The following is a 115,343-nucleotide window of genomic DNA, read 5'->3' as shown; positions in this document are numbered from 1 at the left end:
CCCATATAACTCGCTAACGCAATGATCGTAAGGCAATAAATCAAAAACATCATCACTGAAGGCCAATGGAGAAGTCCTCCAATCACTGATAGCGGTACCCCGACAAACACCATTAGCGCAAATATTTTATTCATCTTTTGCACCCAACCTTTCCACTATGGAATAAGCTCAAATGTTTCCGTAATACGGATGCAGCCTTCCACCGATTGAACCATTGGACAGTTTTTTCTGGCGATTTCCAAAGATTTCGCCACTTGCCTCTCATCTAAATCGCTGCCTTTAATCATAAAATGGAGATGGATGGCTTCCACACGGTTCCCTTCCTTTTCATTACGTGCCACATCAGCCCGAATTTTTATGTCCTCTATATGCAATCGTTTCTTTTCTAAAATTTTTCTCAATACTCCGCCGCTGCAAACAGCAATGGAAGAAACAAGCAGCTGATAAGGACGGAAACCGTAAGCTTCATCTCCAGCTACATGTAAATCTCCATATTCAAGATTCGTGTAAAACCCCACTTCCTTCATCACAAATTCCATAGATTGCTCACCTCTTTTTTCTTGTTTTCCATCCAAAAGCTATGTACCATGATAATCGACGTACTTTTTAGCAAACGAGGGGTTTCATTATGCGACTTTGGATTCTAGTCAGCATTGTTTCTATTTCCGGATTATCGCAAGGCATGCTGCTTCCTTTGTTATCTATTATTATGGAAAAGCACGGATTTTCTTCTTCCGTTAACGGCATGCACGCTACTGCCATGTATATAGGTGTGTTGCTGATTTCTCCGTTTCTCGAAAAGCCATTGCGAAAATATGGATATCGGCCCATGATTATGCTTGGTGGTTTTATTGTACTATTGTCTCTCCTTTTATTTCCACTATGGCATTCATTTTTATTTTGGTTTGTATTACGCTTGTTCATTGGGATCGGCGATCATATGCTTCACTTTGCGACTCAAACATGGATTACTGATTTTTCGCCGACACAACGCCGCGGGCGCAATTTATCGTTATATGGCTTATTTTTCGGAATTGGTTTTGCCGTTGGCCCGATGCTTGCATCGCTTGTTGAGATTCACGAGGCGCTGCCGTTTCTTTTATCTTCCTTATTGAGCTTTGCAGGATGGCTTACTGTTTTTTCGCTCAAAAATGCGCATCCTGAAGTCAACGATGCTTCGGAAAAATCCAGTGGACTGCGCCGTTTCACACAAACATGGAAATATGCTTGGACGGCATTATCGCTTCCGTTTGCCTATGGTTTCCTAGAGGCTGCCATTCATGGCATTTTCCCTGTTTATGCGCTACGAGAGCACATTTCGGTCGAACATATCTCCTTTATTTTGCCAGCTTTTTCAATTGGAAGCATCCTATTTCAATTACCGCTCGGCATTTTTAGCGATCGCTTGGGCCGCAAAACAGTCCTTATCACAGCTGTGCTTCTTGGGAGTTTGAGCTTTATCAGCGCTCAGTTTTTTACGAATTCACCTCTTGGTCTTTTTGCCTGCTTTTTTGTGGCTGGGATGTTCGTTGGTTCGCTCTTTTCGCTTGGCATTACCTATATGGCCGATTTGCTCCCAAAAACACTGCTTCCAGCCGGAAATTTATTATCTGGCATCCTTTACAGCGTGGGAAGCATGGTGGGGCCTTTTTCACTTGGAGTCATCATCCAATACAAACAAGGAGGCAGCTTTTTTGTCACTGTCAGCACCCTTTTGTTCCTCATTTTTCTTATCCTTGCATACAATAAACCAAAGGAGATCAGGGAGACCGCAGATCATTGATCTCCTTTTTTTATCACCAACCTGTTCTGTCTCCTTGACTGAAGAAGATTCATCATGAGAAGACATAAAAATATATTGACCTTCTCTCCATTCTGTTATATAATACAAACAACAAAAATAAACCCTGTTTTAAAACAGTATGAAAGGGAGAGGAAGAATGAGCAGAGCCGAACGGAAAAATATGATTGAGTTTATTGAAAAAGTTAAAGGATTCACAAAAGAACAGCTTTTATACATGACAGATGCGGAAATTGAACACATTTATAATCAAACCTATTATCACTACGAGGAACTCGCTGAATAAAGGGCTGCCTTGACGACAGCCCTTTTCTTTTTTTATTTAATGGTATCCATTTTGTCCGTTTGCACTGCTGCTTGTTTTATGCTTTGGCCGGTTTTTTCCTTTTTGTTTCGTGCCGCCATCTTTTTTAGTATGCTTTGTCATGATGATTCCTCCTTAACTAACCGGATACAATGGTTATCATCCCCGCTCCAATCGCAGTTTATAAAAGGGAATTGCGCTCTACCGTTCCCGTTTCCTTCCTTCTCGTTGGCATTCCAAAACCGCATTCAATTCTCCACCCAACACAATGATCATTCCGGATAAATAAAACCAAATCATTAAAATAATAATGCCCCCAAGGCTCCCATACATAGATGTATAACTAGAAAAACTCTCTACGTAATAAGAAAAAGCGAGAGATGTAACAATCCAGCCAATGGTAGCAAACATGGCACCTGCCATCACTTGCTTATAATGTAATTGCTTATTCGGAGCAAAATAATACAGCGAAGTAAACACACCGAACAAAATAAGGAAGCTGACAATCCAGCGAAACGCGCTCCAAATCATTAAAAAGATACCCGAAATGCCGAGCATGGAGGATAAAAAAAGCCCGATCGTTTTCCCAAAAACGGGCAATACTAGAGCCACTACAATCACAAGCATCATTCCAAATGTCAGCAAAATGGACACGCCTCTAGCCGCGATAAAGGAACGGCTTTCTTGCACATCATAAGCACGATTAAACGCACGAACAATAGCGTCAATACCATTCGAAGCAGACCAGACAGCTCCTATAATTCCGAATGACAACAGCTTACCATTTTGGTGATTCATAACATAATGAATATTTGCTTCGATAAGGTCCATCGCTTCCTTCGGGGCATATTGGCGAACAACCGATAAAACGTCCTCATGCTCGATTGGCAAATACGCCATCAATGTAAATAAAAAAATCAGAAAAGGAAAAAGAGAAAGAAGGAAAAAATAAGCTAACTCAGCTGAAAGACGAGAGACTTCATCTTCCCGAAACCGCTTGACCATTTCACGTATAAACGTGAGGTTCATCATCATGACCATATGCTCCCTTCACTTTTTCAGGCGAAGATCTTTATGCTTGATTGCATCGTATGATTCTTTTACCCACTCGATCATCTCTGGTGTTTTTTCAGCTACTTCTTTTATTTTTTCCGCTGTATAGACTACGTCTTCCGCAAGCTGTCCTATACTCTCGCGGCATTCATGGATTCGCTCTGGCAGCTGGCGAATCAGCTTGCCCCGTTGCACCCATACCTCTTTCAGCGAATGCCTCGTTTCTCGATCAAGCAGCGAAACAGCTGCACCAATAACCGCTCCGATCATGATGTTTCTTGCGATTTTCATCTTCTCCTCCCCCTTTGGTTGATTATATTCCTTGTTCTTTTTTAATCGCTTCAAGCAAATGCCGGCAGCCCTTTTGGATTAGCTCGTACACTTCGGTAAAATTACCTGTATAATAAGGATCCGGTACATCAGCTATATCGCTGTCTGGAACAAAATCAAGTAAACGGCCAACAAAGCCAGCTTTATTATATCCAGCCAAGCGCTTTAAATCCTCCATGTTTTCGACATCCATCGCAATAATATAGTCAAACATCCGCAAATCCTCTTCGCCAATTTGTCTTGCCCGAATTCCTGAAAAATCAATTCCCTTCTTTGTTAAAATGCTTTGCGTTCCTTCATGAGGCGGATTGCCGATATGCCAATTCCCCGTTCCCGCCGAATCGATCATAATTTGATCTTCAAGCCCTTCTTTTTTGACCAAGTCGCGAAAAATGGCTTCAGCCATTGGTGATCGGCAAATATTCCCAAGACAAACAAATAACACTTTAATCATCACAACACATCTCCCTTCGCTATCCATTATAAACAAAATAACAGTATACATGTATATTCTTTCATTCCTTCCATATGGTACAATGACTCTATCCATCAAATTCAGAAAGGATGAGACTTTTGGATTTATCGCAAAAATCTCTTGAAAATATGGAATACATGATTGAAAAAATAAAGGAAAAGCTGAAGGTTCTCAACTTTGATGTGATGAAGTCATCCCATTTTGACGAAACGCTATATGAGGAGTTAAGAGATCTTTATGAAATGGTCATGAGAAAAAGCTCCTTCAGCCCTAATGAAATGCAAGCCATTGTCGAAGAGCTTGGAAATTTACGCAAACGATAACGAAACAAGATAGAGGCTTTTCCATGCTGGAAGCGGTGTCCGCGCCTGCTCCGTTTTTTCTATAAAAAGGCGCCTCGTCAGCTTTTTAGGTGACAGACAATGTCCAAATGGTCGTTGTCTGTCATTCTTTTAGGCATATTCCCCCGCAGACCCCGCTTAGCAAACAAAGATCGCAGCTAATCGCGGGAAGTAAAATGGAACCATTTTGAAAAATGGCCTCCCCCTCTTCTCCCTTCCTATCTTTTCCCATTTTCATAACGATCTATATGATGTTATCCCTTTTCATTCTATATTCCCCATCACATGAATGAACCTCCCCGACCAGCACTTCATTAAGAGATAGGAGACTTCTCGACAAATAATGTTAAAATGAAAAAATAAATTCCTATCGAAAAACTCGGGTTGACATTTATTCGAATTATGTTAAAATTTTAGTCAATTACATACTTATCAAGAGTGGGGGAGGGAACTGGCCCAATGAACCCCGGCAACCTACTTCAAATTCATGAAGCAAGGTGCTACGTCCATCCAAATGGGAACCATTTTGGGAGATAAGGTGAAATAGGCAGCCTCCTTTGTCTTTCCGAAATGGAAAGCTTTTTTATTTATTGACACTAAGGAGGAATCGCAATGGGAAATGAACAGCAAATCGCTGCCATTTTTACTAGAATACAAGAAATGCTGCAGTCAATGAAATTTGGCACGATCACGCTTGTGATCCAAGACGGCAAAGTGATTCAACTTGAAAAAAACGAAAAGATAAGAATTAAATAATAAGGCGCGCTGACTAGACAAACTAGAGGCGGTTTTCCCTTCTATCGTACAGAGCAAGGTGAAAACTGTCTTTTTTTACCACCAAATAAAGGAGGAAACAACCTTGCTGACTTATGACACATGGAATGGAGAAATGCCATTCTTCTCAATTGACAATGAAACAAAAGGAGCCTTAGATGTTATTCGATGGGCTTATGAGCATTATGGAGATGAGGTTGTTTATGCCTGTAGCTTCGGTATTGAGGGCATCGTCTTAATCGATCTAATCTCTAAAGTTAAACCGGACGCAACCGTTGTTTTTCTCGATACGGGTCTCCATTTTCGCGAAACATACGAAACGATTGAAAAAGTTCAAAAAAAATATCCTTCGCTTCGCATTGTAATGAAAAAGCCGCGCCTATCGCTAGAAGAGCAGGCAGAACAAATGGGAGAGCAACTATGGGTGCAGGAGCCAAATCGCTGCTGTGAAATTCGCAAAATTATCCCGCTGCGCGAAGTCTTGACAGGTGTGCCAGCCTGGATTTCTGGATTGCGCCGTGAGCAGTCTTCCACACGGAGACATGTGGAATTTCTGAATAAAGACCCAAAATTTCAATCTATTAAAATATGTCCGCTGATTCACTGGACTTGGAAAGACGTATGGAACTATGTCTATAAACATCAGCTGCCATACAACGAGCTTCATGATAAAGGCTACCCAAGCATTGGCTGTGAGCCGTGCACATCTCCTGCGCTTGATGCAAATGATTTGCGTTCAGGCAGATGGGCTGGGCGCGGAAAAGTCGAATGCGGCCTCCATGAATCATAAGGAGGGGCATACATGCTTTTAGCCGTTGCTTTTGCCGTCTCCTTCTTTTTCGCCATGAATATCGGAGCTAGCGGAGCAGCCGCAGCGATGGGAGTAGCCTATGGCTCAGGAGCCATTCAGCGGAAATCCATCGCCCTCCTTCTTTGTGGTCTCGGTGTTTTTCTAGGGAGTCTTGGCGGAGGAGAAGTCGTGAAAACAATTGGTTCTGGCATCATCCCTTCGTCCATTTTAACGATTAAAATTGTCACGATTATTCTAGCAGCTTCGACTATTTCCTTATTTGCGGCCAACATGATAGGAATTCCACTATCAACAAGCGAAATTACGGTTGGTGCTGTCGTCGGTGCCGGCATGGCTTATCAAACGTTATATCTTTCTAAACTTCTATTTATTGTTTCCATTTGGATCATCATTCCAGTCATCGCCTTTACTTTTACCTTTATCGTTGGAAAATGGTTTTTGCGGCTTAAAGAAAAACATCCCTACATTGAACAGGGCATGTGGAAAAAAAGCCTGATGTCCTTGTTAATTGTGACTGGCTTTTTTGAAGCTTTTTCAGCTGGAATGAACAACGTGGCCAACGCTGTCGGCCCTCTCGTCGGCGCCAATTTGATCTCAGTGAATTCCGGCACTTTTTTTGGCGGCTTATTTGTAGCATTAGGAGCCGTTTTACTGGGCGGGCGCGTGCTTGAAACGAACGGGAAAAAAATTATTCATTTTTCTCCGTTTGAAGGATGCGCGATCTCAGGAACAGGAGCCATCCTTGTTATTCTTTCTTCCCTTTTCGGTCTGCCAGTTCCATTAACGCAGATTACCACATCCGCTATTATCGGAATCGGAACAGCCAAAACAGGAACGTACATTTGGCAAAAACGAATTGTTATTCAGCTGTTAAAGGTTTGGGTTGTTTCACCTATTTTTTCTCTTGTTATCGCTTATAGTCTTGTGAAATTACTGCTGGACAGCGATATTTACACGTTTATTGCTATTTTTAGCGTCTTTCTGTCCACCCTAGGAATCATCAGTCTCAAAAAAACAGTAACAGAAGAAAAGCGATCTTTGCACGAACATGGCGAAGGAATTTAACATTAAATCACAGTTATCCTATCGCTTTTATAAACACAAGCGATATCAATCGTTAACAACGCTCGCTAACCATAGCGGCCCTATTTACTATATTTTAGGAGGAATGAAAATGAGCTTAAGCATCCCACATGGCGGTACATTAATCAATCGTTGGAACCCGGAATATCCATTCCACTCTGTGACGAAAAAAATTGAGCTGTCCAATGCAGAATTAAGCGATCTTGAATTGATCGGTACTGGCGCATACAGCCCGCTAACAGGATTTTTAGGAAAGGAGGACTACGAATCTGTTGTGAAAACGATGCGCCTTGCCAATGGCATCGTTTGGAGCATTCCGATTACGCTTGCTGTGAGTGAACAAAAAGCAGCTGAGCTTTCCATCGGCGAAACGGTAAAGCTTGTCCACAACGGCCAAGTATACGGCGTGATGGAAGTTCAAGAGCTATACGTGCCTGATAAACAAAAGGAAGCCCTTCTTGTCTATCAAACAGAGGACTGGAATCATCCTGGAGTCAAAAAATTATTCGAAAGACCCAATGTCTACGTCGGGGGGCCGATCACCCTTGTTAATCGAACAAACAAAGGACGATTTGCTTCCTTTTATTTCGATCCAGCCGAGACACGCCAACGCTTTGCTGAATTGGGTTGGAACACCGTTGTGGGCTTTCAGACGCGAAATCCTGTGCATCGCGCTCACGAATATATTCAAAAATGCGCACTTGAAATCGTCGATGGACTATTTTTAAATCCGCTTGTCGGCGAAACCAAGGACGACGATATTCCAGCTGATATTCGCATGGAAAGCTATCAAGTACTTTTGGAAAACTACTATCCGAAGGATCGAGTGTTTCTTGGCGTCTTTCAAGCAGCCATGCGCTATGCAGGGCCAAGGGAAGCCATTTTCCATGCGATGGTGCGCAAAAACTTCGGCTGCACGCACTTTATTGTCGGACGCGATCACGCTGGCGTTGGAAATTATTATGGCACATATGATGCTCAAAAGATTTTCTTAAATTTTTCTCCAGAAGATCTCGGCATTACTCCATTATTTTTTGAACATAGCTTTTATTGTACAAAATGCGAGGGAATGGCCTCAACAAAAACATGTCCGCATAGCAGCGAACATCACGTAGTATTATCGGGAACAAAAGTACGAGAAATGTTGAGAAGCGGCCAAGTACCGCCTAGCACATTCAGCCGTCCAGAAGTGGTGCAAGTGCTTATTAAGGGGTTGGCAGTTCCTCATTCCGCTCGCTAACAAAGGAGGAAATCACATTGAACACGAACGTTGTTTGGCATCAGACGGCCGTGACAAAGGAGGAACGCCGCCAGCGCAACGGCCATCATAGCTGTGTTTTATGGTTCACTGGGCTGTCTGGCTCTGGAAAATCGACAGTAGCTAACGCCGTTTCTAAAAAGCTATTTGATCTCGGCATTCAAAATTATGTGCTTGATGGAGATAACGTTCGCCATGGATTAAACAAGGACTTGGGATTCTCTGCTGAAGACCGTACTGAAAACATCCGCCGCATTGGCGAAGTGGCCAAATTGTTTGTCGACAGCGGGCAATTTGTGTTAACAGCGTTTATCTCCCCTTTCGCTCAAGACCGTGCGCTAGTGCGTGGGCTGGTGGAAAGCGATGAATTTATCGAAATCTACGTAAAATGCCCTCTTGAGGAATGCGAAAAACGCGATCCAAAAGGGCTATATCAAAAAGCTAGAAACGGAGAAATTCGCAACTTTACCGGCATTGATTCGCCATACGAAGCTCCGGAAGCTCCGGAACTCATCATTGACACCCACCTTCATTCCATTCATCAATGTGCCGATCAAGTGATTGCATATTTACGCGATCGACACTTTATTAAGGAGGATTTATAAAGATGGCGTACGAAAAAACATGGGCTGCTAATCCAAAACTGAACAAAACCGAATTAAAAAAGCTAGAAAAAGACGGTTTAAAAATTTTTGATGAGATCCCGCGTTATGCAAAAGAAGGGTTTGCCGCGATTCCTCAAGAAGACTGGGATTATTTTAAATGGGCTGGACTGTATTTACAGCGTCCCAAAGAAGCCGGCTATTTTATGATGCGCGTCTGCGTCCCTTCAGGCATTTTAAATAATGAACAGCTTGAAACATTGGCAGGGATTGCCCGCGATTACGGGCGTGGCCTATTTGATATCACGACACGGCAGGCCGTTCAATTCCATTGGCTGCAAATCGAACAAATTCCCGATATTTTTCAACGATTAAAGCGTGTCGGACTATCGACAGCCGGCGCATGCGGTGACATCACTCGCAACATTGTCGGCAATCCTCTAGCTGGCATCGACCCAGATGAGTTATTTGACACAACGCATATTGTTCGCGAAGTCTATGAATTTTTCCAGCACAATGAAGATTTTTCTAATTTACCACGCAAATATAAAATGTCGATAAGTGCCAACGTATACAACGCAGCCAATGCTGAAATTCACTGTGTTTCCTTTATACCGGCCAAAAAAGTCATCGACGGTCAAGAAGTATTAGGTTTCCACGTAAAAGTCGGAGGCGGGTTGTCGTCGGCTCCGCATCTTGCCCAATTGCTTGATATATTTGTAGAACAAGGACGCGTAAAAGAGGTCGCCATTGCTATTACAACTATTTTCCGTGATTATGGCTATCGCGAAAAACGTCATCGTTCGCGTCTTAAATTCCTTGTCGCTGATTGGGGAGTGGAAAAATTTAAAGAAAAGCTTTTAGAATATACAGGTCCGCTGCCATCCAAAGGCGAAACGGTGCAAAAAGGCTGGAATGCCGGCTATTTTTACGGTGTACACCGCCAAAAGCAGGAAGGGCTGAACTATATCGGCTTTAACGTACCGGTTGGGCGTCTCAGCGCTGATGAAGTATTTGAGATTGCCAGAATAACCCGCCAATACGGAAATGGCGAGGTTCGTTTTTGCAACTCACAAAATCTTGTTATTCCCAACGTTCCAGATTCATATGTAGAGTCGGTGCTTCACGAAAAAATATTTGAGCGGATTACCGTGCGGCCAAAAACGTTCATTGGATACTCCGTTTCCTGCACAGGCATCGAGTTTTGCAATCTCGCATTGGTTGAAACAAAAGAGCGGATGCGTCATGTCGCAGAATACTTAGATAGCCGTTTACAGCTTGATGTTCCCGTACGCATCCATATGGTCGGCTGTCCAAACTCTTGCGGTCAAAGACAAATTGGCGATATCGGGCTTCAAGGGATCAAAATGAAAACAAAAGACAAAGGCATGGTTGAGGCGTTTGAAATTTATGTAGGCGGTACGCTGCAAAACGACGGAAAATTTAACGAAAAATTAAAAGGCAAGATCCCGGCAGAACAAATCGAAGAAGTGCTTGTATTGCTGTTCTCCTATTTTCAAGAAACAAAGCTGCCTGGCGAGACATTTCTTGATTACTTTAATCGCGTCGGCATTGAAGCGTTGCAGGCAGAATTGGATCGCATTTTAACGAATTTCAGCACAGTTGCATGAAGGTGGCGCCGATGTATTTATATCGCTTTGAAGTAACAACGCAAACAAACACCATCTATCTCGTCATTGCTGCCAGCAGTGACGAGCAAGCGTTTCGTCTTGTCGAAGTAGAGCTTGAAAAACATTTTCTGAAGGTTCCTGATTTTATCGATATTTCGCTGCATGAGAAAAAACTCATTCGCCGAGGCGGGGGGTTCGTTGTTTACAATGAACCTCGCCACCCAAGCTAGCCGTACGACGAGTGATACAAAATCACTCACTAACGCACCTGTGTTAGAAAGATCAGATGAAGCAAGTTTAACGCTCATCTTTATCATGCCAATACTTTAAAACTTGGCGCTAACTTGTCCATTCATTCAATAATAGACAAATGAAGCAGCCAATATGTTTGCAGGCGTTTTGGCCAATTGACAAAGACGAAATTCATGTGCAGCAATAGAAGAATGCTTAAACAGAAAGGGCTGAACGGAAGGATGGGAAAAGTGTATTTGGTCGGAGCAGGTCCCGGCGATCCAGAACTAATTACCATCAAAGGATTAATGTGCATCCAAAAAGCAGATGTGATTTTATATGATCGCCTTATTAATGAAGAACTGCTGACATATGCCAAAAAAGAAGCAGAATTGATTTTTTGTGGAAAACTCCCCGGCTATCATACTATGCAGCAGGAAACCATCAATCATTTCCTTGTGCGCCATGCGAAGAAAGGAAAAATCGTTGTACGATTAAAAGGTGGAGATCCATTCGTATTCGGCCGCGGCGGCGAAGAAGCCGAGATGCTGGCCAAGCATGGCATTGACTTTGAAATCGTTCCTGGTATTACGTCCGGTATCGCTGCAGCCGCTTATGCCGGCATTCCTGTGACCCATCGCGACTTCAGCTCAAGCGTCGCCTTTATTACAGGCCATCAGCGTGCCGATAGCCAAGAAGAAATCAAATGGGAAAGTCTTGCCAAAGGAATTGACACGATCGCTATTTATATGGGCATCAGCAATCTTCCATATATTCGCGATCGGTTAATCAAATACGGAAAAGCGCCATCCACTCCTGCAGCCGTGATCCAATGGGGCACGCTGTACGAACAAAAAACCGTGACAGCCACTCTTGAAACAATTGTCGAAGCTGTTCAACAAAAACAAATCGAAAATCCAAGCATGATTATCATAGGCGAGGTTGTCGCCCTGCGAGAAAAAATTCAATGGTTCGAGCAATTAAGATTCCAAGCATCATCGTTTGCTAACGAAGCATTTTAAGGAGGCGCTTATGCAGGCTGTTTTATATGTTTGTCATGGAAGCCGTCTAGCGAAAGCTTGCGAAGAAGCGATCGCTTTTGTTGAACAGTGCAAAATGTCGACCGATTTCCCGATTCAAGAAATTTGTTTTATTGAATTGGCAGACCCTGATATCGCAACAGGAATCGAAATTTGCGTAAAAAAAGGGGCAACAAGCATCATTGTCATTCCTATTTTGCTACTTGCCGCTGGACATGTGAAGCAAGATATTCCAGAGGCCATCCAAAAAGCAAGACAGCGCTACCCTTTTTTGCAAATTTTATTAGATGAACCGTTCGGCATCCATGAAAAAATGGTTTCCATCATCATCGAACGAATGATGGAGAGCGCTGTTTCGCTTCATGAGCGTGCCATGATTCTTCTTGTTGCCCGTGGAAGCAGCGATCCCGACACAAAAAGTGCGATGAAAACAATCGCCGGCATGTTGCAGCAAAAAACAAACGTCTCCCGTGTTGACGTATGCTTTCTTGCTGCAGCCGCACCATCGCTGGAGGATGCTTTACAAGCAGCTAAGCAATCCTCTTATCAAACGATTTTCGTCGTCCCTTATTTACTGTTTACCGGAGTGTTAATGAAAAAAATCGAACAGCGGCTGCGCTCTCTTACTTCTTCCGACCAGCAATGGGTCTTATGCGGCTATTTAGGGTATCATCCTTTTCTTAAGGAGCTTATTAAAGAAAAGCTACAAAAATATTCTCAGTTAACGATCGGAGTTTGAAAAGTTCCTTTCCAATCCGATTGATATATAAACGAAGGTCCTATCAAAAAAGGACGGTCGTAAACAAGTCGAACAGCAGCAAGTTTCATCGATGTGGAAAATGCTTCATTCCTCCATATCAATAAAGGCGTATTTTTCTTCTTTCAATTAAAGAAAAATTTTTTGGTCTGGACATTTATATGAGTATGGAAAATCCCTCTTCTCGTGTATGATGATAGATAGGGGACATACAAGGAGGGGGAGCAATAGGAATGAAGCGATTGCATGTGATCGTTCATGGCCGCGTCCAAGGCGTCGGCTTTCGCTATTATGCACAACATGAAGCATTAAAATGGGATTTAACCGGATGGGTAAAAAATAATGAGGATGGAACGGTAGAACTGGAAGCGCAAGGACATGAAGAGCGAATTCATCTATTTATTGATAAAATTCGCCAGGGCTCTCCGTTTTCGAAAGTGACCCATTTAGATATTCAATCCATCGATCCTATTCCAAACGAAAAAACATTTCGCATTATTTATTAAAAACAGCCCGGTTGTTTCCCAGCACCGGGCGCTATTGTATCACCATTTATTGGATAATAAAAGTTGTAGGCTGCGGATCGTACAAACAGTTATGAGCAATGCACATGTTCGCATGCTCATTTTTGCGAACCGCCTCCCGACTCACTGGATCGAATGGATAAATGGAAGCTTGCGGATACTCGCCGCATATATCGATCCCTACTACATTTTTATGAACAAACAACTCTTGCAGACAGCCAATCAAAGCGGAAAGCGGCATCGTTCCGTGATCCCAATTGGTCATGGCATCCTCCTCGCGAAGAACATCTTTATCAATGCTAATGTATACATTCTCTGTTTGAATATGGGATAAAAGAAGATTCGGAGAAACGATATTGTTTGACAAGACAATGGTCTCAGAAGAAAAAAGAGAAGACTGCCACCGTGTAGGTCCGACAATCACGGCTCTTTGCAGTAAAGGAAGCTCCAGAGCATAAGAAACCCACGAACCGCAGGAGATGATTTGTTCATGATCCGTCCCATTCCCTATATCGGTATGATTGTCAAACAAAATGAGCGTAAACGGTTCTTGGATTCTTTTCATCAACAAATATGAGATATAGTGGTAATTACCGCTGCCAATAAACACAAGGTTTCTGCATGTTTGGATGCGCCTTTCCAACTCGCATAAAGAGGCTTGCTCACAATATAGGTTGGTATGCGCTACATCCATTAAATCAATCCATTCGTGCGGCAGCCGACGAAGGCCTGGCTGCGAAACATATGCACCATCAATGTTTAAAAACGTTACACCATTTCCTTGAAAACTCATCCAAATCACCTCTCCTATCACTCAATTGGTGCAAGTTTCTAAACCTATGAAGCCATATTTTTCGCATTTTCTCTATTTTTAGATATTATACAACAAAAAACCCAAACAAGCACGTAAATGGAACGACACCTTCTCTCGCTGCAGCCTCAAAATTACAAATTGATCCCTAGTCTTTCCTCATAGGTTTGCTGGAATCAAAGCATCCATCAATCATCATCTATGAACCTCTCTCACCTACCCTTCGTTTAGAAATGGAAGACTTCTCGGGGGATGATATGAAATGGGCACGATCTTTATCGATATGGTCTATTTTTTCACCGCTTCCTTGCAAACGTCTTGCGGACGAAATATTTTCTTTTATGTCTAGCTTTCATGTACAATAATAAAAACGATGTTCGAGGAGGGGTTTTTTTGCAGCCGATTCGTATTGAAGAGGTACAAACCGTCTTGAATCAGTTCAAAGGTCAAGACGTGTACTTGCATTTAGAAACAACAAACGGGGCATACGCTGCCCATCATAACGAAGGATTTTTCTCAGCAGGTGCATACATCCGCAACGGACGAATCCGTTTCAGCCATGGAAAAATCGTTGGCAAAGGACCTTACCGTATCGGATTAAAGCTGGAGTTGGGCTGGATATATGCAGAAGGGTTAACAGATTGGGAGATGACTGACAAAGGGCAGCTTTTGCTTGCCGGCCATGATTATGAAGGGAAGCTCGCAGTTGCTCTACAATTGAGCCATGAACCTTTTTAGGGAGGGATGAAAATGGAAAGACATGTACTTGTTGTATTTCCCCATCCAGATGATGAAGCATTTGGTGTTTCCGGCACACTGGCCATGCATGCAGAAAAAGGCACTCCGATCACATATGCTTGCCTTACTCTTGGAGAAATGGGACGCAACATGGGAACTCCTCCCTTTGCTAACCGTGAGACGTTGCCGCTCATTCGCAAACAAGAGTTAAAAGCGGCATGCGAAGCGATTGGCATTGACGATTTGCGCTTGCTCGGCTTCCGTGACAAAACGATTGAATTTGAAGATGAAGAACTGATCGCTGATCGCATTAGCGCTATTATAGCAGAAACGAATCCATCTTTAATCATCACGTTTTACCCTGGCTATAGCGTTCATCCTGACCATGACGCATGCGGGGCAGCTGTCATTCACGCCGTCCAGCGAATTCCAAAAGAAGAGCGGCCAATTGTCCATTGTGTCGCATTTGCTAAAAATTGCGAACAAGACTTGGGAAAACCTGATATCGTCCGTGATGTCAGCGCAGTCATTGATAAAAAAATCGCCGCCATTCAAGCACACCGTTCCCAAACAGAAGGATTGATGAGCGCTGCTTCTAAACGCGGCGGTGACGCGTTAGAATGGCTGAAAACGGAGCGGTTTTGGACGTACAAATGGGAAAATTAGAAAAGAAAAGCAGGTCCGCCTTTCTGAAAGACGGCCTGCGTGAACTTACCCACCACCTACGCTTCGCTTAGAAGAGGGAGTTTCAAGCGACTTGCGCGTGTCCGCTGAACGGTAAGCCACACACAATCCCCCCCCTACGCTTTCCTTCGTTCCGAAGGGGTCCGTTTGAACGATAGAGGATCCTATCGATTGGCGATCACCGACATTCATCTCCCCTGCTCACTGGGCTGTCGCCCTTCCCGCTCCTTGAAGATAGGAGACTTGGGAAAGCTGGTGAACTACTCACCACTTAGCTAAAGCTTGAAGTGGGAGCTTCTCAGTTCCACGACGAAAGCCGCCTTTCGTCTCCCTGAGCGTGACTTCGGGTCGTTCCAACCCTAGATGTCCGACAATTCGGAGTTCTTTTGTACCTTGGATATTTTACGCATGGAAGGATCAGCTTGGTTTTCGCATTTTATTTTCTCCATGCAACCTCCTATATCCAGTTATGAAAGAACGACATAGGTTTATTTTACCACAGGGTCAGACAATTGAACAGGCAAAAGCCTGTCCTTGTCCGAAGTCGATTCATCTCCCACTTTCATCAAGCTTCGCAAGATTTAGAAGTGGGAGACTTCTCGACTGAAGAATGTTAAAAAACTTATCCCTCTTTCACTTTTTTCGAAGATTTATTCATTCAAACAGGTTTTCTTCTCATTTATAAGGTCATTTCTAAAAGTCGGTGGAACTCTTCTTCCCAATTTCCCTTCTTGCGGAACGATTCCTGGGCAATCGCCTTAAACAATTTTTTTCGTATTCGCTCATCGCTTACATTCCGCAAAATAAATTGGCGGCACTCGTAAAGAAACTCGATATACCGTCCACAATCTTCATCATATTGTTCCGCAAGCTGACGGCGGATTTGCTGGGCGACAGTCGGGCTCGCTCCTCCTGTTGAAACAGCGATCGTCAATCGGTCACGCCTTACCACCGCCGGAACATGAAAATTAGACCGCTCTGGATCATCGGCAATGTTAATCAGTTGATAAGGCTCCGCTGCGGCGGCCACCGCTTCATTTACTTCTCGATTATTCGTGGCCGCAATCACCATCCACGCTTCTTTAATATCGTCAGGAGAAAATGTTTTTCGGCGCCAAACGAGTGCTCCGGCTGCCGCTAACTGTTGAATCCCCCCTGTAGCAGAAGGAGCGACGACCGTAATTTTTGCTTCCGCCTCCAGCAAACCTTTTATTTTCCGTTCGGCCACCCTCCCCCCACCAATGACAACAACGTGTTGATTGGCGATATGCAGCATCACCGGATATCCCATACGAATTTCTCCTTTGCCAAAAACGGCCGTATAGAAACTCTTGGCCTTTTTTCTCCATTATAGTATCTATATCGGTGTCGAGACCAGCCCAACAATACCAAACAAATCGAGTAAACACGAATTTCTTTTTTATTAAGAAGCGAAAAGACCGTTTCAATTATTTCTTCATTTGAATCCTAGTTATTTTTTCCGTATTTTTGATATTTACAACCGCTGTTTTGCTTGTCTCCTTGCCAAATAAAAATGCTCTTGCGCAGGAATCCTCCTTATGAAAGGCGCAGGCGCGCTTTTATTGAGGAAGATTTTCCTTGCAAGAGCTAGCTTAGATGTCACTACAAATGGCCTATATTATTTTTGTGTCGCTTCTTGAATCCATTTGGCCAAACGCTCATTTTCTTTCTTCATATGCTCCAACCATTGTGGAAGCAAGGAAGAAAGGGCCTGTTGATCATTTTTCTTCATTGCCTCATGCGTTTGATGATGAAGCTTATACAATTTTTGTCTTTCTGCTTTTGTCATCCATCTCTTATGTTTATGTAACTTCTTCCATTCTTTTTTGAACTGCTGTTTGGTTATTTCTTTATTGGCAAGACGGTCAATTAATTGGTCAAAATCCGCTTCTCTTTTCTTTTTCATCTCTGCATGTTTTGCTTGCAGGGCCTTTTGCACTTCTTCGCTTTGCAGTTGCTTTCTTAGTTCTTTTCGTTCATTAAGAATCTTTTGCCATTCTGCAGCTTGATTCGGTGTATATTTTTTTACAATTTCCAGCCATTTTTGTTCATCCAGTTCTCCATGTTTGAACATATGCCCTGCAAATGCTTGAGCTCCTGCCTCCATGCTAGGCTCTCTTTGTTCCGCCAGCGCTCCTGTGGGAATCACAAGCATGAGCGCTAACACCCAAAAAATCCATCTCATTTTCATCATGTTTCACTCTCCTTTGAAATTCAAAATAATGGAGTCAAACAAAATAGCAAACCTAATGATATCTTCCCCACTTTGCAAGAAACTTTGCATGCAAAATAAAAAAGCTTGCCGATAAACCGCAGCAAGCTTTTCTATTGATTATCGAAACTTTTCATCAATCCGTTGCTGATAGTCGCGCAAGGCTTGAGAGTTCGTTTTATTGCGCTTTTTCATCAGCGAATTCCAACGGAGGAGTTTTTCATTCAGTTTTTTCCTGAGTTTCTCTTTTTCTGTTTCATCATCACAACAACGCAATAGGTCTTCGATGGTCATTACATCCTTTTTTAATTCGACTTCCTCAGAGACATATCCGGCATTTTTCAACAGCAGATAGCCGATTCGCAAGTCTTCAGGAATATGCGACAAATCTTCCAACTCCAGCGGTTTGCCCAATCCAGGAAGATGATCAAATTCCCCATTTTTCAAGGCTTCCCGAATTCTTTCCTCCGCAATTTTTGAAATAATATCCATTTGATCTCACATCCATCTTTAGCTTATGATGGCACTTGCTTGCTGTTTATGCTGATCAAGAAATTGTACCAATTCGCCGTACGGAAGCGGCCTTGTATAATAATAGCCTTGCACTTCGTCGCATTGTTTTTCTTTTAAATAGGCAGCCTCCAGCTCTGTCTCTACCCCTTCCGCAAGCACCTTTACACCTATATTATGCCCTAAAGTGATAATCGCTGGCAAAATAGCTTCTTCTTCTTTTTGGACATTTTGCACAAATGAACGGTCAATTTTCAAGCGATCAATCGGCAGTTTTTTCAAATAGCTTAACGAGCTGTACCCTGTCCCAAAGTCATCAATACTGACATTGACACCTACATTTTTCAGCTCTTTTAAAATCGGAATGGCTTTTTCCGTATCCATCGTCATGCGTTCAGTAATTTCGATATCTAGGCAATGGGGCGGAAAATCGGTTTTTTCAAGGATTTTCGCAAGCTTATAAATAAGCTTTCTGCTTTCAAACTCACAAGGCGACAAATTAATAGAAACGGATAAGGAAGGATATTGATGAAGCAACAGCTTTGTTTGCCGGCATGCTGTTTCCATAACCCATTCGTTAATCGAAATGATGAAACCCGTCTCTTCGGCAATCGGAATAAATGCGTTTGGCGAGATCATTCCTTTTTCCCTATGCTTCCATCTGATAAGTGCTTCGATTCCGATCACTTTTCCTGTTTGCAGTTGAATTTGCGGCTGATAGTGAAGCTCAAATTCCTCCGCTTCCAGCGCCTTGCGCAATTCTCTTTCCATATGAATTTTTTCATAAATGGTTCGATTCATTTGTTTCTCAAAAAAGCGAAATTGGCCAATGGCCTGTTTTGACAATTCATGTCTAGCTATATCAGCTCTGCGAATTAATGTGTGACCATTATCTCCATCTTTCGGATAACAACTAATGCCGATTTTTAGCGTCAAGCGAAATTCCTGTTTGTTCACGATCAACGGCTCTTCCATTGCTTCGATTAAACGCTGGCATAATTCGCTTACTTGTTCGTCTCTGTCCACTTGCGGCAAAATGACGATGAATTCGTTCCCGCCCCATCTGCCAAAAATATCGGTTTCGCCGACTAGATTTTTTATCTTCGCCACGGATGCTAGAAGCACTTGATCCCCAACCGTATAGCCATACAAATCATTTACCGCTTTTATTCCCTTCACTTCCATAAACATAACTGCTGTTTTTCTTTTGAGATTTTGTGCATCCGTTAGCTTTTCGCTTAACATCTGATATAGCATTTCTTTATTAGGCAAACCTGTTAAATCGTCATAAAACGCAATATAGTTCATTCGATCTTCATGTTTTTTTCGTTCTGTAATATCTCGGACGGCTACTACATCGACCATTCGGGATCGGGAATAATCATCATATTTGCGCTTCAAAACCTCTGCAGGGAAAGTCGTGCCGTCTTTTTTACGCAAATGCACTTCATATGTCGTATCTTCAACCAAAGATTGCGTCCAATCTGGCAATGGAGGGGAAGCGACAAGCGCTTCCATCGGTGTCCGCATCAGCTCGTTCTCTGTATAACCGAATAACCGGCATGCAGCATGATTCACTTCCAAAATCGTTTGCCCCGAATAAATAATAATTCCTTCCATAGATATTTCAGAAAGACGTTTAAGACGATGCTGAATCCTTTGCACTTCTTCGCTATATTTTTTAAAAGATAGTTTGTCTAAGCGGACATAGAGCAGCAATAAATAAAAAATATAAGAAATAAAAAATAGTAAAAAGATCCTTCCCATTCCTTTGTGTAGTTGATGGTGCATTTTCTTCATATAGTGTGCTCCATCATAGCGAATGATTAAAACGGCATCCACCTTGCCTTGCTGGGTCAGGATTGGACAAAATATAACAAAGTTTTTTGGCAAATCCCCCTCATTTTTAATGCTGATCTTTCCTTGAAATGCTTGCGCCAGCTCTGACATATGCGCCTGATAGGCCGCCCCGCTCGGCAAATCCTGAACCTGTTGTCCATCATGCTTTCCATCATCTGCTTTGACGGAAAGCATGACATAATTCTGACCATCTGCTCGTTGTTTTAATGTATAAATTTGGCGTATATTGGGATGATCATGCTGCCAGCGATTCAACGTACGCAAAAGACCGAGGTAGGTTTTATCATTTGCATTGGTTGTGTCTGTTACCTGCTGGTGATTCATTTGCGAGAGTTCAGCGGCGAAACTTGCCGCCAAACGTGACAAATTTCGTTCATATTTTTGGCGTTCCTGATGTTCAAGCCCGTTCACATACCAAATGCCAGTGGCTAGCAGTAAAAAAACAAAAACATAAAAAAGCATTGTCGATCGTTGCGCTATATAAAAAATAGACACCTTGAGCTTTCTATGAATCAATCGATTCATTTGTTGCTGTCCGAATAAAATCACGATTAAAATGCCAACAGTAAATAACATATATTCACTCATTTTCGATAGCATAAACGCTCACCATGCACTTTTATTTATTATTATAAATGGAAAATATAGAGGTTTCTCCCTTCATCCTTCCTATTTTTTCGACATTTTCTGACATTCTCTAGTTATATATGTATATCCTTTAAATACGCTCTATCGGTAAACAAAAGCAGCCGATTGATCGGCGAATGTGAAGACATGAAGCCGAACGCTTTCTGTTCCTCGCATAAACAAAGCGCAAACGCTGAAAGTGTAGTCACATAAAGCTTTATATATAGTACCAGGTCTTAAATCTTCGTCATCAAATTTTGTAATTTGTCTGTAATATTATTTAATTTAAATGTAACAACATTTCGACAATATTTTTGCTATACTGAAACCTGTGAGAAAGAAACGGAAACTCGTTGTCGGAGGTTTAAGGAAAATGAATAGAACGTTTACAGTCACTCTACTATCATTCATGATTGTATTTAGTTCTCTTTTTGGTAACGCTTTCAAAGCGGAAGCGGCTGTAAATACACAAAAAGTCGTCACAGAAGCAAAAAAAATGATCGGCACTCCTTACAAATTCGGCGGTACAACTCCAAAAGGCTTTGATTGTTCCGGCTTTGTCTACTATACATATAAAAAGGTCGGTAAAACATTACCGCGATCCGCAGCATCTATGTACCAAAAAGGAACAAGCGTACATACATCAAAATTAAAGCCTGGTGATCTCGTATTTTTCAGTACATATAAAAAAGGTGCTTCCCACGTTGCGATTTACATTGGCAACAACTCCATCATTCATGCTACATCAAGCGGTGTAAAAATCGATCGTTTAAATAACTCTTACTGGAAACCAAAATTTATCGGCGCTAAAAGAGTAGCATAACTCAAAAAAAGGTCCCTCCATAAAAATGAAGGGACTTTTATATATTCACAGGGGATCGGGGGAATACTTGGAAAACTCTACACCCCTATTATGTCCAGCTAGCAAGTCACTTATACGTAGATCCCCTAAAATTTTTATCCTGCTTACCCGTCTTTACTTTCTTCAAACAAGCCGCTTTCCTTAACCGCTTCAAATAATACTTCCACAATATGCACAGCACGAACTTTTTCTCCCAGCCCTTTCCTCTCAATTCCTAGTTTCATTTGCAGCAAACAGCCAGGATTAGCCGTCACAATGGTAGTCGCTCCCGTTTGTTTTGCATACACCATTTTATGATCTAAAATTTGCATGGCCATTTCCGGTTCAACAATATTGTAGATCCCTGCAGAACCGCAGCAGCGATCAGACTCTCTCATTTCGCGAAATTCTACACCAGCAATCGATTGAAGCAGTTGCCGCGGCGCAGATGATGTTCTCATGACATTTCGCAAATGGCACGAATCCTGATAAGTAACAATTTGCGGCGGCAGCTTCAGTCCTTTATGCTGAAACCCTAATTCTATTAAAATAGCCGAAATGTCACGAACTTTCTCCACAAAAGCTTTAGCGCGGTCAACCCAATCAGGATCATCTTTCAACAAATGATCATACTCCATTAAAAACGCTCCACAACCGCCTGCATTTGTAATAACGGCATCTGCCTGACATTGCTCAAACGCCTCAATGTTTCGCTTGGCTAACCATTTAGCCTGCTCTTTTTCTCCGCTGTGTCCATGCAAAGCGCCGCAGCATGTTTGCAAAGATGGAATGACAATTTCACATCCAGCTAGCTGCAATAGCTTCATCGTTGCATCATTCGTTTCGATAAACAGCGTATCCATTAAGCAACCGGAGAAAAAAGCGACTCTTCGTTTCGCCTCTCCTTGTGCCGGCAAATGCTTTGGCCGCTTTTTCATTTTTTTTAGCGTTGGAGCACTTGGCAAAACCTTTTCCATTTCCCTTAAATGGGCAGGCAAAACATGAGACAATCTCGTTCTCTGTAAAAACGTTTGCAGTCCTGAGCGCTGATAAAATCCAAGGGAGGCTGTTGCTACGCGCACACGATTAGGATAAGGAAACAATTCTTTAAACACCAGCTTACGCAGCACGCGAACAAGCCATGAATGTTTTTTATTTTGCTGAATAATATCGCGCGCTTCTTCCAATAAATGTCCATAACGGACGCCTGAAGGACAAACCGGCTCACAAGCTCGGCATCCCAAACACATATTCAGTGTACGTTCAACGTCCTCATCCGGTTCAATCAAACCATCGACTACCGCCTTCATGATGGCAATGCGTCCTCTTGGCGAATGCAGCTCCTGTGATCCCGATTCTATATACGTGGGACATGACGGCAAGCAAAAACCGCAACGCATACAGTTCATAAGCTCATCTTCGTTCATCCGTTCACGAAACTGATCTTGGATCGCTTTTTGCTCCTTTGACGAAGTCATTTTGTTACCACCACACGTTTCCTCGTACTTTTCGCAAACACTTTTCCTGGATTCATAATATTGTAGGGATCAAGCGCACGCTTGATCGCTTGCATCACCTCTACCCCTTCCTTGCCAAGCTTCCATTCTAAATATGGCGCCTTCATGGCTCCCACTCCATGTTCCCCGGTAATCGTACCCCCAAGCTCAATCGCCTTGGCAAAAATTTCGGCAAACGCTGCTTCCACTCGCTCCATCTCTTCATCATCACGTGCATCCGTCGGACATGTTGGATGCAAATTGCCATCGCCGGCATGCCCAAATGTACAAATCATGACGCGGTATTTCTCGGCAATTTCATTGATGGCTGTTACCATTTTTGCTATCTCTGAACGCGGTACAGTGGCATCCTCCAAAATCGTTGTCGGCCGTAGGCGAGCAAGGGCGGATAATGCCGAACGCCGCGCTGTGCGCAAAGCATCGGCTTCTTGTTCAGAACGGGCCAATTGTACAGACACCGCCTGTTCCTCTTTACAAATTCTTTCTATTTGCCGCATCTCTCTTTCCACCACTTCACGTGCACCGTCTTGCTCAATAAGAAGAACGGCCTTTACATCTGTCGGCAAGCCAATTTGTGCATAATCTTCTACAACTCTAAGCGTTGGCTGATCTAAAAATTCCAATGTCGCAGGGATGATTTTGCTTGCAATAATTTTGGACACAGATCGGGCAGCCGCCTCTAAATCTTGATAAAGAGCTAGCATCGTTTTCTTTGCCTCCGGCATCGGCACAAGCTTTAGCGTAGCCTCTGTGATAATTCCAAGCGTTCCTTCCGATCCAACCAATAATCTTGTTAAATCATAACCAGCCACATCTTTGGCCAATTTTCCTCCTGTGCGAATAACGTCTCCATTGGCCAACACCGCCTCAAGCCCAAGGACATAATCACGAGTGACTCCATATTTCAGCCCGCGCAGACCACCGGAATTTTCATTAATATTTCCTCCAATCGTTGAAATTTTCATCGAGCTTGGATCAGGTGGATAAAACAACCCTTTTTCTTCTACTGATTTAATCAAATCGAGCGTAATCACCCCCGGTTGAACCGTTGCTGTTAAGTTGTCTTCATCAATTTCAAGAATGCGATTCATATGCTTAAAAAGCAGGACAATTCCACCTTCTATCGGACATGTTCCGGCACACAGATTCGTACCGGAACCGCGTGGAACAATCGGAATGCGGTACTCGGCGCAAACTTTCACAATCTCGGAAACTTCCTTCGTATTTCGTGGCGCCATCACCGCCTCAGGAATCGCTTGAAATTGCGGAGTGGCATCATAGGAATAAACAAGTCTCCCCGCTTTTGAATCGTCATAGTTTTCCCGGCCAACGATTTGAATTAATAATTGTTTAGCTGCTTCAGAAATCAATGATTCTCACCCTTTCTAAAAACGTGATATACAGGCAGCTTGAAGATAGAGCGCATGATGCCGATTTTGGCATCGCCTTCTTATCTATAATACAAGAGGCTTTTCTAGAAGAAGCCATGGCTTTCATCATTTTTTAGTCGACTTCAATGCTTGTTTATGACTTATAGATAAACTAAGGCAACGAGCCTTTAGACAATCGAAGGCAAGTCAATGGAATTGATAGAATTCGCACCGCTAAATATAGAAAAATGAAAGGGAAGCCCCGTTCTATATAACTTAAGAAAAAAGGAGCCTTTTCACAGAGAAGGTGGTCTCCCCCTGTGCTGGCTTCCTTTTTTCAGCAAGCACTATGGAATCATCCATGACAAAATAGTGGACTGTAAAAATGTCATAATCCCAATTAAAATAATGAAAAAGATGCTATGCTTGACTGTAAAGCGGAATAAATCGGATTCTTTGCCGGCTAAACCTACCGCAGCACAGGCAACCGCAATCGACTGCGGTGAAATCATTTTCCCTGTCACACCTCCTGATGAGTTAGCTGCCAGTGCAAGCACAGGATCCATTCCGATCGAAGCAGCGGTAATCTTCTGTAAATTCCCAAAAAGTAAATTAGATGATGTATCTGAGCCTGTGATAAACACCCCTAACCATCCGAGAAACGGAGAAAAGAAGGAGAACAGTGAACCTGTTTTAGCCATCGCCATTCCCAATGTCGTACTCATTCCAGACGCATTGGTCACATAGGCGAAACCAACTACGGCTGTGATCGTAATAATCGGAAACTTTAATTCTTGCAATGTCTCGGCAAAAGTCTCGGCCCATTGCTTCCAAGAAATGCGGACAATAAATTTGGTCACAATAGCCGCTAAGAAGATGGCTGTTCCCGCTGCTCCTAGCAATTCTAGTTTATAGACAGCTGCAATCGGCTGACCATTGGCATCAATAATTTTATTGCTTAATCCGGGAACCTCCGGCATCCATGTCAAATAATGCCCTATGGTATTAAGCGCTTTCAATATCACATTTGTTCCTTCATAATGCCCCGTGAGCGCTGCCTTCATCTGCGGAATTCCCCAGATCGAAATAAACAAGGTTAATACTAAAAACGGGGACCATGCTTTGAATACTTCACCGCTTGTATAGCGCTTTTGTGCTTGAATGGTCGCTGCCGCTTCCAACTCCGAATCAAAACGATAAATGGTTTTCGGTTTCCAAAATCTCAAAAAAACTGTCAAAGCAACGAGCGACACTAACGCTGATAAAATATCTGGCAATTCCGGCCCCAAGAAGTTTGAGCTAACATATTGAGTAACGGCAAACGAAATTCCTGATATCAAAATCGGAGGCAGCACTTCGATCGTTTTTCTCCATCCAGCCATAATGAGTACGAGATAAAACGGAATAAAGAAGGATAAAAACGGAAGTTGCCGGCCTACCATTTTTGAAATTTCCATTGCTGGAATACCTGTCGGCCCTTCTAACGCAGTAATAGGAATACCAATGGCCCCAAAAGCGACAGGGGCTGTATTAGCAATTAAACAAATGCCGGCCGCATATAATGGATGAAATCCAAGTCCTACAAGCAAAGCAGCAGAAATCGCCACCGGCGCTCCAAATCCCGCCGCCCCTTCTAAAAAGGCTCCAAATGAAAATGCGATAAGCAGCGCTTGTAACCGTCTATCCTCTGTAATAGACAATACCGAATTGCGAATAATATCGAACTTTCCTGTTTTTACTGTTAATTTATACAAAAATACTGAGGTGATAATAATCCATCCGATGGGCAAAAGACCGTAAACAGCCCCCTGTGTGGCGGACATGGCAGCAATTGACACAGGTACCCTGTAAGCGATTACAGCTATAACCAATGAAACGATCAAAGTCGTAACGCCTGCTACATATCCTTTCATTCTTTTAATCGCCAGCGCCCAAAAAAAATAAAGAATCGGCACAAGAGCCACAACGGCCGATAAGGCTAAATTATCAGCAATCGGTGTAAAATCTTGCTTCCACTGCATAGCAAATTCCCTCCCAATTTAATATCTCCCCTGAAAAAGATGATAATTAGGTCATCTGATGACCATGTGTTTATACTGACAAAAATTATATGCTCTCTTTAGAAAAAACTCAATATGAAATTATGAAATTTTGCGAAATTTCTTTCACTGATTCTTCGCGAAAATTTTTGTATAATATAAATTATGTGACAAGCTGTTACACTTCTCAGTATGAGGTGACTATTTTTGGAATATAAACAAATTAAACCGAAAAAAATTTACGAAGAAGTAGCGGAAACCATTTTTGATATGATTAAAAATGGGGTGTTGAAGCCCGGAGACAAGCTCGATTCTGTTCAGCAGCTAGCAGAGAATTTTCAAGTGGGGCGTGCAGCGATTCGCGAAGCACTGACCGCTTTAAAAGCCATGGGCTTAATTGAACTAAAGCAAGGAGAAGGAACCTACATCCGTGAATTTGATCCGACGATGCTTTCTTTTCCTATTTCCATTGCCGCTCTTATGAAAAAGGAAGATATCGCCTATTTATTGGAGGTCCGCAAACTATTAGAGGTAGGGGCTGCCGGCGTAGCTGCCCGGAAGCGAACAGAAAGGGACTTGAAAGCGATGGAGGAGGCACTCGAACAAATGCGGCAAGGAATCGGCAATGAAGAAATTGGGGAAAAAGCTGATTTCCTCTTCCATATTGCTATTGCAGCAGCATCACAAAATCCCATTTTAGTTAGTCTGATGAACAATATATCAGAAATGATGATAGAAACCATGCGAGAAACAAGACGAATTTGGCTTTTTTCTAAACAAGCAACAAGCGAACAGCTGCTTGAAGAGCATATGAATATTTTTGAAGCGATTCAGCGCCAGGATGTCAATGCTGCACAAGCTCGCATGCTAGAGCATCTATCAAACGTAGAGCAAGTACTAAAAAAATATATTTCTCCTCATAGCGCCAACTAAAGAAAGATGGCGCTTTATTTTTTTCAAAATTGTTATATAATTATTCATATAGTCATCTGATGACCTGTTTATCTCGCTTCCATATGTGCAGCAAAACAAAAGGGAGCTTTTTTCGGCGGCTAGCCGGTTGAAATCATTGATTTTCCCGTAAGCATTGATGATCCCATGCCCACGATTATGTTTTCTTTCAATTCAAGATGCACTGCCATACCGAGAAACTCCACCATTTAATATCAAGGAGGGAAGCGCACGATGAAAGTCACGCTGTTTATTACTTGTTTAGTAGATTTATTTCATACCAATGTCGGCAAATCAACCGTCGAGCTGCTGGAACGATTAGGATGCGAAGTCGAGTTTCCGGACGCCCAAACCTGCTGTGGACAGCCCGCCTACAATAGCGGATACGTCAAAGAAGCAAAAGAAGCGATGAAGCATATGATTCGTACATTCGAGCATGCAGAATATATTGTTGCTCCCTCTGGCTCATGTGCCACCATGTTTAAAGAATATCCGCAAATTTTCCGCGGAGACAGGGAATGGGAAGCAAAGGCAAAAGCTCTCGCAGCCAAAACATACGAATTGACTCAATTTCTTGTGGAGGTGTTAAAAGTAGAAAATGTCGGGGCTAAGCTTCAAGGAAAAGCAACCTATCATACGTCATGCCATATGACGCGGTTGCTTGGTGTGAAAGAAGCCCCTTTTAAGCTATTAAAACATGTGGAAGGCTTGGAAATGGTTCCGCTTCCGAATGCCCATACCTGTTGTGGCTTTGGCGGTACGTTTTCCGTCAAAATGGGGGACATCTCTGAGCAAATGGTGGATGAAAAAATCCAGCATATTGAAGAAACAGAAGCGGATTATTTAATCGCTGCGGACTGCGGCTGTTTAATGAATATAAAGGGGCGCATCGAACGAGCGCAGAAGCCAATCCAAGTGATGCATATTGCAGAAGTGCTTAATCGCCATGAATGAGGGAGAGAAAAAATATGTCGATGAAAATCGGAGAAGAGCCATTTCATGCACGCGTAAAATCAGGAATTGATAATTCATTTATGCGCGGCGCTGTCGCTGGAGCCCAAGAACGATTGCATGCCAGACGGCTAAAGGCCGCTGCGGAGCTCGGCAATTGGGAAGAATGGCGGGCGCTCGGGGAAGAAATTCGCCAACATACACTAGCCAATCTTGATTTTTACTTGTTTCAATTAAGTGAAAACGTTGCCAAGAGCGGAGGCCACGTTTTTTTCGCCCAAACTGCCGAAGAAGCTTCACAATACATTCTTGACGTCGCCATGGAAAAGCAAGCCAAAAAAATTGTCAAATCCAAATCGATGGTTACAGAAGAGATCCATCTGAATGCTGTGCTGGAAAAAGCGGGCTGCGAAGTCATTGAAACGGATCTCGGAGAATACATTTTGCAAATGGATGACCATGATCCCCCTTCCCACATTGTCGCACCCGCCTTGCATAAAAATAAAGAACAAATTCGCGATGTTTTTCGCCAGAAGCTGGCCTATGACAAAACCGAAAAGCCAGAAGAACTGGCCCTTCATGCCCGCCAAACACTGCGCCGGGAGTATTTAAGCGCCGATATCGGCATTACCGGCTGCAATTTCGCCATTGCCGAGTCCGGTTCGATCACGCTTGTTACAAATGAAGGAAATGCCGATTTAGTAACAGCCCTTCCTAAAACGCAGATTACCGTTATGGGCATGGAACGAATTGTGCCGACTTTCGCAGAAATGGAAGTGCTTGTAAGCTTACTCACACGCAGCGCTGTCGGGCAAAAATTAACAAGCTATATTACAGTACTAACCGGCCCTCGCCATCTTGAAGAGGTAGACGGCCCCGAAGAATTTCACCTTGTCATTGTCGATAATGGCCGATCCAATATTTTAGGGACAGAATTTCAACCCGTGCTGCAATGCATTCGCTGCGCGGCCTGTGTCAATGTTTGCCCGGTGTACCGTCATATTGGCGGTCATTCATATGGATCCATTTATTCCGGGCCGATCGGTGCCGTCCTTTCCCCACTGCTTGGAGGCTATGATGATTATAAAGAACTGCCGTACGCTTCAACATTATGTGCAGCCTGTACGGAAGCATGTCCTGTCAAAATACCGCTTCACGAACTGCTGCATAAGCATCGGCAAGTCATCGTGGAACAAGAAGGAAGAGCCCCTATTTCAGAAAAATTAGCCATGAAAGCATTTGGCTTAGGTGCAGCATCAACGACATTTTACAAACTGGGCTCGAAAATGGCACCAAGTGTCTTGAATCCATTTACAACCAATGAACGCATTTCAAAAGGGCCCGGACCGTTAAAAGCGTGGACAGCGATTCGCGAATTCCCAGCGCCTGAAAAAGAAAGGTTTCGCGATTGGTTTCATCATCGAAAGAAAGCAGGGGATCAGCCATGAAAAGAGGACGTATCCATCGCCGAGAGGCGTTTTTAAATCAAGTTGCCGAGCGGCTTGGACGAAAAGCATACGCGACAAACGTGCAGGCTCCTCAGTGGCGGCATCAGCCGCAATGGACTGTATTTCAAGGGTATAGTGAGGACGATTTGCTAGAAGTATTGAAGACCCAGTGTGCATCCATCCATACCGATGTATTTGAGACAAACAAAGAACAGCTTCCTCTTACCTTGCAAAAAGTCGTATCCCATTATGGGGGCGGTCCTGTCGTGACATGGAATGATCCGCGTTTTGCAGAATATGGATTATCCCATCTTTTGTACCATCATTGGCCAAACAGCGGCATTCACGTTCATATATGGGATCCGTCTCTTGGAGCGGTCAATATCACAGAGGCCGAGCAGGCGAATATCGGGATCACTTTTAGCGATATCACATTGGCAGAATCGGGGACCGTCGTCTTATTCAGTGATCGCGGAAAAGGACGCACTGTCAGCTTCTTACCGCAAAACTATATTTGCATCATTCCGAAAAGCACCATCGTTCCCCGAATGACGCAAGCCGCTTTTTATATCCATCAGCAAGTCAAAGCGGGAAAAGAAGTCGCATCATGTATCAATTTCATTACCGGTCCAAGCAATTCAGCCGACATTGAGATGAACTTAGTAGTGGGGGTCCACGGCCCTGTGAAAGCTGCTTATGTGGTCGTAGCAGACGGCTAAGGCTCGAATGGAACTCTAGTACAGAGCCAAACCAACAAAAATTAAAGAACCGAACAGCTTCACTAAAGACTAAGCTTTCGTCCGTTAAGCAAGCTGTTCGGTCATTTTTTTTTAAGCAAGATATCATGTTGCAGCCTGAAGATTTAACAATAGATCAGAACAAATCCACAGCCTTCGATCATCTATTCATGTAGCAAAGGTACAAGCAACGCCGCTTTCAGGCCTATGAATCGATTGCTAAGAAACAACATCATATAAATCCCCAAATGTGAAAAAATTCATTTTCATCTATAATCCAATGAACCTCTTTGATTTATACTCCGTTGAGAGATAGGAGACCCCGACGGATACGCTAACAATCCTTTTATATCATTCTGCCTTTTTCTCTTTGCGCTTCCGCCTTTTTATTTGTCAGATAAGCGAGGGCCAGTACAAAAATCGTCAAACCCGCAGCAATCGCATAAGAAAGCGGACCTTTTGGCAAATGGAGGAAACTTGTAAACCCCTCATCCTCCATCATCATTTTTCCTCCTGTCCAAGCTAAAATGCCGGACCCAATATACGTAATCCACACATGTTTTTCCATAATGGCCACGATCGCCTTCGAGCCAAAAATCATAATCGGAATGCTGATAGCTACGCCAAATGCAATCATACCAACGTGCCCTTCCGATGCCCCCGCCACAGCGACCACATTATCTAAGCTCATTACTGCATCTGCTACGATAATCGTCCAAATGGCTTTTAAAAGACGATCAGATGATTGAATATTCGCTGTCTCTTCATGCTCAACCAACACTTTATACGCAATCCAAAGCAATAAAAGTCCGCCAGCTAAATGTACGAATGGGATTTTCAGCAAAAAGACAATGATGGCGGCAAACAAGATCCGCAAAATAACCGCTCCGCCTGTTCCCCAAAAAATTGCCTTATTTTGCTGCTCTTTCGGAAGTTTCCTTGTCGCCATTGCGATCACAATCGCATTATCGCCAGACAAAATAATATCAATAGCAATAATTTTGATTAGTGCTATCCACGCATCATAAGACCATATGGCATCCATATAAAGTTCTCCTTTAAAAAAACTAATATACCTTCCCTCTCATCTTATACGAAACCATCTATCTGGGCAACCTTTCTGTACTATATCCTCCTTCTCTCTATTCCTAAGTTTATCATGCTTACTGTTTTTTCTGAATGTGTCTGTCATATGATGAAAACCGCACATTCATATTTTCATTTTCTCTCGATCAGCACCGGCAAGCCCAGAAGCCATTCAGCTGTTTTCAAGAGAAGGTTGGCACGATTTCTCCTCCAGAACAATGCCCATTCCATAAACAAAGAAAAAATAAAACGACAAGCTTACTTACGAACGCTTGTCGTTTTTGGTTTCGATTTTTCCTCACTTATTTAAGAAAATTCAAACATAATCGTTTAGCCACCTTTTAACGGAATATAAGTAGGAGGAAGTTCATCCGTTTGTTCTCAATCGGCGTAGGTTGTTGCTATCACATCACCCCTGCTTCTTTCTGCCACTACCCTTCCTGCTTTCAATACCATATGAACGTGATTGACTCCATAATGGTACGGCACATACGCGTAATTTGACGCATCCCAAATAACCAGATCCGCTTTTCTTCCAATTGCAATCCTCCCTGCTTCTTCCCCGCGATGAATCGCATAAGCCGCGTTTACCGTTACTGCGTGCCAAATTTCCTCCGGCGTCATTTTCAGCTTCAATGCCGCAATCGACATAATGAGCTGCAAATTTTCTGTCGGCGAGCTTCCCGGATTAAAATCGGTTGAAAGAGCGACCGCCGCCCCTGCATCAATCATCGACCGCGCTTTCGCATAAGCTTCCTTTCCTAAATAAAAGGACGTCCCTGGCAGGAGGACAGCAATGGTGTTTGACTGAGCCAATTTCCGAATTCCAGCTTCTGATGCTCCCACTAAGTGGTCACCGCTTGCGGCTCCCAATTCAACTGCTAATTCCGTGCCGCCAAGGGGATCAATTTCATCCGCGTGAATTTTCACAGCAAATCCTTTTGCCTGGGCAGCCTGCAAAAAGGCACGGGACTGCTCTACCGTAAAAACACCTGTTTCACAAAAAATATCGACAAACTCAGCAAGCTGTTCCGCTTTCACGACATCGAGCAATTCAAGCATCTCCGCCAAAAATTGTTCAGGGTCGTGCTGATATTCAGGAGGAATGGCATGAGCTCCAAGAAAGGTAGAGACCAAATCAATCGGATGCTCTTCCTTCAATCGCTTCACAACACGAAGCTGCTTAAGTTCTGTCTGCCGATCCAGCCCGTACCCGCTTTTCGCTTCAACTGTAGTCATACCATAGGAAAGCATTCGGTCAAGATGAAGCTTTGCTTTTTGAACAAGCTCTTCTTCGCTTGCGTTTCTTGTCGCCGCTACCGTCGATAAAATTCCCCCTCCTCTTTTCAAAATTTCTAAATAAGGGACACCTTGCTGCTTTAGGGTCATTTCCTGTTCGCGTGATCCGCCAAATACTAAATGAGTGTGCGGATCTACAAGCCCTGGAGTCACCAGTCTTCCATCTGCATCTATGACCCGCTCTGCTTGCAGCTGTTCCGCCTGTTTCGCACTGCCGACAAAGGCGATTTTTCCATCTTTAACGCCCACGGCTGCATGGTTTAAAACCGAGAGCTTTTTCATCTGTTCCCCTTTTGCCGGCCCCTTCCCTTCCATTGTTAACAGCTGTCCGATATTGGTAATCAGAGTATCCAATAGTTGTCTGGCTGTCATTCATTTTCCTCCTTAAGCATTGGGATTCGAATCTGCTGTTCCTTTGCCATTTCAATAGCTCGTTCGTACCCAGCATCGGCATGGCGGATAATCCCCATCCCCGGATCAGTCGTCAAGACCCGTTCAAGACGTTCTTTAGCCAAATCAGTGCCATCTGCGACGACTACCATACCGGCATGGAGAGAGTATCCCATCCCCACTCCACCCCCATGGTGGAAGGAAATCCATGAACCTCCCGCAGCCGTATTGATTAAAGCGTTAAGTACTGCCCAATCGCCTACGGCATCGCTTCCGTCCTTCATCGCCTCCGTTTCGCGGTTTGGCGAGGCGACAGATCCGCAGTCTAAATGATCGCGACCAATGACAATCGGAGCTTTCAGCTCCCCTTTGCGCACAAGCTCATTTATCGCAAGCCCCATCTTGACACGCTCTCCGTATCCTAACCAGCAAATGCGCGCTGGAAGCCCTTGAAACGCCACTCTCTTTTGCGCCATGTCAATCCAGCGGATAAGCGACTCATTTTCCGGAAACAGCTCTTTAATGAGTTCATCTGTACGATAAATATCGGCCGGATCACCAGATAACGCTGCCCAACGGAACGGGCCTTTTCCTTCGCAAAACAGCGGGCGAATATAAGCTGGAACAAAGCCCGGAAACGCAAAAGCCTTTTCGACTCCCTCGTCTTTGGCCACTTGGCGGATATTATTTCCATAATCAAACACAATGGCACCGCGTGTTTGAAACTCAAGCATCGCTTCAACATGTTTCGCCATGCTTTGTTTCGAACGGCGGACATATTCTTCTGGATCATTTTTTCGCAACTCGCGCGCTTCGTCTAATGACAGGCCAGTCGGAACATAGCCGTTCAACGGATCATGTGCCGAAGTTTGATCTGTCACAATATCCACCTTCACTCCACGCTTTAACAGCTCATGATGCACTTCCGCCGCATTGCCGATTAATCCAATGGAAAGTGGTTCTCCTTTTTCCTTTGCTTCATACGCCCAAAGCAGCGCCTCATCAAGCGAGGCCGTCATCCGATCACAATATTTAGTATCCAATCGTTTTTGAATGCGTTGAGGATCCACCTCCACTGCAATCACGATGCCGCCATTCATCGTCACAGCCAAAGGCTGAGCCCCGCCCATGCCGCCAAGTCCGGCTGTCAGCGTCAACGTTCCTTTTAATGTGCCGCCGAAATGCTTTTTCGCCACTGCGGCAAATGTTTCGTACGTGCCTTGTAAAATTCCTTGCGTGCCGATGTAAATCCAGCTTCCCGCGGTCATTTGTCCATACATGATGAGTCCTTTTTTATCTAACTCATTAAAATGTTCCCAATTCGCCCATTTTGGCACAAGCACGGAATTCGACAGCAGGACTCGCGGGGCACGCTCATGAGTTTTAAAAACACCAACAGGTTTTCCTGATTGAATTAAAAGCGTTTCATCCTTTTCTAGCTCTCTTAACGCTTTCACAATCGCGTCAAACGCCTCCCAATTTCGCGCTGCTTTCCCAATTCCTCCGTATACAATGAGATCTTCCGGCTTCTCTGCCACCTCCGGATCCAAATTATTATACAGCATGCGAAGCACTGCTTCTTGCTCCCATCCCTTGCATTCCAGCTGCAAACCTTTTTTCGCTCGAATATTGCGCGAGATCATTTGACTCATCGTTTTCCTTCCTCCTCATGAATATTGATTAACAGGTGCGGGGTGAACGAGAAAAAAAGACTGATCCACTTCCTTCAGCCACTTTGCGGCCGCTTCTATATCTTTAGAAAACACGCGGTCTTTTGTAATCGATGGTACAATTTGACGCGTCGCTTCATAAAACGCTCTTGTCTTCGCAGCCATTTTGTCTACTCCGCGATGTTCAACCGCCTGCATCGCACAAATCAACTCAATCGCGAGTACCCTGCGCACATTTTGCAAAATGGCATAAGCGTGCCGGGAAGCAATGGTTCCCATGCTGACATGGTCCTCTTGATTAGCTGATGATGGAATAGAGTCCACGCTGGCTGGATGAGCGAGCGTTTTATTTTCTGAGACAAGCGCCGCCGCCGCATATTGCATAATCATGGCACCTGATTGCAAGCCAGGAGCTGGGCTCAAAAACGGCGGCAGATCACTCAGTTGCGGGTTGACGAGCCGTTCGATCCTCCGCTCGGAAATATTGGCCAGCTCGGCGAGCGCAATTTTCATAAAATCCAGCGCTAATGCAATCGGTTGACCATGGAAATTTCCACCAGAGATCACAGACGCTCCATCATCAAAAATTAATGGGTTGTCAGTGGCGGCGTTCATTTCAATTTCCAATTTTTCTTTTACATAATCAAGCGCCTGCCATGAAGCGCCATGTACTTGCGGAATACAACGAAGCGAATAAGCATCTTGTACGCGCAGTTGCCCTTGTTTGGTCACGAGACGGCTGTCAGCTAAATAGGTGCGAATCCTTGCGGCTACTTCCGTCTGTTGATGATAGCCGCGAGCAAGATGGACTCGTTCATCAAATGCATCCATAATTCCCTGTAGCCCTTCCAGAGTCATGGCTGCAATGAGTTCGCTTTCATATGCCAGCTGTTCAGCTTCTAAATACCCGACAACTCCCATCGCTGTCATCGCCTGCGTGCCATTGATCAGCGCTAATCCCTCTTTCGCCTTTAAGGTAATGGGAGTGAGTCCTTCTTCTGCAAGAGCTTCCATAGCAGGCACTTGCTGTCCGCGATAAAATACTTCTCCTTCACCAAGCAGCGCCAATACTAAGTGAGACAGCGGCGCCAAATCTCCGCTCGCGCCTAACGAACCTTGCTGCGGAATGACGGGATGAATTTTGGCATTTAACAAATCCAACAGCCGTTCAATGACAACCGGGCGAACACCTGAATATCCTTTCAAGAGAGCGTTAGCCCGCAATAGCAGCATAGCGCGCGAAACAGACTCCGGAAATGGTTCACCCACTCCGCATGCATGAGAATGGATTAAATTCCACTGCAGCTCCTCCACATCGTTTGCTTCAATTAATACGTCGCTGAACTTCCCAAATCCTGTATTGATTCCATATACCACCTTTTTCTTGCTAACAATCTCCTCGACTGCTTTCCGGCTCCGTTCGACCGCCTCCATACTATCTGTGGAGGCGATGACCACTTCCCCGTCGTATAGCACGCGCTTCACTTCGTTTAATGTCAACGTATGGCCGGTTAAAATCACCATTCGCTCCATCCCCCTTTGCTTTAGCAAAATAAAGGAGGAGGCCCTACCCACATCATTTATCGTTGTGGTACAGCCTCCTCCTGAACTTATCACTTTAGGCTATCCTATATATGACATGCTCCCACCACCTACGCTGACGTTAAGAGATGGGAACTTCTCGGATAATCCCTTCCTTAATGAAGAGAAGTGAACCGAGCAATTTCCATGTGTCCCACGGTTCTGTGCTGCTTTAACACTTCCTAACCATTGATAAAATGGTTAAATATGGTTTACCCCAAGACCAATCGTTTCATGCTCAAGCCCGCGAATGGGCGCTCCGATCGTTCCGTATAAAGCCACAGCGATCCATTCTCCTTCTGCCTCATTTTCATAAGGAGTCCCTCGCATCACGGCAAAACGAAGGCCGACCGTTCTCATGAGCCCACCCAATTCCACTTGGCCCCTTGTTACTCCTTGCATCGCTTCTAGCACAGCATGATACAGCGCATGCATTTCCCGATACAAGTCTCCATTTACAATGCCGTTTCGCTTCGCTGCCGTTTCAACGGCTGAAACAATTTTTTGCAGGTCCATAGAGCCGACTTTCCCTTTGCAATAACGCCAATTAAGCGCATTCAAATGGGCAATGAGCCCATGTTCTTCCTCATCCTCCAGCATGGCCATCAAAATAGCATTGCGGCCTACTCGATTTTTGGCTTGCTTAAGCACGAAAATCAACACCTATTGCTTAAATTTTCTAAATAAACTAATAGCTTATTGATATTGTAACGGCTTTGCTTGTAAATTGTCAATGAAAAAATACCATATTTTAACAAATTAACAAACTACCATATTACTTGGCTAAAGTCGATATTCGCTGTGCTTTAAGAAATGGTCTTCTACCAAACCTTGGTATCCGATCTAGAATCACGAGATGTTTGCTAATCCAGCATAATGATCCTAGAGTGAATTTTCTAGAATTGGACAACAGTTCCCCTATATTATGGGAAAACCTCAGCTTCAACAATATAGGGATTGCGTTTCCTGAAGATGGATTCATCCTTCTTTTCATTTTATGAAGGTCAATCCCACATGTTTGCATAACAAAACGAGCCAAAGGATGTCCTTCGGTTTCCTTCTCCTTTCTAAATTAGATGCTGCAGTCATATTTACAGAATAAAAATGCCCATTCCTTTCTGCATATGCAACTAAAAAATCAGTAGCTCTGTTCATTCGCAAAACATGCTAATATGACAAGCACCTTTACTCTTGTTTTATTGCTTCGCGATTTCTTTATACAAGGTCCTTCCTTTTTCAACATATTGTTTCATCTCGGGTGCCGGTACAAGGTTTCCTCCAGTAGCCCAGCATAAATGGGTCGCCTGTTTTATGCTTTTGGACAATTGACGCTGTTCTATATACGATGTTCCTTTCATAAACAAAGAAACAGGGCCATAGACTCCCGCCAGTGCAGACGGCTCCAGTGCAATGTCTTCTTGATCTTTCATAAGTGCTAGGAGCATCAATAAATGCCGATCTGCTACCGTATAAATGCCACTGATCAGCTTTTCTACCGCTTTGCCGACAAATCGAGATGGGCGGCCGACCGCAAGTCCATCCGCTTCTGTTCGGCCGTCAATCCCAAAATCTTGAACACATACTTGATCATGCATCCCTGTCATCATTCCTAATAACATGCATGGCGAATGCGTCGGCTCAGCAAAAAAACAATGAACCGCATCGCCAAACATGAGTTTCAATCCAAACGCAATACCGCCCGGCGCCCCTCCGACCCCACATGGGAGATAAACAAACAGAGGATGTTCGTGATCCACGACAATCCCTTTTTCCGCGAATTGCTGTTTAAGGCGCAAAGCCGCAACTGCATAGCCAAGAAATAAATCGGCTGAATTTTCATCATCAATAAAATAGTTATTCGGATCGCTTTCTGCCTCTCTTCTTCCTTGTTCCACTGCCGTGCTGTAATCGGCTGAATGCTCAATCACGTGCGCGCCATTTTTTCGCAGCAAATCTTTTTTCCATTGTTTTGCTTCCGCCGACATGTGTACATTGACGCGAAAACCGAGCTTGGTTCCCATGATGCCGATGCTCAAACCAAGATTTCCTGTCGATCCAACCGTAATCGTGTACTGTGAAAAGAACGATCGGAACGCATCGCCCGCTAACACCGAATAGTCCTCTTCGCGCGACAAAAGCCCATGCTGTAATGCAAGCGCTTCGGCATGCTTCAATACTTCGTAAATTCCTCCTCTTGCTTTAATCGATCCAGCAATCGGCAAATGGCTGTCGCATTTTAGCAGCATTTTGCCCGGTACATGCTGGCCAAATACCTTACCTAATAGCTGCTGCATCCCGCTTATTTCCAACAGCGATGATTCGATGATTCCGTTTGCCTGCCTAGTTTCTGGAAAAACAGTGGCAATGAATGGAGCAAAACGCTTCAGTCTCTCTTCAGCTTCCTGTACGTCATGCAAATGAAAAGATTGTTCGCTTATTGCCGCATGAAACGGCTGATAGGCTGGATTGAACCAGAACGCTTCCTCCAATGATATTAGTTGCTCCAGCAATGGATAATCCTTCAACCAATCCTTAAGCTCTTTTCCATGAATCATCTGTGTCATCCTATCCACCTTCCCTTCTATATATCACTATACCGGATTACCATTCATTTTTATGTAATGTAAAAAACAATCTTTTGTTTACATATTTTTCAAATTATGATATCATAATGATATAATCCATAATAAGGAGATGATTTTTATGAGAGAAAGCAAGGCTTGGTACGTAAACGGATTTTTAGGCATTTTGTTTATTCTCCTTTTCCTCATTGTCGCCGCTATCTCACTTTTACAACAAATGCTAATGCCTGCCATTGTACTTGCTGTATTGGCTGTTTTATTAGCAACAGGGATCACGATTGTTGAACCGAATCAAGCAAAAGTCGTCACTTTTTTTGGTCGCTACTTGGGAAGTATTCGCGATAGCGGCTTGTTTCTCACCATTCCGTTGACACGTCGCCAAACCGTGTCTCTCCGCGTCCGCAACTTTAACAGCAGTACATTGAAAGTTAACGATATTGAAGGGAATCCAATTGAAATTGCTGCCGTCATCGTCTTTAAAGTGATTGATTCTGCTAAAGCTGTTTTCGATGTCGACAATTATGAAAAGTTCGTTGCTGTGCAAAGCGAAACAGCGATCCGCCATGTAGCGACGAAATACCCATACGACACTTTTGAGCATGAAGAGATTACGTTAAGAGGAAATGCCGATATCATCTCTGATGTTCTCGCTACCGAATTGCAAGAACGTCTCAAAGTCGCTGGCGTTCAAGTAGTGGAAGCTCGCCTCAGCCATCTCGCCTACTCTCCAGAGATTGCTAGCGCGATGCTGCAACGGCAACAAGCAGCCGCTATTTTAGCCGCGCGCAAGAAGATTGTTGAAGGGGCTGTGTCTATGGCGCAAATGGCGATTGAACAGCTTGAGAAAGAGGGAGTTTTAGAATTAGACGATGAAAGAAAAGCAAACATGGTTAATAATCTAATGGTGGCGATCGTCTCTGAGCGAGCTGCACAGCCGGTTATTAATACTGGTAGTTTATATTGATGGTTGTGAGTCTTATGGCCAAAAAGAAAAATTTTCCATTAAGAATCGATCCGCACTTATACGAGGTGCTTGAACGTTGGGCACAAGACGAATTCCGCAGCGTCAACGCTCACATCGAGTTTTTATTGCGAGAAGCGGCCCGTAAAGAAGGCCGTTTAAAAAAAGAGGGAAAAAAAGAACAGGAATAAACCGTCATTTCTCTCTTTTTATTAAAACTTCAAGCTGCAAAGTGAAGAGGTCATCTCCCGACGGTCGGTCACGCTTTGGCGTGATCAAAACTCTTCCGATCCTTGATTTTTGCAGATATCGTCCGTTCCATCTGTATGTAAACGCCTGAACAGCGAACCGCTTCCTCGATCAAAGAATAGCCCTCGAAGCGATGCTGTTCAGGTTTTTTCTTGTATTTGAATGACAGCAGCAAACCACAGCCCTCTCCAGTCATCGACATCGCCAGGTCATTCAAAAATTCCCTAACATATAGGCCCCAATAGAAAACTCGATCTTCATCAGACATTTCAAGGCTAGATGATTTTTTCAGTCATGACGAATTTCCAAAAGAATACAATAGTAATAGCAGTGGATGATAAGCCCAAGATGCGAGTCACTATTCTATCCTTTATCATCCTTCTCCGCAACCAGCGGAATCGATGCAGCCACTTCATCAGGTTCCTCACCGATTATGCGACTCTCCTCCTTCTCCCTGTCATTTCATCTCAAACATCTCTCCTTCATTCGATTACAGAAACAGCAGCTGATGAGGTGGTTGATCATCATCAAACACCGATACTTGGCAAAATTTTTTTGCGGTGGTGAGAAACGAAAAATGGAAAACTACCATACTGTCCTAGAGGCTATCACTTCCTCACAAAAACAAGGAATACTGGCGATCATTGTCCATGTCGAGGGGGCGGCATACCAAAAGGAAGGAGCGTGCATGTGGATAGATGAACAAGGTTACATAACAGGACTCATTAGCGGCGGATGTCTCGAAGAAACCCTTTCCATCCAAGCACAAGAAATATGGCAAAGCCAACGGCCGACCATTGTTACGTTTGATCTTAAACAGGAAGATGATTTGTCATGGGGGCAAGGTGTCGGATGCAACGGAACGATTCAGCTTTTATTGCTGCCTATCACGGAACAGCTGAGAGCCGATTTGTTAACAGTCAAAAGACATTTAGAACAAAACCAACACGTTTTAATGGTAAAAAAATGGGGAGAAGCGGCAACTGACGAGAATAGCTGGCTATTTTTAGCTGAAAATGGACAGCGATGGGGAAATGTTGAATATGAAATTCCTGCCGACCTATTAAACCAACGGCATGCTGTCGGCACGTTTCAATCAAAGAATGGGATTTTCACTATTTCTGGGACTTCTTTTTATTTGCAGCACTTTTGGCCCAAACCGCGCCTTATTATTTTTGGAGCGAACCATGATGTCAAACCGCTCGCGTCATTTGCCAAGCAGACGGGATTTTCTGTCACTGTCGTCGATTGGCGGCCTGCTCTTTGCTGCCCCGAGCAGATTCCAGATGCCGATCAGTGGATGGTTGGCTTTCCGAAAGAAGCAATCCCTCAGCTTCGTTTATGCGAACGAGATTTTGTCGTGATTATGACCCATCAGTTTCAGCGTGACCAAGAGCTTGTGTCTCTTCTTAGCCAACAGCCACTATTCTATTGTGGCATTTTAGGACCGAAAAGGCGCACCGCACGCCTCTTTCCCGATTTCTCCATTCCCGATGGTATCCATTCGCCAATTGGACTTTCCATCGGTGCGCGCGGCCCTGAAGAAATTGCGATCAGCATTTTAGCAGAAATGATTCATGTGCTGCGAAAACATCCATCTCCAGAAGGGGGAATAAGATGAAAGCTCCTCGAACCGTCGGGATTTACTTAGCCGCTGGAAAAAGTGCAAGAATGGGAACCGATAAACGATTGCTTCCATTTGCTGACTATTCTCTCGGATCCACTGCCTTACAAGCAGCCGTTTTGTCTTCCCTTTCTCACATTCTTGTGATTGTGCCTATGGAGGATCCACTTGACTGGATGCTACATGAATTACGTCATCATGAAAAATGCATCATCATTCGTTGCGCTTCTGATTGGGGATTCGCCCATTCATTGCGATGCGGACTCCATCTTGCTATCAAGCTTCATGCTGAAGCAGCCGTGGTAGTGCTGGCCGATCAACCATTTATTACAGCTGCTATGATTAATGATCTTATCAACGCTTATTGCCAACATCGCACCGATTATGTCGCTTTTTCATCCAAATCGAGGCCTTCTCCGCCCATTCTCTTTAGCGCTGCTTTATTCTCTGAACTGCTCGACATTTATGGTGACGAGGGAGCACGCCAGCTGTTTCGCAAGAATAGCCACTGGAATGGAAGGTTACTAACAGCCAATGACATGGACTTGTTTTTCGATATTGATACATTCGTAGACTATGAAACAGCGATCAGGCGCTGGAATCAAAAAAGGAGGGTTTATCATGATTGGAAAGAGCGTCATTCGCAAAGAGGCTTGGGATAAAGTAACTGGGCGGGCCAAATATACTCATGATAAGCTGCAGCAAGGCATGCTGCACGCCCATCTTGTTACAAGCCCTTATGCTCACGCTCTTATTCACGAAATTCACTTCGAAAAAGCGCTCTCCGTTCCAGGAGTACGCGCTGTCGTAACAGGAAAAGGACTTCCTCTGACAGGAGAGGATTTACGAGACCGGCCGCCAATCGCTTTTGATAAAGTGCGTTATCATGGTGAAGTAGTGGCGATCGTAGTCGCCGATACCCCTATACAAGCAGAGAAGGGAGCCAATCTGGTTCAAATCGTATACGAACCGCTCCCAACGGTCGGTTCGCCACGTGCCGCATTACAAGCTGACGCCCCATTGATTCATGAAAATCTAGGAAGCTATGAAAAAAATGATCACACTTATCCTGAACCGAATACGAATATCGCCCACCGCACCAAAATTCGCAAAGGCAATATGGAAAAAGGCTGGAGCGAAAGCGAAGTCGTGATTGAGACCAGCGTCGCATTTTCCCCCTCAGATCATTTAGCGATGGAAACAAGATGTGCAACAGCCGAAATTTTTCCGGACGGAAGGATTGAGATCACCGCCTCTACCCAGTCGCCATTTATGATCAAAAAACTAATCAGTACTTATTTTGGCGAAGATGTCGGAAAAGTGGTTGTGCATACGCCTTTGGTCGGCGGGGGTTACGGAGGAAAGGCACCCGTTCAATTAGAACTGCTCGCTTATTTAGCCTCTAAAGCAGTGAGAGGCCGTAAAGTCAGCGTTTGGAATACAAGGGAACAGGACATGATTACATCGCCCGTGCACATCGGAATGGAGGCGACTGTCAAGCTCGGTTGTACAAAGGATGGAATGATAAAGGCGGCTGAAATATTGTTTTTATTTGACGGAGGAGCCTACTCTGATAAAGCGATTGATGTCACTCGTGCTGCCGCAGTAGATTGCACAGGGCCCTATCGCATTGAAAATGTATGGTGCGATTCGCTCTGTATCTATACGAACCATCCATACGCCTCGCCTTTTCGTAGCTTTGGCCACTGTGAACAAGCCTTTGCCATTGAACGGGCCATGGATATATTAGCTGAAAAGCTGGGCATGGATAAGCTCGAGCTGCGGCTGAAAAATGCGATTTTGCCCGGCCATACGACTCCGACCCGCGTCCTTCTTAATCGAAGCAATGTCGGCAATTTGCCCGCTTGCATCAAACGGCTGCGCGAGCTCATTCAGTGGGATCAATGGCAGCGAATCGAACTAAATGCCCGCACTGTTCGCGCCAAGGGTGTGAGCTGCTCTTGGAAAACATCCACGATTGACACCGAGGCCAGCTCCGGTGCGATTGTAACTTTCAACCCTGATGGAAGCGTTAATCTCATGTCCGGCGTTGTCGAAATCGGCACAGGCTCTAAAACGGTTCTCGCCCAAATTCTTGCTGAAAAGCTAAAAATGGACATTGATGATATTCACGTAAAAATGGATATCGACACGCAAAGCACACCAGAGCATTGGAAAACAGTCGCCAGTCGCGGCACATTTATGGGGGGGCGAGCTGTGTTAAATGCAGCCGAAGATGCCATTCGGCAGTTAAAAGCGATCGCTGCTTGTGTGCTCCGCTCCCCCATCGAAGATTTAGAAGTCGGCTACGGCAAAGTATTTGTACGCGATGATCCTGCTATTTTTATTCCGATCAAAGATATTGCTTATGGCTATAAATATCCGAACGGAAACGCGATTGGCGGACAAATTATTGGACGCGGCAATTACACGTTGCGTCATTTAACTCCTCTTGATAAGGAAACAGGAGCAGGGAAGCCCGGCCCAGAGTGGACGGTATGTGCCCATGCAGTAGAAATTGAATTCGATAAACGCGATTGCACCTATCAAATTCTTAAAGCCGTATCGGTCGTTGATATCGGGGAAGTGCTCAATTGGAAAGCAGCGATCGGACAGATCATCGGGGCAATGAGCATGGGGCTGAGCTTTGCCAGCCGCGAAACCTTTTTATTTGACCGATATGAGCGCGTATTAAATCCACAGATACGGACCTATCAGCCAATCCGCTTTGGCGAGCATCCAGAATATATAGCCGATTTTATCAAAACACCTCAAATAGATGCACCTTATGGAGCACGAGGCGCTGGAGAGCACGGTCTCATCGGCATTCCTGCAGCACTGGCCAATGCCTTATCAATCGCTGCTGGCGTTCCTCTTAACAAATTGCCGCTGTTCCCTGAACAAATTTGGCGAGCGCAAAAGGGGAAATAATATGGTTTCATTTGATTTCACATACCATCGTCCATCATCAATCGAAGAGGCCGTTCAGTTATTTGCATCGCTTCAGCGTCAAGGAAAAACGCCCATCTATTATAGCGGAGGAACAGAAATCATTACCCTCTCGCGCCTAAATCTTGTATTTGCAGATGCCGTTATTGATATCAAGCACATTCCAGAATGCCAGTCATTTGACATTTCACAAAATCAATTAGTACTCGGCACCGCTCTTACTCTTACCGCTATTGAGGAAACAAACGCATTTCCGCTATTAGCCAAGGCGGCAAGTGAAATTGCAGATCGCACGGCGCGCAATCAGATTACGCTTGGAGGCAACATTTGCGGCCAAATTTTTTACCGTGAAACCGTACTGCCTCTTTTACTTGTAGACAGTGATATTGTGATTGCTGGAAAATCGGGGGTTCAGCAAAGACCAATTCATGAAGTCTTCCAGCAAAGCATCCAACTGCAGCCTGGGGAGTTTCTTGTGCAAGTCAAAATGAATGCGGCATATTTAACGATGCCCCATGTCCATATGAAACGCCGAAAACAGGGCAAGGTTGGCTACCCACTCGTCACCGTTTCCGCTTTAAAAAAAGGAAATGAACTCCGCACTGCTTTTAGCGGCGTCTGTCCATTTCCATTTCGTTCGCCAAAAGTAGAAGAGATGTTAAATGCCCGCCATCTTCCGATCGACGCACGAATCGACTATGCGTTACAGCAATTGCCCGAACCGATTTTGGATGATATCGAAGGTTCAGCGGAATATCGTTTATTTTTGTTAAAAAATACGCTTTGGGACATTCTTACTGAACTGGAGGAGGCCGAAAGATGAGTTCATCATCCAAATGTGAAATACCGCTTACTGTCAATGGAGAGAAATACTCCGTGATAGCCAGACAAGCGGATACACTTCTTTTTGTTCTTCGCAATCACCTTGGTTTGACAGGCGCCAAGCCGGGTTGTTTAAACGGCGATTGCGGTGCATGCACCGTATTGATGGATAAAACGCCGATTAAATCGTGTATGATACTAGCCATTGAAGCCATTGGAAAATCTGTTACAACCATTGAGGGATTGCGCGATGCCCCCATCCAACGAGCATTTGTCGAGCATTTCGCCTTTCAATGCGGCTATTGCACGCCCGGGTTTATTATGAACGCCCATGCTCTTGTTGAAAGCACGCCGAACGCCTCGGAACCAATCATTGAAAAGTGGCTTGAATCCAATGTTTGTCGTTGCACCAGCTACTTTGAAATTGAGCAGGCGGTCAAATCTGTGCTCGCAGAAAAGCAAGCAAGCAAAGACTGATTACTTTTTAGCCTTTCCCGCCATATTGGCCGGGAAAGGCTTTTCTGTGAATGAACCAGATGCTCCTCTTCATACGCACCGCGTGATCCGTCAGCAAGACAAATCCATGTCCTTATTGAGCTTATCATTGATAAAGTCTCGAACCGGTTTCAACAAACTCCTTCGCTTTTTGCTTCATCCCGTCCTCTTTTATGCTTTTTTGCAAATCATGGGAAATTTTCATCGAACAAAATTTGGGGCCGCACATGGAACAAAAATGAGCCACCTTCGCCCCTTCCGCCGGGAGTGTCTCATCGTGATATTCCCTAGCCCGTTCCGGGTCCAGCGAGAGATGGAATTGGTCGTTCCAACGAAACTCAAAGCGCGCTTTCGACAGCGCATCATCCCGCATTTGCGCTCCTGGATGCCCTTTCGCTAAGTCAGCAGCATGCGCCGCAATTTTATAAGCAATCACTCCTTGGCGCACATCCTCCTTATTCGGCAATCCTAAATGCTCTTTCGGCGTCACATAACAAAGCATCGCGGTTCCATACCAGCCGATCATTGCCGCACCGATCGCTGATGTAATATGGTCATATCCCGGGGCGATATCCGTCGTCAGCGGACCAAGCGTATAAAATGGCGCACCATGGCAAATCTCCATCTGCCTGTCGACATTTTCTTTGATTTTATCCATCGGCACATGCCCAGGCCCTTCAATCATCACTTGGACATCATGCTTCCATGCTATTTGAGTGAGCTCGCCAAGCGTCTCTAATTCTGCAAATTGCGCTTCATCATTGGCATCGGCAATCGATCCAGGCCGCAAACCGTCTCCTAACGATATGGCGATATCATAGGACTTTAAAATTTCGCAAATTTCCTCAAAATGAGTGTATAAGAAATTTTCCTGATGATGGGCCAAACACCATTGCGCCATAATCGAGCCACCGCGCGACACAATTCCTGTTGTTCTTCCAATGGTCAACGGTATATAACGAAGCAATACCCCAGCGTGAATCGTAAAATAGTCAACTCCTTGTTCAGCCTGCTCAATCAGTGTATCGCGATAAACTTCCCACGATAAATCTTCAACTATTCCATTCACCTTTTCCAACGCTTGATAGATCGGAACCGTCCCAACCGGAACAGGGGAATTGCGAATAATAAACTCTCTCGTCGTATGAATCTGCTTTCCTGTTGATAAATCCATAATCGTATCTGCTCCCCAGCGGACAGCCCAGAGCATTTTCTCCACTTCCTCGTCAATTGATGAAGTGACGGCTGAATTGCCGATATTAGCGTTAATTTTGACATGAAAACGTCTCCCAATAATCATTGGTTCACTTTCCGGATGGTTGATATTGGCTGGGATAATCGCCCGCCCGGCCGCGATCTCTTGACGGACCAGCTCTGGATCCATCTGCTCCCGAATAGCGACAAATTCCATCTCCGGAGTAACGATTCCGCGTTTCGCATAATGCATTTGTGTGACTGCCTTGCCATTTTTGGCGCGTAGCGGCGTCCGCTTAAAGGGAAGATAGACGTTCGATTCCTTTCCTTTCGAGAGACCGTTGTCCTCTGGACGCACGGGCCGTCCTTCATATTCCTCGACATCGTCTCTTTCTAAAATCCAACGCTTGCGCAGTTCAGGAAGCCCGCGGTAAATATCTGCTTGAAATTCCGTGTCGGTATACGGTCCGCTTGTGTCATATACACAGATCGGATCGTTTTTAGACTCTCCGGCTTCCGTCTTGGTTGGGCTTAGCGTAATTTCACGCATAGGAACGCGAATATCAGGACGCGATCCTTCTACATACACTTTTTTACTGGCTGAAAACGGCATAGAAGATAAAACGTTTTGCATGCAACCCTTCCTCCTTTTTGTTTCATTCGATCTAAGGGCTACACCAAAACGTACGAAAAAAAGACGGTGGGGAAAAAGCAAAAATCGGGTTCTCCAAAAAGAGAACCCGATGGAATCAACAAATAGCGCAAAGTATATGCAACAATCCATACTCCCACTATCTACTTCCCTACGCTGGCATAACCCAGATCAGGTTCAAAGGGTCAAAGAACTTTCGCGCGTTCTTCTCTCAGTCCAAGCTATTGGACTCCCCTAGTAGATCCATTATTTACTTTTAGAGAAATTTTAGCATATTTATTCATTTATGTAAACATTTTTCTTATGTTTTCCTATACCCGAAATTTCCCTAATAGATTCTGCATTTCTCCAGCCATTTCATTCAGCGCAGAAGCAGAAGAAGCGATTTCTTCCATAGAAGCCATCTGTTCTTGGGTCGCTGCTGAAATATGGCTAGAGCCCGCTGACGATTGTTCCACGATTTCTGCCATATGTTCAATGGCTGAAGCAACGTTCTGGGCGCTTTGCGTCATTTGGCGAATCACGACTGAAACTCCTTCAATTTGTTCATTGACCCCGTTAATAGATTGCCGGATTTGTTCAAAAGAAAGTCCGGCTGTTTGAACGACATGAAGCCCTTGAGAAACTTCATCGGCAACAACATCCATTGACCCAATGGCTTTATCGGTTTCTTGTTGAATGTCATCAATTAATTTTGTAATTTGCTGGGCGGATTGTGCCGATTGCTCCGCCAGCTTTCTCACTTCATCAGCGACAACGGCAAATCCCTTCCCTTGCTCTCCCGCCCGCGCTGCCTCGATTGCCGCATTTAATGCGAGCAAGTTGGTTTGTGAAGAAATCCCTGTGATGACTTGCGTGATTTGGCCGATTTCAGTAGAACGTTCTCCTAATCCTTTAATGATTTGACCGAGCAATTGGACATGCTCATGAATAAAACGCATTTGCTCTTCCATTTTTTCAATCGATTGTTTTCCTGCTGCCGCTTTCATCAACATTTCACCTGCATTCGTGGTCACCTGTTCTGTATTCGCAGCGACTTGCAGTAAGGAACTGGAAATTTCATTCATGGAATAAGACGTTTCTTTTGTCATCTTGGCTTGTTGGTCTGAGTGAGATACGATGTTTTCCATGGTTGTTGCAATTTGTTCCGTCGCTTTTGTTGTTTGCTCCGTATTATGGGAAAGCTGCTCGGCAAATAACGTCATCTCATCTGAATGGCGCTTCATATGCGCCATGACCTCACCCCATGTTTTGGCCATTTCGTTCATGCAAAGAGCGATCGGCCTCAGTTCTTTGACACTCTCCACAGGAACTCGCACAGATAAATCGCCTTCCGTCATTTTTTCTAAATAGTCATTAATGATCGCAATCGGTGCAACAAAACGACGATAATTCAAAGTAGCTGACAAAATACCTAGAACAATGCCAAATAATGCCGTCCCTGCTATGGTCCATCCAAAAGCGGAACCGCTGATCCCGTTTCCTAAGCATACCGCTAGAGCAATTAGCACCACTCCAGGAATAACAACCATCAGAGTGCGAATAATATAGCTTGATAGTGACACCTTTGTTCCCTCCGAATTTTCAGTCAATTCATAAATATTATATCATTCCTTTTCTACAAAACGGAAGATAATTTTTATTATAGTATACCTTTAAAAACCGACATATTAAGACATATAAATTATATATTCGCTCTTATTATTTTATAAATATAACGAACAACGACTATTTGATTCTTCACTTATTCCATTTCGTCTCATGAAGCATTGGGCATTTCTCTAGGACTATCGCATGCTGAATATTTTCCTCGTAGCGGATCTGCTTGCTCCATGTGATAGAAATCGGCAAGAGCCTGCTTTTCAGTGCGTAAAAATGGAGGCAGCCCTCCCCTAGCTATCTATTTCTCCCTCTTTGCAAAATCACAGCGATTGATTGCTCCTGTTATCAACTCTGACTTCGCATTCCACTTCAGCGCTGGCGTTTCCCTTGAATCACACGAAACAAAAGTGGTAAAATCACGAAAAAAAAAGAGCCAATATTATCCCATGAAACAGGGAAAAACGCCCCCCTCCTTTTCCATGGGCGGGAATACCTAACCCCCCCTTCTCGGCAAAGTGTAGGTGGGAAGCGTTCAAAAAAGGAAAGGGGATTAACGATGATCGGATTCATTGGTCTAGGACTTATGGGAAGCCGTATGGCAAGAAATTTACTTGAAATCGGGCATGAGCTTATCGTCCATAACCGCACAAAAGAAAAAGCTGCTCCGCTGTTAGAAGCAGGAGCAAAGTGGGCCAATTCGCCGAAAGAAGCCGCTGAACAAGCCGATGTACTCTTTACGATGCTTGCCCATCCAAAAGCGGTTGAAGCCGCTGCTTTTGGGGAAAACGGCTTTTTGCATCATTTATCGCCAGAAAAGCTGTGGGTGGACTGCAGCACGGTGGATCCGTCCTTTACGCGCCAAATGGCAGAAGAGGCCAGAAAGCGAGGCATTCGCTTTTTAGATGCTCCTGTCTCCGGCTCGGTGATTCCGGCCGAAAAAGGAGAGTTAGTCTTTTTTGTAGGCGGGGATCCGAAAGATCTTAAGAAAGTGGAACCGATGTTGAATGCCATGGGCAAAGCGATCCATTATCAAGGAGAAAATGGCAAAGGAACAGCCATGAAGCTTGTCGTGAATCTAATGCTCGCTCATTCAATGGCAGCTTTCGCGGAGGCGGTCACACTTGGCGAAGCGCTTGGTTTAGAGACAGAAACGGTTGTCAACACGCTTCTGAACGGTCCGACCGCTGCCCCCTTTTTAAACGGGAAACGCGAAAAAATTCTTCAGCGCCAGTTCGCAACAGAATTCCCGCTTGCATATATGCAAAAGGATTTACAGCTGATCGCCCAAGCCGCTTATGAGCATCACATTTCTTTGCCGCTTACGAATGTCGCCAAAGAAATCTATGCCCTCGCCAGCCAGAATGGATGGGCTCAGGAAGATTTTTCAGCGATTTATTCGTTTTTATCAACCAAAAAAAATAACCGCCTGTCTCCATAAACAGCGCAGCGACAGGCAGCGGATATTCCTTTATTCATCGTTTATGATTCATACGGGCGGCTTTGATAAAAGAAATTCGGCAAAACGACCGTATTGTCATAGTTTTTATGAAAAATGTGCGTTGTCGCTGGTGAAACAGGAGGAATCAGCCACGTCCAATCCCCTGTGACATGGCGGCACGCTTCTCGTTCTTTCTGCTCAAACAATTTAAATTGCTGGGCGGCTGTATGGTGGTCGACCATACTGACACCCGCTTTTTTATAAGAATAAAGCACAGCCATGTTTAATTCAATTAATGCTTTATCCTTCCAAAGTGTTGCATTTGTACTCATATCAAGCCCCATGCAAGAAGCGATCTTTGGAAGCATATTGTAACGGTAATCGTCAGCCAAATTGCGCGCCCCGATTTCCGTTTCCATATACCATCCGTTAAATGGCGCAGCCATGTAGCGAATGCCGCCAATTTCCAGACACATATCAGAAATAATCGGCACCGCATACCATTTTAACTGCAGATCCCGAAACCATGAAAAGCTCGGATGTTCCAGCGGCACTTCTAACACAAGCTCTTTTGGAATTTCGAACCATTTCGGCTGTTTTCCTGAAACTTGAATAACAAGCGGCAATATATCAAAATGGGTGCGTTCCCCTTCCCAGCCGAGCTGTTGGCACGCCTTTGTCAACGTAAGCGAGGCAGAATCGCCAATGATTCCGTCCCTTGTCTCATAGCCGGCATAACGGATTAATTGATGGTTCCAAATACGAACGGCCCCATCCGGTTTAAAGACGGTAATCGTCGGCCGGATCTTTCCATTGTTTGTCGCAAACTCAATATGGTGCAATAAATGGGCAGCCACATCCTCTTCTGTTTCGGCATGCCTAGCATCGATGACCTGCAACGTCTGCCAAAACAAGCGACCGATGCAGCGATTGCTGTTGCGCCACGCCATTTTGGCTCCATGCTCCAGCTCTTCGTACGTATGGCTGTAAGTGCCCGTTTGCTCCATTTCATCGCGGATTTGCTGCAAACGCTGTCTGATTGTTTCTTCGCTTTTTCCCAATTCCTGATAGCACAACCGAATAAACTGCACTGCTTCATTCCATAACTGTTCTTGATTGCGCAACATACGTCCCTCAATTTCCTTGTGTTTTTTCATCTGTTCGTCCAAAGTCATTGTATCAAAAAATAGGGCCCATGTCCGGAGCCCTATTTCACTTTTCACATTTTCTCCATATTCATCTGAAATGATGATTGTAGCTTAGCTGTGCGGTGTTTAGCGACAAGATGATAGTAAATATAGCATGCCACCATAAATGGAATCCCGCAATAAAGCGCCAGCCGCTGATCCGGAATAAAAGCAAGGCTAATAATCACGACTACATTCAACGAAAACGCCAAAAGAGGAACAATCGGATAAAGCGGTGTCCGATATTTTAAATCAGCCACATTGCCTCCCTGCTTTAAAAATGCTCTTCTTGCTAAATAGTTTGATAGAGCGATAGAGGCCCATACGGTAACAGCGCCAAATCCGGCAATTGAAAGCAACCATACATAAACGGTATCCTCAGCAAAAATACCACATAGCAAAGATAGGCAACCAATTAACATACTTGCGATCAGTGCATTAATCGGGACGCCATTTTTGGAGAGCTTACTGAAAATCGGACTTACCATTCCTTGGCGAGACATGGACCAAAGCACACGCGAAGTAGCATAAAGGCCAGAGTTCGCTACAGATAAAACAGCCGTAATAATGACAAAATTAACAATATCCGCAGCATACGGGATTCCGATATTGTCAAATACGACCACAAACGGGCTCTCCACTAATCCTGCTTTTTCCCATGGGAACAACCCCGCCAAAACAAAAATGGCCAACACAAAGAAAAGCAAAATTCGCCAAACCGTGTTGTTGATTGCCTTTGGCACGGTTTTTTCCGGGTTTTCGCTTTCCCCAGCCGCAACACCCACAAGCTCTGTTCCTTGGAAAGAGAAGTTAACACCAATCATCGTGACCAAAATCGCGGCAAGACCGTTTGGAAATAATCCGCCATGATCTGTGAAGTTGGAAAACAGCGGAGCCGCCTGACCTCCTTTCATTTCAAGCAGGCCGAACATAGCGGCTCCACCTAATAAAATGAAGGCAATAATAGTAAGGACTTTAATGCTGGAAAACCAAAATTCGACCTCGGCAAAGCTTCTTGATGATAACGCATTAATGGAAAATAAAACAACGGCAAAAATGACGCACCAAATCCAAGAAGGGACATCTGGAAACCATCGTTTCATTAAAATGCTGACGGTTAAAAGTTCTAAACCGACCGTTACCGACCAATTCAACCAAGAAAGCCAGCCGATCACATAACCGGCAGAAGGAGATATAAACTTTGTGGCGTAGGTTTGATATGAGCCCGCATCAGGCAAAGACACGGCCAATTCCCCAAGACAAAGCATCGTTAAATACATCACAAATCCACCAAATAAATAAGCCACAATGGCTCCGCCCGGACCTGCTTCATGAATCGTATATCCCGAACCTAAAAACAAGCCTGTTCCGATCACTCCACCGAGCGCGATCATGAACAAATGCCTGCTTTTCAGTTCGCGCTTCAAACCATGTGTTGTTTGCATTTATCCATTCCCCCTTTTGAAAACACGATCATGTAAGCGCTTTATATTTTCGTGACAATAAGTATTATTCACTCCTTTCGACCATCTTAAGAATATTTTAGTTATTCTAATATTATCATTACTTAAAATGAAAACGCAAAATTTTTTTATTGGAATATTTATTTATAAAGTTATTTATTTATAAATCAATATTTTTAATATTTCGAAAAAAATTATTTAAGATTGAATATATTTTCTCTTTATCGCATTTTTATAATGTCCCTATAACTCAAAAATAGCCTGAATCGCTCTTAAATCAAGAATAAAATGCTTTTTCAATATGGGGAGATATTCCTATGTATCTTCAATATCCTCCATCCTTCCATAGAGCTTGGATGAACAAAAATAAAAGAGGAGGTTTCATCCTTTATGTGGTGGAAAAATCGTGTCATCCATACAAGTTATACCGATGCATCCAGAAGAGGGAATGTATAGTCCATTCAAAGGCGTCATTCCATTTTTTTACGGTCGGAGGCAAGTCAAAGGATTGTTCAATTTTCAACTTAATGAAAAACCCCTCTCTGTTTTGAGAAACAGAAGAGGGGTTGGTTTTTTTATGTCCATTGCGAATATTAAACTGTCGCAGTTGACCATTTTTTTGTTTCAACGCTCTTATTGCTGTTCTTGTCGCTCTTTTAGCTGAAGCAGAATCGTTTTGCTTTTTCCATCGCGTAAAATTTGCAATTGAATTTTTTCGCCAACTTTCGTTTTTGTATATAAATATTTTCGCAACTCACTTACATTATTGACTTTTGTTCCGTTAATTGCCACAATCACATCCTTCGCCTGAATTCCCGCTTCAGCGGCAGGAGAGGACGGCAACACCGCAGTAACCACCACTCCGTTTGTTTCATTTTCTGGAAGCCCTAACTGTTCAAAGCGAGTTTCTGCTGGTATCTCGCTCAAATCCCGCAAATTCACGCCCAGATACGGACGTTTCACTTTTCCGTACTCCATTAATTGTTCAATCACCGGTTGAACATATTGGCTTGGAAGCGCAAATCCAAGTCCTTCGATCCCTTCCTGGGCGATTTTTAAACTATTAATGCCTACTACCTGTCCCGCGCTGTTAATAAGCGCTCCTCCGCTATTTCCCGGATTGATCGCCGCATCCGTTTGGATAACATTCAGCTCCCATTCCCCTTCTGATGTCGAAACAGAAATGGTTCGTTTTCCGCTGACAATTCCTTCAGTGACCGTTCTTGATAAATCCAAGCCAAGCGGGTTCCCAATCGCCGCCACCTGCTCTCCGACACGAAGCGTCGAAGAATCACCGAAACTAGCGACCTTCTTAACGTTCTTTCCATTAATTTTTAATACCGCCAAATCGCTTAATGGGTCTGTCCCGACAATTGTCGCCTTCACCCTTTCTCCGCTTGGAAGCGATACTTCCACTTTGTTTGCTCCTTCAACCACATGATTATTGGTCACAATATAGGCGACATCTCCAGCTTTTTTAAAAATAACGCCAGAACCTGTTCCTGTATCTTGTTCTGCAGAAGCACCCGAGAAAATATCCGCTTGCTGCTGAATGTTGATGACTCCGACAACCGCATCCGCTACATTTTCAATCGCCTGCACCATATTGCTATTCGACGTGCTTGCGGTTGGCTCCAGCGGCAAAGCGCTGGATTTTACCGCTTCTTGCTGCGACGTTGTTTCTTTCTTTTCTGCATGCTGCTGAATCCCGAGTGTCGGGGCCATATAGAGCGTCACGCCGCTTCCGATCACCGCTCCAATAATCGAAGCAGCCAGAAAAGGAAAAAAGCTTCTTTTTTTCTCCGAGCGGCCCGCATATTCATATTCCGTCATATTCATGCTATCACTCCCCTTCTATTACTGTTATTTCCCGTTTTCTGACTTTATAATAAAAAAGAAAGGTGAAAATATGGTGAAAACATCAGGATTTTTACATCATTTTGAACAGTATTGGCCAAACAACTTAGCATACTGATTAGGGGATATAAAGGAAATATGATTGCCTCTGAATTCAATGATGATGAACTGGCGGATTCGAAAGTAAAAAAATAATCATTTACTATGCGCAGCGGGATCTTAATTTTATAAAAAATCATTGTTGGCGGCGCAGCAAAGATTTGGGAAGCGCGATTCTTGACAAACCTTCTAGCCAAGCGTATCTTATCGTGACGCCACAACATATTCACCCACAAACAAAAATCCCGCTTTCCACAACACCCTAGTTGAAAGCGGGATTCGTCCCTTTTCAAGAGAACAGGCCTATAAAACGAAGAGAACGAAAAACAATGAACCTTACTCGCCCACACTCCATTGAAAGACGGAAGACTTCTCGATGGTGAGGTTAAGCGGTCCATTGGTCGTGCACGATTCCGACTAAACACCACACTCCACTTCGCTGTTCAAATACTAAGCGCAAACTGCGCCAGTCCATTCCATCATATTGCTGATCAAATCCAGTAAAATGAAACTCGACAAAGGCGCTGTTCGGATATGCCTCTTGAATATTTTGCAGCGTATTTCCTTTACCGACAATCACATTGTTGCCAATCAACTGCGGATTGGCAAAATCAACATCATATACAAAGCGGTCAAAATATTGGCCAAAGGTCATTTTAATCGGCTCTCCCGACCCGTCAAACTCACCGAATTGGTACGTTTGGCCACTTTCCATTAAAGATGGCAGCTGTTTTGGCGTAAAAACTAAATCTGTCTTCACGTTCACATGGCCATACGGACTGAATCGAACCCCTTTCTCTGAATCCACATATAAAGATAGCTGCTCCATATTCTTTTCTTTTAACGCCTGAGCAACTGCCAACGCGATCTGCAACAAATTTCCTTCCACTCGATCATCAGAAGCAGCCGCTTTTTCGGTTAATTTCTCATTTTGTTGCTTCAGATCGTCGATTGCTTGCGTTTGTTTTTGAATTTGCTGCTTTAAATCGCGAATTTGCCCTTCATAGTCGGTATGGCTGCTTGTGCATCCAGAAAAGAGAAAGGCCAACGCGGCCGTTAAAAGCATGGTGATCCGCTTCATTTGGATCCCCCCTTTCATTGAATGTGCCAAACGAAACGGACAGCATAACACTTCGCGGACAATCAACAAGCAAGGAGATCGCGCCTAATATTCTTGATGATGTGCTAATGATATCCCCTTATGCTAAAGATACCAGTCAATCGCAAAAATAGCACTGTTTTTTTTACAATGATGTTGATAAAAAAATACCGCTTTCACTTTACGCAAAAGACGGTAAGCAGTCATGTTCTCCAAGCAAAGGTTGTCTCCCAGATTCACTTTTTCATCCGTCCCATTCTTGCGACCAGCCATTTTGTACACCAAGCAGCAATCCCGCATGAAATGAGACTAACCGCCATCGAGAAAAGCGGATTGGGACCGACCAGTTCAACGTGAGACGGCAGTGTAGCGGCTTTCTCCCACGATATTTTAGGAGTATATAATAGCGTCAAAAAAAGTCCTGAAACCAGCTGCAGCATGGTAAATACAGCGATAAAGACAACGGAAAATATAAGGTATTTTTGCACATCCATCCCCCTTCTACGCTAAATGCAACCCTCTTTGAGAACATTGATGGCTGGAGACAAGTTCGTGAGCGTGCCGTTGTTACATATTTGCGTGACAAAAGCGCGGACGGCGCCATTTTTATCTTCCTCTATAGATCTACAACCTATCCACGCAAATAGGCTGTGATCTCTATACAGGTTATTACGGAAAAAATAAAGGAAAAGTTTCCAAAAAACTGAAATTTACTAGATGTTCTAATGTATATGTGCCAATCAGCGATCAAGGATTCAGTCAAGTATATTTGGATGAAAATGTTTTTTTGAATATTCATATTTTATTAATTATAATAAGTTTGAAACTGATCATGGAAGGGATGAGAAATATGCAGTTCACTTTTTTGGAAATTGACCATGTTCAAGTGGCCGCTCCAAAAGGCTGTGAAGAAAAAGCGCGTGAATTTTACGGGGAGCTTTTAGGAATGCAGGAAATTCCCAAACCAAAAAACTTGCAAAAGCGCGGCGGAGTCTGGTTTCAATGCGGAAATCATCAGCTGCATATTGGGGTGCAAGAAACTTTTCAGCCAGCTGTAAAAGCACATCCTGCCTTTCATGTCAAAAATCTCGCCAAACTGCGCGAACACTTAATGGCCAAGGGAATTGAAATCAAGGAGGAGGAGCCGCTAGAAGGAGCCGATCGTTTTTATGTCAGTGATCCGTTTGGCAACAGACTTGAATTTTTAGAATGGTTCTAAGCATGAAACAGCCGCCTGAGCCTTTGTTCATTCGTTCTGAACCACCGTATTCCATCAAGATTGTTGATACATCCACAGGCTAAAGTAGGAATCGTTTTCACCAACCAACCGGATTCACCATCTACCATCGTTCCTCCAGACGCAGAAACAGCGGCGATGGCGAATCATTTCATCCGTTTTCTTCGAAAAGAAGTAGCCGCAGGCCGACTGAATGAACATTTAGCTCCTTTGCAGGCAGGCATTGGTTCGATTGCCAACGCGGTTCTATACGGTTTGTTAGATTCTGAATTTCCCAATTTGAAAGTTTATTCAGAAGTGCTTCAGGACGCTATGTTTGATCTGATCGATGCGGGAAAAGTCCGGTTTGCTTCCGGCTGTTCCATTACTCTATCACAAGCCAAAATGAAACAAGTATATTCCAATATGGATGCTTACCGAGACAAGTTGATCCTTCGTCCCCAAGAAATTTCCAACCACCCAGAAATCATTCGCCGTCTCGGACTCATTTCCATTAATACCGCCTTGGAAGCAGACATATACGGAAATATTAATTCGACCCACGTCCGCGGCACCAATATGATGAACGGCATCGGCGGTTCAGGCGATTTCGCTCGCAATGCCCGACTAACGATCTTCGTAACAAAATCCATTGCCAAAAACGGAGCCATTTCAAGCATCGTTCCATTCGTATCACACGTGGATCATACCGAACACGACGCGGATGTTCTTATCACAGAATATGGCTATGCTGATCTTCGCGGATTGGCGCCAATCGAACGCGCACCTCTGATTATTGAAAACTGCGCACATCCAAGTTACCGGCCGCATTTGCGTGAATACTTCCAGGAAGCGCTTAAACGTGGAGGCCAAACACCTCATGTCCTTGAAAAAGCACTCTCATGGCATGTCCATTATGAAAAATACGGGGACATGCTGGAAGCAAAACGGCCATTGCAGACGCAAAGCTAAAATACAAAGAGGGGACATCCTTGCAAGGCGTCCCCAGCTCACTTTGTCCCTCATCTGATTCCCCTGCATCGCATGCTCCCGCCTGTTTTCCTCTCAAGTACTTGTTTGCAACCCTTTCAATATAGCTAACACAAAAGCAACAAAAGCGTTAGATCTTACTCGCTGATTTTAAGCTTTTATTCCACATAGTGAAGATAAAAACCCAAAAACCATGATAAAATCAGCAGTTGGAAAATGGATACAATTTTATTATAAACTTATCTTAAAATTCGAGCCATTGTTAAGTAACCAAAAAGTTGTATACTGAAAAATAAGCTCCGAATAATCCCCTTCTGAAAACAGATAGGGTTTATTTGGAGCTTACCATCTTGAGTAATGGGTATACGTTGTATATACCCTGACGAAATGATTGGTATACTATTCTTTCAACTCCCACATTTCATTGGCTTTAGAAAATAATTCTTCTAATTCAACTTTATATTCTTCAACTTTTTGGGCAGCAACCGTATCGTCCTTATTAATTGGTTCCATATTTTCATCAACGTAGATTTCATATGCTACCCCATCCTTCTGTAGTCTGAAACCGTACTCATATCCACCAAATATTAGTGGCCATATAATTAAAGTTTCTCCTTTTTCATTATTAGCAACTACTAAATTTCCTGTGAAACGTAAATAATTTGGTTTTTTAACACTATAGATATAACCATCCTCTTTTTTAATAAAATGTAACCCCCATTCATTTTTGGGGATGTCTTTTACAAAGTTATTATACTTGATAGTTGTTATTAAAAACCAGCTTAAATTCCAAATAACAAATATTAATGTAATCAGTAGGAGGATTTTTTTTCCGGTTAATTTCGTCATAAATTTACCACCCTATTGCCTCCCTTTTTAATTTCTTCGTCGTGTGTCACAAGTATAATCGTTTTGCCCTGCTCATTAAATTGATTTAAAATGTCGAGTACAGCCTCGGCATTTTTCTTATCAAGAGAACCTGTTGGTTCATCAGCCAATATAATATCACACTTCTTCAGCATCAATCGAGCCAAGGCTACTCGTTGCTGCTCTCCCCCGGATAAAGTATATACCTTTTTATTTATCTTCTCTTCTAGACCAACCTTCCTCAAAACTTCTTCTATAGATAAATCCGTCCGGCAATCTTTACGAATCATCTTCAAATTTTCTTTAACAGTCTTATTATCAACTAACGCGAAATTTTGAAACAAAAAACCGATTTTCGTTCTAAAATAATGCAAATGGTTTCGTTTGTTTTTAATGTCAATCCCGTCAACAATAATGTCACCATGGTCGATTTTTTCTATAGCGCCAATCATGTTAAGCAAAGTCGTTTTGCCACAGCCGCTCGATCCAGAAATTATGACAAACTCTCCATCTTCAATCTTTAAATTAAAATTTGAAAATACGATTTTTTCGTCAAATTTTTTCGTTAAATTCCTTATTTCAATCATATATTTCCTCCTTTCAATATTTTGGAAATTTTAGCATTCTCAATTTTCCATATATAAAACACAATCACTAATAGCTCCAATACAATGATAACAACCCCTCCGACTACTAAATAATAGACATCGCTTAGTCCGAGTGCATACGCTACCCACACTGCTGAGATAATACTTAGTAAGGTAGTGACTGCTGTCATCAACACAATTTTTCTGTTTTTTTCGAATATGCTGTGCCCTAATACCTTCTTGATCGAAAGCTCAATTGCATTCACTTCATACTCCAATTTAATAATAGAACTAATGATGATCCATTCTAATAACAATACCAGCAAACTAAAGATAGAATTCATATACAACACTCTCTTGGCCATAACCCACTTATTTTTATAGTTTTCAAAAACGTTCGTTTTCGCCACAATCTGTCCCTTTAAATCATGCGCTTCAACAAATCGATTAAATTCCTGCTCTGATGGTATTTTATACATTATCTCATGTACATAAGTGATAGGGGATTGATTTTCTATCGGAAATTCAAGTGCGTCTGCCGCACGATTATCATAAATAATAATCGGATCTTTCACTAATTTACTTCCATATGTATAATTTTCATCAATAGAGATAATCTCTTTATTACCAGTGTAATAAATGAGATCGTAATCATCTGTAAATTGATCGCCTATATAAAATAAGATTGCACTATTTATTTCGTCAATAATCCTCGCATCTCCCTTCCATTTTTTAGGTAACAACACATAAATCTCCTTAGTTAAAGGCTGATTCCGCAACTCCTTAATTTCGCCTGACAAATAATCAAGCGCATTTTTATTAGCTAAAATGCCTTGCCCGTTGAACAATCCCGAAGTGCTCGCCAATAAAGTGGCATTATATTTATCAAAAAATTCCTTGTAAAATGTTACTTGCACCATCGTACTTTCATTTCCTCCAACATCAAAAGCACCATCACTATTTTCAACTGGTTTATACTCTAATCGAGTGTAATAATAATCCGCATAGTCTTTAAAAAAAGATTTCTGCTTATAAAGACGATATGATTCAGAAATTAACATGATATTGCTTGAGAGAACGAAAATTGTAATCACTGCTGTTACGAGCTTTAAGCCATAATTCAGAGAAAGAAGCTTTTTAGAGCCTTTGACATTCGAAAAAACTTCTTTCACATTGAAAAAATACAAATTGACGTACAGAAATGCGTTCAGTAAAAGCAAAAGTGAAAAGAAAATCAAAGAAATGTCAAGCCTAAAAAATACGTACGTATACTTGGATAGCACATAGACAACGATGACAAATAGCGAGATCAATACGAACGAATCTAATACAATATTACGCCAAACAATCTTACTGATTCTTTCTCCCAGCGAAATCCGAATCAGATTTTCTTTCTTTTGCAAAATTACATCATAATAGGAAAGCAATAAAATAATACTAGTAATCAGCAGCCAAATCGACATGATTGTATTTCTTGATTCCTTGCTGACATAGCCATCTTTAGGATGATTGCCTGCGTACTTATTAATCAAATCCATTTTAAATTCATAAACCTGCTTGTCACGTCCAATGACGTAAAAGTCGTGTACATTTTCCATTGTCGGTATGTCTTCCAGCTGATGAAAGGTAAAACGGAGGCTTCCTAAAAAAAGGCTCATATATTCCCGTTCTGATAGCTGTACCTGTTCGTTGAGATGTCTTTCCACACCTGATGTTCCATAAATATCAAACTCCGTCAGAAAGGTACTGCGGGGGGATCGGATGAAAGTAAAGACGTCCACTTTATGACGCTCTGCTGAACGAAGGATATCCTGAACCATTTCTTCATCAGTTGTGTCCGACTGCAAATACATAGTAGTATGGTCAAATCTTGTATAAAAATTATCTAAATAAAAGATATGGCTTTCTCCGATAATAAGCATGCCAACAAATATGATACAAAAACTAATAATATACTTAATGGCTTTCAAATAAACCCCTCCGCCACTTTTAATGATTGTCACTCAATATATTTTCTTCATAGACTTTCATGTGTATATTTGGTAATTTAAAAAAATTTCCTGAATTCATTTCCTTTATGATTAAAACTTAAGAAAATAAGAAACAATTCTTCCATAGAACATTTTCATTTGAAGCAAAAATAATACCTATATTTAGAATTACTTTACCATGAACCTCTAATATTAACTCTCAAGATCACCTATGAAAATGTGTTCTGTTGTTTATAGATTGAGATATAAGGCTATGTATATACTATACTCCATCATTTTCGTGCTGGGTGTTCATATAAAATAATGTTTCCAGAAAGAAATTCCTCAGTGTATTTAAGTAATATGTCAAGATAGTTAATCAATCTTTGAAATATACAGTTACGGCGGCTTCATATCATAGTTTTTTATTTTTTCCACGATTTAATTATGATCTGAAGCCGCCTCTTTTGTGTTATATTTCTTTTATTTCGATCGGATCCTTGCAAACATGATTGAAAATTTTAAAGCAACAAATAAGTAAATAGTTTATGGATTTTATACGCTTGCTATGCTTGAGCCAGTTGAACAATAGGATTCAACTAGTACCATGGACATTGTTAATTTAATAAGTTATTGAATAATAAACGGTTGAACCACTATGTGTAACCTCTATACCAGCCCAATTACCAGCGCTGTCCTGATCAGAGAAAGTGCCGTTAGCATTTCTTACTTTTGCGATATGACTTGTTGTACTATGTTTTGTATGGGTAAAATCCTCATTTATAAAGTCAGTGTTAAAACCATATTCAATTACCCAATTCGTACCACTATTGTATGCTGTCCAAGATTTGTCAAAGTTTCTCCCTTTGCTTGAATATTCATACGTTGCAGCAAATGCAGATGTCGATGAAGCTAATAGACCTAAAGCTAAAGAAGCAGAAATTAATGATTTTTTCATATGATAACCCTAAAATATTGAAAAATTGTTAATATATTACCTATGAATATTTTATCATAATATACATTTTTTTCAATATATTTTTATCTATTATATTTTTTTAATCATTCATTTAACATTATCTTTCTTAACTAATGAACGTGTTGCAAAGCGCATAACAAATGCATAAATGCACATAAAAAATCCACCACCTTGGAAATCATATACAGTGACAAAAACTAACTCTCCAAGGGGTGGACACGATCATGATTTCCAATTGGAACAGCGAACATGCATGGTCTTATGAAATCAATCCACTTTTAGCCTCCTTATTTCGATATATTGACTCTCTGTCGTTGCCAGAAACACCGTACGTGACAGGAAGATCGCCAGTGTCGAAAAAAATCGTTGTTGAAATGTTTCTTTTTGAAAACCTATTTTGCTATTAATTCCTTGAGAAAATTTGTACGCATCCTGCAACGTTTTCGCTGTTTTCAACGGGCCTGTGGGCTTGGCGAAGTCCCTTATCTGTCTATGTTTTCGCGTGCGGTGAGATGGTTTCAGAAACGCGGTGGAGATCATGAAAAATGCAAAGTTGTTTTAACCCCTTATAGTTAAGATAAAAACACTTCTGTTTATTTACCGACATTTGGGGAAGGAGCGGTTTCAATCCCTCATAGTTAAGATAAAAACGGCGACTTTGAAAAAAATCCGATCATAGCAAGTGTGTTTCAATCCCTCATAGTTAAGATAAAAACCGTATCCGTAATATTGCATCAAATCTTCGGTTCCTTGTTTCAATCCCTCATAGTTAAGATAAAAACCACCATAGACGATATAAACGTTAGTCCCTTTCGATGAGTTTCAATCCCTCATAGTTAAGATAAAAACCTTTGAGATAATTTGCAATGAGGTTGGTATCAATGGCGTTTCAATCCCTCATAGTTAAGATAAAAACTGATTTCTATGGTTACTTTTATCTTTCAACTATATTGCGGTTTCAATCCCTCATAGTTAAGATAAAAACTCGTTCACGAACATTGGCACCCATAAAAACACCTTGTTTCAATCCCTCATAGTTAAGATAAAAACATTGAAAAATCTATGATTTTTGTGTAGTTTTGGAGGTTTCAATCCCTCATAGTTAAGATAAAAACGTGGGACGCTGCCGTCATAATTGTCTATCGTTTTTTCAGTTTCAATCCCTCATAGTTAAGATAAAAACGTAAATGGACAGAAAGTTTTATCTTTTAGAGTGAAGTTTCAATCCCTCATAGTTAAGATAAAAACTGTCCTATGTACTCGATTTCTTTTGTTACAGTTGTAAGTTTCAATCCCTCATAGTTAAGATAAAAACAAACAGGCATTTTTTCTCGTCTGTGTACTTTGTTTCAGTTTCAATCCCTCATAGTTAAGATAAAAACAGAGAACACTATCATTATCGAACAATATCCAGTATTGTTTCAATCCCTCATAGTTAAGATAAAAACAGTAAAAAGACACGAGCAATCATTCGGCGTCTACTAGTTTCAATCCCTCATAGTTAAGATAAAAACGCGTTGAATACAGCCCCAGAATGAACGAACACACCGGTTTCAATCCCTCATAGTTAAGATAAAAACTTAGTTTAGGCGTAGATTTTGAATAGAAGGATTGAATGTTTCAATCCCTCATAGTTAAGATAAAAACTCACCCTAGTAAATATTCCTTGTACGGGAATATTTTAGTTTCAATCCCTCATAGTTAAGATAAAAACCGCATGCCAAACGATACACCATCGACATCCCCTCGTTGTTTCAATCCCTCATAGTTAAGATAAAAACTGTAGCGGCGACCTCTCCAGCATGATACCAGGCCGGAGTTTCAATCCCTCATAGTTAAGATAAAAACAAAAGCCTGCTGGCGCCGCTTCCGTGATATTCCCGTGTTTCAATCCCTCATAGTTAAGATAAAAACTATTTCGCATTCATTTGAATTCTCTGACGAAGACATAGTTTCAATCCCTCATAGTTAAGATAAAAACACTGATGAACGACTCGACACAAATGTGTGTGGACTCGGTTTCAATCCCTCATAGTTAAGATAAAAACTTGGGCAAGAAGTGTTGTATTTGCAGGGTCAAATTGTTTCAATCCCTCATAGTTAAGATAAAAACAACACAGCATAGTTCGCACGTTTCTTGCCTCGGTCGTGTTTCAATCCCTCATAGTTAAGATAAAAACTTGGTGTGACCGTGTTCTTGGTGGTGAATGATGGTGAAGTTTCAATCCCTCATAGTTAAGATAAAAACGCCTGTGTCGAGAATGACGTTCCCCGTTGCTTTGTCGGTTTCAATCCCTCATAGTTAAGATAAAAACGTATATGGAGACGCCGATTTAATTGCAGAGAACATGTTTCAATCCCTCATAGTTAAGATAAAAACATTGATATTGGTACACAAACTATTGCTATTTCAAGGTTTCAATCCCTCATAGTTAAGATAAAAACAAAAACTCGAAAAACTCACACGAAACTACAAACCAACCAGTTTCAATCCCTCATAGTTAAGATAAAAACAAATATACAGATTTATCATGACGGAATGGGTTACATTTGTTTCAATCCCTCATAGTTAAGATAAAAACAGTGAGTGCCTGGAATAATAGAAAACGAATTGACAGGTTTCAATCCCTCATAGTTAAGATAAAAACGTTGTATGGTAAAGCTAAAAGAATATATTTTAAGCGGTTTCAATCCCTCATAGTTAAGATAAAAACTGGGCGGCCATCCCTATGTTTAGACAAGCTCTTTTTGAGTTTCAATCCCTCATAGTTAAGATAAAAACCATCCTTCAATTTTATTATATGCGATATCGCATATTTTGGTTTCAATCCCTCATAGTTAAGATAAAAACCCTTCACCTTGTACCATATACCGTCATATAATCCCCAGTTTCAATCCCTCATAGTTAAGATAAAAACGTTTCCTTCATCATCGAACAATCCTGTATACTGCAGTTTCAATCCCTCATAGTTAAGATAAAAACTAAGACACAATTTATATTATACTCATAGAGAAATGGTTTCAATCCCTCATAGTTAAGATAAAAACATAAAAAAGGCTGCTTTTCGCAGCCATTAGCAAAGCATGTTTCAATCCCTCATAGTTAAGATAAAAACATTGTTGACCGCTTGAACGAGTTCATTTCTAAAATGGTTTCAATCCCTCATAGTTAAGATAAAAACCCCAAAAAATCATGATTAAATCAACATTTGGAAAATGGATACAATTTTATTATAAACTTATCTTAAAATTCGAGCAATAGCTTCTTTTTCTGATCGCTGTAGGAATTCTGGCGGTTAGAAAATTGTCGTCGATCCCCCGGGTTTTTGACGCTACTGGAGATCGACGACAGTTGAGATATTGGATCTATGATGCGCACGTAATCACCAACTTCCTAAAAGTTGAATTTCTTTAATACGTGTTCTATCCCCGTTTTTCTGAAATAGATTCCCCCTTTCAGTTATCCCTCTCCAAAATTCTGCACTTAAGGAAACAGGCTCGAGCCTATCTCTTTTCAATCGAATCATCATCATGCCAACACGGAATCTCACAATCGATCATTTTATCTGGCCAATAAAATTTTTTATTTACAAACCGACTGTCGGTATTTATAATTAATGATAAATACTCCTATACCCTCGAAAGGAGGCACATAATTGAAGCGTGAACAAAAACGAGAGCAAACGAAGCGATTGCTATTGGATGCTGTGAAAGAATTAATTTATGAAAAAGGATGCACCAATACAACACTCCATGACATTATGGAGCGTTCCGGGTTATCTAAAGGAGCCATTTTCCATTATGTAAAAAGCAAAGACGAACTTTTCAGTTGGGTGTTGAAGGAAAGGCTCGACAAAATAAACGAGCGCTTCTTCCATCAGGCTTCGCAAAAGGCCTCATTTGAGGAACCACTCTATGAAATCACATCCCGATTGTCAGATCTGGAAAATCCGCAAGATCCCGGCAATCAAGTGCTCATGTACCTTTTAGGCAAAAGCGATCAACCTGATATAAAAAAAATACTCCAGCAATATTATGAACAAGCCATTCATATGTCCAAATCATGGATCATTGCTGGGCAAGAGGCTGGCGTTATCTCACAGTCCATTGATGCCGACAAAACAGCAGAATTATTTACGCTTATCTCATTTGGTTTGCGGATGCGCAGCGTCATTGATTCAAACGGCTATTTCTTTAATCAAGATTTTGCCGAACTAATGTCTGAAAGGCTTCAGTCAAAGGCAGAAAGGTAGGAAAAACATATGAAATCTCTGTTATTTATGCATATTGCCGGGGTTGTCCTTTTTTTAGGCAATATTATCGTGACGGCTTTCTGGAAAATGCGGGCAGATCAAACGAGACACCGTGACTTCATTCATCGGACTGCCAAAAATGTCATGCTAGCTGATTTCGTTTTCACTATTCCGGGACTGTTGCTCATTATCATATCCGGAGTTTGGATGGCTGTTCAAGCGGGATATCTCGTTTCAGGATTTAATTGGCTAACCTTGTCCTTGATATTATTTGCATTGACAGGAATACTTTGGGCCGGAGTGCTGCTCCCTTTGCAACGCAAAATGATACATCTCAGCGCTCCAACTGCCGAAAACGAATTCAACATAGAATCGTACCGCCAGGCGTCACGGCACTGGATGATATTCGGAACGCTCGCAACATTGCTCCCTGTTCTCATCTTATACCTTATGATCAGCAAAGGGGTCTGATGGTCAGAATTTAACATATCCAATGAGAAATCTCCCACCTTTAAACAGAGTTTAGGTGGGAGAAGCTCATATACGGATATACAATGAAATTTAATATGATCGTTAGCCAATGAGGACTAGCAGAAAATGTTATAGAGAAATGGTAAGCTAGCTATTTCCTGTTTTCATGATTGCCCTCTCATAAAATGGAATATTTTTTCTATTGAATGCATATCAAGATTCAAACCCTTCAATCGGAGGATTTGGAAGAAGAATGGAAGCCTATAGATTTTTCTTCCAATTGGGCAGCGATTCCTGAAAGCGGCTGTTCCACCATAATTTTATTTTCCCTATGTTCCATCCTGTTTCTGTTGTTCGAAGCGAATGAACACGCCAATACATGGGCGGATGAGACATAAACTGAAATTCCAAAAATCGAAAAAACCAAGAATCCCTTTCCAAAGAAGACAATCTTTCGTCCTTTTCCTCCGCTTCTTGCTCTTCTTCAGGAACGACGTGGTATCCGATTGCTTTTTCCGATGCTTGATCTTGATGCTCAGAGAGGATGGTCAAACTTTTGGCCATTTGAACATTCCCGCCATCCAACAGCGTTGCTCCTAAATGATCGGCCCGTACTTCCATCCACTGCGTAATCAGAGACTGGAAAGCAGGAAGCAGAAAAATTAAAATCCAAAGGACGAAAAAAACGAGGATTTGATGGTTTTTTAGCAAATTCGGATAGGTTTCATGTATAAAGAAAATACCGATGACAATCCATCCAATCAAAACAAATCGCAACAACTGTCCAGTCAAGACGTCTCGCTTTTTGACATGAATGGCCTCATGAGCCAAAATGCCTTCAATGGCTTCAAGGGGAAGCTTCAGCGTTTCCGAAGTCAGCGCCACCAGTGATCGGCCAATATTAGCGCCTGCCGCCAACCCATTATATTCGACCGATTCTGTGACATAAATAGTGACATGGGAAAGTCCAGCACGTGAAAAGACTTTCTCGATGATCGGAAGCAACTGAGGATCGCTTATTTCCTTCATATCTAAAGCCATTTTTAATACGCGATCAGAAATCCACAGATTGAATATCCAAAATAGCAAAATAACCATGGCCGTCATAAGCGGGCTGATACCCATAAAAGTGAAAAGTGTTAAGAGAGCCGCATAGGCTCCTACTCCTTTCACCGTTGCCGCAAAATACCCCTTTCCTAGAAGACGCTTCCAATTACTTTGATGATAAAAAGGTTTTACCTCGATCTCTTCTAGCTTCTTCCTTTCCTCTCTGAGGACGAAATCCATCGATTCCGATGGATCAGGGGTGAGATAGATTTTTTCGCCGGAAAAAGATAATTTCCACGTTTTCCCCACGCTGGTCGTATAGTCCGTATGAGGAGAAAACAAAGAAAAAAGCGGAAATAGTTGCAACACATCCGGCCGTGTTTGAACGCTTGCTTCTGAAAGCTCCTTTAATGGATACTTTTTCGTTTCGATAAAAGATATCGCATATAGCGCCTCTTCCTGTTCTGCGTAAAAAAAACGAAGAGAGCGAAACAGTCTTATTCTTTTCGTCAGCCCAGCCACAAGAGAGACGAAGCTGTACAAAAGTACGAGCGTGATGGGGGAATTCGGACCGAAAAGGAAATAAAGAACAGCGATGCCCATAAACAATCCCGCAAATAAGAAATCCAATAGGATACGCTCTTTATTCTTAGACAATACAATTTCTCTTGATCCTTGTTTTTTCAGTTTACCGATGATCTCTTGCGATTGGGCACCGCTTCTTTCTGGCACCGGAAAGCTAAAAAAGCTAAATAACAGTATAGAAAAAATAATCGTCGCTTCTAGAAACCCTTGTTCCAAAAACACATAGACGATCCATCCAATTCCGAATATAGCAGCGAATATACCTACATACACAGACGAACGCCATTTTTTAAAAAAATCTACCAAGAAGCTGAGAAAAAAGCCGATCACAGCGGTTAAAATTGATATAGTCAAATCCGGCATAAATCGTTCCTCCTGTCCGATTGAAAAAGCGCAAGAAAACTACCTACTATGTTTATCTTACCTGATAGAAAACAAGGTTTCCATAACAGGAAAAATTAGATAAAAGGAAGATTGCGTATTTCGCCTGAAATAAAAGGGGGAAACTTCCATGATAAAAAGATAGGATGATACACGGAACGAATCGTTCGAACCATTGATCATGGATTTACCGTCACAAGCCTTTTTCAACTCTCTCATGGCTCACTTCCCCCGTTGCAGAAAAAAATCTTTGCGGTTGCTGTATTTTCGTTTTTGTTTTGGCATATGAAAAGCACCGCCCTTGATGGACGCATCCATCAAAGGCGGCGCTGCCTTTTTACGTATGTGGCGCGAATTCGGACTTGCGGTTGTTCAAAGCACTCAAACATCCCTTGTCCATTTTATAAACCTCATCACAAAGAAGGTTGATGTCTTCTGAGTTATGGCTTGATAAGAGAATCGTCACATTTTGCGTTTTTAAATTTTTTATTAAATTTCTGATGTCTGCTACACCGTCCTCATCCAGCCCATTCATTGGCTCATCTAAAATAAGAAGGCTTGGTTTTTCCATAATCGCTTGAGCTATACCGAGTCGCTGTTTCATCCCTAAAGAATAATATTTTGTAGGTCTTTTATCTTCAGGGTCTAACCCTACGATTTCCAAAGTCCTTTTGATTTCCTCCAACGAAATTATCTGATTAATGGAAGCCAATAGTTTCAAATTTTCAAGGCCTGAATAATGAGGAAGCAGGCCGTTTTTATCTAACAACAACCCTATGTTTTTAGGGAATTTCCCTGAAGTAATTGGGTCGCCAAATATTTCAACCATGCCTGAGGTGGGTCTGATCAGTCCGGCTATAACTTTAAATAGCATGGTTTTTCCTGATCCATTCCTACCCACGATTCCGCAAATTTTCCCCCTGCTAACTTCTAAATGAATATCCTTTAAAATCTTATGGCCCTTTATCTCCTTACTAAGATTTACAATTTTCACTGCACTGTCATTATGGCTATTCATCATATCCCACCTTATAGCGTATTCTTATGTAATAGACTGTCCATGCGTTTATAGCATATATAATGAACGAGTATTATAATCATAAAAATTACAAAGAAATAGTAACTCAATGACCACGCAAACGGAGAGACCTCTACGTTTCTCGCTGCAAGAACGCCCTGTGAAAACGGCAGCCATTTATTCACATATGGTGAACTTTGTAGTAAACCTACTGATATGAAAATAAACATAACAGAGATGCTAAAGCCTGCTATTGAATTGTTAGCCAATATCGAAACCACATGACTCATTAACATAATGAAAAAAGTCAACAAGATCAGTAAAACAAATTGAAATAACATGAGTTTTAGAGGAGTATAAGTGTTCAACAAAGGAATATCATCTAAACTAGCACTCATGCTTTTTCCGCCATTTATCAGGTATGATAATAGTATGGAAATGGAATACCCTATCGAATAATAAATCACGATAAATATAAAATTAGCTGAAATCATCCCATTTAACCATAAAGAAAAATGACCTGCTCTTGGAAGTATCCAAAGGTTGTTTTCATTAAGTTGTTTGTTTAAAAAATTCCCACATAAAACATATATCGGCGTTTGATGTAGCAACCATCTTAACAAATCGAAATTAAAATAAGCAGGTCCATAGTAAAATGTTATTAAAAGAGAAGCAGGTCCAGCATTTTGCCAATTATAAAAATTGAATGACACAAAATGAAAAACCACAAAAGTTAAAAGGATGATTATCATATTTCTTTTATACAACAAAATGCGAAGAAAATACCTTAAAAGACGTAAGTATTTCATGATTGCCTCCAACTAAAGTCCATCTTTTTCACCCGCGATACTCCTATAAACAATAATAGGGTCAAAACCGTTCCCCAATAGATTATGGACTGGACAAAGTGACTATAAAATGAGCTCCCCATTTTTCCTACTAAAACATGATAAGTGAATGTAAACGGATAAAAGAAAGTGATTTTACTTAAATATATAACGATGCTAATCACATTAAAGCCGAGCGTGATGATAAAGCTAATGACATTATTTCGGACGATTAAGTTAGCCACAAAAAAAGTGATTCCCAATGTTAGAAAAAATAAATAAACAAGAAGTAGACTAAATAACACCAACGTCGCCGGCTTTATATCGTTATATTTTAATAGGAAGTCATATACGGCCGCCCCATATTCACTCCACCTATTTTCAAATTTCAATGTCAACAATGATTCAAGGAGGCAAATGAAAGCCGACGCTAAAACAAATAATAAGGTTGCCATGCCCATACTGATAACAGAAGTGTAAAACCATTTGGCGCGGCTGGCGAATTTAATCATTGCGTACTGATCAAACGAACGAAAAGTGGTGAAAGGAAAGATACTCACTAAATAAATTAATGATAAGAGAAAGAATACATGGAAAAAATCATGAAATGAAAACAATAATAAATCGAAAACATTTTTTTCCTCTTTATACATTAAAAAAGAATGAAAACGAAATAGACTAATGATAATGAGGAACAATAGAATCGTATAAACAAACTTGCCGCTATAAAGAATATTAAGCAATCTAATGCTCAAATTACTCCGCATGTTTGGCAGCTCCTATAAAAAATAGTGCAACTCCTATGATTAGCAATATCAAATCGTAAAGTGCGACGTATGAAATCTTTAAATCAGGATCATACTCTAAATCAAATAACATAGCAGAATTGAGGAATTTGTTGATTTGAAATAACAAAGTTCCAGAAAGGATATAAAAAGCAAAAGGAAAAACAATGGTTAAATACTGATTATGAATAAACGTAGATACGCCAAGCGCTAAAGTAGAAAAAACGACCCCGCAAACAAAGCTATTCAAAATCATGATCAAAACAAATAAAACCGGCGAATACTCGTATACTCCGCGCAAGACTATGATATTTAGAGTATCTACAACTGACACATCAAATTTTTTTATCAGTAAAAAGAGGATAAACGATACAAGCAGGCTTGATGCAATCACATAGCCACTTACTAGTCCGTTTACCAGCAGGCGAATCAACAAATATTTTTTTCGGCTCATTCGATAAGATATATAGTGGATGAAGCCAGTGCGAACATCCGTTACATAAGAAGCAGCAAACGGTAAAGAAACTAACACGGGAAACAACAAACTTAATATGGCTGACGTTCCCTCACTATGTGAGTACATAAATAAATAAATGGCGTTTACACCTGGGTACGGATGAAAAATAAACTCGAAAGAGCCGATAAATATGCAGACGAAAATTAATAGTTGACTAATGAACGTGTTTCGTGAAAAAAACGCCCTTTTTAACTCGCTGACAAAATATCCATTCCCCATGTTGTCTCATCCCTCCCTTTAAAACCCACAAAAGCTTAAAATAAGGCATTCTCGATTCACTTTTTTATAGATTTCCTAGCTATCCATTCCATTAATGTAGCCATACTTCCCTCTCTAATAAGCAGGGATGGCGAGCGGACGATCCAACAACGCCGCTTGCAGACGCATTCATTTCTCTGAAAACAGCTGGTTGTTCGGTTCTCGGCCAAAAAAAACCGAATTCTCCTTAATTGAATGGGTATCTATCTTCTCGTTCGCTCAAGATCATGTGCAAATGAATGGGATGGCGAAATCATTTATCACTTGTATATAATCCATCAATAGTAAGTGATGTGAAAAATTTTTCTTCATTTTATTCAAAAATCCCTTCTTTTTTTTCAAAAAAATACAAAAATAGTCTTTTAGAAATGCGATTCAATGGATTTATGAATCACATTTTGTCACTTATTTTTTTATAAAGTAAGAGAAGGCGCAACATCTAGATCCATTCAGTTGAAGATTCTGATCAATGTCTGTTCTTGTCGATGCTGCTTCTAAACAGGTTAATCATTGAAAAAGCAGCCTGAAACACAAAGATAGGAATCAGGCTGCTTTCTTAAATTCATATTGTTCTCCGTTGTTTTAATAAATGTTTATATGACCGCTCGATACATTTAGATCAATAGGATGTTCACCGGATCCATGGACGCCTTTGATGCTTTTATGCTCTATTTTTTTCTTGGTTAACGGAAAATCACATGTGATATTACCGCTGCTTGTTTTTCCGTTTAAAGTAAAATCAGCACTTTTCGGAAGATGAAGATCCACCCCTCCGGAACTGACTTCAATATCCACAGCCCCTGTTAATTCGTCCATTTGCATACTTACATTTCCAGATGATAAATCGGCCTCAATCGCTCCACTATAATGCCGCACCTTGAGATTTCCCGAACGAATATCAAATGTTCCTGATTCTGCCGTTAATGAGTCGATATCGGCATTCCCCGATGAACTGTCGTGTTCAAAACGTTGAACCGATATATTTTTTAGTTTGACGTTTCCTGAGCTCACATCGAACAGTAATTTATCTAGTTTCATCGGTTTATTTTTTGAATGACCAGAGAAGCTCAAATTCCCTGACCCCAGATTTATCACCATGTTTCGATCATAATCTTCAGGGATATAAAGATTCAGTTTTGCCTTGTTATGAAATGGCCACCCAAACCGTTTCCGCTCCACACTTATACTCACTTTATCTCCCTGACGCTTAACTGTCAGTTTTCCCTTTCCATCTAAATCAGCTTTTATGTCTTCACGGTGTTTCGGAATAATCGTTGTGCTGACACCTGAAATATCCATTTCAATCATATCAATTCCCTCTGATGTAACCGACTGGTTTTTTGGCTTTCCGAAAGGCCACCAACTAAAATCAACTGGATTCCAAAAGATAAGGGATAAGCTAATCAATCCAATAAGACCTAATAAAACAGGAATTTTCTTTTCCAATGTTTTTCCTTCCTTTCCCATTAAATTTTACATCAGTTTCTTCACCCTACTTCGAACCATCAACTTTTTCAGGCGCCCTTAAAACGGCTGAACCTCACGGATAAATCTTCACATGCTCTAATGATTCAGTCGCCTTTCATTGTTTAATGGCAGAGTCGACATTTTGTCTCGATCTACAACTTGGATGGAATAAGATCAAGCGACTCTTCCTTTTCTTATTGTAAGAATACAGTAAAAGGGAATGTTCCAAAATGGACCTCAAATGTATATTCGAATAAGACTTGAGGCTTATATGATAATAAACAAATAATGGGGTCTATCCCCCATCACGTAAATGTAATGAGGGAAGACCCCATATATCTACCGCATAACATAAAATTTGATCTTAAGTTTCCTGATGTGTTTTCTTAAAGCCATTTCAATCACCACAGCCCTATAATTGACGCGCCGTCGATGGCAGTAAAAACACTGTGCGTGCAAAATGTTTTTATTCCTTGTAGTTAAGATAAAAACGCGGCAAAGGCGGTTTTCCTGTATGATCTAGATTTGTTTCAATCCCTCATAGTTAAGATAAAAACTTACATCAGTAAAATCGAAAAAGGAAATTTACCTTCTATGTTTCAATCCCTCATAGTTAAGATAAAAACTTCGAGAAAAAGGCTTAGAAGGAAAAGATCTACTATTGTTTCAATCCCTCATAGTTAAGATAAAAACGGCCCCACACTTTTTGCTGTAGACGTCCCATAAACTGGTTTCAATCCCTCATAGTTAAGATAAAAACTTTTCCTCTTGTTTCTCCTTTGTGCGAATCGTCTCAGTTTCAATCCCTCATAGTTAAGATAAAAACTCCTCTCCGCCGCCAGATGCAATAGATGCGATGATGAGTTTCAATCCCTCATAGTTAAGATAAAAACGGAGAAGCGGTCATCGTTCCTTCCAGTGTATCAATCTTGTTTCAATCCCTCATAGTTAAGATAAAAACAGTGGACTAGCTCAGAAGGGGAAGAATTTGTTCGGGAGTTTCAATCCCTCATAGTTAAGATAAAAACGCTAATTTGTCGGCGAAATTGTTTGATTTCGTTGAGGTTTCAATCCCTCATAGTTAAGATAAAAACACGGCCATCCTCATAGCAACAGCCGCACAATGGGCTTAGTTTCAATCCCTCATAGTTAAGATAAAAACGAGGTCTGGACGCTTGGAAATGACGTAATCGTATGTGGTTTCAATCCCTCATAGTTAAGATAAAAACAGGGGAGGCAGCTGCCCTACAATGGACAGATATCGATTGTTTCAATCCCTCATAGTTAAGATAAAAACAAAAGTTGTTTGAAAAATCCTATGGTACTGCTGAAGTTTCAATCCCTCATAGTTAAGATAAAAACGAACGGAGTTGTCGGCACGTTATCGTCATCGCTAAGTCGTTTCAATCCCTCATAGTTAAGATAAAAACGCTATCAATCCCTGATGAATTATTGGTGCTTGGGAATTGTTTCAATCCCTCATAGTTAAGATAAAAACCCGGCTTCCATTGCGCGCTTAACTTCGAGCAGGCGCGTTTCAATCCCTCATAGTTAAGATAAAAACTTTTTCAAAAGTCTTCATTAGTTCCCCGAATTTTGAGTTTCAATCCCTCATAGTTAAGATAAAAACTACTTCTGTCTCGTCCAAGCGGCGTTTCAATTCGTTGTTTCAATCCCTCATAGTTAAGATAAAAACCCCAAAAATAATGATAAAAGCAGCATTTGGAAAATGGATACAATGTCATTATAAACGTATCTCAAAGTTCGAGCAATAGCTTCTTTTTCTGATCGCTGTAGGAATTCTGGCGGTTAGAAAATTGTCGTCGATCCCCCGGGTTTTTAACGCTACTGGAGGTCGACGACAGTTTTTCTTTCGTTCATACGTCATTTTTAGGAAAACAAATGAGGATTTTTGAGTTTGCCGAAGCTTGTCAGATTCAGGCTTGCCTTTTCGTCAACGAAAATGGAAATAACGCCATCCTCAGCTCCGCCCACGTTTCCATAAAACGGCGCTATGGGTCTGCCCGACCGTAGAAAAAGTCCAAACGCTCGATCTATGTCAAAATTAACATGTCACATTGCATCTATCTACTTGTTCACTTATAATAATTTATAGCCATGAAAGATTCATGATATGATAGGAAGCGCCCTCAAGAAGTTGCAAAATTCTTTGTATCCAATATGAGAACGACAATCGGCTATCTGATATAGATTTTCCAAAATCAGAGCTACCTGATCTGCCGCGCCGATCGATCGAATTCGTCGAAACCCAAGATTGACGAATAACCAACAATGTGAGTAGGGTGTATGTACATAAAGCGCAAGAACACAGCGCAATATTTCAAAAAAGGATGATCATGGTGGAAGCGCTATTAAATCAAATTCTTGAGAAACTAGTTGAACTTCAATCAGAAATTGATCAGATGAAGACAAAACTGGCAACAAAAGGAGATCTTGCTGCGGTTGCGACAAAAGGAGATCTTGTAAGCATTCAACAAGCTATCTTAGAGACCAATCGAATTGTTAAAAACATCGAGCTAAATCAAGAGCGCCACGAGCGTATTTTAGACGTTCTTTCCAAACGTTCCATTGAACATGAGGCAAGATATCAGCGACTTACAGCAAGCGCAGGAAAAGAAAACTAGCGAAAAGTACCGAGAAGTTTATCTTGGTGCTTTCTTTTTTATGAGGTTCTGTTACATTTTCGTGTTGATCATTGCGATTCATAAAGGGAAACCCCATTTTTAGGCTTCCCTTCGTTTGTGTGCCTTTACTTTTTAACTTCATAGTGCAGTTCAACGAATTGATTGAAGTTCCTGACACCTTTCAACGACAGGTTTAATTGGTAATCTCCCTCTCTAAATAGAGGAATTCCTGTTCCAAGTAAAATAGGGGCGACTTTAATGATGAATTCATCAACCAATTGATTTTTTATAAAAGAATGTAACAATTCTCCTCCACCCACAAGCCAAATGTTTCTTCCTTCTTGATTTTTAAGTTTATTGGTGAAATGAACCGCATCTTCATTCACAAATTTTACATCTTCTTTATCCTCAAGAGGAGATCTTGTAAATACATAACATGCTTTGTTTTCATATGGGAGTTTTTCTATACCTTGTTTCAGTACCCAATCGTAGGTCCTTTTACCAAATAAAATCGTATCTACTGTTTCATAAAATTCAGAATAACCGTTATCTCCTTCACCTTCAACTTGGAATAGCCAATCAAGAGATTCATCTTTCGTAGCTATATATCCATCTAAGCTTGTTGAAATAAATAATACTAATTTTCGTTTTTTCTCCATAAAATTCCCCTCTAATTTAGAATGAATGTTCCATTATTCCGTTGGTTGAATAAAAACGACAGAATGAGGTTCCCGCGTTTCGTTCATTAATCGACCACCAACGGAAGAGGTTGGAGTAGCATGGCACTTCCCTCATTGATAGACTTATTCCTTTTTAAAAAGCTTTTTTCCATCCAATCCCCGAATGTTTGTTCCTAATGAGATTATACTATAAATTTGGAAAGGTTTCAAATATCAACAATATTTTTTAACAGAGCCTTTTATAAAAAGAAACAAAAATTCAACTTGAATCTCTCCAACTATACTCTGTTAAGAGGGGGGAGACTTCTCGGTGAACTTGTCTTCTCACCACCAAACCACTATTTGTTCTCCATACTTTTTGATAGTATGAAAAACGGCTAAGGGGCACAAATGTGATCAAATGCCACTTAGCCTTCTGTAAAATCCCTTTATTTCAAGGTTAATTTCGCCACACACTCCACATGATTCGTATGCGGGAACATGTCGACAGGCTGGATTTCGAGTGTTCGGTAGCCGCCATCTTCGAGAATGCGCAAATCGCGCGCTAATGTTGCCGGGTTGCAGGAAACGTAGACGACTCGCTTCGGCTTCATGGCGATGATCGTTTGTAAAAGGGCTTCATCGCATCCTTTGCGCGGCGGATCGACAACGACGCAGTCGGCTTGTACGCCTTGTTCATACCAGTGCGGAATGACCGTTTCTGCTTCTCCGACAGCAAACTCTGCGTTGGTGATGCCATTGAGCTTAGCGTTCCGTTTCGCGTCTTCAATCGCCTCTGGCACAATTTCGACTCCATACACTTTTTTCGCCTTTTTGGCCAAGAAAAGCGAGATGGTGCCAATGCCGCAATAAGCATCGATCACCGTTTCCTCTCCCGTTAATTGCGCGTACTCGAGCGCCTTTTCGTACAACACCCTCGTTTGTTCCGGGTTCACCTGATAGAAGGAGCGGGCGGAAATGGCAAATTGAATGCCGCCAATATCATCATAAATATATTCTGCTCCCCACAATACGTTCGTTTCATCCCCCATAATCACATTGGTGCGTTTTGGATTGATGTTTTGGATGATAGATTTCACGTTCGGCACCTGTTCCGCAATGGCTTGTACGATTTTCTTTTTATGGGGCAGCTCCTTCGTACGCGTAATGAGGACCACCATGACCTCCTTCGTTGCCGCCCCATAACGCGCCATAATATGGCGAAGCGTCCCGCGATGCGTAGCTTCATCATACGGCTCGACTCCATAAGCCTCACAGATGTTTTTGACCGTCTGCACCACCACATCGTTCATTTCCTGCTGGATTAGACATGCTTGCATATCAATAATGTCGTGGGTACGCTGCTGATAAAAGCCAGCGACAAGCCCTCCATCGCGCTCGCCAACCGGAACTTGAGCTTTGTTGCGATAGCGCCATGGGTCCTTCATCCCCAGTACAGGATGAATGGTCACATTCGTGATTTTTCCGATGCGCGTCATCACTTCTTGAACATGCTTATGCTTAGCTTTTAACTGCCCTTCATAGCTTAAATGCTGAAGCTGGCAGCCGCCACATTGTTTATAAATCGCACAGGGAGCGTCGATGCGGTCCGGGCTCGGCTGATATAGCTCGACTAAACGGCCATAGCCATAGCCTTTTTTCACTTTAATGACTTTAATTTTTGCCCGTTCTTCCGGCAGCCCGTTCGCCACAAAAATCGGGAAGCCGTCGACTTTCGCAACTCCCGCGCCATCATGTGTTAAATCTTCAAACACAACGTCATAATACTCGTTTTTTTTCACTGGTGCTTCTATCTTTGCCATCGTTCCTACTTCCTTTACATGAGCATGCTGCACTGATTGTATCATACGATCTAGCTGAACACAAAAAGAGAACAGGATTTCCGTTCAAAATCCTGCTCTCATTTGCTCTGCTTTTTCCTTCGGGACAAATACCTCCAAGTGGCGGTACAAGTTGACAAATTCTCCTGGAAGCATGCCGCCGTATTCCCCGTCTAAATTCAGCTGCATATGATTCGGAGTGGTCACCTTAATCCGGTTTGCCTTTGTATAAATTAAATGCGGATCGTTAATATGCTCTCCTCTTGAAGCCATTGTAACCACACGAATAAATTCGGCAAGGTTCGTTTTCTTTAAAATAATTAAATCGAACATGCCATCATTTAACGATGAATCAGGAGCAAGCTTTTCAAATCCGCCAACGGAGTTCGTCAAGGAAACGAGAAACAGCATGATTTCCCCTTCATATACTTTGCCATCATACTCAATTCTCGCTTCAGCTGCGCGAATGGACGGCAGCATTTCGATCCCTTTTAAATAATAGGCGAGCTGGCCCAGCATTGTTTTCAGCTTGCTCGGCACTTCATACGTCAATTCGGTCAAGCGTCCTCCTCCGGCAATATTAATAAAGTAGCGCATTTTTTCTTCAATGATGACTGAGCCAATGTCAATCGGCACGGCTTCGCCATTGATAATGACATCACAGGCTCCTTCAATGGAGCGAGGAACGCCAATCGCACGGGCAAAATCGTTCGTTGTTCCAACCGGAATGATGCCAAGCTGAGGACGGTAGTCTTGATTGGCAATCCCATTGACGACTTCATGAATCGTTCCATCTCCTCCGGCGGCGATGACAAGATCAAAGCGGCGCTCGACGGCTTGTTTTGCCGCTTCTGTGGCATCGCCAGCGCCGGTTGTCGCATGACAGGACGTTTCATATCCGGCTTCCTCTAAACGAATTAAAACATCGGGCAGATGCTTTCTGAACAATTCACGGCCTGAGGTAGGATTATAAATGATTCTTGCTCGTTTCATATCCCATCATCCTAGTTCATGTTTTAGTCGATTCCACTATTTAACATAATAGCGGAAGAAACAAATAGATGCAATTTTTCCGCTTGTCTATTTTGATGTATTCCTTCGGCGCAACATTATATCAGAAAGCAGGCATCTGCTCAATGAATGACCTGTACAGAAGCCTGTTCAATATCAAACAGCTGCAAGCGATGCTCTCCCTTTCCCACTTGCACGCTTCCTTTGGTGGGCTGTTCAGGTGTTTCTTGTTGAGAAGCTTCAATGTCTTTTTTCCAAGCCACATTGCCATCCTTTAAGCTCCCATGAATGGCTGCCGTCACTAACAGATTGGCGCTACTCTCCACCTCAACGGCCACACTGCTTGCGTTTGAAACCGTCCAATCAGCGACAAGCTGACGCGGAGCCACGCGCATTTCGTTGTGAGTGCCGCGCACTTCAAGAGGGATATGGGCCGGTACAACGACAGTTGGCGATAATTCTCCTCCTGTATAAAACCATCCCCTCTGTTTCGACAAGCTTTTGATGATCACATACATCGTGTCCCCCGTTAACTGGATCGCAACATAATCCGCTGGTTTTTTCACATCATGAGACGAGGCGGATTGATAGGTGCCAAAAATATGAACGCTCTTGTCGTTGCTCCCTTCGACCACAACAGGGTCGGTGCCTGTTTGCAGAACAATCCGCTTAATGTCCGGTGCCACCTGATGGCGGGCATCTGGCAGCTGAAAGACGCGCATTTTGCCGCTGGCCGCCGCGCGGATTTCCCCCAATAGACCTGTTGAAGAAAGCAGAAAAAGGGCAATGGCGAAGAAGCCAAGCAGGCCGATAAATACAATACTGAAAAGATCATATTTAACAAATGTATTCTCTCGTTTTGTAAAATAAAGATAGATCAGAATTTCTAGGCCGAGCAATATGAGCAGAAATGGCCACCAACCCATAAAAATATCAGTCGCCTCCACTCGCTTCCATTGCGCAAAAAACAACGCAAAGCCCAGCAAAATAAGCGAGGCCCCCATCGATACCGTTCCAACACGCCACGTTCTCATGTTCTATCCTCTCCCTCCTTTTTGTTTGCTTCCTAACAGAAGTTTGATTCCTCCAGCGATCAATAGCAGGCAAACAACCGTCGTTTGAAAGAACTGATGATATAAAGGGTAAATATCGACATGGAAAAGCGCTGAAAGGCTCGATGCAAAGGCTGGGAGAAAAATGCTGTCCAACAAATAATAGAGACCTAATAACACTAAGCCGATCCCCAACCATTTTTGATGGTGAACAAAATAAGAAACAATCGGTTCATCCTTTAATTCCTTTTCACCATAGCTTGACGCTTTTTGCAGCGCATCGAAAAAACTATAAAACCAAATAATTGGAATAAGGAAGAAGAAAGCGGATAACCTTAATACATCCATCACATAAATGGTTAACAAAAAAGCGGCCATTAATTGCAGTCCCCTCTTTTGTAGCCCTAAATACATATGCCCTGCTCCGGGAAACATGGACAGCAGCATGGCGATGGTTTTGCTTTTTCTTCCATCCTGACGAAGGTTCTCTAATTCCTCGAAAATGGCGCGATCAGCCAGCGGTTCGCCTCTTTGCTTGCGATTAAGCTGCTGAACCGTATCAAACATGCTGTAAATCCAAATGATTGGCAAAATACCTAAAAAGATTAAAAAGCTCCCTTGGTTTGTTAGCACGGCGACAAAGAAAATCATCATCATGAGTCCAAAAAAGCTGACCAATAGTGTCAATCCGCGATTCATAAGCCCCAATTGCAAATGGCCAAGCCCTGGAACGAATGATAACAAGATCGTATAAAATTTCTCACTGTCCTGATTGCCTCCTTCTTGAACAGCCATATGCACCGGCTGTCTTTGCATCAAAATGCGAATGATGTCAAGCATGCTGATTAGCCAGATCATGAATGAAAGCAGCACGAGCAAAAGCGGCTCTCTCTGACCTGTTAAAACGAAAAGTCCCGCTCCCAGTACAATTGGAGCGAAAAAACTTAAACTATAAAAGACCCCTCTTCCTTTTTTATTTAAATACAAATGGCCTGCGCCTGGAATGAACGATAAAAAGAATGCGACAAGTGGATGTTTTTTCATCGGCGATGCGGTTCCTCCTTTTGATTCAATTGGATACAATCAAGCAGCGAGATGGTTTTGTTCATCAGCTGCTCTGCATAGGACGGCCGTTTTTCTGATATGCTTGCGCCTACGGCAGCATTGGCAATCGATTGAAAAATCCCTGAAGACAAAAGCGTAATCGTAATCGCAGCAGCAATACCGTAATGAAGCAGCTTTTGCCCCACTTTTTCCTGCTGCTGGTGCGGCTCCTGTCGAACTTGTGCGATAATCTCATCAGCAGAAATAGAGAATGTAGAAGGAGAAGGCAAAGAAGCTGCATGTTCTTCCATCAGCTCCATATAGATCTCTAAACACCGATCACATGTATACAAATGATCCTCCATTTCGATTCTTTTCGCTTCGGTCAGTTGATCGCTTATAAACTGCTGCCATTCCTCTTTTGAATAGTGACTCATTGAAAATCGCCCTCCTTCCAATGCTTTCGGAGCCAATTGCGCGCTCGATACAGCTTGGTTTCCACCGTTTTGACGGCTATATTTTGCTCTTTGGCAATTTGCTGATATGATTTTTCTTCAATATAATAAGCATAAATAATTTCTCGATAGCTAGGCGGGATCTCCTCCAGCCTTCGCCGCACTTGTTCTTTTTCCGCTTTTTTGATGACAAGCTGCTCTACATTTTCAGCAGCTTCTGGTTCCGTTGCTTCGAGCGCTTCTTCTCGCTTTCGTTCCCTTTTACGCTTCACATCAATGGCATAATTAACAGCAATGCGCGTAATCCAGGCTTTAAAACCTTGTGATTGGTATTGGGAGAGGGAAAGGAAAATTCGAACCAATACTTCTTGTGTCGCATCTTCTGCATCTTTTTCATGCCGGATAATCGAATATACCGTTTTATATAAGTAGTCGCGGTATTTCTCGATTAGCATGCGCAAGGCGTGCTCGTCGCCGTTTTGAACTTTGTCTATTAGCACATCGTCTTGAATTCCACTCTCCCCCTTTCGATCCTTCTTCACTTATATAGACGAAATGGCTTGGCGCTTCCCCTACACTTTTTTTATTTTTTTCCCCATTTTCTCTGAAGTGCGACGAGAGCAGGCTAACTGCAGATGGCTTGAACATCCAAGCCCCGTCTTTGTTTAGCCCATAAAAAAAGGCGCCTCTAAGCGCCTTTTTCCTTCGATTATTCTTGATTCTCCGATCCCTTTGCTTTTTGTTCCGCCAGCTCCTGCGGTAGCTGGTCGATGCTGCTCTTTACATTTCCTTTTCCTGAAAAATTCTCCAGCATTTCTTTGACATCAATGCCAGAAGCCGCTTTTAGAGACTCCTGCAACGTCGCCATCAGATGGGTCGCATAGCCTGCAACACGATTGGCACCGCCATTCACATCACTGCCGCCCGTGTCCACAATCGTAATCTTGTCAATATTAGCAAGCGGGCTTGCCACTTGTTTCGCATATTCAGGAAGCATTTTGATCATCATATCGAGAATGGCCGCTTGGCCGTATTGTTCGAATGCCTCGGCAATTTTTTGTTTTGCTTCCGCTTCGGCCAGACCTTTTAAGCGGATAACTTCCGCTTCGGCTTCCCCTTTTGCCTTTTCTGCTTCCGCTTTGGCCAGACCGTCAATGCGCACTTTCTCCGCCTCTGCTTTTGCCATTGCTTCCACCCGGTATTTTTGCGCATCGGCCTCCGCCATTTGTTTAGCTTTTTCCGCCGCCGCTGCCTGCTCCACTGCATAACGGTCGGCATCGGCTTTCTTTTTCACCTCTGAATCATATTGACGTTCGCGGCGCAAAATTTCTTTTTCTTCAAGCTCAATTTGTTTTTGCCGCTCGATAATTTTGATTTGCATTTGCTGTTCAGTAACTTCCTGCTTCGCTTTCGCTTCTTCTAGGTGATAGGCTTGGTCTGCACGCGCTTTGGCAATATCTTGCTCACGCCGGAATTCAGCAAGCTTCAGCTGGTTCATTTTTTCGGCTTCCGCAATTTCCGTCAAGCGCTCCAATTCGGCTTTACGAGCATCTTTATCCGCTTCAGCGCGCTTAATACGCGTTTCCTTTTCCGCCTCTGCGGTCGCAATGTCCGCATCGCGCTTCACTTGAGCGATGCGCGGTTTTCCTAACGCATCCAAGTAACCATTTTTGTCACGTACATCTTTAATAGTAAACGAAACAATAACGAGCCCCATTTTCGCTAAATCATGAGAAGCAACACGCTGCACTTCTTGTGAAAACTTATCGCGGTTTTTATAAATTTCTTCTACTGTCATGGAGCCGAGAATGGAACGAAGATGCCCCTCCAGCACTTCTTTCGCTTCATTCTCCATATCTTGCTTGGACTTTCCTAGAAATTGCTCAGCGGCAGTAGCAATTTCGCCAATCGAACTGCCGACTTTAATAATGGCTACACCATCTGCCATAACCGGAACTCCTTGCTCTGTATAAACTTCCGGCGTTTGGACATCTAGTTTAATAGATAGCAAGCTCAATGGTTCAGCTTGTTGAAAAATCGGCAAGACGAATGTTCCGCCGCCCCGGACAATCTTAATTTTATTTCCTGATTCATCTACATGTACATTTTTGCTGCCAAGATAGCTGCCGGTTACGATTAAAGCTTCATCTGGCCCAACGGTACGGTACCGCATCATAAAAATGGCAACCAGTCCAAGCAGCAGCACAACGACTACTCCGATAACAATTAAAATCGGCGTCATACAAGCTCCCCCTTTATTTATGAAATATAATATGGATCACGCTTCGCCACTACAGCGACACCGTTTTCCATGCTAACCACAATCACCTCTGCTTCCAACGGGATTTCCTCATTTTTTAAGCTTTTTGCCGGTTTTGAAATAGCACCGCTTGCCCGCTGAATTAAAATTTCGCCGAATCCATCTGCCGGCACCGTAATAATCACCTTAGCTTTGCACCCTTCTAAATCCTCTTGAGCATAGTTCAGGGAGGACTCCGCTGAGCGAAGTGGAACAAACACAAAAAAGTGCAAAAGCAATACGACAATCAGTGCAACTCCTGCGCTGATGAGCCCAATGAAATAAGAGGCTGCTGCGGTGTAGCGCTCAAGCAAATACCCAGTAGCGCTGAGAACGGTAAAAAAGGATAAAAATAATTGAGGGCTTAATAAGGGATGATCGAATGCATCAAAGATGCCATCTAACACATCGCTTAACAAAATATAAAGAAAGGTTAAGCTGCCGCTGATGACCAGCGTAAATAAATAAACCGTCTCGATTGGATACCCAAACATCGCTTCCCCCCCCTTTTTTGCCCGATTCATCTGTATATACGAATCTTCTAAGCGAACGGTTTCAGTTTTTCCATCATTTTGATAAAATTTCCTTTTCTTTATTTTACTAAATTTTCACTTCTTTTTCATCAAAATTCGCTAAAATTTTATAAATAAACAGTCATCCCCAATGAAAAAATGGGGGACAGTCTCGAAGCATGCCCATCCAGCAAGTGATATTCAGGTTTTTTATTCGATCGTCAACATGTCTGATGACCTCCCTCACCTCCATTCCGTTTAAGGGGCGGGAGACTTCCTGATGGATGAACACAGCTTCAACTTTTTATTTGCAAAATGAAAAACCAAATGATTGAGGTTATACTTGATAATAGAAAACCGAATAAAAGCCACGAATTTTGAATGCCACCGTATAGAGTTTACATTAGGAAAGAAGGGAGAACGAATGAAGCTGCTGCTTGCAGAGGATGATGTATATTTAGGAGAACTCATCGTTCACATGCTAAAGAAAAAAGGAGCCGATAAAGTCGATTGGGTGCAGGAAGGAGAAGAAGCTTACGATTATGCGCTCGCTTCTTTTTATGATGTGCTCATTTTAGACTGGATGCTCCCAAATGGCGATGGCGTCGAGATTTGCAAGCGACTGCGCAAGCAAGGATATTCAGGTGCTATTCTCATGCTTACCGCTAAAGACGCCGTACAAGATCGCGTCCAGGGCCTTGAAGCAGGAGCCGACGACTATCTTGTCAAACCATTTGAAATTGAAGAGCTAGTAGCTCGCTTGAAAGCATTATCGCGCCGGACATTTATCCCAATTCAAGAAGAAATCGTCCGTTTTAAAGATTTTACCTTAAATCGCACAAGCCATACACTGCATCGAGGCGGCCAAGAGATCTTTTTGACGCCGCGCGAATTTCAGCTGCTCGATTTGCTCCTGCAAAACAAAGGGCGGGTTTTATCCCGCGACATCTTGTTAGATCGAATCTGGGGATATGATGCCGATGTTTCCCTCAAAACGATTGATGCGACTGTCAAGCTGCTGCGCAAAAAGCTGGATGCAGACATGATTCAAACCGTGCGCGGGGTGGGATACAAAATTGATGAATAAATGGGGGGCTTTTTTTAAAAATGTAAAAAATCATGATATATTCCGCCTCGCCCACTGGCGCCTTACCATTTTGTACAGCGGCATTTTCATGATTTTCTTAACTGCCTTTATCCTGATTGTTTGCTTTCTTCTCTATATGATTGTCACCAACGACCAAGAACGGAGAATTTCTAGCCTTGCCAATCAGGAAAAGAAAGTGATTGAGCAGTTTCTGATCAAACAAAGCGATTTCGATCTTATGGACAATGAAAATATTTTGTTTTTAAGCGAGGATCAATTCTTTTTTTATGTAATCGACATGAATGGACAGCTTCTCATGGGCGATGAAGTGAATCAGGACATGCGCCCCTTGCTTCTTGAATCGCTGGCACAATCGGCACCAGAGCAAAATAAGCAAAAATATATAGAGGTTCGTCTGCCCGCATACATGAGCAAGTTTTCAAGATTTCATACAAATGAGCTAAAAATTTTAACCGCAGCTCGCCCCGTTGTTGTTCATGGCAATTTGATCGGCGTGTTGTATGTAGGTATGGATGTCACCTCATTTTCGAGTGTATTTAAATGGCTTTGGATCGTTCTGATCAGCTTAGCGGTTTTATTTATTGGCATTGCTGTTTTGCTGAGCTACTTTCTGTCCAGGCGGACGCTCGTCCCCATTCATGAAGCTTACAACCGCCAGCGCCAATTTGTGGCCGATGCTTCTCACGAGCTGCGCACCCCGCTGAGCGTGATTTTTTCATCGGTGGAAGCTCTTGAAATGGAAGAAGAAATCACAAACAATGAATTCGCGCAAAAGATGTTGCACCGTTTGCGCGAGGAGATCAAACGAATGAATAAGCTCATGACTGATTTGCTTACATTGGCGCGCGCAGATGCTAGAAACGCCGCGCTTGAGCTTGCGAAGGAGGCATTTGATTTCCGCCCTCATGCGGAACGAACGCTGCAGCTGTTAGCGGATGTGGCCGCAAAGAAAAGCATTGAATTGCAATTTCAAGCGCCTGAATCAGCACAAATGATCGGCGATACCGACAAGCTGACGCAATTGCTTTATATTTTGCTAGACAATGCCATCAAGTATACCCCGAACGGAGGCCATGTCACGCTATCGATTCATATTGAGAAAGCAAAGCAGCGCCGGCTGATCATTTCTGTTAAAGATACAGGCATAGGCATTCCAAAAGAAGAAATCGGCCGCATTTTTGATCGCTTCTATCGCGTCGATAAAGCAAGGTCACGGCAGCAAGGAGGGCATGGTCTTGGCCTTTCCATTGCCAAATGGATCGTCAACGCCCACAGCGGAACGATTGATGTCCAAAGCGAGCTGGGGAAAGGTACTGAATTTATTGTTACCATTCCTTTTTAACATGCTTTCCATTTGTGGAAGGCATGTTTTTATTTTAAATTGTCTTGAGAGCTCTTGACCGATAAGGAATGCGGACAATGGCAGTGTGGGACTCAGGATGAGAACGTTTATCAACAGTTAATAAAAAATTTTCTTTTCTCCCTTCTTTTTTCACCTGATTTTCTCTTTTTTTCTTTACAATGCGAATTGTAAGCAGCCATGCGAGAAAACTCAGCAAAAAAAGGAGGTGAGAAGTGATGAAACGGCCCAATCTATTTCTTATTCTTCTCGCAACAATCGCTGCTGTGAGTGGATTGTGTTTGCTCATAAATGCCGGGGTTTCCGGAAGAGTACAAGCGATCCCAATCATGGACATGCCCCATCGCCATGATTTATTTATGGGACGCCACTATGTTGATCACAGTCCACCCATGATCAGAATCTATGAAAACAGTTGGGCCATATGGATTCTCTTCCCTCTGTTGATGAAATGGACCATGATCATCAGCGGCTGGATGCTTTGGAGAACAGCCAAAAGCTCTAGCGGATGGAAATGGGGAGGCTTGGCCCTTATGGGAATCGGCATCACGGCGCTTCTGCCTAAAATATTGCTTGTTCCGTTTATCTTATTTGCGATTTATATGATGTATCACAAGCGACAAGTCCGTGAAGAATGGCCAACAGTTGCCCCTTCATCCGGACAAGCCATAGATTTTCTAGATGAATGGGAAAAAACGATACAGAAAAAGGAGGAATAGAGACGTGGGGATTTTCAAGCGCCTGAAGCGGATCGTCACGGCCGATTTGCACGATTGGATTGACAAATGTGAAGATCCTATTCGCATGACGAAGCAATATCTTCGTGAGTTAAATGAGCAGATTGACAACACCCAGCAAGCACTCGCCCAGCAATTCGCCATCCAGCAGCGCTATGAAATGCTCATTCATCGTACCGAAGAAATCGTGAAAAAAAGAGAACGCCAGGCCAAGCTCGCTATCGAAAAAGAAGAAGAGGCCATCGCAAAAATGGCCCTGCAAGAAAAAATATCCTATGAGAAAAAACTTGAGACATACAAACAGCAGTATAACACATTAATTGAAAAAACAACATACTTAAATGAACAGCTAAAGAAACTGAAAGAAAAGTATGAAGAGCTAAAAATCAAGCATTTTGATTTCATTGCACGAGCTCATGCCGCCAAAGCCATTACAGATGTCAACACGTCACTCGTTTCTTTCAATCCGGAACAGATCCTAAAAGGATTTGAACGTATCGAAGAACATGTTCGGTCCCTTGAAGCAAAAGCCAAAGCAAGCACATACGTATATGAAACACAAAAAACGTTGTCCCTGCCTCCCGTTTTTCATGAAGAAGTAGAACAAGAGCTAGCCAAATTAAAAACAGCCAAATAAAAACGCGTACCCCCCTTTCATATAGATCACCCCCTTGCCAGCCGGCAAGGGGGATATGTGTTTAGGAGATAATCGATTGATATCGGTCTAAGAGGCTTTGGCCATACATCGTACATGCAAGTAAAAACGCGCCAAGTCCAATATACAAAACCAACCATAGCCACTTCGTTTTTGTATCTGACGCATAATACACTTTTTCTGTTCGCATAGCTTCCTCGCCATCACGGATGGCCTCTTCCAGCTCGTCTTTAGCCTTAAGCAACTTTTCCTCATCGATCATCCAAAAGCTTGTAGCATTTAATAGCAAATCAAGGTTTTCTTTGTAGATCAGCGCTTGATGCTTTCGCAATTTTTGCTGATCCTGTATAACCGGTACGTAACGTTTTCTATCGATTTCCATGCGGCTTTGCTCTTCTGCCCATTTTCGGCGCATCTCATACTGTTCCTGTTCGGTTGCTGACCGATATGTTTCCAATTGCTCAAGAGCATGCTTGTCTGCTTTTTGTTCCGCCTTCAGCATTTCATAACGAAAAGCCTGCCTCATCAGCTCCCAGCATTTCATCGCTCCAAAAAGCAAGATCAAAGCTAATATTCCGTTCGGGCGCCAAATCCAATAAAGCGCTCCTCCTATCAGTCCAAAGAACCAGATTTTTGGAGAGATCACCCCCACAATTCTTCCGCCGTCAAGAGGATGAATCGGAAGCAAATTAAATAAATTAATGATCGCTCCCAGCGCGATTACAAGTCCCCAAAAAGGATCCTCTGTCATCCAATACAGCGGAAAAGCCGGCAAAAACGCCAATGTCCCCCACAGCGGCCCGGCATATGCTAAATAAGCTTCATCATTCGCTGATTCTGGTTGTTTTTTCAGCGCCACCACCGCGCCAATGAAAGGGAGAAAAATCGCTTTAGACGTCGGTATGTCTTTTTTCCGCGCTGCCATGAGATGCCCCATTTCATGCACATAAATCAGATAGATCAACGCCACAGCAAACTTCCATCCATAGACAAGCGCATATAAACCAAAGGAAATAAATAAAGAAATGAGAGAGCTTAGCTTCAAAAATTTTGCAAGCGCCAACAGCCATTTTAGCTTTCCGGCCATAAACAACCCGACAGTCCCTATCGTCACCCACGCTTTTTTCATCCGTGTCAATCCGTTCAATCTTCCTTTCATTTGCGATGCATTTTAAATTCAAGGAACAGTTCATTGTAATAAGCGAGCATCCGTTTTCCCAAATTCTCGTACACTTCTAATCGGCCAATCGAATGGAAATCAGGATAAAACCGTTGATCCTTTACCACTTCTTTTGGCATATATTCCAGCGCTTTTTTGTTTGGCGTGGAATAGCCAACATATTCAGCATTCGCCGCCGCATGCTTCGGATCGAGCATAAAATTAATAAACTGATGCGCTCCTTCAATATTTTTTGCCGTTTTCGGAATCACCATATTATCAAACCATAGATTGGAGCCTTCCTTTGGCACAACATAGTCCAGCTTGTCATTTTCCGCAATAATTTCCGCCGCATCGCCAGACCACACGACCCCAATCGCCGCTTCTTCATTGGCCAGCAACATCTTTATTTCGTCACCGACAATCGCCTTCACATTGGGCGTCAAGGAATCAAGCTTTCTTTTGGCCTGCAATAAATGCGCTTGATTCGTATCATTTAATGAATAATGAAGACTGTTTAGCGCCATTCCCATCACTTCTCGGGCCCCGTCGACAAGCAAAATTTGATTCCGCAAATCCTTGTTCCATAAATCATTCCAGCTTGTCAGCTTTTTGCCGCCAAGCATTTCTGAATTATAGACGATTCCGACCGTGCCCCAAAAATACGGCACAGAATATTGATTGCCCGGATCAAATGATAGATTCAAAAAACGCGAATCGAGGTATTTCAAATTCGGCAGCTTGGAATGATCAAGCGGAAGAAGCATTCCTTCCTCTTTCATTTTGCTGATCGCATACTCTGACGGTACCGCTACATCAAAGGTCGTTCCCCCTTGAGCGATTTTTGCCATCATAGCTTCGTTCGAATCAAAGGTTTGATAAATGACCTTCCATCCCGTTTCTTTTTCAAATTCCTTAATCAGCTTCGGGTCAATATAGTCACCCCAGTTATAAACAGTCAGCGTACGGCTTCCAGCATAGCCTTCTGATTCATTTAGGCGATAGGATATATAAAGTAAAGCGGCAGTAATCAGCAAAACAGCGGCAAACGATTGAACAAGCCTTCTCATCTGCGCCCTCCTTCCCCGTACAAACGGCCGCCTTTTTGGCTAATGACATAATATCCAACGATAAGAAGGATCGTAAATAAAAACAGAAGGGTCGACAACGCATTGATCGACAAGGAAATTCCTTGCCGCGCTCGTGAATAAATTTCCACCGACAACGTCGAAAAGCCGTTTCCGGTTACGAAAAACGTCACAGCAAAGTCATCAAGTGAATATGTAAGCGCCATAAAGAATCCGGCAAAAATACCGGGTGTAATAAACGGCAAAATGACTCGTGTTAACACTTGCCATTGATTCGCCCCTAAATCGTGCGCCGCATCCATTAAAGTCGGACTCATTTCCTGCAGCTTTGGCAGCACCATCAATACGACAATCGGAACACTGAAGGCAATATGTGATAAGAGAACAGAGATAAACCCCAGCTTGATTCCGGCAATCGTAAATAAAATTAAAAACGAGGCACCAATAATGACATCAGGACTTACGATGAGCACATTGTTAAACGTAAGCAGCAAATTTTTGGCTCTTCGTCTTTTTACATAATAAATCGAAAGCGCCCCCGCCACACCTAAAATCGTCGAGATCGTAGCCGATAACAAAGCGACCACAAGCGTATTGATGACAATAATTAAAAGGCGAGGATCGTGAAATACCTCCTTGTACCATTCGAAGGTAAATTGCTGAAAATGATGCATCGTGCCGCCGCTATTAAACGAATAATACATAAGATAAAAAATAGGCGCATATAAAATGACAAATACGGTCACTAAATAAATTTGTCCCCATGTTCGATTTCGCTTCATCTGCCTTCCTCACTTCCGGTTTCCTGTTAACCCGATAATAGCCGCCATCGCAATCATTAAAAACACGGCAATGGTCGCTCCCATTCCCCAATCCTGGGTCACGAGGAAATGCTCCTCAACCGCCGTCCCCAGAGTAATGACGCGATTGCCAGCGATTAAACGCGTAATCATGAACAGAGATAATGACGGGATAAACACCGCTTGGCAGCCCGCTTTTACGCCATCCAGCGTCAACGGAAACACAACGCGGCGGAATGTCGTCCATGCGGAAGCCCCAAGATCGCGTGCGGCATCCACAAGCGACGGATTCAGCTCTTCAAGCGCATTGAAAATAGGAAGCACCATAAACGGGATAAAAATATAAACCGATACGAAAACAAAGCTAAAGTCTGTAAATAAAATTTGCTTTTTGCCGATTCCCAATATTTCTAAAATAGCATTAGCCAAGCCGAACGTTCCAAAAATGCCTAAAAAAGCATACGCCTTCAGCAACAAATTGACCCACGTCGGCAAAATAACCAATAAAAGCCATAGCTGCTTATGTTTCGTTTTTGTTAAAAAATAAGCGGTTGGATAAGCAATCAACAACGAAAACAACGTAATTAAAAACGCATACCAAAACGAATTCAGCGCCATTTTTAAGTAAATAGGAGTAAAGAATTTCTCGTAATTGGCAATGGTCCATTTTCCTTCAATATCGAAAAAGGAATAATACACAATAAGCAAAATAGGAGCCGCGACAAATAAAGCGATCCACAACACATACGGAATTAAATAAAGGTTACGCGCATTATTTCTCATGGCGGCCATCATCCGTTTCCCCTATGTGCATGACATGAATCGCCTCCGGTTCAAAATAAAGGCCGATCTCTTCTCCAACTTCCGCTTTTTTCGTAGAATGGACAAGCCACTCATTGCCGTTTTCATCATAGGCGCAAATTTCATAGTGCACGCCGCGGAACAACAGAGAATCTACCCGCACACGCAATTTGCCGCGCTCCGGTGCCGTCATTTCTAAATCCTCTGGGCGAATGACAATCTCGACGTGTTCATTTGGCAAAAATCCGCTGTCTACGCATTCAAACTGTTTTCCGGCAAATTCCACAAGAAAATCTTGAATCATGCGTCCCGGCAAAATGTTCGATTCGCCGATGAAATCCGCAACAAACCGATTGACCGGTTCATCATAAATATCTTTCGGCGTGCCACTTTGCTGAATTTTTCCTTTGTTTAGCACAAAAATTTGATCCGACATCGCCAGCGCTTCTTCTTGATCATGTGTAACGAAGATAAAAGTAATGCCTAATCGGCGTTGCAGCTCCCTTAATTCATATTGCATTTCTGTCCGCAGCTTCAAATCAAGCGCTGATAGCGGTTCATCAAGCAACAGCACCTCCGGCTCGTTCACAATCGCGCGCGCGATCGCCACCCGTTGCCGTTGTCCGCCCGACATTTCTTGAATTCTACGATTTTCATATCCTTCTAAATTGACAAACCGCAGCGCTTCCTTCACTTTTTTATCAATCTCGCCCTGCTTCATTTTTTTTATGCGCAGCCCGAATGCCACATTTTCAAACACATCCAAATGAGGAAATAAAGCATAATCTTGAAACACGGTATTCACTTGCCGCTTATTAGCCGGAACCTGGTTGATCGGCTGATCGTGAAAATAAATCGTTCCGCGCGATGGCTCAATAAAGCCCGCAATCAGCCGCAGAATCGTCGTCTTTCCGCATCCTGACGGCCCCAGCAGCGTATAAAACTTTCCTCTCTCAATTTCGAAGCTTACATCGTCAAGCACCGCAACCCCATCATACAGCTTTGTCACACGCTCAAAGCGGATGATTGCATCTTTCAACTTCCAGCCCTCCATTGTATGCAAAATCGGCGAACCAATCATTCGCTTTACTATCATTCCTATTAGAACATGTGAAAGTCGAAAGCGCAACGGGAAATTTTCTAAAAAACAGAAAAGATCCGCTCCTTTCCAGATTCGCATAAAGCAGGAGCGGAAAAACGGCAGACGATGACAAAATAAGGGCGGCGGAGCCATCCATACAATGAAGCCGCCTAGAACACCGAAGATCGGAAGAGGGTGACAGACTTGTCTCTGTCACAAAAGCACACAGCAAAGAATCGAACAGCAAGCGGTCTGATGACCTCTCCCACCTCCACTTCGCTTAGAGGCGGGAGACTCCTCGATGGATGTATTAAAATGAGCAAATCGGTCGGCAAGCGTAAACCGATTACCACGAAATAACGACAGCTAAGCTTTAAGGAAATCAGAGATTCTTCTATTTTCCCCACACTATCAAAAAAGATCGTTCCTTCTATATTATCCCTGCTAGGGTTTCAATCCCTCATAGTTAAGATAAAAACGCCGATGATCTAGGATATTGTTACATAGAGTAGTTTGTTTCAATCCCTCATAGTTAAGATAAAAACACGAATCCGAATGTTGCAGCAACCAGCGCTTTTTGCCAGTTTCAATCCCTCATAGTTAAGATAAAAACCATTGACTACCTGAAGCTATACGAACAATTGAAAAAGTTTCAATCCCTCATAGTTAAGATAAAAACGGCGCTCGCCCGTCGATGGGGAAAACAGCTCTTGTTCGTTTCAATCCCTCATAGTTAAGATAAAAACGACAAAGAGTATTTACGTTATTGCAAGCAAGAGATTGTGTTTCAATCCCTCATAGTTAAGATAAAAACGGCCCTCAGGGGATCGGTAAAAGTACATTTTTGCGAAGTTTCAATCCCTCATAGTTAAGATAAAAACGGGGATGGGGAATCACATCCCCCATCGACCTTTCATGTTTCAATCCCTCATAGTTAAGATAAAAACTTGGCGTATATGAGGAAAAAAGACCGCCTACATATGTTTCAATCCCTCATAGTTAAGATAAAAACGGTATCGGCTACCACTTCGGGGGATAGGACCGGAAGGGTTTCAATCCCTCATAGTTAAGATAAAAACGGTATCGGCTACCACTTCGGGGGATAGGACCGGAAGGGTTTCAATCCCTCATAGTTAAGATAAAAACGCCGTCTGCTCCGGGTTTGCCACGAAGAAAGCTCAGTTTCAATCCCTCATAGTTAAGATAAAAACTCAAAAGACATGGCTTGAATTTTACCTTTTCGCAGTAGTTTCAATCCCTCATAGTTAAGATAAAAACTATTAGCTACTTGGGCCGCCGTCAACGCATCCTTTTGTTTCAATCCCTCATAGTTAAGATAAAAACTAGCACCATCTTGAAAAAATACGTCAATGTCCGGTCTAAGTTTCAATCCCTCATAGTTAAGATAAAAACTAAAGATGTTGGTTATTCCATTAATAAAAGGTGTGAGTTTCAATCCCTCATAGTTAAGATAAAAACCAGCCAGGAGGAACTCAACAAGGACAAGTTTTTATGTTTCAATCCCTCATAGTTAAGATAAAAACGATATTTGGGGTCGATAGCCTCCGTTTCAGAGACTGAGGTTTCAATCCCTCATAGTTAAGATAAAAACCGGTCGGCGATTGAGCGGTTGTATATCGCGACCGAGTTTCAATCCCTCATAGTTAAGATAAAAACGCTGTTGCAGCTTTAAATTCTGAATCTACAGCCCTGTTTCAATCCCTCATAGTTAAGATAAAAACGGAGTTGTTTTAATTGTGAGAACAATCGCTATTGATAGTTTCAATCCCTCATAGTTAAGATAAAAACTCAAAGGTAGGTTTTTTGAATGGATGTTTATGGTTGTTTCAATCCCTCATAGTTAAGATAAAAACAAGAAAGCGAGCCTGCATGGTATCAGCCCCCTTCCAAGGTTTCAATCCCTCATAGTTAAGATAAAAACCCTAAAAAATATTGTTAAATCAACATTTGGAAAATCAATACAACGTTATTATAAACTTATCTAAAGATTCTATCAATATTTTATTTCTCTTATCACTATAGGAATTTTGGCAAATAGAAAATTGTCGTCGATCCCCCGGGATTCGTACGCTACTAGAGGTCGACGACAAAGAAATACAACTACTCTATGATCTCAAACATTCCAAATCCCTGCGAGTTTTTGGAACCGACCCCAACATCATACATAAATTTCAAATAAGCAAGCGGGGCCTGAATTTCATAAGTTCCATTCCATGCATTGATACGGAAATCTTTAAACGCTGTAATCACTTTATCTTTTTCTGTTACTTTGATCGGCTTAATCTTGACTCTCTCCGTTGGCTGCGCTTGAAAATAGGCTTGAAACTTATTGCAAAAATTTTTCTCTATCATATCTGAAAAAACAAGATCAAGCGGCGAAAAAAAATGGGTTCGCTTATCGCCATATCGGTTTTCATAAGTACTGTAGACCGTAAGCGGCGATAGCATTCGAATTTGATAGGCGTGCTTTTCAGTGATATCTAGCGCTTTCACTACCGTTTCCTCAATATGAATCGGCTGTCCATTAAGGTTAAAGTGTTCCTTCAATACATAGTTTCTTCCCAAATCGACAATAAGAGACTCCACCACAGATGAAACATGCCATGTCACTTGGTCAAAAAACTCGATTTTTTTCTCATGCCGATGTATACGGTATGTTCCATAAAGCCGGCTAAAGGTAAATAGTTTAAACCTCCGCTTTTCTTTTGTATATCCAACATTGTGCAAAAAATCCGCAAGGTCAAAATCTTGAATGGAACGGTATAAAAATCCTTGCAACACTTCTTCATAGTTGATCGGTAATATAAGGGTTCCATCTTTTGGTCTAAATCGAATCGTAAGCCTCATCTGTTCCTCCTATAAAATGTTGTCTTCTCCGCCTTTTCGTAACCCCATCTCTTCGCGTTTCGAATATTTTTGCGTGCGAAACGTATAAAACACAATAGAATCTGTATCGGGATCCATGATATTCGCCAGTTCCATTTTTAGCTTGACATAATTGGCTTCGGAAATTTCCCCTTCTAACACCGAGTTTTGCACCCAATATAAATACTTCCTTGCAATCTTTAACGCTTTGGCGACACGCTTTTTATCAAAATCATAGACGAGTATCACAAACATAGCAACACCTACCATAACGAGCGATACGGCTCATATTCTTTTTCGCCGAGAAGATGCTTTTGAATCTTATAAAGCTCAAGACGAATGAGACGACGGTATGAGACAGACTTACCTAGATGCCTGTGATTGACCGTTGTTTTCATGCGCTTGTCCAATTCTTCAATAAATTTTCTCCGCCCCTCTTCTGACAGCAAAATCCCTTCCATATGTTTATCAAACTCTTTTTTCGTAATCATCTTTTTATTAATAAGTGTAAAAATGAGACGATCGACCATAATCGGTTTAAATATTTCCGCAATATCCAAGTTTAACGAAAAACGCCGAAAATTCGTCGCGTGCAAAAAACCGATACGCGGATCTAAATAGGTTTTGTAAATTTCACTTAACACCATCGTATAGCAAAGCTGATTCCCAAAGCTAATCATGGCATTTAACCGATTGAGCGGCGGCCTTTTTGAACGCTTTTCAAATAAAAAATCCGGATGATGGTTTAAAATATCATCAAACATACGATAATATTTCTCACGCACATGCCCTTCTGTTGACATCATTTCCTCGACGCTTGTCCATTGCTCCAATTTCGCCCGGCTTGACTGGAAATCGAAAATCATCTCCTTAAATTTTTCTTGATTGGTTTTTACACGATTTTGATAATATTTCAACACTTGGATCATTTGTCCGATCGAACCGTCGATAAATTTCCGCGCTAAGGCGAGACGTTTTTCCGGATCTAAATACGCTTCGGCCTGTTTTAAAATAACGTGTCCGGCATTTAAATGTTCACGCGGGTAAAACGTTCCCGTATAATAACCGTGATAATTAAAATAGTGAATACAAATATGTTTTTGCGCCATGAGCTCCAAAAACTTCTTGGTGACATTCACTTCGCCAAAAATATAGATGTCATTAATATCTTCAACAGGCAAGACCCGCTTGCGCTCAGCTGTTTCAAAACAAATACTATTGTCTTGCCGGAACAACTCGCCGCTTTGAAAAATATAAAGTGTTTTTTTCATCATGATTCCTCCGCAAAACAATATTCACGATAGGCGCAGCTTCGGCAAAATTGAATTTTTTTTGGTTCTGGCGGAATAGGTAACCGGGCAATGCGGCGAATATCAGCGACCGCTTCTTCCAATACTTTTTTTCCTTCTTCTGTCCATTCCACTTTCGTTACTTTCTTTTCTTTTGGAAACAATAACTCCCCTTTTGCCTCAATCCCCATTTTCTTCAATGTATCCAGATAGTACAAGAGTTGATAGTAGGCACTTTTTTCATAGGTGGATGATTTTTTCACTTCTCCAACAACCAAAGTGTCCCCCTCGCGACGAATACGGTCCACTTTAATATTGCCAATTAGCATTTCTTTTTTCTGGCGCTGATACGTTGTTTCCGAGATGAAGCGGCCAATTTCGAGGTTATCGTCCTCTTGATCGGCCGCAATTTGGTGGGCAATCAGCCAAACCTCGCGTTTACAAATAAAGTAGTACCAAATATGCGTGCCAGTTACATCCATTACATAATCCATGCATCCACCATCTCACTCGAGCGAATCAGTCCATATTCGCTGTTATAATATTGGTTTAATAGATCATTAGACAAATGAAGCATTCGTGTTTTTTCATATGAATCGCGGTCTAAATTTTTCACAAGCTGAATCGGTGCCGAAATTACATACTGACGGATATCTCTTTTTAAACGCAAATAATTTTCAAATCTCGTTTCTAAATTGCTTTCTTCGATAACGGTCGTTATATATTCTTGCCAGATTGCTATAGCGCGGTCATCCACTTCGACAAACACATCTACTGCTTGATGTGCGTTTTCAATCAGTTGAAATTCTGATACATATTCCGGCTTTTGCTTGATTCCCGGCTTATCTTTGGCATCAAACTTTAACTCTTCCATCGCTTTTATAATCCCATCGGAGGCTGTGAACGATTTAGCGTTTTTTACATTGGAAAAATATTGATGGATAGCATCAAAAAATTGGTGTTCCAACATCGATTCCTCTGGAAGCAGTTCTTTAGCGATATTTGTATGGACCGCACCGTATACATATTTGGATTCCAACGCCCCATTTCGTTCCATCGGCGTAATGTACACTTTCCCTAAACGATCCTTTTGCCCGTTGCGGTTGCAGCGTCCCGCCGCCTGTACAATGGAGTCAATCGGCCCCAAGTCGCGGTACACCACATCAAAGTCGACATCTACTCCTGCTTCCACAACCTGTGTAGAAATGACGGCTACCTTTTGCTTCTCTTTAAGAAGGTCGTTGATCGCTTCAATACGCTGTTTACGTTCGCAAGGAACAATGTTGGTAGAAAGGTAGAAAACATGATAACCGTGCTGCTTCAGCCATTTTTTGAGTCGTTCGTACACATCAATAGACGTTTTAATTGTATTAAAAATTGCTAAATACGTTTTTCCATCCTCAAAGTGAAGTTGAAATTGTTCCATCCACTCATCTACATTGTATGTCCCTTTGCTTCCCTTGAGCCACTGAAGATGGACACGCTCCATTTCTTGAAAAAAGTGAATCGGCTGAACGGACTCTGATTCTAAAAGCTCTATCGTTTCACCTTGTGGAAAAATGAGCGGCTGTGTAGCTGTTAATAATAAAATTTTGCAAGAAAACAATTCAGCCATATTCGACAGCACAACGCGCAACAACGGCCAATACTCAACTGGCACGTTTTGAATTTCATCGAGAATTAAAATGCTCCCTGCAATTTGATGAAACTTCTTCAGCGCCCGATTTTCATAGCCGATAAGAGTTTGAAACAGTTGGACAAACGTCGTAATAATAAACTCGGCTTCCCAGCTTTCTGTCAGCAACAAGGCTTGTCTAAGCGGCAACTCCTGATGGTCTGTGCGGTATTGAAACGTGGATAAATGATGATGTTTAACCAAATAACGTTGCTCATTTCCTTTGAAATCTTCTAATTGGGCAAGAAGATCGTAAATCACTTTCTCATTTTGATCAATGACGCTCGTAAACGGCAGGGCATAAATAATTTTGGGCGTATATCCCTCATATTTCTGCGCGTGTTCCCGCCATTTTAAAGCAACAGAAATAGATAGAAGCGTTTTTCCCGCCCCCGTTGGCGCTGTCAATGTAAATAGCCTTTGTTCAGCATTAGTGCGGGCAATTTGTTCGATTCGTTCCATGACCGTCCCATACATTCGGTTGCGCCAACCGTTTGTTCCTTCAAGTATTTCCACATCAAAATTCGCTTGGCGGTATTGATCAACTAGATGGCCCGGAATATGGACGCGCGAGTTTCGCTTAATATTAGCTGCAGACCATTTATCAGCGTCGATTAATACAGAGTATAACAACAACGCATAATAATATAATTTTGCCGTAAGCGCTCCTCTTTTCCGGCGCGTAAGCAAATAAAATTGGCGATACGTTTCATCAAAAGCGTTCTCATAATGTTGTATAAAATTTGCAAGTTCTTCAGATAAGAAAAGCGGGATCTGCAACTCCTCCCATAGTGGCGATAAATCCTCAATAATGGACGAGGCATGCTTTTTTATATCTTCCAATTGAATTTTTAACGTCCGCACCCGATCATACAGCGAGCGCTGTACGTCATCTTCATAAATGTCATTTGAATCTGTTACATCTAGTGCTATATCGCGCAAATTCCCATGGTGGTGCATGACGGCAAAATATCCTAGCAGCGGAGCAAATTCTGACCATGAAGCAGGCAAGCTTTTGGAGCGGCATAGCAAATGTGCAGCAAACACCGCAGAAATAAACGAGTGATGATGTAAATCTCCTTCCGTCTCTTTCGTTCGCAAATACGTTTGAAAATAAGATAAGTATTTTCCGAAATCGTGTGTGACGGCTACGATCTTGCCTATGTATTGCACCGTTTCGTAGTCTTCTCTCGATAAAGGTACATACTCAAGCAGAGTTTTTAAATATTCATATACTTCCCGCAAATGAACTACTAATCTTTTATCTGGTTTTGTATGCGACAAATACACGCTTTCACCCCCCTAAAAAAATAGCGCGGCGATCTGACATGCGCGCTACATGAACAACACATGTTCCGTTTCGTTGCCGTACGTGACAGTAACGTATGGCACGTTAGGAACAGCGACCAACCGCCGCGACAATTCTAGCAAATAGTATTCCGTCTCGAGAATGGCTCGTTCTTTCGTAAAATGGCGGGTCATAAATTCTTTCACAAACCTCGTGTCAGTTGACAGCTGAAGCGAGCGCTCGCGCAAATCCGAGATGCGCGCGACCGAATGGATCGGGATTAAACCGTCTGGCTCATTTTGTACCCCTTCCGCCTCCGCGATCCACTCTAGTTGCCCAAGCAATTCCGACAGACCGAGATACGGCGGGTAAATATATCGGTTTGACTGAACCCGTTTCTTTACATCTTCATAAATCACCGGGTCTTTATGAGAAAAATAAACGCGGTAACGCAATGCCATCTCTTCTTTTCTCGGAAGCACAAACTCAAGAGGGATTTGCGTATGTCCTGCACTATTGTTAAGATGACCCTTTGATGTCACCAACATATAATTGACTGTTTGCATCATTTTTCGAACCGGGGTGCGGACGGAAAGCCCCACTTGGCATTGATCGAATGAAAATGGCTCGTAATAACCGTCTCTCTCGATTCCTAAGATTCCTGCAATTAAGCCCACAATCGTTGTTCGCGGCGGAAAGAAATATGATAGAGAAGATGAGTTCGTATCCATCTTTCGAAAATGCCCCATCTTCCCGATCAAATCAAAAATGAGTATATTCATACATGTCACCCTTTTTACAGCACTGAAACTAGCTTGCCTGCTACGTCGTTAGGCAGAAGATCCGCCAATTGACCTTTCTGTCCTTCGTAGCTTAACAATAAATTCGAATCTTGCCAGTAATAAACATGGGCAATTTCATCATTGATTTCTAACAATCTATTCACTAGCGCATCGATCCGAAGTTCGACTTCAGAGATGCTGCGCAGCCCCTCTGTTTCTGTTAAACTGATTAAATCGCGCAAATCTCCCGCTACAAATTCTGGAGAAGTGTATTCCACGCGCATATATAGACGCGGATATTGACCAACTTTACTGCGGGTGGCACTCAACGGAATCGCCTTCACCATCGCCTGATCCAACAGACGAACATCGTCTTCCGCAAGCCGTGTATGCGTGGCGCGATGGCCGCTAACAATGCCATGAAAGGCTAAAAATGAGTAGTATACACGGTAATCTTTTCCGATATTGCCGCCATCATTTTTGTCATCCGAACCAAATTGGGATGTGATGCTTGCCGATTCAACAAGCGTCACTTTGTTTAATGAGTAGCCCCAATTGAATTGAATCGGACCAATAAATGTCATGGAACTTCCTTTATCCTCAGATTTCAACGGCATCGTCGCTCCAAACAGCCGAACATCAATGAGTTGATCCAACATCCAATCTTGCTGCTCTTTCGATAGTTTATTAACATTTACCTTTCCGTCAAATTTGCCAAATAAACGCTTGATTCGTTCAGTCGCGTTGACCGTCTCTCCATCTACTTTTCCTACAAAAATTTCTTTGCCGATTTGTTCAAAGTAATCACGGAGATAGCGTTTTAAACGAACATCGCTCACTAAGTTCACCGAGCGCTCATAATCCATGCGCGGACGGTTCTCTTCGTCGATGTCACCGTTTGGATTGGTCAGCTTGGCGTCATAAAGAAATAAAATATCGCTATTATTCATCACTTGCTCTCCTCCTTATCATTCTTTTCTTTTTTGGCGTTCTCCAAAATCCGTTTCGTTCCATAAGCGTAGCCTGACAATAAATAAAAAACGCTTTCACGATCTGATAAACTCCATTTTTCCTGCATGGCCGCATCTAACAAATGTTTATGCTCCGCGTAAATAAGCTCATTATGCGCAGAAGCAATTTTCAACTGCCGAAGTTTGTCGGGTATTTCGTTAGAAAGAAACATAATTCTTTGTTTGCTCATGCCGTGATAGTTGATTTTGGACAAAATCGGCTTATTCGCCGTTCTTCCCGTCCGAGCTTGTCCAAGCGCTTCTGCCCGGGCGTTCGCTTTTTTGACTTGCTCAGCTCCGATTCGAGCAATTAAATAGCCAAGCAAAAACAATGCGCTTTGTGCAGCAGTGTAGTTCATCGTTCCCATATAATCGGCTATTTCCGCATCCGGCAATGCATAGGAGATGCCATCCGCCATTTCCTTCGCCTCCTTTATCAGTTCAAGCTTGTATAACAGTTTTAGGAGTAGCTGTGCTTGTATCATTGCATCTACTAGCTGAACATCGTTATATTCCTTTTTACCGTTGAATTGATAAACGTCATAGTGTGCATATGCGTGAATTTTTGCCAATTGCACAAATTGCGTAATGAGCCAATGGTATGATAAAGGCTTTTTTGTAAGCAATGATTCATACACATGCAAAATTTTGCGCTTCTCTAAGTTGTCTCCCTTTTTCACACGCATCGGAATAAGATAGTAAATCGCATCCAAGCCAAGGTTAAATTTTGTCTGACTAAAAAATCGACGCCCTAGTCCTTCCACCTGTCTCATCTCTCTGCTTAACTGTCGCAAATACGTTAACGGAACATCTGACACAAGTTTGTTAATCTTTAAAGAAGCTTGCGCTTTCGTGTAAAAAAGAAAATGCAAAGCAATGTAGTTATCCATCTGCTCTTCAAAACGCCTGTAATTCTCAATATATTTATGCAACTCTTTAGCGGTTTCCGCTGTTTTAATGGTTCGGACAAACTGCTGAATATACTCGCTAATTGTCTCAAGCGGCGCATTCTCAAATGGGATATCGTATAAAAAGTCTGGAATGATATAACAAGGCAAACCGCTAAATCGGGTATTAAAGTTGCGAAGAATATATGCTTCTCCGGCCATAATCGCTTGGTAAGCGTCACGGCTAATGGATAAGTTTTTTACAAACGATTTTTTGTCAAAACCGCTTGCAAAACTAATTTTCTGGTTTATGTAATAGTTAAATTTTAATTTCGTAGTCTCGCCCGTGACAGCCTCTGTTTGGTTAGTCAGCGCACATACACCTGTTTTTGCGTCTTCAAACACGCTAAGTTTATCGGCAAGGACTAACCGTTCATATTCCGGCTGTTTGACTACTAACTGTCCATCAAGCGATAGAGAATATAATAAAACATCTTTGGAATTTACATTTAATTTTGCTTCAACAAATTGTTGAAACTGCTTTGCTACCGCGCTAAGCGCCTTTTTCCCGTCTCTTTCGGTCAACATGCCGCCAATGTAGTCAGGATTGAATACATAGCGATAGCGCTCGCCTGAATTTTGTGTTTCGCCCAAATCAACAAAAAACCGCTGATGTGCTTCTGTTAAAAAAACATAATAAGGGTCTTCACGATCCCATCGTTCAAGCAAGTTAGGAATGGTTTGACCTAACAAATATTCAACATTTCTCACCGTGCCGTACCATTGTGGACTCGCTGCCCCATCTGCTGTGCCAATCCATAAAAAATCAAGCGAAGTAGATGAGTCCACCTCTTTAAGTATCAAGTGAATCTTTTGATCAGCAATCGCCAAATCAACAATGACCACATATTTAACAGCGGCAGCTGAATGCTCAACCGGCAGCGTGATGGCTTGAACAATCGACGAATTTCCTTCCATCAAATATTTGTGACCAAGGGAGTAGATCGTTTTAATCATTATCCCACCTCCTTTAGGATTGGATTACTACAACTAAGGAGATTTTACCATAAAAACCCTCTAATTCAAGATCTAACGCAAAAATTTCACATTTTATTCTAACTTTTCTGAATTCAACTAGTACCTTCGGAAAAAATCATGAATTTGCGCTGTATCTACCTGTATATGGACTTTTGTGATCTTATTCTTCTTATGCTCCATGCATGTTTTACTGGATACAAAAAGTATATGGATACGCATCTTTTGTCCTCCTTACAAAATTTTTTACAATTACATTTTTAATTAAATTTACCTCGAACTTTCTTAAATATTCATTTGTCTTCATTCCTAAGTAGGTAAGATAACAATGACATTATTAATGTTTTAATTCTTATTTAAGGTAAGATAGCCATATAGAGCGAATAAAAATAATAGCACACTATCCACCATAGTTGCCAATACAGACATTTTATATTCTATTTTCATTGCTTTTTACCTCGTTCCTCAATTAAGGGGAAATTTATTTATGTGAATATTCAGTTTATTTTACCGTAAAAATATGCACATACCAATACAAACGATTGCATTAACCTGTGCACAATAACAGATGGAGAATCATTCTTACAAATTCATTATACAACGAATTTGTAACATTTTTTTAAAAACCAAAAAATATTTCCTTATATTTCTGTTTTATTGTAAAACGTACCGCAAAGATTGACATTAATGAAGTTTCTAAGTGGGAACGTGTATATATACACTTCATGAAAAACAATTTACAGGACAGTTCAAAGATATTTATAACAAAAACATAATGCACTCGCATTCAGTATCTAAAAAACTAAGGAGACACTCCTACTCAATCTATCCTCAGGCCCGAACAAAAAATCTCCTAGTCACGATTCAGGTATTCCAATGCTTTTTGATTCCTCATAGTTAAGATAAAAAACAGTTAACCATTGATATATCAATAATTAGTTACTACGACATCATCATTATACATAGCTTAAAAAATTGATACAATCTTCAAAAGGGATTATGTCTGATAGGAAGTGCGAAAAAAATAAGAGGTCGTCAATCTCCCAGGATTTTAGCACGATTGGGGGATCGACGACCATTGAATACCTCAATCATTTGATATGCAATCATGAAATGTCCGCTTGTTTTTGAACTATTAGGATAATAACCATTGACAAGTTGGATGGCATGGAGTGCTACTTATTAATTCATTCGCTGTACAGTCTAAAGCTAGCATTTTCGCCTAACACCTATCCCCCTCTACACATAATGTCTAGGTAATCTTCTACTTTAAAGAGAGGGAAAGGCAAGGGGATCTCGATTTTTCTATACAAATTTATAACTTTACGATGATCGGATATACTCTAGCTACCTTTATACAACACTATTACTTCTTCAACATCAGAACACATTTTGAAACAATTTCCAAAAACACGAATTACGGCTTTAATCCTTTTGGCGTTACTTTGTTTTCTATTTTCTTTAATATGAGGTCAAATAAAATGGCCAAAATGGCGGCAGGGATCGCTCCCGCTAGAATAAGATTTTTGTCCGCCACCCGCAAGCCGCGGTCGATCAGATCGCCAAGTCCTCCGGCACCGATGAATGTCGCCAGCGCCGCAACACCGATCGTTAACACGGTCGCGGTTCTTACTCCTGCCATAATCACTGGCAAAGAGAGGGGAAGTTCGACCATCCACAAAATTTGCCATGAAGTCATTCCCATTCCTTTCCCCGCATCCACAAGCGCCGGATCAACACCCAAAATGCCTGTATAGGTATTTCGTAAAATCGGAAGCAAGGCATACAGGGTCAACGCGATAATAGCCGGAAGCTTGCCAATTCCGAAGATCGGAAGCATAAATCCCAATAAAGCAAGGCTTGGAATAGTTTGAACAATCGCGGCCACTCCGATGACCGGTTCAGCAATCCTTTTATTCCTTGTCAAGAGAATGCCAAGCGGAACAGAGACAAGGATGGCAACCGCCATTGAAATGGCGGATAACATAATATGCTCTTGAAAGGCAAGCCAAATATCTTGCTTCCTGTCAATAAACGTTTGGATGAGATTCATCTGTTATCACTCCCTCACTGTTGCTTATGAAACTCCCATTCGGCTAAGCCGCGCATCAAGCTCGATCTTGTAATCACCCCTGCGAGCCGATCTCCTTCTAATATCGGGATCACGTTTATATCCTTATTTTGGAAAATTTCGGCCACATTTGTCACATCATCATCTTTCGTTAGCGTCGCACAATTCTCGTCCGTAATATCGGCCAGCACCCATTCTTCTTTGTCATATTGTTTTTCCAACTCTTTTAATGTCACGATGCCAAGAAAGACTTGCTTTTTGTCTGTAATCATTAAACTGTCTACTTTCTTTTCCTTCATCAAGCGAAAAGCCTCGGCTAATCCGCGGTTGGGAGAAGCAGTGACAACAAATGAGGACATTAAATCTTTCGCCGTCGGCACTAATGAGTTCCCCTGCTGAAGCCGGTTTTCCCCAATAAAACCGCGGACAAACTCATTGGCCGGACGCCGTAAAATCTTATCCGGGGTATCAAACTGGACGATTTCCCCTTCTTTCATAATAGCAATGCGATTGGCGATTTTTAGAGCCTCATCCATATCGTGAGTCACGAATACAATCGTTTTTTGCACTTCTTCTTGAAGCTTTACAATATCATCCTGAAGCTGCTCGCGGCTGATCGGGTCCAGCGCGCTAAACGGCTCATCCATTAGAATAATATCCGGTTCCGCTGCTAATGCGCGAATAACCCCTACACGCTGCTGCTGCCCGCCGCTTAATTCCGATGGATAGCGATGCTTAAAAGTGGATGGATCCAAGCCAACTAAGTCAAGCAGCTCATCGACGCGCTTTTCATACATATCGGCTTTCCACTTTTTCAATTTGGGCACAAGGGTAATGTTTTGCGCAATGGTCATATGGGGAAACAAACCAATCTGTTGGATCACATACCCAATGTTGCGGCGCAGTTCTACCGGATCAATCGTCGATATATCTTGACCGTCAATATAAATTTTTCCAGAGGTCGGTTCTGTCAAGCGGTTAACCATTCGCATCGTCGTCGTCTTTCCGCAGCCGCTTGGGCCGATTAACGTCACCAATTCTCCTTTTTTTATTTCGAGATTGATATTTTTTAAAGCAATAAAACCATCATCATACTGCTTTTTTACATTTTCAAATCGAATCATGCTGTCCCTCCTTCAAACTGGCTGTTTAGTCAATGAGTCCTTCCGATTTGAGGAAGTCGATCGCTACTTGTTTTGGCTGCTTCCCTTCGATATTGACCTGTCCGTTCAACTCCATCATTTTTTCATCAGATAAGATATTTTCAAGCTTGTTTAGCGCTTCTTCTAATCCCGGATTGGCATCCAAAACCTCTTGGCGAACAATCGGTACAGCATAGTATGGAGGAAAATAATGTTTGTCATCTTCAAGCACAACGAGGTTGTATTTTTTGATACGCGCATCGGTTGTATAAGCAGTAATGACATCAATATCGCCGTTTTTAGCGGCTTCATATTGCAAATCAGGGTCGATATTCGTTTTTTTCTTAAACTGAAATCCATATTCCTTGACTAACCCGTCGTATCCATCGCTCCGCTCAAAAAACTCGGCATCTGAACCGAATACGAGCTGATTCGATTTTTTTGCTAAATCCGAGCTTGTTTTCACCCCAAGCTCATCCGCCAGCTCTTTTCTCATAGCCAAAGCATACGTATTATTAAATCCAAGCGGCTTAAGCCAAGTAATATTAAATTTTTCCTTATATTCTTTTTTCGTTGCTTGATAGATATCATCTGGCGTTTGCGATGCGTCATATTGATTTTTTAAAATATTTAAGTAACCGGTACCCGTATATTCTACATAAGCATCGATGTCGCCACCTTCGATCGCCTGTTGCAGCATAAACGCGCCGCCCAGGCTATCCTTTACCTCTACATCCAAATCTGTATTCGCTTTTACGTATTCGGCCAGCAAATGCGTTAAAATCATTTGTTCGGTAAATTTTTTACCGGCAATCACAATCTTTCCTTTCTCTGCTTTTTCTCCCGTTCCGCAGGCCACCAGTGATAAGACTAATAAAATCGTTCCGATCAAAGCTGCACATTTACGCAATGAAATTCCTCCCCTTTACATGATTGAGCTAGCTCAAAGCTGTGATAGAGGATGTACAATCATCATTTAGAAACAATCACGTAACTATTCAGCATGTTATGCCTCATCACTAGAAACTTTATAAGAAAAACTCTTCCATAGCCAAAAACAAATCCCACGCCATTCAAGCGCTGCAAATTACTTTAAATGAACTTTCAAGGTCACATGACGATTAGCTGATTGTTTTAGATAGCGGAGACATATAGATGCGATGTACCATATTTCCAATGGCCGTTCCTTTAGACAGTGAAGAAACAACGAACAAGCGCCTACTCTTTTCTGTTTACCGGACTTGTATCAAAGGATGGAGCGCCGCTCTCATTTCTTTTCACGCTGAAGACAGATGACGGAAGCTGTCTTCAAACACTAAAAGATGGCGTTCATGCCAACAAACGAAGCAATGGAAGTCGTATGTTGCATCTGCTTCATATGCGGGTATGAAATGTGTGACTGGTAGAATTCGCTACGGAATTTGATGAAAGAGGAGATTAAACATCTACTGGATATTCAACTGATGAGGAAACAAAACGAAGGGAAATCCGATCATACATAAAGCGATTGGTTATTCAAACATTTGAACGATTACCTTCATCAAAACAAAGCACCCTTCTGTCCAAAATGGACGAATTATCTTTTTTGCTCTAAGCAAAAACAAAAATCTCATGACCTCATTTGTATAAAGCAGACCTACTGATTCATCTTGCCAGGCAAGATCGCTTCATACGCGCCACGAGCGTCAGACAAGATTTCATAGATTACGAAGCATCCTGCTCCATACAGATCGTTGAGCCAACAAGGCTCTGCCTTCTAAACGATGATCGTTCATCCACTAGGAAAAACGATAGAATGTTTACAAAATGAAAAAAGACTCTTGTCTCAGCGCTGTCTCACAGTGAAAACCCGCCTCCATAGATAAAGGAAAATACAGCTTAAGATGAAGCAAGGGATGAACGAAGATCACTCCATCATACATGGATTTCTAAATTTCAACTCATGATTCCCTTTCATCTTCTGTATTCTTGGGCATGCTGCTTTCATAGCCCTGTTATGATCATCTTCACTCTTTATTTTTGATGCCTTCCGCCAGAGCAAATCCCCTCTTTCCATGGTTCTGAAAACAAGATCCAGCGATAATATGCTGAATAGTTACATAATTACAATGATTATTATACCGATACATAGATATGGTTTACAAATGGGAAATAAGTGTATATAAAGCGATATGTGCGAATTTCCCACGATACTAGTCGGATATATCCAGAATCCTCAGAAATACATCAATATCCTCCCATATGCTCTTATATACTTCCATATCCTTTCCTTTCAATACTCTCATTACAAAAAATGGAATCATCCCCCAAACGGCATGACCTTTATATTCAGAAGCGCTGCCACCAGCCGAAAGGACAACATCCATGAAAAGAAGGTCCAATACCCTTTCATTGATATAGACACCTGCGCAAAAACATTTTGGCACCATCAGGAGGGTGAAAATCTCTTTTTCCTGTTTGATAAACAAGGAATTTTCGAGATAAATGTACCTTTTCAGCTCATACAATCAGCGCTTGCACTGAATGATCAAATAAAAAGGCTGTCCCAAAAGGTTTCGCCTAGTGCTTTTTGGGACAGCCATATATTGGTTATCGTTGATTGATTTCTTCTAACAGCAACTTATTCACAAGCTGCGGATTCGCTTGTCCTTTTGTTGCCTTCATAATTTGGCCAACTAAGAAGCCAATGGCACGGTCTTTTCCATTTTTATAATCCTCAATGGACTGCGGGTTGGCATCAAGCACTTCCAGCACAATTTTGCGCAGCGTTCCCTCATCAGAAATTTGGACAAGCCCTTGTTCTTTGACGATTTTTTCTGGGTCGCCGCCTTTTTCAACAAGCTCTTTAAAGATTTTTTTAGCGATTTTCGATGAAATCGTGCCGTTTTGAATCAGCTTAATCATGCCTGCCAAGCTTTCTGGAGTAAGCGCAATGTCGTGCAGCTCTTTTTGTTCGGCGTTCAAATAGCCTGATACTTCTACCATGAGCCAGTTTGACGCTAATTTCGGATCAGCGCCATTCGCAACTGTCGCTTCGAAGAAATCGGCCATTTCTTTTGTGATGGTTAACACTTTCGCATCATACTCCGGCAGACCAAGCTCTTTAATATAACGAGCCTGACGAGCATCCGGCAACTCAGGAATCGAGGCGCGAACGCGCTCCTTCCATTCATCGTCAATATAAAGCATGACAAGATCTGGCTCTGGGAAGTAACGGTAGTCTTCAGATCCCTCTTTTGTGCGCATCAAAATAGTGGTTTTTGTCGCTTCATCGAAACGGCGCGTCTCTTGGTGAATGACGCCGCCAGAAAGCAGAATTTTTTCTTGGCGTTTCGCTTCATATTCCAATCCTTGACGCACAAAGTTAAACGAGTTTAAGTTTTTTAACTCGGTTTTGGTACCGAATTTGTCCGATCCGATCGGACGGAGCGAAATGTTCGCGTCGCAGCGAAGCGAGCCTTCTTCCATCTTACAATCAGATACGCCTGTATATTGAATAATCGATTTTAACTTTTCCAAATAGGCATACGCTTCTTCTGGAGAGCGAATGTCCGGTTCAGAAACAATCTCAATCAACGGCGTGCCCTGGCGGTTGAAATCCACCAATGAATAGCCATCGCCTGTATGCGTCAGCTTTCCGGCATCCTCTTCTAAGTGAATGCGCGTAATCCCGATTTTTTTCTTTTTACCGTTGACTTCAATTTCAATCCAGCCGTTCTGGCCAATTGGCTGATCGTATTGTGAAATTTGATACGCTTTCGGGTTGTCTGGATAAAAATAGTTTTTTCGGTCAAATTTCGTTTCCGTGGCAATTTCGCAATTTAATGCCATCGCCGCCTTCATCGCAAATTCAACCGCTTGTTTATTCAACACAGGGAGAACCCCTGGATAGCCTAAATCAATCACGCTCGTTTGTGTATTTGGGGGTGCTCCGAATGCGTTTGGACTGCTGGAAAAAATTTTCGATTTTGTTTTCAGTTCGACATGGACCTCAAGCCCGATGACAATTTCAAAATTCATCTTCATTTCCCCCCTTACAATACCGGTTTTTGTTTATGATAGTCCGTCGCTTGTTCAAATGCATGCGCAACGCGATAAATCGTGCTTTCATCAAAGTGCTTGCCGATGATTTGCAAGCCGACCGGAAGCCCGTTCACCAATCCGCATGGAATGGAAATGCCCGGAACGCCGGCAAGGTTAACTGGAATCGTTAAAATGTCATTCGCATACATGGTTAGCGGATCGCTCGTTTTTTCGCCGATTTTAAACGCTGGTGTCGGCGTTGTCGGACCAATGATGACATCATATTTTTCAAATACGTTTTCAAAATCCTGCTTAATTAATGTCCGCACTTTTTGCGCTTTTTTATAGTACGCATCATAATAGCCAGAGCTTAATGCAAACGTTCCAAGCATAATGCGGCGCTTCACTTCATTGCCGAAGCCTTCGCTGCGCGTCTGCTTGTACATATCAATTAAGTTTTTCGCATTATCCGTACGATAGCCGTAGCGGACGCCGTCAAAACGGGCAAGGTTCGCAGATGCTTCAGAAGAGGCAAGTAAATAATAAGTGGCCAATGCATATTTAGAATGCGGCAACGATACTTCCTCCCATGTTGCGCCAAGTCCTTCCAATACTTTTAATGCATGTAATACAGACTGGCGCACCTCCTCAGAGACACCTTCGCCTAAGTATTCTTTTGGCACGGCAATTTTTAGACCGCGAATATCGCCTGTTAATGCCGATACATAGTCTGGTACATCGACATTGGCTGATGTTGAATCCATTGGATCAAGCCCGGAAATCACCTGCAACAAATAAGCGTTGTCTTCAACGGTACGTGTAATTGGTCCAATTTGGTCCAACGAAGAAGCAAAAGCAACAAGACCAAAGCGCGATACCCGTCCATATGTAGGTTTTAAGCCGACGACACCACAAAACGCAGCCGGCTGGCGAATCGAACCGCCTGTATCAGATCCTAGCGCAAATGGCACCTCTCCTGCCGCAACAGCCGCAGCCGAACCGCCGCTTGAGCCGCCAGGTACGCATTCGATATTCCATGGATTGCGTGTTAATTGAAAACCGGAGTTTTCCGTGGAAGATCCCATCGCAAACTCATCCATATTCAATTTTCCGACTGTCACGGCATCGGCTTCCTGCAAGCGCTGTACAACCGTCGCATCATAAATTGGATCAAAATTGTAAAGAATTTTGCTGGCGCACGTCGTACGAAGGCCTTTTGTCACGATGTTATCCTTCACACCGATCGGCATGCCAAAAAGCAAGCCGAATTCTTCTTCGGTTGCTAGCTTTTCATCTAATTCTTTTGCTTTCGCACGTGCACGCTCCTCATCAAGTGTTAAAAAGGCTTGTACCTTCTCTTCGACTTCATGAATCCGCTTAAAGGATTCGCTCACTAAATCGGAAACGGAAATTTCCTTTTTATGCAACAGGCTATGTAATTCAGACATTTTGTAATCAAACAGCGACATGCTCTTCCCTCCCTTATTCTAAAATCGCTGGCACCCGGAATTGTCCATCTTGCTGATCTGGTGCATTTTTCAACACGTCTTCAAGCGGAAGGCCTTGTGCCGGCACATCTTCACGCATCACATTTTTCATATTCAGCACATGCGACGTTGGCGGAACATTTTCCGTATCCAGTTCATTGAGCTGCTCTGCAAATGTAATGATCGCATCTAGCTGCTTCGTAAACATTTCGGCTTCCTCTTCAGTAATCGCTAAACGTGCCAAATGAGCTACGTGCTTAACTTGCTCGATCGAAATTCTTGACATTTTCGTTCACCTCCAACATTCTCGACCTTTCACAATACTATGATGATACCAAACTTTCACTGATTAAAGCAACAGGCGCTACTGGATTTAAATGCTTGGTCTTTTATCTTAACGAATCATTTGACGAGCGGACCCTCTCAATCATACAATGAAAACAATTTACATGGACTTATCCGTCATGATGGGAAAGCGGCCATGATGCTGTACCTGTCCTCCTATTTTTGATAGATTCACTTTACAGATTACCATTTTTTAGATATGAAGTTAGGACTGTGCTTCCACGGCCGATTTCGTTACAGGGATGTTGGACAAAAAAGCAAGGCATC

The 115,343-nt window shown here is 42.3% G+C and carries 100 protein-coding genes, 2 pseudogenes, 3 CRISPR repeat arrays and 2 riboswitches (1 of these 107 cut by a window edge); of the genes and pseudogenes, 38 read left to right on the top strand and 64 right to left on the bottom strand.

Annotated elements, in window-relative coordinates; translation table 11 throughout:
- Together cax and GRQ40_RS02610 are read right to left on the bottom strand one after the other, a co-directional pair.
- Window positions 1–134, bottom strand: partial view of a calcium/proton exchanger gene (gene cax, locus GRQ40_RS02615; RefSeq protein WP_066146691.1) — the start only. It extends 919 nt beyond the left edge of the window; the window shows 134 of its 1,053 coding nt (coding positions 1–134); its start codon is at window positions 132–134; its stop codon lies off the left edge, out of view.
- Between the two features lie 21 nt (window positions 135–155).
- Complete coding sequence (locus tag GRQ40_RS02610) at window positions 156–539, bottom strand: OsmC family protein (RefSeq protein WP_159719315.1); 384 nt, start codon at window positions 537–539, stop codon at window positions 156–158.
- Between the two features lie 89 nt (window positions 540–628).
- On the opposite strand from GRQ40_RS02610, the gene GRQ40_RS02605 reads away from it, so the two are divergent.
- Window positions 629–1,783: an MFS transporter gene (locus GRQ40_RS02605; protein ID WP_159719314.1), complete on the top strand. Its 1,155-nt coding sequence runs from the start codon at window positions 629–631 to the stop codon at window positions 1,781–1,783.
- Window positions 1,784–1,940: 157 nt separating this feature from the next.
- Window positions 1,941–2,087, top strand: coding sequence for a BH0509 family protein (locus tag GRQ40_RS02600; RefSeq protein ID WP_044743851.1), 147 nt, complete (start codon window positions 1,941–1,943; stop codon window positions 2,085–2,087).
- A gap of 219 nt (window positions 2,088–2,306) precedes the next feature.
- Here GRQ40_RS02600 and GRQ40_RS02595 read toward each other — a convergent pair whose 3' ends face one another.
- Genes GRQ40_RS02595 through GRQ40_RS02585 form a run of 3 tightly spaced genes read right to left on the bottom strand, consistent with a single transcriptional unit; the run spans window position 2,307 to window position 3,942 of the window.
- A complete protein-coding gene (locus GRQ40_RS02595; protein WP_044743852.1) occupies window positions 2,307–3,140 on the bottom strand; it encodes a YihY/virulence factor BrkB family protein in 834 nt (277 codons plus the stop codon).
- Between the two features lie 15 nt (window positions 3,141–3,155).
- Window positions 3,156–3,449: a YtxH domain-containing protein gene (locus GRQ40_RS02590; protein WP_159719313.1), complete on the bottom strand. Its 294-nt coding sequence runs from the start codon at window positions 3,447–3,449 to the stop codon at window positions 3,156–3,158.
- A gap of 22 nt (window positions 3,450–3,471) precedes the next feature.
- The gene (locus GRQ40_RS02585) at window positions 3,472–3,942 is read right to left on the bottom strand and encodes a low molecular weight protein-tyrosine-phosphatase (protein WP_066146681.1); all 471 of its coding nucleotides are present in this window, start codon (window positions 3,940–3,942) and stop codon (window positions 3,472–3,474) included.
- A 119-nt stretch (window positions 3,943–4,061) separates the two neighbouring features.
- Between GRQ40_RS02585 and GRQ40_RS02580 the strand changes: the two genes are divergently transcribed.
- From GRQ40_RS02580 to GRQ40_RS02530, 11 genes are all read left to right on the top strand, one after another.
- The gene (locus GRQ40_RS02580; protein ID WP_044743855.1) at window positions 4,062–4,286 is read left to right on the top strand and encodes a DUF1128 domain-containing protein; all 225 of its coding nucleotides are present in this window, start codon (window positions 4,062–4,064) and stop codon (window positions 4,284–4,286) included.
- A gap of 444 nt (window positions 4,287–4,730) precedes the next feature.
- A riboswitch (SAM riboswitch) is annotated at window positions 4,731–4,844 on the top strand.
- Between the two features lie 72 nt (window positions 4,845–4,916).
- Complete coding sequence (locus tag GRQ40_RS02575; RefSeq protein ID WP_082063674.1) at window positions 4,917–5,060, top strand: YezD family protein; 144 nt, start codon at window positions 4,917–4,919, stop codon at window positions 5,058–5,060.
- Between the two features lie 103 nt (window positions 5,061–5,163).
- Window positions 5,164–5,868 (top strand): phosphoadenylyl-sulfate reductase, encoded by a 705-nt coding sequence (locus GRQ40_RS02570; RefSeq protein WP_159719312.1) that lies wholly within the window; start codon window positions 5,164–5,166, stop codon window positions 5,866–5,868.
- 12 nt (window positions 5,869–5,880) lie between these two features.
- Window positions 5,881–6,954, top strand: coding sequence for a sulfate permease (locus tag GRQ40_RS02565; RefSeq protein ID WP_159719311.1), 1,074 nt, complete (start codon window positions 5,881–5,883; stop codon window positions 6,952–6,954).
- 109 nt (window positions 6,955–7,063) lie between these two features.
- The gene (gene sat, locus GRQ40_RS02560; protein ID WP_159719310.1) at window positions 7,064–8,212 is read left to right on the top strand and encodes a sulfate adenylyltransferase; all 1,149 of its coding nucleotides are present in this window, start codon (window positions 7,064–7,066) and stop codon (window positions 8,210–8,212) included.
- A 17-nt stretch (window positions 8,213–8,229) separates the two neighbouring features.
- Window positions 8,230–8,835: an adenylyl-sulfate kinase gene (cysC, locus tag GRQ40_RS02555; protein WP_159719309.1), complete on the top strand. Its 606-nt coding sequence runs from the start codon at window positions 8,230–8,232 to the stop codon at window positions 8,833–8,835.
- A gap of 2 nt (window positions 8,836–8,837) precedes the next feature.
- Window positions 8,838–10,463, top strand: coding sequence for a nitrite/sulfite reductase (locus tag GRQ40_RS02550; protein ID WP_159719308.1), 1,626 nt, complete (start codon window positions 8,838–8,840; stop codon window positions 10,461–10,463).
- Window positions 10,464–10,474: 11 nt separating this feature from the next.
- The gene (locus tag GRQ40_RS02545; protein WP_066146664.1) at window positions 10,475–10,693 is read left to right on the top strand and encodes a DUF3906 family protein; all 219 of its coding nucleotides are present in this window, start codon (window positions 10,475–10,477) and stop codon (window positions 10,691–10,693) included.
- A 243-nt stretch (window positions 10,694–10,936) separates the two neighbouring features.
- Window positions 10,937–11,716: a uroporphyrinogen-III C-methyltransferase gene (cobA, locus tag GRQ40_RS02540; RefSeq protein WP_159720731.1), complete on the top strand. Its 780-nt coding sequence runs from the start codon at window positions 10,937–10,939 to the stop codon at window positions 11,714–11,716.
- A gap of 10 nt (window positions 11,717–11,726) precedes the next feature.
- Complete coding sequence (locus GRQ40_RS02535; RefSeq protein ID WP_159719307.1) at window positions 11,727–12,473, top strand: sirohydrochlorin chelatase; 747 nt, start codon at window positions 11,727–11,729, stop codon at window positions 12,471–12,473.
- 251 nt (window positions 12,474–12,724) lie between these two features.
- Window positions 12,725–12,997 carry an acylphosphatase gene (locus GRQ40_RS02530; RefSeq protein ID WP_044743864.1) on the top strand — a complete coding sequence of 91 codons (273 nt, stop codon included), beginning with the start codon at window positions 12,725–12,727 and terminating at the stop codon, window positions 12,995–12,997.
- Window positions 12,998–13,043: 46 nt separating this feature from the next.
- Here the strand turns inward: GRQ40_RS02530 and GRQ40_RS02525 are convergent, their stop codons facing one another.
- A complete protein-coding gene (locus tag GRQ40_RS02525) occupies window positions 13,044–13,808 on the bottom strand; it encodes an arginase family protein (RefSeq protein ID WP_044743865.1) in 765 nt (254 codons plus the stop codon).
- 411 nt (window positions 13,809–14,219) lie between these two features.
- Between GRQ40_RS02525 and GRQ40_RS02520 the strand changes: the two genes are divergently transcribed.
- Window positions 14,220–14,564: a YojF family protein gene (locus GRQ40_RS02520; protein WP_044743866.1), complete on the top strand. Its 345-nt coding sequence runs from the start codon at window positions 14,220–14,222 to the stop codon at window positions 14,562–14,564.
- A 12-nt stretch (window positions 14,565–14,576) separates the two neighbouring features.
- A complete protein-coding gene (gene bshB2, locus GRQ40_RS02515) occupies window positions 14,577–15,230 on the top strand; it encodes a bacillithiol biosynthesis deacetylase BshB2 (RefSeq protein WP_044743867.1) in 654 nt (217 codons plus the stop codon).
- A gap of 697 nt (window positions 15,231–15,927) precedes the next feature.
- Here the strand turns inward: bshB2 and GRQ40_RS02510 are convergent.
- The 4 genes from GRQ40_RS02510 to GRQ40_RS02495 all read right to left on the bottom strand — a co-directional run bounded on the left by GRQ40_RS02510 (window position 15,928) and on the right by GRQ40_RS02495 (window position 20,451).
- Complete coding sequence (locus tag GRQ40_RS02510) at window positions 15,928–16,539, bottom strand: NAD(P)-binding protein (RefSeq protein WP_159719306.1); 612 nt, start codon at window positions 16,537–16,539, stop codon at window positions 15,928–15,930.
- 348 nt (window positions 16,540–16,887) lie between these two features.
- A complete protein-coding gene (locus GRQ40_RS02505) occupies window positions 16,888–17,460 on the bottom strand; it encodes a hypothetical protein (protein WP_159720729.1) in 573 nt (190 codons plus the stop codon).
- 141 nt (window positions 17,461–17,601) lie between these two features.
- A complete protein-coding gene (locus tag GRQ40_RS02500; protein ID WP_066146652.1) occupies window positions 17,602–17,973 on the bottom strand; it encodes a DnaJ family domain-containing protein in 372 nt (123 codons plus the stop codon).
- An 18-nt stretch (window positions 17,974–17,991) separates the two neighbouring features.
- Window positions 17,992–20,451, bottom strand: a complete 2,460-nt coding sequence (locus tag GRQ40_RS02495; RefSeq protein WP_066146649.1) for a putative bifunctional diguanylate cyclase/phosphodiesterase — start codon at window positions 20,449–20,451, stop codon at window positions 17,992–17,994.
- 400 nt (window positions 20,452–20,851) lie between these two features.
- Between GRQ40_RS02495 and GRQ40_RS02490 the strand changes: the two genes are divergently transcribed.
- A complete protein-coding gene (locus tag GRQ40_RS02490; RefSeq protein WP_044743871.1) occupies window positions 20,852–21,301 on the top strand; it encodes a C40 family peptidase in 450 nt (149 codons plus the stop codon).
- Between the two features lie 143 nt (window positions 21,302–21,444).
- Here GRQ40_RS02490 and GRQ40_RS02485 read toward each other — a convergent pair whose 3' ends face one another.
- The 3 genes from GRQ40_RS02485 to GRQ40_RS02475 all read right to left on the bottom strand — a co-directional run bounded on the left by GRQ40_RS02485 (window position 21,445) and on the right by GRQ40_RS02475 (window position 26,227).
- Window positions 21,445–22,797 (bottom strand): (Fe-S)-binding protein, encoded by a 1,353-nt coding sequence (locus GRQ40_RS02485; protein WP_159719305.1) that lies wholly within the window; start codon window positions 22,795–22,797, stop codon window positions 21,445–21,447.
- The gene (glcD, locus tag GRQ40_RS02480) at window positions 22,794–24,206 is read right to left on the bottom strand and encodes a glycolate oxidase subunit GlcD (RefSeq protein ID WP_159719304.1); all 1,413 of its coding nucleotides are present in this window, start codon (window positions 24,204–24,206) and stop codon (window positions 22,794–22,796) included. Before glcD ends, GRQ40_RS02485 begins: the two co-directional genes overlap by 4 nt.
- 347 nt (window positions 24,207–24,553) lie before the next feature.
- Window positions 24,554–26,227 carry an L-lactate permease gene (locus GRQ40_RS02475; protein WP_159719303.1) on the bottom strand — a complete coding sequence of 558 codons (1,674 nt, stop codon included), beginning with the start codon at window positions 26,225–26,227 and terminating at the stop codon, window positions 24,554–24,556.
- Between the two features lie 225 nt (window positions 26,228–26,452).
- Between GRQ40_RS02475 and GRQ40_RS02470 the strand changes: the two genes are divergently transcribed.
- The 4 genes from GRQ40_RS02470 (at window position 26,453) to GRQ40_RS02455 (ending at window position 30,314) form a co-directional block, all read left to right on the top strand.
- Window positions 26,453–27,178, top strand: coding sequence for a FadR/GntR family transcriptional regulator (locus GRQ40_RS02470; protein ID WP_066146636.1), 726 nt, complete (start codon window positions 26,453–26,455; stop codon window positions 27,176–27,178).
- A 252-nt stretch (window positions 27,179–27,430) separates the two neighbouring features.
- On the top strand, window positions 27,431–28,150 hold the full coding sequence (locus tag GRQ40_RS02465) for a (Fe-S)-binding protein (RefSeq protein ID WP_080859744.1): 720 nt from the start codon (window positions 27,431–27,433) through the stop codon (window positions 28,148–28,150).
- Window positions 28,151–28,164: 14 nt separating this feature from the next.
- Entirely contained in the window at window positions 28,165–29,595 is a 1,431-nt protein-coding gene (locus GRQ40_RS02460; protein ID WP_159719302.1) for a LutB/LldF family L-lactate oxidation iron-sulfur protein, read from the top strand.
- Window positions 29,592–30,314, top strand: coding sequence for a LutC/YkgG family protein (locus GRQ40_RS02455; protein WP_159719301.1), 723 nt, complete (start codon window positions 29,592–29,594; stop codon window positions 30,312–30,314). Before GRQ40_RS02460 ends, GRQ40_RS02455 begins: the two co-directional genes overlap by 4 nt.
- 364 nt (window positions 30,315–30,678) lie before the next feature.
- On the opposite strand, the gene GRQ40_RS02450 is transcribed toward GRQ40_RS02455, so the two are convergent.
- The 6 genes from GRQ40_RS02450 to GRQ40_RS02425 form a co-directional block, all read right to left on the bottom strand.
- On the bottom strand, window positions 30,679–31,377 hold the full coding sequence (locus tag GRQ40_RS02450; RefSeq protein WP_044743879.1) for a TerC family protein: 699 nt from the start codon (window positions 31,375–31,377) through the stop codon (window positions 30,679–30,681).
- Between the two features lie 422 nt (window positions 31,378–31,799).
- Entirely contained in the window at window positions 31,800–33,089 is a 1,290-nt protein-coding gene (gene hutI / locus GRQ40_RS02445) for an imidazolonepropionase (protein ID WP_159719300.1), read from the bottom strand.
- Window positions 33,086–34,750 (bottom strand): urocanate hydratase, encoded by a 1,665-nt coding sequence (gene hutU / locus GRQ40_RS02440; RefSeq protein WP_197430993.1) that lies wholly within the window; start codon window positions 34,748–34,750, stop codon window positions 33,086–33,088. The genes hutI and hutU overlap by 4 nt, the downstream gene beginning before the upstream one ends.
- Window positions 34,751–34,774: 24 nt before the next feature.
- Window positions 34,775–36,301, bottom strand: a complete 1,527-nt coding sequence (hutH, locus tag GRQ40_RS02435; RefSeq protein ID WP_066146619.1) for a histidine ammonia-lyase — start codon at window positions 36,299–36,301, stop codon at window positions 34,775–34,777.
- Between the two features lie 258 nt (window positions 36,302–36,559).
- Window positions 36,560–37,009, bottom strand: coding sequence for a histidine utilization transcription antiterminator HutP (gene hutP, locus GRQ40_RS02430; protein WP_159719299.1), 450 nt, complete (start codon window positions 37,007–37,009; stop codon window positions 36,560–36,562).
- A 545-nt stretch (window positions 37,010–37,554) separates the two neighbouring features.
- Complete coding sequence (locus GRQ40_RS02425; RefSeq protein WP_159720727.1) at window positions 37,555–38,913, bottom strand: D-serine ammonia-lyase; 1,359 nt, start codon at window positions 38,911–38,913, stop codon at window positions 37,555–37,557.
- A 148-nt stretch (window positions 38,914–39,061) separates the two neighbouring features.
- Here GRQ40_RS02425 and GRQ40_RS02420 point away from each other — a divergent pair, with 148 nt between their 5' ends.
- The 7 genes from GRQ40_RS02420 (at window position 39,062) to GRQ40_RS02390 (ending at window position 46,022) form a co-directional block, all read left to right on the top strand.
- Window positions 39,062–39,904 (top strand): SPFH domain-containing protein, encoded by an 843-nt coding sequence (locus GRQ40_RS02420; RefSeq protein WP_044743885.1) that lies wholly within the window; start codon window positions 39,062–39,064, stop codon window positions 39,902–39,904.
- A gap of 14 nt (window positions 39,905–39,918) precedes the next feature.
- On the top strand, window positions 39,919–40,092 hold the full coding sequence (locus GRQ40_RS02415) for a type II toxin-antitoxin system antitoxin (RefSeq protein ID WP_044743904.1): 174 nt from the start codon (window positions 39,919–39,921) through the stop codon (window positions 40,090–40,092).
- 635 nt (window positions 40,093–40,727) lie between these two features.
- On the top strand, window positions 40,728–41,771 hold the full coding sequence (locus tag GRQ40_RS02410; RefSeq protein WP_159720725.1) for an XdhC family protein: 1,044 nt from the start codon (window positions 40,728–40,730) through the stop codon (window positions 41,769–41,771).
- The gene (locus tag GRQ40_RS02405; protein ID WP_159719298.1) at window positions 41,768–42,436 is read left to right on the top strand and encodes an NTP transferase domain-containing protein; all 669 of its coding nucleotides are present in this window, start codon (window positions 41,768–41,770) and stop codon (window positions 42,434–42,436) included. The genes GRQ40_RS02410 and GRQ40_RS02405 overlap by 4 nt, the downstream gene beginning before the upstream one ends.
- Complete coding sequence (locus tag GRQ40_RS02400; RefSeq protein ID WP_159720723.1) at window positions 42,393–44,705, top strand: xanthine dehydrogenase family protein molybdopterin-binding subunit; 2,313 nt, start codon at window positions 42,393–42,395, stop codon at window positions 44,703–44,705. Before GRQ40_RS02405 ends, GRQ40_RS02400 begins: the two co-directional genes overlap by 44 nt.
- A gap of 1 nt (window position 44,706) precedes the next feature.
- Entirely contained in the window at window positions 44,707–45,546 is an 840-nt protein-coding gene (locus GRQ40_RS02395) for an FAD binding domain-containing protein (protein WP_159719297.1), read from the top strand.
- Window positions 45,543–46,022, top strand: a complete 480-nt coding sequence (locus GRQ40_RS02390; protein ID WP_044743889.1) for a (2Fe-2S)-binding protein — start codon at window positions 45,543–45,545, stop codon at window positions 46,020–46,022. The genes GRQ40_RS02395 and GRQ40_RS02390 overlap by 4 nt, the downstream gene beginning before the upstream one ends.
- 124 nt (window positions 46,023–46,146) lie before the next feature.
- On the opposite strand, the gene thiC is transcribed toward GRQ40_RS02390, so the two are convergent.
- Both thiC and GRQ40_RS02380 read right to left on the bottom strand, forming a co-directional pair.
- Window positions 46,147–47,868 (bottom strand): phosphomethylpyrimidine synthase ThiC, encoded by a 1,722-nt coding sequence (thiC, locus tag GRQ40_RS02385; protein WP_159719296.1) that lies wholly within the window; start codon window positions 47,866–47,868, stop codon window positions 46,147–46,149.
- Window positions 47,869–48,017: 149 nt separating this feature from the next.
- A riboswitch (TPP riboswitch) is annotated at window positions 48,018–48,132 on the bottom strand.
- Window positions 48,133–48,197: 65 nt separating this feature from the next.
- A complete protein-coding gene (locus GRQ40_RS02380) occupies window positions 48,198–49,451 on the bottom strand; it encodes a methyl-accepting chemotaxis protein (protein WP_080859724.1) in 1,254 nt (417 codons plus the stop codon).
- A 593-nt stretch (window positions 49,452–50,044) separates the two neighbouring features.
- Between GRQ40_RS02380 and GRQ40_RS02375 the strand changes: the two genes are divergently transcribed.
- Window positions 50,045–50,926: an NAD(P)-dependent oxidoreductase gene (locus GRQ40_RS02375; RefSeq protein ID WP_159719295.1), complete on the top strand. Its 882-nt coding sequence runs from the start codon at window positions 50,045–50,047 to the stop codon at window positions 50,924–50,926.
- 41 nt (window positions 50,927–50,967) lie between these two features.
- Here the strand turns inward: GRQ40_RS02375 and GRQ40_RS02370 are convergent, their stop codons facing one another.
- The 5 genes from GRQ40_RS02370 to GRQ40_RS02350 all read right to left on the bottom strand — a co-directional run bounded on the left by GRQ40_RS02370 (window position 50,968) and on the right by GRQ40_RS02350 (window position 57,119).
- Complete coding sequence (locus tag GRQ40_RS02370; RefSeq protein WP_275191811.1) at window positions 50,968–52,083, bottom strand: nitric oxide synthase oxygenase; 1,116 nt, start codon at window positions 52,081–52,083, stop codon at window positions 50,968–50,970.
- 62 nt (window positions 52,084–52,145) lie between these two features.
- Window positions 52,146–53,558: an amino acid permease gene (locus GRQ40_RS02365; protein WP_159719294.1), complete on the bottom strand. Its 1,413-nt coding sequence runs from the start codon at window positions 53,556–53,558 to the stop codon at window positions 52,146–52,148.
- A gap of 651 nt (window positions 53,559–54,209) precedes the next feature.
- Entirely contained in the window at window positions 54,210–55,415 is a 1,206-nt protein-coding gene (locus GRQ40_RS02360) for a S1C family serine protease (RefSeq protein WP_159719293.1), read from the bottom strand.
- A 502-nt stretch (window positions 55,416–55,917) separates the two neighbouring features.
- Window positions 55,918–56,613, bottom strand: coding sequence for an FtsB/FtsL family cell division protein (locus GRQ40_RS02355; RefSeq protein WP_080859645.1), 696 nt, complete (start codon window positions 56,611–56,613; stop codon window positions 55,918–55,920).
- Window positions 56,614–56,867: 254 nt separating this feature from the next.
- Window positions 56,868–57,119 (bottom strand): hypothetical protein, encoded by a 252-nt coding sequence (locus GRQ40_RS02350; protein ID WP_159719292.1) that lies wholly within the window; start codon window positions 57,117–57,119, stop codon window positions 56,868–56,870.
- Between the two features lie 362 nt (window positions 57,120–57,481).
- Between GRQ40_RS02350 and GRQ40_RS02345 the strand changes: the two genes are divergently transcribed.
- Window positions 57,482–57,850 (top strand): VOC family protein, encoded by a 369-nt coding sequence (locus tag GRQ40_RS02345; protein WP_159719291.1) that lies wholly within the window; start codon window positions 57,482–57,484, stop codon window positions 57,848–57,850.
- An 87-nt stretch (window positions 57,851–57,937) separates the two neighbouring features.
- Window positions 57,938–58,819 (top strand): annotated as a pseudogene (locus GRQ40_RS02340) (acetyl-CoA hydrolase/transferase C-terminal domain-containing protein); the annotation flags it as partial.
- A gap of 417 nt (window positions 58,820–59,236) precedes the next feature.
- On the opposite strand, the gene GRQ40_RS02335 reads toward GRQ40_RS02340, so the two are convergent.
- From GRQ40_RS02335 to GRQ40_RS02320, 4 genes are all read right to left on the bottom strand, one after another.
- A complete protein-coding gene (locus GRQ40_RS02335; protein WP_044743898.1) occupies window positions 59,237–59,686 on the bottom strand; it encodes a hypothetical protein in 450 nt (149 codons plus the stop codon).
- Window positions 59,683–60,291: an ATP-binding cassette domain-containing protein gene (locus GRQ40_RS02330; protein ID WP_159719290.1), complete on the bottom strand. Its 609-nt coding sequence runs from the start codon at window positions 60,289–60,291 to the stop codon at window positions 59,683–59,685. The genes GRQ40_RS02335 and GRQ40_RS02330 overlap by 4 nt, the downstream gene beginning before the upstream one ends.
- Window positions 60,288–62,261, bottom strand: a complete 1,974-nt coding sequence (locus GRQ40_RS02325; RefSeq protein ID WP_159719289.1) for a hypothetical protein — start codon at window positions 62,259–62,261, stop codon at window positions 60,288–60,290. The genes GRQ40_RS02330 and GRQ40_RS02325 overlap by 4 nt, the downstream gene beginning before the upstream one ends.
- A 622-nt stretch (window positions 62,262–62,883) precedes the next feature.
- A complete protein-coding gene (locus GRQ40_RS02320) occupies window positions 62,884–63,219 on the bottom strand; it encodes a mediterrocin family bacteriocin (protein WP_066146588.1) in 336 nt (111 codons plus the stop codon).
- Window positions 63,220–63,464: 245 nt separating this feature from the next.
- Here GRQ40_RS02320 and GRQ40_RS18905 point away from each other — a divergent pair.
- The 3 genes and pseudogenes from GRQ40_RS18905 to GRQ40_RS02305 all read left to right on the top strand — a co-directional run.
- A pseudogene (locus GRQ40_RS18905) lies at window positions 63,465–63,771 on the top strand (transposase); the annotation flags it as partial.
- Window positions 63,772–63,795: 24 nt separating this feature from the next.
- Window positions 63,796–66,422: a CRISPR direct-repeat array (repeat unit 30 nt; unit sequence GTTTCAATCCCTCATAGTTAAGATAAAAAC).
- A 474-nt stretch (window positions 66,423–66,896) separates the two neighbouring features.
- On the top strand, window positions 66,897–67,493 hold the full coding sequence (locus tag GRQ40_RS02310; RefSeq protein ID WP_080859886.1) for a TetR/AcrR family transcriptional regulator: 597 nt from the start codon (window positions 66,897–66,899) through the stop codon (window positions 67,491–67,493).
- Window positions 67,494–67,502: 9 nt separating this feature from the next.
- Entirely contained in the window at window positions 67,503–67,964 is a 462-nt protein-coding gene (locus GRQ40_RS02305; RefSeq protein WP_080859884.1) for a DUF2269 family protein, read from the top strand.
- Between the two features lie 261 nt (window positions 67,965–68,225).
- On the opposite strand, the gene GRQ40_RS02300 is transcribed toward GRQ40_RS02305, so the two are convergent.
- The 6 genes from GRQ40_RS02300 to GRQ40_RS02275 all read right to left on the bottom strand — a co-directional run bounded on the left by GRQ40_RS02300 (window position 68,226) and on the right by GRQ40_RS02275 (window position 74,828).
- Window positions 68,226–69,959: a M56 family metallopeptidase gene (locus GRQ40_RS02300; RefSeq protein WP_066151116.1), complete on the bottom strand. Its 1,734-nt coding sequence runs from the start codon at window positions 69,957–69,959 to the stop codon at window positions 68,226–68,228.
- Between the two features lie 355 nt (window positions 69,960–70,314).
- Window positions 70,315–70,995 (bottom strand): ATP-binding cassette domain-containing protein, encoded by a 681-nt coding sequence (locus tag GRQ40_RS02295; protein ID WP_066151113.1) that lies wholly within the window; start codon window positions 70,993–70,995, stop codon window positions 70,315–70,317.
- An 11-nt stretch (window positions 70,996–71,006) separates the two neighbouring features.
- Window positions 71,007–71,804 carry a hypothetical protein gene (locus GRQ40_RS02290; RefSeq protein ID WP_066151110.1) on the bottom strand — a complete coding sequence of 266 codons (798 nt, stop codon included), beginning with the start codon at window positions 71,802–71,804 and terminating at the stop codon, window positions 71,007–71,009.
- Entirely contained in the window at window positions 71,801–72,589 is a 789-nt protein-coding gene (locus tag GRQ40_RS02285; RefSeq protein ID WP_066151107.1) for a hypothetical protein, read from the bottom strand. Before GRQ40_RS02285 ends, GRQ40_RS02290 begins: the two co-directional genes overlap by 4 nt.
- The gene (locus GRQ40_RS02280) at window positions 72,579–73,343 is read right to left on the bottom strand and encodes a hypothetical protein (protein ID WP_066151103.1); all 765 of its coding nucleotides are present in this window, start codon (window positions 73,341–73,343) and stop codon (window positions 72,579–72,581) included. Before GRQ40_RS02280 ends, GRQ40_RS02285 begins: the two co-directional genes overlap by 11 nt.
- 621 nt (window positions 73,344–73,964) lie before the next feature.
- Window positions 73,965–74,828 carry a LiaG family protein gene (locus GRQ40_RS02275; RefSeq protein ID WP_052660998.1) on the bottom strand — a complete coding sequence of 288 codons (864 nt, stop codon included), beginning with the start codon at window positions 74,826–74,828 and terminating at the stop codon, window positions 73,965–73,967.
- A 483-nt stretch (window positions 74,829–75,311) separates the two neighbouring features.
- Window positions 75,312–76,545: direct repeats of the CRISPR family, unit length 30 nt; unit sequence GTTTCAATCCCTCATAGTTAAGATAAAAAC.
- Between the two features lie 661 nt (window positions 76,546–77,206).
- Between GRQ40_RS02275 and GRQ40_RS02270 the strand changes: the two genes are divergently transcribed.
- Window positions 77,207–77,494 carry a hypothetical protein gene (locus GRQ40_RS02270; protein WP_159719288.1) on the top strand — a complete coding sequence of 96 codons (288 nt, stop codon included), beginning with the start codon at window positions 77,207–77,209 and terminating at the stop codon, window positions 77,492–77,494.
- A 125-nt stretch (window positions 77,495–77,619) separates the two neighbouring features.
- Here GRQ40_RS02270 and GRQ40_RS02265 read toward each other — a convergent pair whose 3' ends face one another.
- The 9 genes from GRQ40_RS02265 to GRQ40_RS02225 all read right to left on the bottom strand — a co-directional run bounded on the left by GRQ40_RS02265 (window position 77,620) and on the right by GRQ40_RS02225 (window position 86,349).
- Window positions 77,620–78,153, bottom strand: a complete 534-nt coding sequence (locus tag GRQ40_RS02265; RefSeq protein ID WP_159719287.1) for a dihydrofolate reductase family protein — start codon at window positions 78,151–78,153, stop codon at window positions 77,620–77,622.
- Window positions 78,154–78,602: 449 nt separating this feature from the next.
- Window positions 78,603–79,976 (bottom strand): 23S rRNA (uracil(1939)-C(5))-methyltransferase RlmD, encoded by a 1,374-nt coding sequence (gene rlmD, locus GRQ40_RS02260; protein ID WP_159719286.1) that lies wholly within the window; start codon window positions 79,974–79,976, stop codon window positions 78,603–78,605.
- A gap of 84 nt (window positions 79,977–80,060) precedes the next feature.
- Window positions 80,061–80,987 carry a diacylglycerol kinase gene (locus GRQ40_RS02255; RefSeq protein WP_066151093.1) on the bottom strand — a complete coding sequence of 309 codons (927 nt, stop codon included), beginning with the start codon at window positions 80,985–80,987 and terminating at the stop codon, window positions 80,061–80,063.
- 140 nt (window positions 80,988–81,127) lie between these two features.
- Window positions 81,128–82,039, bottom strand: coding sequence for a hypothetical protein (locus GRQ40_RS02250; RefSeq protein WP_066151090.1), 912 nt, complete (start codon window positions 82,037–82,039; stop codon window positions 81,128–81,130).
- Between the two features lie 3 nt (window positions 82,040–82,042).
- Window positions 82,043–83,101, bottom strand: coding sequence for a hypothetical protein (locus GRQ40_RS02245; protein ID WP_159719285.1), 1,059 nt, complete (start codon window positions 83,099–83,101; stop codon window positions 82,043–82,045).
- Window positions 83,098–83,538 carry an anti-sigma factor gene (locus GRQ40_RS02240; RefSeq protein WP_080859846.1) on the bottom strand — a complete coding sequence of 147 codons (441 nt, stop codon included), beginning with the start codon at window positions 83,536–83,538 and terminating at the stop codon, window positions 83,098–83,100. Before GRQ40_RS02240 ends, GRQ40_RS02245 begins: the two co-directional genes overlap by 4 nt.
- The gene (locus tag GRQ40_RS02235) at window positions 83,535–84,056 is read right to left on the bottom strand and encodes an RNA polymerase sigma factor (RefSeq protein ID WP_231734688.1); all 522 of its coding nucleotides are present in this window, start codon (window positions 84,054–84,056) and stop codon (window positions 83,535–83,537) included. The genes GRQ40_RS02240 and GRQ40_RS02235 overlap by 4 nt, the downstream gene beginning before the upstream one ends.
- 209 nt (window positions 84,057–84,265) lie before the next feature.
- Window positions 84,266–85,798, bottom strand: a complete 1,533-nt coding sequence (locus GRQ40_RS02230; protein ID WP_159719284.1) for a flotillin lipid rafts scaffold protein FloT — start codon at window positions 85,796–85,798, stop codon at window positions 84,266–84,268.
- 17 nt (window positions 85,799–85,815) lie between these two features.
- Window positions 85,816–86,349: an NfeD family membrane protein gene (locus GRQ40_RS02225; protein WP_159719283.1), complete on the bottom strand. Its 534-nt coding sequence runs from the start codon at window positions 86,347–86,349 to the stop codon at window positions 85,816–85,818.
- 442 nt (window positions 86,350–86,791) lie between these two features.
- Here GRQ40_RS02225 and GRQ40_RS02220 point away from each other — a divergent pair, with 442 nt between their 5' ends.
- The 4 genes from GRQ40_RS02220 (at window position 86,792) to GRQ40_RS02205 (ending at window position 90,209) form a co-directional block, all read left to right on the top strand.
- Window positions 86,792–87,454, top strand: coding sequence for a response regulator transcription factor (locus GRQ40_RS02220; RefSeq protein WP_066151075.1), 663 nt, complete (start codon window positions 86,792–86,794; stop codon window positions 87,452–87,454).
- Entirely contained in the window at window positions 87,444–88,817 is a 1,374-nt protein-coding gene (locus GRQ40_RS02215) for a sensor histidine kinase (RefSeq protein WP_159719282.1), read from the top strand. Before GRQ40_RS02220 ends, GRQ40_RS02215 begins: the two co-directional genes overlap by 11 nt.
- Window positions 88,818–89,053: 236 nt before the next feature.
- A complete protein-coding gene (locus GRQ40_RS02210; protein WP_066151070.1) occupies window positions 89,054–89,554 on the top strand; it encodes a hypothetical protein in 501 nt (166 codons plus the stop codon).
- Between the two features lie 4 nt (window positions 89,555–89,558).
- Window positions 89,559–90,209 (top strand): PspA/IM30 family protein, encoded by a 651-nt coding sequence (locus tag GRQ40_RS02205; RefSeq protein ID WP_066151067.1) that lies wholly within the window; start codon window positions 89,559–89,561, stop codon window positions 90,207–90,209.
- A 61-nt stretch (window positions 90,210–90,270) separates the two neighbouring features.
- Here GRQ40_RS02205 and GRQ40_RS02200 read toward each other — a convergent pair whose 3' ends face one another.
- From GRQ40_RS02200 to gatC, 19 genes are all read right to left on the bottom strand, one after another.
- Window positions 90,271–91,356, bottom strand: coding sequence for a site-2 protease family protein (locus GRQ40_RS02200; protein WP_236546438.1), 1,086 nt, complete (start codon window positions 91,354–91,356; stop codon window positions 90,271–90,273).
- Between the two features lie 26 nt (window positions 91,357–91,382).
- Entirely contained in the window at window positions 91,383–92,456 is a 1,074-nt protein-coding gene (locus tag GRQ40_RS02195) for an ABC transporter substrate-binding protein (protein ID WP_159719280.1), read from the bottom strand.
- Entirely contained in the window at window positions 92,453–93,256 is an 804-nt protein-coding gene (locus tag GRQ40_RS02190) for an ABC transporter permease (RefSeq protein ID WP_159719279.1), read from the bottom strand. Before GRQ40_RS02190 ends, GRQ40_RS02195 begins: the two co-directional genes overlap by 4 nt.
- Before the next feature lie 9 nt (window positions 93,257–93,265).
- Entirely contained in the window at window positions 93,266–94,057 is a 792-nt protein-coding gene (locus GRQ40_RS02185; protein WP_159720719.1) for an ABC transporter permease, read from the bottom strand.
- Entirely contained in the window at window positions 94,047–95,114 is a 1,068-nt protein-coding gene (locus GRQ40_RS02180; RefSeq protein WP_370514183.1) for an ABC transporter ATP-binding protein, read from the bottom strand. The genes GRQ40_RS02185 and GRQ40_RS02180 overlap by 11 nt, the downstream gene beginning before the upstream one ends.
- A 491-nt stretch (window positions 95,115–95,605) precedes the next feature.
- A CRISPR array of direct repeats spans window positions 95,606–97,098; the repeat unit is 30 nt; unit sequence GTTTCAATCCCTCATAGTTAAGATAAAAAC.
- A 179-nt stretch (window positions 97,099–97,277) separates the two neighbouring features.
- Window positions 97,278–98,024, bottom strand: a complete 747-nt coding sequence (gene cas6 / locus GRQ40_RS02175; RefSeq protein WP_159719278.1) for a CRISPR-associated endoribonuclease Cas6 — start codon at window positions 98,022–98,024, stop codon at window positions 97,278–97,280.
- A 9-nt stretch (window positions 98,025–98,033) separates the two neighbouring features.
- Window positions 98,034–98,297: a CRISPR-associated endonuclease Cas2 gene (gene cas2, locus GRQ40_RS02170; protein ID WP_044741373.1), complete on the bottom strand. Its 264-nt coding sequence runs from the start codon at window positions 98,295–98,297 to the stop codon at window positions 98,034–98,036.
- Between the two features lie 8 nt (window positions 98,298–98,305).
- A complete protein-coding gene (gene cas1b / locus GRQ40_RS02165; protein WP_159719277.1) occupies window positions 98,306–99,313 on the bottom strand; it encodes a type I-B CRISPR-associated endonuclease Cas1b in 1,008 nt (335 codons plus the stop codon).
- Window positions 99,313–99,825 (bottom strand): CRISPR-associated protein Cas4, encoded by a 513-nt coding sequence (gene cas4 / locus GRQ40_RS02160; protein ID WP_236546388.1) that lies wholly within the window; start codon window positions 99,823–99,825, stop codon window positions 99,313–99,315. The genes cas1b and cas4 overlap by 1 nt, the downstream gene beginning before the upstream one ends.
- Window positions 99,813–102,296, bottom strand: a complete 2,484-nt coding sequence (gene cas3, locus GRQ40_RS02155; RefSeq protein WP_159719276.1) for a CRISPR-associated helicase Cas3' — start codon at window positions 102,294–102,296, stop codon at window positions 99,813–99,815. Before cas3 ends, cas4 begins: the two co-directional genes overlap by 13 nt.
- 45 nt (window positions 102,297–102,341) lie before the next feature.
- A complete protein-coding gene (gene cas5b, locus GRQ40_RS02150) occupies window positions 102,342–103,076 on the bottom strand; it encodes a type I-B CRISPR-associated protein Cas5b (protein WP_159719275.1) in 735 nt (244 codons plus the stop codon).
- Window positions 103,077–103,090: 14 nt separating this feature from the next.
- Window positions 103,091–104,026 (bottom strand): type I-B CRISPR-associated protein Cas7/Csh2, encoded by a 936-nt coding sequence (gene cas7b / locus GRQ40_RS02145; RefSeq protein ID WP_159720713.1) that lies wholly within the window; start codon window positions 104,024–104,026, stop codon window positions 103,091–103,093.
- Window positions 104,026–105,990 (bottom strand): TIGR02556 family CRISPR-associated protein, encoded by a 1,965-nt coding sequence (locus tag GRQ40_RS02140; protein ID WP_159719274.1) that lies wholly within the window; start codon window positions 105,988–105,990, stop codon window positions 104,026–104,028. The genes cas7b and GRQ40_RS02140 overlap by 1 nt, the downstream gene beginning before the upstream one ends.
- A 1,435-nt stretch (window positions 105,991–107,425) precedes the next feature.
- Window positions 107,426–108,061, bottom strand: a complete 636-nt coding sequence (locus GRQ40_RS02135) for an ABC transporter permease (RefSeq protein WP_159719273.1) — start codon at window positions 108,059–108,061, stop codon at window positions 107,426–107,428.
- A 14-nt stretch (window positions 108,062–108,075) separates the two neighbouring features.
- Window positions 108,076–109,203 carry an ABC transporter ATP-binding protein gene (locus GRQ40_RS02130; RefSeq protein WP_159719272.1) on the bottom strand — a complete coding sequence of 376 codons (1,128 nt, stop codon included), beginning with the start codon at window positions 109,201–109,203 and terminating at the stop codon, window positions 108,076–108,078.
- Between the two features lie 25 nt (window positions 109,204–109,228).
- Entirely contained in the window at window positions 109,229–110,131 is a 903-nt protein-coding gene (locus tag GRQ40_RS02125; protein ID WP_066148443.1) for a glycine betaine ABC transporter substrate-binding protein, read from the bottom strand.
- A 1,679-nt stretch (window positions 110,132–111,810) separates the two neighbouring features.
- Window positions 111,811–113,241 carry an Asp-tRNA(Asn)/Glu-tRNA(Gln) amidotransferase subunit GatB gene (gene gatB, locus GRQ40_RS02120; RefSeq protein WP_044741363.1) on the bottom strand — a complete coding sequence of 477 codons (1,431 nt, stop codon included), beginning with the start codon at window positions 113,239–113,241 and terminating at the stop codon, window positions 111,811–111,813.
- Window positions 113,242–113,255: 14 nt separating this feature from the next.
- Window positions 113,256–114,713, bottom strand: coding sequence for an Asp-tRNA(Asn)/Glu-tRNA(Gln) amidotransferase subunit GatA (gene gatA / locus GRQ40_RS02115; RefSeq protein WP_066148436.1), 1,458 nt, complete (start codon window positions 114,711–114,713; stop codon window positions 113,256–113,258).
- Window positions 114,714–114,726: 13 nt separating this feature from the next.
- Window positions 114,727–115,017: an Asp-tRNA(Asn)/Glu-tRNA(Gln) amidotransferase subunit GatC gene (gatC, locus tag GRQ40_RS02110; protein ID WP_044741361.1), complete on the bottom strand. Its 291-nt coding sequence runs from the start codon at window positions 115,015–115,017 to the stop codon at window positions 114,727–114,729.
- Between the last annotated feature and the right edge of the window lie 326 nt (window positions 115,018–115,343).

The sequence above is a fragment of the Anoxybacillus sp. PDR2 genome, from assembly GCF_009834045.1.
Taxonomy (GTDB): domain Bacteria; phylum Bacillota; class Bacilli; order Bacillales; family Anoxybacillaceae; genus Anoxybacteroides; species Anoxybacteroides rupiense.
This window is presented reverse-complemented; position numbering and strand designations above follow the sequence as displayed.

What these genes read in the sequence shown, in the direction of transcription:
- GRQ40_RS02280 (WP_066151103.1), bottom strand. Translation starts at nt 73,343, where the DNA reads ATGGGGAATGGATATTTTGTCAGCGAGTTAAAAAGGGCGTTTTTTTCA.
- GRQ40_RS02595 (WP_044743852.1), bottom strand. Translation starts at nt 3,140, where the DNA reads ATGATGATGAACCTCACGTTTATACGTGAAATGGTCAAGCGGTTTCGG.
- GRQ40_RS02225 (WP_159719283.1), bottom strand. Translation starts at nt 86,349, where the DNA reads ATGTTTGGGTATCCAATCGAGACGGTTTATTTATTTACGCTGGTCATC.
- GRQ40_RS02500 (WP_066146652.1), bottom strand. Translation starts at nt 17,973, where the DNA reads ATGGATATTATTTCAAAAATTGCGGAGGAAAGAATTCGGGAAGCCTTG.
- GRQ40_RS02200 (WP_236546438.1), bottom strand. Translation starts at nt 91,356, where the DNA reads ATGAAAAAAGCGTGGGTGACGATAGGGACTGTCGGGTTGTTTATGGCC.
- GRQ40_RS02335 (WP_044743898.1), bottom strand. Translation starts at nt 59,686, where the DNA reads ATGACGAAATTAACCGGAAAAAAAATCCTCCTACTGATTACATTAATA.
- cas6 (WP_159719278.1), bottom strand. Translation starts at nt 98,024, where the DNA reads ATGAGGCTTACGATTCGATTTAGACCAAAAGATGGAACCCTTATATTA.
- GRQ40_RS02295 (WP_066151113.1), bottom strand. Translation starts at nt 70,995, where the DNA reads ATGAATAGCCATAATGACAGTGCAGTGAAAATTGTAAATCTTAGTAAG.
- GRQ40_RS02530 (WP_044743864.1), top strand. Translation starts at nt 12,725, where the DNA reads ATGAAGCGATTGCATGTGATCGTTCATGGCCGCGTCCAAGGCGTCGGC.
- bshB2 (WP_044743867.1), top strand. Translation starts at nt 14,577, where the DNA reads ATGGAAAGACATGTACTTGTTGTATTTCCCCATCCAGATGATGAAGCA.
- GRQ40_RS02370 (WP_275191811.1), bottom strand. Translation starts at nt 52,083, where the DNA reads ATGAAAAAACACAAGGAAATTGAGGGACGTATGTTGCGCAATCAAGAA.
- GRQ40_RS02455 (WP_159719301.1), top strand. Translation starts at nt 29,592, where the DNA reads ATGAAAAGAGGACGTATCCATCGCCGAGAGGCGTTTTTAAATCAAGTT.
- rlmD (WP_159719286.1), bottom strand. Translation starts at nt 79,976, where the DNA reads ATGGCAAAGATAGAAGCACCAGTGAAAAAAAACGAGTATTATGACGTT.
- GRQ40_RS02285 (WP_066151107.1), bottom strand. Translation starts at nt 72,589, where the DNA reads ATGCGGAGTAATTTGAGCATTAGATTGCTTAATATTCTTTATAGCGGC.
- GRQ40_RS02485 (WP_159719305.1), bottom strand. Translation starts at nt 22,797, where the DNA reads ATGACTTCGTCAAAGGAGCAAAAAGCGATCCAAGATCAGTTTCGTGAA.
- GRQ40_RS02405 (WP_159719298.1), top strand. Translation starts at nt 41,768, where the DNA reads ATGAAAGCTCCTCGAACCGTCGGGATTTACTTAGCCGCTGGAAAAAGT.
- gatC (WP_044741361.1), bottom strand. Translation starts at nt 115,017, where the DNA reads ATGTCAAGAATTTCGATCGAGCAAGTTAAGCACGTAGCTCATTTGGCA.
- GRQ40_RS02300 (WP_066151116.1), bottom strand. Translation starts at nt 69,959, where the DNA reads ATGCCGGATTTGACTATATCAATTTTAACCGCTGTGATCGGCTTTTTT.
- GRQ40_RS02230 (WP_159719284.1), bottom strand. Translation starts at nt 85,798, where the DNA reads ATGACGCCGATTTTAATTGTTATCGGAGTAGTCGTTGTGCTGCTGCTT.
- GRQ40_RS02550 (WP_159719308.1), top strand. Translation starts at nt 8,838, where the DNA reads ATGGCGTACGAAAAAACATGGGCTGCTAATCCAAAACTGAACAAAACC.
- hutU (WP_197430993.1), bottom strand. Translation starts at nt 34,750, where the DNA reads ATGATCTCGCGCAATATTCGAGCGAAAAAAGGTTTGCAGCTGGAATGC.
- GRQ40_RS02190 (WP_159719279.1), bottom strand. Translation starts at nt 93,256, where the DNA reads ATGAAGCGAAATCGAACATGGGGACAAATTTATTTAGTGACCGTATTT.
- sat (WP_159719310.1), top strand. Translation starts at nt 7,064, where the DNA reads ATGAGCTTAAGCATCCCACATGGCGGTACATTAATCAATCGTTGGAAC.
- GRQ40_RS02535 (WP_159719307.1), top strand. Translation starts at nt 11,727, where the DNA reads ATGCAGGCTGTTTTATATGTTTGTCATGGAAGCCGTCTAGCGAAAGCT.
- GRQ40_RS02375 (WP_159719295.1), top strand. Translation starts at nt 50,045, where the DNA reads ATGATCGGATTCATTGGTCTAGGACTTATGGGAAGCCGTATGGCAAGA.
- cas1b (WP_159719277.1), bottom strand. Translation starts at nt 99,313, where the DNA reads ATGAAAAAAACACTTTATATTTTTCAAAGCGGCGAGTTGTTCCGGCAA.
- GRQ40_RS02415 (WP_044743904.1), top strand. Translation starts at nt 39,919, where the DNA reads ATGGCCAAAAAGAAAAATTTTCCATTAAGAATCGATCCGCACTTATAC.
- GRQ40_RS02490 (WP_044743871.1), top strand. Translation starts at nt 20,852, where the DNA reads ATGAATAGAACGTTTACAGTCACTCTACTATCATTCATGATTGTATTT.
- cobA (WP_159720731.1), top strand. Translation starts at nt 10,937, where the DNA reads ATGGGAAAAGTGTATTTGGTCGGAGCAGGTCCCGGCGATCCAGAACTA.
- GRQ40_RS02510 (WP_159719306.1), bottom strand. Translation starts at nt 16,539, where the DNA reads ATGGGATATCCGGTGATGCTGCATATCGCCAATCAACACGTTGTTGTC.
- GRQ40_RS02185 (WP_159720719.1), bottom strand. Translation starts at nt 94,057, where the DNA reads ATGAGAAATAATGCGCGTAACCTTTATTTAATTCCGTATGTGTTGTGG.
- GRQ40_RS02395 (WP_159719297.1), top strand. Translation starts at nt 44,707, where the DNA reads ATGGTTTCATTTGATTTCACATACCATCGTCCATCATCAATCGAAGAG.
- GRQ40_RS02450 (WP_044743879.1), bottom strand. Translation starts at nt 31,377, where the DNA reads ATGGATGCCATATGGTCTTATGATGCGTGGATAGCACTAATCAAAATT.
- GRQ40_RS02265 (WP_159719287.1), bottom strand. Translation starts at nt 78,153, where the DNA reads ATGGAGAAAAAACGAAAATTAGTATTATTTATTTCAACAAGCTTAGAT.
- hutH (WP_066146619.1), bottom strand. Translation starts at nt 36,301, where the DNA reads ATGGTGATTTTAACCGGCCATACGTTGACATTAAACGAAGTGAAGCGC.
- gatA (WP_066148436.1), bottom strand. Translation starts at nt 114,713, where the DNA reads ATGTCGCTGTTTGATTACAAAATGTCTGAATTACATAGCCTGTTGCAT.
- GRQ40_RS02425 (WP_159720727.1), bottom strand. Translation starts at nt 38,913, where the DNA reads ATGATTCATGGAAAAGAGCTTAAGGATTGGTTGAAGGATTATCCATTG.
- GRQ40_RS02130 (WP_159719272.1), bottom strand. Translation starts at nt 109,203, where the DNA reads ATGATTCGATTTGAAAATGTAAAAAAGCAGTATGATGATGGTTTTATT.
- gatB (WP_044741363.1), bottom strand. Translation starts at nt 113,241, where the DNA reads ATGAATTTTGAAATTGTCATCGGGCTTGAGGTCCATGTCGAACTGAAA.
- GRQ40_RS02585 (WP_066146681.1), bottom strand. Translation starts at nt 3,942, where the DNA reads ATGATTAAAGTGTTATTTGTTTGTCTTGGGAATATTTGCCGATCACCA.
- GRQ40_RS02575 (WP_082063674.1), top strand. Translation starts at nt 4,917, where the DNA reads ATGGGAAATGAACAGCAAATCGCTGCCATTTTTACTAGAATACAAGAA.
- GRQ40_RS02270 (WP_159719288.1), top strand. Translation starts at nt 77,207, where the DNA reads ATGGTGGAAGCGCTATTAAATCAAATTCTTGAGAAACTAGTTGAACTT.
- GRQ40_RS02245 (WP_159719285.1), bottom strand. Translation starts at nt 83,101, where the DNA reads ATGAAAAAACATCCACTTGTCGCATTCTTTTTATCGTTCATTCCAGGC.
- GRQ40_RS02195 (WP_159719280.1), bottom strand. Translation starts at nt 92,456, where the DNA reads ATGAGAAGGCTTGTTCAATCGTTTGCCGCTGTTTTGCTGATTACTGCC.
- GRQ40_RS02465 (WP_080859744.1), top strand. Translation starts at nt 27,431, where the DNA reads ATGAAAGTCACGCTGTTTATTACTTGTTTAGTAGATTTATTTCATACC.
- cas7b (WP_159720713.1), bottom strand. Translation starts at nt 104,026, where the DNA reads ATGAATAATAGCGATATTTTATTTCTTTATGACGCCAAGCTGACCAAT.
- GRQ40_RS02600 (WP_044743851.1), top strand. Translation starts at nt 1,941, where the DNA reads ATGAGCAGAGCCGAACGGAAAAATATGATTGAGTTTATTGAAAAAGTT.
- GRQ40_RS02460 (WP_159719302.1), top strand. Translation starts at nt 28,165, where the DNA reads ATGTCGATGAAAATCGGAGAAGAGCCATTTCATGCACGCGTAAAATCA.
- GRQ40_RS02320 (WP_066146588.1), bottom strand. Translation starts at nt 63,219, where the DNA reads ATGAAAAAATCATTAATTTCTGCTTCTTTAGCTTTAGGTCTATTAGCT.
- GRQ40_RS02365 (WP_159719294.1), bottom strand. Translation starts at nt 53,558, where the DNA reads ATGCAAACAACACATGGTTTGAAGCGCGAACTGAAAAGCAGGCATTTG.
- GRQ40_RS02390 (WP_044743889.1), top strand. Translation starts at nt 45,543, where the DNA reads ATGAGTTCATCATCCAAATGTGAAATACCGCTTACTGTCAATGGAGAG.
- GRQ40_RS02590 (WP_159719313.1), bottom strand. Translation starts at nt 3,449, where the DNA reads ATGAAAATCGCAAGAAACATCATGATCGGAGCGGTTATTGGTGCAGCT.
- GRQ40_RS02605 (WP_159719314.1), top strand. Translation starts at nt 629, where the DNA reads ATGCGACTTTGGATTCTAGTCAGCATTGTTTCTATTTCCGGATTATCG.
- GRQ40_RS02250 (WP_066151090.1), bottom strand. Translation starts at nt 82,039, where the DNA reads ATGAGAACGTGGCGTGTTGGAACGGTATCGATGGGGGCCTCGCTTATT.
- GRQ40_RS02525 (WP_044743865.1), bottom strand. Translation starts at nt 13,808, where the DNA reads ATGAGTTTTCAAGGAAATGGTGTAACGTTTTTAAACATTGATGGTGCA.
- GRQ40_RS02140 (WP_159719274.1), bottom strand. Translation starts at nt 105,990, where the DNA reads ATGATTAAAACGATCTACTCCCTTGGTCACAAATATTTGATGGAAGGA.
- cas4 (WP_236546388.1), bottom strand. Translation starts at nt 99,825, where the DNA reads ATGGATTATGTAATGGATGTAACTGGCACGCATATTTGGTACTACTTT.
- GRQ40_RS02305 (WP_080859884.1), top strand. Translation starts at nt 67,503, where the DNA reads ATGAAATCTCTGTTATTTATGCATATTGCCGGGGTTGTCCTTTTTTTA.
- cas5b (WP_159719275.1), bottom strand. Translation starts at nt 103,076, where the DNA reads ATGAATATACTCATTTTTGATTTGATCGGGAAGATGGGGCATTTTCGA.
- GRQ40_RS02545 (WP_066146664.1), top strand. Translation starts at nt 10,475, where the DNA reads ATGTATTTATATCGCTTTGAAGTAACAACGCAAACAAACACCATCTAT.
- GRQ40_RS02345 (WP_159719291.1), top strand. Translation starts at nt 57,482, where the DNA reads ATGCAGTTCACTTTTTTGGAAATTGACCATGTTCAAGTGGCCGCTCCA.
- GRQ40_RS02220 (WP_066151075.1), top strand. Translation starts at nt 86,792, where the DNA reads ATGAAGCTGCTGCTTGCAGAGGATGATGTATATTTAGGAGAACTCATC.
- GRQ40_RS02360 (WP_159719293.1), bottom strand. Translation starts at nt 55,415, where the DNA reads ATGAATATGACGGAATATGAATATGCGGGCCGCTCGGAGAAAAAAAGA.
- GRQ40_RS02420 (WP_044743885.1), top strand. Translation starts at nt 39,062, where the DNA reads ATGAGAGAAAGCAAGGCTTGGTACGTAAACGGATTTTTAGGCATTTTG.
- GRQ40_RS02475 (WP_159719303.1), bottom strand. Translation starts at nt 26,227, where the DNA reads ATGCAGTGGAAGCAAGATTTTACACCGATTGCTGATAATTTAGCCTTA.
- thiC (WP_159719296.1), bottom strand. Translation starts at nt 47,868, where the DNA reads ATGCAAAACGTTTTATCTTCTATGCCGTTTTCAGCCAGTAAAAAAGTG.
- GRQ40_RS02495 (WP_066146649.1), bottom strand. Translation starts at nt 20,451, where the DNA reads ATGCTATCGAAAATGAGTGAATATATGTTATTTACTGTTGGCATTTTA.
- GRQ40_RS02210 (WP_066151070.1), top strand. Translation starts at nt 89,054, where the DNA reads ATGAAACGGCCCAATCTATTTCTTATTCTTCTCGCAACAATCGCTGCT.
- GRQ40_RS02610 (WP_159719315.1), bottom strand. Translation starts at nt 539, where the DNA reads ATGGAATTTGTGATGAAGGAAGTGGGGTTTTACACGAATCTTGAATAT.
- GRQ40_RS02505 (WP_159720729.1), bottom strand. Translation starts at nt 17,460, where the DNA reads ATGAAAATGAGATGGATTTTTTGGGTGTTAGCGCTCATGCTTGTGATT.
- GRQ40_RS02255 (WP_066151093.1), bottom strand. Translation starts at nt 80,987, where the DNA reads ATGAAACGAGCAAGAATCATTTATAATCCTACCTCAGGCCGTGAATTG.
- GRQ40_RS02330 (WP_159719290.1), bottom strand. Translation starts at nt 60,291, where the DNA reads ATGATTGAAATAAGGAATTTAACGAAAAAATTTGACGAAAAAATCGTA.
- GRQ40_RS02355 (WP_080859645.1), bottom strand. Translation starts at nt 56,613, where the DNA reads ATGAAGCGGATCACCATGCTTTTAACGGCCGCGTTGGCCTTTCTCTTT.
- GRQ40_RS02410 (WP_159720725.1), top strand. Translation starts at nt 40,728, where the DNA reads ATGGAAAACTACCATACTGTCCTAGAGGCTATCACTTCCTCACAAAAA.
- GRQ40_RS02240 (WP_080859846.1), bottom strand. Translation starts at nt 83,538, where the DNA reads ATGAGTCACTATTCAAAAGAGGAATGGCAGCAGTTTATAAGCGATCAA.
- GRQ40_RS02135 (WP_159719273.1), bottom strand. Translation starts at nt 108,061, where the DNA reads ATGAATCTCATCCAAACGTTTATTGACAGGAAGCAAGATATTTGGCTT.
- GRQ40_RS02565 (WP_159719311.1), top strand. Translation starts at nt 5,881, where the DNA reads ATGCTTTTAGCCGTTGCTTTTGCCGTCTCCTTCTTTTTCGCCATGAAT.
- hutI (WP_159719300.1), bottom strand. Translation starts at nt 33,089, where the DNA reads ATGACAGCCAGACAACTATTGGATACTCTGATTACCAATATCGGACAG.
- GRQ40_RS02290 (WP_066151110.1), bottom strand. Translation starts at nt 71,804, where the DNA reads ATGAAATACTTACGTCTTTTAAGGTATTTTCTTCGCATTTTGTTGTAT.
- cas2 (WP_044741373.1), bottom strand. Translation starts at nt 98,297, where the DNA reads ATGTTTGTGATACTCGTCTATGATTTTGATAAAAAGCGTGTCGCCAAA.